The following is a 115,343-nucleotide window of genomic DNA, read 5'->3' as shown; positions in this document are numbered from 1 at the left end:
CCGTCAAGAGTGTCGCCAATTATTGGCGACGAATAATATTGAAAGTATTACTTTTGGACACTGGCTTGCGATCCCAAGTCAGCAGCTATTATTGGTTTTTAAACACCAGTGCTGCGTAGCCGTTGATTGTTATTCAAAAGTAGCTTGATAGAGGATAAAGCTAAGAGCATCTTAACTCCCTATGTATTACAATCACAAAAAAGCCTTTTACCTTTAATAAGAATCAATAAAGGTAAAAGGCTCGTTACACACTAAACGACTTTAAGCTATTTAGTAATCGATGCAATAGGTGCGACCACATCAGCGTTTTGACCGCGGTGACGTAGATAGTGATCGAGCAGTACGATCGCTAGCATCGCCTCAGCGATAGGCGTTGCTCGTACGCCAACGCAAGGATCATGACGGCCTTTGGTTAGCATATCTATCGCTTCACCATCAGTGTTAATACTTTTGCCAGGAGTGGTAATACTGGAAGTGGGTTTGAGCGCGATGCTGACGCTGATATCTTGTCCTGAGGAAATACCGCCTAAGATACCGCCTGCATGATTAGCAGTAAAGCCATCGGGGGTCATCTCATCGCGAGATTTGTGGCCGAACTGTCCGGCGACCGCCATACCATCACCGATCTCCACGCCTTTGACCGCATTGATGCTCATCATCGCATGGGCAATCTCAGCGTCCAGTCGATCAAATACCGGTTCACCAAGCCCAACCGGTACGCCACTTGCGATAATCTCAAGCTTAGCGCCGCAGCTGGTGCCTTCACGGCGTAGGCTATCGATTAAGGTCTCAAAGCGTGCGACTGCATTGCTATCAGCACAAAAGAACGGGTTGCTATTGACGTACTCCCAATCGATTTTGCTTGGATCTACCGCTTGGCTGTATTCATTGCCAATCTGCGTCACATGACCATGAATCTGTACACCTAAGCGCTCAGACAGATATTTCTTAGCGATAGCACCTGCTGCCACACGCATAGCAGTCTCGCGTGCTGATGAGCGCCCGCCGCCGCGATAATCGCGAAAGCCGTACTTCATGCTATAAGTATAATCGGCATGACCGGGGCGAAAAGTGTCTTTGATCTCGCTATAGTCTTTGGACTTTTGATTGGTATTACGTATCAGTAGGCCGATAGACGTACCTGTGGTTTTGCCTTCAAAAACGCCCGAGATGATCTCGACCTCATCAGACTCGCGGCGCTGGGTGGAATACTTAGAAGTCCCAGGCTTACGGCGATCCAAATCGACTTGCAAGTCCTCGCTAGATAACGCCATACCTGGCGGCACCCCATCGACGATAGCCATCAGGCCAGCCCCATGCGACTCTCCGCAAGTCGTGACACTAAAGAGTTTTCCTATACTATTGCCTGCCATGTCTATCCTTACACGCTTGATACTGCTTTGCAGTTAATATTGAGCTACTTTCACTCTTACAATCTTGATTTAACTTATCTCTTTACTCGTAAGAGTCGCCTATTATTGCACCTGATTACTCTCTAGAAGCTGTACATAATGGGCGAATGACTGGCGATGTTCCATCAGATCATTATAAGTCATAGCAAAGATACCGTGCCCCCCATGAGCGAACTTTAACCAATCAAACTGAATATCAGGATAAGCTTGCATTAGCGCCCATTCGCTATCGCCGACCTCACAGACCAGTAGACCCTCTGGCGTCAAATAATCAGCGGCTTCATATAAAATCTTGTGGACTAAATCTAGTCCGTCTTGACCAGCGGCTAACGCATGATCAGGCTCGTACAAAAACTCAGGTGGCAAATCGGCCATGATAGCCGCATCGACATAAGGCGGGTTAGTCACGATAAGCTCGTACTGATTATCGCTCGGCAGCTTAGCAAACAGATCAGACTCAATCACATTGATTTGATGCCCCAAATCATGATGATCAACATTGACCATCGCTACTTCAAGCGCCCCTTTGTCAATATCAGCGGCGTCTACCAAAGCATCGACAAAGCGCGTTGCTAAAGCAATAGCGATACAGCCCGAGCCGGTACATAAGTCCAAAATACGCTCAGGCTGCGTCAGCTGCTTCATCTCAAGACCGTGCTCAAAGAACTTAGTGGCTGACTCGCCTGCCTTCATATCGTTTATGCCATTAATACCAAGCGGCTTGGCAAGCTCATTGGCATCAAAATAAGGGTAAAACTGCTGACGGATGAGCTCCGCTATCGGCGAGCGCGGAATAAGTACGCGCTCATCGACATAAAAAGGCAAATCGCAGAAATAAGCTAAATTAATCAAGTAGCTCAGCGGCTTACGCTTAGCGATACGCGCTTCTAATAACTCTAATACTGCTTGCTTCTCTGAGCCAGTCAGGCGGCAGTCTAATATTTGCTCATTTGCTGACCAGTCAAGCGACAAAGAATGCAAAACAATAGCAGAAGCTTCAGCGAATTCGTCGGTCGTGCCTTGCGCTACCACGACATCATAGTTACGCAATTGCGTCACACAAAAACGAATAAAATCGCGAATCGTCATTAATTGCTGACGCGCTTCTTCAAGTTCACTATGAAAGTTAGCAAATTCGCTATGATCTGTGTCCTCAGCATTTAGCTCATGACCGTCATAGTCGTACTGATTCTGATTTTGCTGCTGAAAGTCTTCTGCGCTCATTATTTGCTCGTCTGACATACGGCCTCTTTGATTATTTGTTTAGTAGCTTTAAGATTTGTTTAGTAGCTTTAAGAGTAGTACTTGTAATTTAATGCATTATAAACTTAAACCGAATATGACGCCAATCAATCGAGCAACTGCCAAATCTAGCATCTAATAATAGCAGCAAACCTTAAGTGAAACTCTACTAAAGCCAAACTGTGCTTCTATACTAATCACTGTTACTATAGGAGGATATTTAGCTTGCGTCTTATCTTACTCTATCCTTGCTAAAATCTTGTTTTGCGCAATACAACCTTTAGTTTATGACTCAATTCTCTCTACCTAGTAATCAAAGCGTCAACGTCTGACGCCTATCCACTCATTACTACAGAAAGAGGGGCTAAAAGTTTGCGAAGCGTCCAGATTATGCGCATAATACCTCCATTATAACTACCACATTGTGACCTCTATGATGAAAATAAAACCTATTGTAATTGCAATCTCTATTGCCACGCTGAGTCTTAATGCCTTTGCTGCACCGACAGACAAGGCTCGTACTTTACCTGTAAATACTGTAGATAATCTACCGAATATCGAAAGCTTATCTGGTATTAACCTAGAAGAGAATCGTAGCAGCTCAGCAGACAATGGCACTCGTATTACCTTGCCAAATAATGCCGCAGTAAACAACGCTCAGCCGCAAGTGAGTACGCCATCAGCACCTGATAGAATGGGGCAACTGATTGATAGTAAGCGCGCCGCTCAGTCTAATATCGATACTGAGACAGCGTCTAACGCTGTTGCCGCTGATAATATGAGTGTAGAAGAACTCACTCGTAAAGACCAGCAGTCTGATATGACGGACGACATTAGTGACGGCCAAGCACTAGCAGGTCCTAGTAGTGCGACAGCCGATGCACCAAATTTTGAAGTGGCCAATAGTGCACAACTCCAAAACATCGGCGATGAGTCTGCTATTAAGAGCATCGAAGACAAAGACGGTAAGACTTATACCACGCTAGATCTATCTAATTATGCCAAGCAAGTAAATGGTTCGACTTGGTCACCTAATATGAACGTCAACTCAGCGATGACTATTAAATTGCAAGCACTGCTCGACTGGAACCATGCCTCTCCTGGCCCTATCGATGGTGGCTGGGGTATGAACAGTAAAAAGGCGCTAGTCAACTTTCAAAACATGAAAGGCCTGCCTGCTACTGGAAAAATGGACCAAAAGACCTGGAATGCTTTGATAAAAAACATTCCTGCGAATAAGCCAGTATTAGTAACTTATACGATTACCGAAGATGATGTAAAGACCAATTTTGCCACGCTGCCTTCTGGCTCTGAAGCAAAATCAAAAGTCAAAGGCCTCTATTACCAGGATATCAAAGAGATGCTAGGTGAGCGCTTCCATATGGATGTACGCTATCTCGATAAATTGAATAAAAATAAAGCTTATCAAGCGGGCGAAACTATCACAGTGTTGAACAATCGTGAGCCTCTCAATCAGCGTATCAACCGCATGGTCGCTAATAAAGCTGACAAGACTTTATATGCTTATAACGGTGATAAGCTAGTTGCCACTTACCCGACTACTATCGGTAGTACTAGCACCCCTTCCCCGCAAGGCAGCTTTAAGATTGTCAATAAAGTCAAAATGCCATGGTATAAAGCCACAGTCGGTGAAGGCAGCGCCAAAAAAATACACATGCTACCACCAGGACCTAATAGCCCAGTAGGGGTAGTATGGATGGGACTGTCAAAACCTTCTTATGGTATTCATGGCTCACCTAAGCCTGAAGGCATCAGTCGTCAAGCGTCAGCAGGTTGTGTGCGTTTGACTAACTGGGATGTGTTAGAAGTCTATGCCAATATCGAAAACGGTGCGACTGTCGAGCTGCAATAACTGCTAAGCTACGACAATACATCTGAAGTCAAAAGCAGTCCTTAATGACAACAAAAAACAGCCTTTCACAATAGGCTGTTTTTTGTTTAAATCATAACGTTTAGACTAAGAATTCCTGCTAGGTCTGTATGCTAGAATGACCTCAAAACATTTTTAGGCCTTATAGCCTTCTTCATTACCTGTGATGCTGCCTATTTTTTTAGTAAAGAACAGACCTACTGGAATAGCGACTAGTAGCCCTATAACTATGGCTATCTGAATATGCCGGATCTCGTTAAAGCCAGTCACTAAAGCGGCAATCATCAGTAAACCAACGATAACAGTAGCCGCCATAGAGTACACAACAGAGAGTAATGGCCAGTTCATAGTCTAATCCTTATGTTTTGTGTGGGTATACTTACTTTATACCTTAAACCCATACAAAAGGTAAGACTTTATTTTAACCGCTAAGGCCATTAAAACTAGGCGACTAATCGCTAAAACCATGCTAATATTAGGGAGTTATCTAGCGCATTAAAAACGCCTAATCTGTCGCCTATTCTTCTTCTTAAAGCTAGCTCATAGCAAAAACCTACACCTCCCCACCTATTTATCTTTACAATAGTGATTTTCTTCTTGCCTTTAAGAAAGTTTAACACTATGACCGCTCATTCCTCTAGCAGCTCTACTGACTCTGACAGCTTTAATAACCAGGACACTCATGAGCCTGCATCTAGCCTTGATAGGATTTCTGATAACAATGTCAACGACGATACTGACAGCTATGCTGACCGCAGCGAGCCCTTAGAGCCTCAAGATGAAGAGAAGATAAACACCGCAGAAGCAGGGAGCTATCATTCTGAATCAAAAGTGACGATGACGGCTATCAGCGAAGAGGTGGTTGTGGCGACGGTTGAAGATAGCACGCCTGAAATAGTCCAAGCTCAGGCTACCAACTCAGAAACTGCCAATATTGGCTTTTCTAACCTTGGCTTTACTAACATCGACTTTTCTAGCTTAGCAATGGCTGATTTAGTATTTACTAAAGCCAAGAGCGCAACTGCCATTCATAATAATCTATCAGCTGATAAAACGCTTCTTACCGATCGTTTAGGGACTAGCAGCCATGGCGAAACTGCCGATATCGACAGCGATCAGCCTAGTGATCTAGCGCCTTCAGCGACTCCTACTGATGAAGAGCTTATAAAGAATAGCAATAAGATAGATATGTCCAGCAATAAAGACACTGGCTATAAAGACGTTAAAGAAACCGAAAACGACTCTGAGAGTGCTATAGAAGAAGAAAACGAAAAAGAGGAAGTGCAAGAAAAAAAAGAAGCGAAGCTTGAGTCTTATAAGCAGTTTGTCGCTGAGCAATTTAGTAACCAAAAAGTCGATTATCCAGAAGTGCGAGTCAAAATCGAAGCCAATGCACTGCCGAGCAAGATGTACTTTATAATGAATGTTCTCTCGGCCATTATCGCAAGCTATGGCTTAGTGACCAATTCAGCAGCCGTGGTTATTGGCGCGATGCTAGTGGCTATGATGTTAGGGCCTATCACTGGTGTAGCGCTTGCTATTATTGACCACCGTATGCCGCTGCTGTGGAAGTCGCTATTTACAGTCATAGCCGGCATCTCCTTGGTAGTATTAGTAGGATTTCTGATCGGTCTTCTGCACAACGATCAGCCTCTGACTGCAGAGATCTTATCGCGCACTCAGCCGACTTCTATGGACTTAATGATTGCGCTAGCCGGTGGTACGGCAGGCGCGTATGCGATGGTGTCACCGCATCTATCGGTCGCTGTGGTTGGGGTCGCGGTCGCCACCGCCTTGGTACCGCCATTAGCCGCTAGTGGTATTTTATTCGCTCATAGCGAGACGCAATTAGGTCTTGGAGCGCTGTTGTTAGCTATTACTAATATTATTGCTATTCAATTCACCAACGCTTTAGTGCTCTGGCTGCTTGGCTTTCGCCGCCTAGTCGATGATGATTATAAATCAAAAACCTATTTGACTTTTTTACGCCGCAACGCAGTGACTTTATTGCTACTTGCCGGGCTCGGTACTTATTTGACTATCAATTTACAAACCAATGCTAAGCAGCAAGTGTTTGAGAGCAGCACCAAAGAGGCGATAAACAACTATTTCATCGATAAAGGTAATGTGCTAACCAATACTCAATTTGACACCTCAGATGAGAACCAAGTCGTACGCGCAGTCATCCGCGGCGAGAGCACTCCTAGCTCCTATGACGTTCAGCAAATTGAGGCGCTCATCACCGCAGATATGGCAGAGAATTTTCCAGAGTATCTGCCGATTAAGCTACAACTGCGCTATCTGCCTGTACAAGTGATCGAAGCCAATCCTCTGACTACCGATCAATTAGACAAAACAGATGCGGCCATCTTGACCAATTAACGACTGATTTATGAGCGCTTATGTATTAGCATTAGCAGTGACTATTTGCGAATGTTCAACGAGGGCGGTATGTGCTAAAATCGCGGGCAAATTTAATATTCTATAGCTATCTTAAAACCATTTTTTGTAAGGAGCCGCTGTGAGCCAGCCAACTCAAACAGCCGATATTCGTCAAGCTTTTATCGATTTTTTTATAAGCAAGCAGCATACCCCTGTCTCCTCATCGAGCCTTATTCCGCATAACGATCCTACTTTGCTGTTTACCAATGCCGGTATGAATCAGTTTAAAGAGACTTTTTTGGGAATGGAATCGCGTGATTATACGCGCGCGGTCACTTCACAAAAATGTGTTCGTGCTGGCGGCAAACACAATGATTTGGATAATGTCGGCTATACCGCGCGTCATCATACTTTCTTTGAGATGCTCGGCAACTTCTCTTTTGGTGATTATTTTAAAGAGGCCGGCATTGATTATATTTGGGAGTTTTTGACCTCCGATGAGTGGTTAGCTATCGACAAAGACCGTCTCTACGTCACTATTTATGAGACTGACGACGAGGCCTTTGATATTTGGCACACCAAGATTGGCTTACCGGCGGAGCGTATTATCCGTATTGGGGATAATAAGGGCGCTCCTTATGCGTCTGATAACTTTTGGACTATGGGTGATACTGGTCCTTGCGGCCCTTGTACCGAAGTCTTTTATGACCACGGCCCTGAAATTGAAGGCGGCCTGCCTGGTACGCCGGAGGAAGATGGTGACCGCTACATTGAGATTTGGAACTGCGTCTTTATGCAGTTTAACCGACAAAAAGACGGTACCATGCTGCCTCTACCCGCCCCAAGTGTCGATACCGGTATGGGGCTTGAGCGTATTAGCGCTATCATGCAAGGCGTGCATGGCAATTATGAAATCGATTTGTTCACCCATTTGATGGACGCTGCGGCAAAGATTTTAGAGATTGACAATGAGCAGCAATCCTCATTAAAAGTAATTGCCGATCATATCCGTGCCGTATCCTTTTTGATCGCTGATGGCGTGATGCCAAGCAATGAAGGCCGCGGTTACGTGCTGCGCCGAGTCATTCGCCGTGCAGTGCGTCATGGTAATAAGCTTGGCGCTGAGAGTGAGTTCTTTTATAAGATGGTGGCGCCTTTAGTCCGTGAGATGAGCGATGCTTATCCTGAGCTAAAAGACAAACAAAGCCTTATTGAGACCGCCATTCAAAAAGAAGAAGCACAGTTTGCTAAGACTTTAGCGCAAGGGTTACGCCTACTCGCCACCGAGCTTGAGACGCTGCAAGATGGCGATATCCTCTCTGGCGCTGCCGCATTTAAGCTCTATGATACTTATGGCTTCCCTCTTGATTTGACTGCTGATATCACCCGTGAGCGCGGTATTAGCATTGATGAAGAAGAGTTTGACGAGCAGATGCAAGCGCAGCGCGATCGCGCTCGTGATGCTGGCAAATTCGATGTTGACTACAGTAGCGTCATCCAAGTTGAAACGCCAACTGAGTTCATTGGCTACGATCAACTGAACGATGATAATGTCAATATTATCGCGCTCTATGAAGATGGTAATCCAGCTGAATCTCTAGCAGAAGGCTCTGAGGGCGTTATCGTCCTTGATCGTACCCCTTTTTATGCCGAAGGCGGTGGACAAGTCGGTGAGCTAGGCGAGATACGTAGCGAGTCTGGCGTCTTTGCGGTACAAGACACCAAAAAGTCAGGGCAAGCGATTATCCATTATGGCGTCGTGAGTATGGGTACTGTTAGCGCAAGCCAAAACGCAGAGGCACAAGTACTCTCAAGTATCCGTGCTGCTAGCGCCAAAAACCACTCAGCTACGCATCTTTTACACGCCGCTCTACGTCATATACTAGGCGATAAAATCAGCCAAAAAGGCTCGCTAGTCTCAAGCGAAGTGCTACGATTTGACTTTGCTTATGATAAGCCCGTCAGCCAAGCTGAGATCGCTCAAATCGAGCGCTTGGTGAACGAACAAATCCAAGCCAATACGCCAGCTTGCATAGAGAACATGGCTATTGATGAAGCGATGGAAAAAGGCGCAGTGGCGTTATTTGGTGAAAAATACGGTAGCGAAGTACGTGTGCTAACGATGGGCACAGAGACTACTATCGAGGGTAAAAGCCAACCTTTCTCTATTGAATTATGCGGCGGATTACACGTACAGCGTACTGGTGACATTGGCCTATTGAAGATCACTAGCGAATCTGGTATCGCCGCTGGTATTCGCCGTATCGAGGCGCTCACTGGTATGGGCGCTATCAAGTATATTCAACAAAACGATCAACAGCTAGCGACTCTTGCCGGACAGCTAAAAGTTAAGCGTCCAGAGGTTGCCGCGCGCGTACAAATCATGGCGGATAAACAGCGCGAGCTAGAAAAACAGCTTGAGCGCCTACAACAAAAACTCGCCAGCAGCCAAGCGGCGGATTTATTAAGCGAAGTGCAAACCATCAAAGATACGCCTGTACTGGTCAGCACTTTGAGCGGTATTGACGGCAAATCTATCCGGCCCTTAATGGACGACATTAAGTCAAAGCTTCCTGATAGCATCATCGTGTTAGTCGGGGATAAAGACGAGCAATTAGCACTAGCCGCTAGCGTGGCGAAGTCGATGACCGCGCGGATTAAAGCCGGTGATATCATTCGTCACTTAGCAGGTGAACTTGGCGGTAAAGGTGGCGGCAAGCCTGACTACGCGCAAGGCGGCGCGCCGAAAGCTGAGAATACTCGCACTGTGATAGAGGCTCTACCCGCTTGGATCGAAGCGCAGATAAGCTAGCTTAATCTTGGTCAATACAAGCCCGTTTATATAGCAGAATGCCTAACTTACGTTTGTTTTGTGTTTGAAAATGGCAGTTGGTTATAGCATTGATAATTAATTACCATATATCAAAGCAGCATAGCGACTTAAATTTGTGCTTTGATTATGGTATAAAGGTCAGCGTTCAAATAATAATACGACTTTATCACTATGAGCGTTAATTAAAATACGATTGGATTTAATTGACGCTAATACCCGATAAGAGATGAATAATAGGTAAAATCTTATGGCGTTAATAGTACAAAAATACGGCGGCACCTCAATGGGCAGTATTGACCGCATTAAAAACGTCGCCAAACGCGTCAAACGCTGGCATGATAATGGTCATCAAATCGTCGTCGTGGTTTCTGCGATGAGCGGAGAAACCAACCGTCTAATCGATCTAGCACGCCAGATTAGCAATAATCCTGATCCTCGTGAATATGATCAAATGGTTTCCACTGGCGAGCAAGTCTCGATCTCACTACTCGCTATGGCCATTCAAGATCTAGGTATTGGCGCGCGCTCAATGACGGGTCGTCAAGTCGCTATAAAGACGGACACCTCGCATAACAAAGCCCGTATCGAAAGCATAGATGATAAAAATATCCGCCAACAGCTAGATGCCGGCAATGTCGTCATTGTGGCAGGCTTTCAAGGTATCGATGAGCACGATAATATTACCACTCTCGGACGCGGCGGCTCAGACACTACGGGCGTCGCTATCGCCGCTGCTTTAGGTGCTGATGAATGTCAGATATATACTGATGTTGACGGCGTCTACACTACCGATCCACGTGTTACCTCAAAAGCTAAAAAACTTGAAAAAATAACTTTTGAAGAAATGCTTGAGATGGCAAGCCTTGGCTCCAAGATTTTACAAATTCGCTCAGTAGAGTTCGCCGGTAAATACGGTGTGCCCTTACGAGTACTATCAAGCTTCGATGATAATAACGATGGCAGTTTTGATGACGATTTTAAAAATAACGTGGGCACCCTAATTACGATAGACGAAGGAGACAGTATGGAACAGGCAATTATCTCAGGTATCGCCTTTAACCGTGATGAAGCAAAGATTGTAGTGCGCGGCGTCCCTGACCACCCCGGTATTGCCTCAGCCATTCTCACGCCTATCGGTCGCGCCAATATTGAAATCGATATGATAGTACAAAACCTCTCTGCCAATGGCACTACCGACTTCAGTTTTACCGTCAACCGTACTGATATGGATAAAACTTTAAAGGTACTAAACGAAGAAGTCAAAGACGAGATCGGTGCGAAAGAAGTCTCAGGCAATAGCGAAGTGGTTAAAATATCATTAGTCGGTGTCGGTATGCGCTCGCACGCTGGGGTTGCCAGCCTAATGTTCCAAACCTTAGCCGAGAACAATATCAATATTCAGATGATTTCTACTAGTGAAATCAAAGTCTCTGTACTTATCCAAGAGCAGCACTTAGAAAAAGCGGTTAAATCATTGCATACTGCTTTTGGCTTAGATCGTGAGGACGGTGAGAGTCAAGTAGCTGGACAATAGATGCTAGCTGCTCTTTTTTTATCATCACTTAACCGCTGATGTTTAGCTAAACTGCTAAGATAACTTATAATATATAAAGACAGAACCTGTTACGGTTCTGTCTTTTCTTGCTGTTATGGTCATAGTTGCCACAATCGCAGTGTATATCTGCTCACTTATCACTGCTAAATAGTCACAAGACTTCTGTTTTATCCAGTAGTATTGTTAAAATCCGTGACAGTACCGTCTATGGGACTTATAATGGGGCGTTCATTTGGGCAAAATGATACCTATAATTATTGACCCTGTTTATCTCGTTTGAGACGATATATTCGCTTGTGAATTAACACCATAAACAGCTTAATAATGGTTCATTTAATGATATTTAGTAATTGAGAAGTTATATGATAAGTAATCGTTTTTTACTGCGACATAAGGAGTGTGACGCATGTTAATTTTAACTCGCCGTGTAGGCGAAACTTTAATGATTGGCGACGAGGTCAGTGTTACTGTGCTAGGCGTAAAGGGTAACCAAGTACGCATAGGCGTTAACGCACCAAAAGATATCGCGGTACATCGCGAAGAGATTTACCAGCGTATTCAGCAAGAGCGTACCGTACAATCACAGATGCAGCATCTTGAACAAGGCAATTTTGCGCCCTCTTTTGATGACGAAGACTATTTTAATCGTTAAAATAGAGTTTTATCGCTTATAGCGGACTCGTTTAAGAGTGCTCTGACTATAAGCGCTTACTCTTTGTAATTTTAATCTTTTTGAGGTCATTTACTATGAGCATCCGCCAATCCGACGTCTCGGCTTTATTGAATGGTTTGAATAAAAAAGCCATAGGTTTTAACGATGTTATCAGCTTTATTGACGATTTTTATCGTTATTCCCCAGCGCCGTTCGTCAATGGTATGCAGCACAATGCCGCTGGCGAAAACGAAGGTAGTGCCAAAGTTTTTGGCTTTGCTAAGCATCATGGCCTAAATCAGCTGGATACGCTTAAACTATTCGGTGAACATTACGATAAAGTGCTAGCCACTCCTAAGGGTACTGATCACGCTAATATCCGTAATTTTTTGCATTGGGGTTGGCAAGGGTTTTTGATGCAAAAAAACCCACTAACGCTACGTCCGACTGTTGATACCACAGCCTTGTAAATTAACGGTCATGCTTTTGGGTTTATAAAACTTATTGCCGAAACTAAAAAATCCACGCTATGTCATAGCGTGGATTTTTTAGTGTTAAAATTACTCACTATTTATCACGAAATTTAACCGGTTGAATCGCGCCTTTAGGATTGGGCATATTAGGATAATGATGTTCATGTTCGACATCGCATTCAGCACCCACGATACTGCCGTCATCTTTGATAGGTTTATGAATAAAGCCTACGCGCTTGGAGGGGGGCAGATGTTCATGCTCCCACATCATCACCGCTTGCATACAAGTTTCGCGCTGCTCAGCAGTCAGTTGGCGACCATCTGGCCATTTGCCAATCTCAATGGCTACCCGAAACTTATCTACTATCTCGGGAGTCAAACTGGCTAGTATTGTCTCTTTATTCATCTTAGCTCCTCTTCTCTAGCTATCTTTAACCTGCCTAAAACTTAGTGGCTCACTCTTTTTTTGTATCTATCTGCTCGGGGATAGTACTATGATTATCGGCCTCAATATTATGGTGATCAATGTCATCCATCTCAATACTCTCTATCTCGATACTTTCAATCTCAGTACTTTCAATCTCAATGTCGTCATCGTCATCGCTATCAAGACTGAACTCTTCGGCATGTACATTCCAATGCAGCTTAGTACGGCAAGCTTCATAAAACTCAAACCCTGGTGGATGCAGCAAGGTCAGTTTATCAGGATGCTTACGGATATATAGTCGCTGATCTTGTTCAATAGGTACACTAGGTTTACCGTCGGCGCTGACCATTGGCTGAGTGCGATTGTCTTCGTGAATACGAATACAAACCTCACTATTACCACTGACCACAATAGGCCTGCTCGATAGCGTATGCGGATGCATGGGCACTAGACAAATAGCGTCCATACTAGGGTGGATAATAGGTCCACCGCCAGAAAGCGCATAGGCAGTAGAGCCGGTCGGTGTAGCTGCAATGAGGCCGTCACTATGCTGCCGGTAGACGTCTTGACCATCAATCTTCATCTGAAAATCGATCATGTGCACTGACTTGCCGGCATGTAGCACAATATCATTGAGCGCCATGTCTTCATGCAGGATATTATCTCCTTCACGAATCTCCATCGTCAGCAAAAATCTGTGATCGAGCTGATAATCGCCCATCAATACTTGCCGTAATTTAAAAGCGACCTCATTGGGCTTAACATCCGCCAAAAACCCAAGGCGACCTCGGTTAACCCCAAGTACAGGAACGCGATAACGAGCTAGTGCTTCAGCAGCATGCAGAATAGAGCCATCACCGCCAACCACAATCACTAAGTCGCAAATCTCACCGATCAAACTGCGCTTGACGATTTTTACCTTTTCGATATCCACTAAATTTAAGGTCGGTAGATTAGCGGTTTGCACATCCATAATCAGCGTTAGGTTCATCTCATTGACAGTGTTTGCTACCTGAATGAGACTCTGAATAACGCTACGTTTGCCCGCGCGACCCATCAAACCAATGCGGCGAAAGGCTGGGTTTTTGATAGCGTGAAACAGTTCTGATTCGTGCAAGTGTGGCAATCGGGCTGACTGCGCAGAGTTTTCCATAAAGCGACTCGACCAAACTTAAAGAGGTGCAAAGGTAATTGATGCAATGACATCAAGGAACTAACATGCGTTAGTATGACTATTTATTATGGCTCTTGCTAATCATAAAGCATCGACATCTTCGATAATGATAGCGATAAATAAAGCGTTAAACTAGCATGTTTTATCAATCATCGTTGTTAACTGTCGTAATCGACCCCATCTATAAAAGGTTAAACGCTTACTTTGGCTAAGTGATTTTTATTGACCGATTTACTCATTAGCTGATTTATTGTGATTCATTTATACTGAGAGTAGAGCTATTTTAGCTATCAGCAATGCCTGCTTGTGAATACAACTAGACCCTAGCAACAAGCAGATGGTATCAGGGCTATGCCTTGGTATTGGTCACGCAAAGACAGTTGACAATAATGCCGGTTTTGCTAAAGTAACGTTGATTTATACTATTTTATATTAAGGATATATGTATGGCCAATCCTATTGTCAGTCGCGCAGAATTTGCGGTCGGCGGCGAGCCCATGACCGTCAAAGGTGTTATCCAAAAAACCAGTCTCTTGCTTGGACTGGCGGCTATCACGGGCGTAGGCTTTTTCTTTTATGCCCTTATGGCAGGACTGTCACAAGGTTTTATTACTATGGCCGCTTTTGGTAGCATGTTTGCCGCCTTTGGCTTAGCTATTTTTATGACTTTCAAACCCAAAAAAGCCAAAACCTTTGCTGTCCCTTACGCCATACTTGAAGGTATATTTTTGGGCGGTATCTCGCTGTTCTTTATGCGTATGTACCCAAGCGTACCTGTCACTGCTATGTGTGCGACCTTTGTCACCGCCGCAGTCATGCTAGGGCTTTATCGTTCTGGTCTGGTAAAAGTCACGCAAAAGTTTCGCTCGATTGTTACCTCAGCACTTATCGCTATCATGCTCGTTTATGTGGCGCAGTGGATACTATCTCTAGCCTTCGGATCAAGCTTACCTTTCTTATTTGAAGGCGGCGCTATTGCTATCGGCTTTAGCTTGTTTGTCATTGTTATTGCTTCTTTTACGCTACTCCTTGACTTTGATAATATTGATCGCGGCGTAGCAGCGGGTATCTCTGAAGACTACGAGTGGTTATTTAGCATCGGCATCCTCGCCACTTTAGTCTGGATGTATATCGAATTTATGCGTCTGCTTAGCTACTTACAAGACTAATTGAGCTACTGGTTTACACATTATTGATAGCTGTTATTAGCATCAGAAATAGAAAACCGCCTGTTATGAACTGACCCCCATAAGTTGGACACAACTTTTGGGGGTTATATTTTAAGCTCGTTTCAAACGTAGAGCATTGAGCACCACTAATAATGAGCTTAGCGACATGCCGATAGCAGCAAGCCAAGGCGGGACATAACCGAAGATAGCTGGCAGCAGTACAATACCGTTATAACCTAGCGCCCAGCGAAAGTTTTGTTTGATAATACGTTCTGTCTTATCGGCGATACGCTTAGCAGCATTAATACCTTCGACTTGACCGTTTAGAATAATACTATCACTAGACACTTGCGCTAGATCGGCGGCGCCAGCAATAGAAGTAGAAACATCGGCGGCGGCGAGCACAGGAGCATCATTGATACCATCGCCGACCATCAGTACTACCGCGCCGTTACTTTGCAGCTGCTGAATGTGATTGACTTTATCAGTAGGCGATAGGCCGTTGTAAGCAGCGCTCATACCAAGGGTATCAGCCATGACCAAGGCCTGCGGACTAGGATCTCCCGTTAGCATCACTGACTCTATTCCTAGCTGCTTTAGAGTGTCCAAAGTTGCTTTAGCGCTATCGCGAACCTTGTCATTGAAATAAAAGCAGGCTAGTGCTTGCCAATTAGGCTTAGTATCAGCAGGAGTCTCAGCTAGCATTTGACAAGATAACACTACTGCTGAGCTAGCCCGGTGAGCAGTCAAATCGATGTTGAGCGACTGAGCATTGCTATTAGCAACGTCCATAGCAAACTCGGCATGACCGATACGATATAACACCCCATCGATCATCGCCTCAACACCGCCTGCCGGATAATGCTGCAGGTTTTGGGTAGCAGGTAGATGTAACTGATAAGCGGCGGTCAAAAGCGCATGGGCAATCGGATGACGGCTGCCAACCTCTAGCGCGGCCGCTATTGCTAACAGCTGATCTTGAGAACCAATAACAGATGATGCTTGAGAGTTTAATAGCTCAATATTTAATAAATTAGGCTTGCCATAAGTTAGCGTACCGGTCTTATCAAAGGCCACATGCGTGATCTCAGCTAGAGTTTGTAGCGTGTGACCGCGTGTGGTCAAAAACCCATAGCTTGCTAGTCTGTTCGTCGCCACTGTCAGAGCAATAGGTGTGGCCAAAGACAAGGCACAAGGACAAGTCGCCACCAACACCGCGACAGTGGCCCAAATAGCTTGGCTAGGATCGACAATATACCAGCCAATAAACACCAAGACCGATAGCACCAAAATACGGGCCACAAACCAACGGGCCAGCTTATCGGCTTGCTGAGCCAGCTTAGGCTTTTCGCTCATAGCGCGGTTCATCAACCGATCGATCAGTCCCATTTGACTGTCTTCTGGTAAAGCCGTCACCAGCATCTCAAACGGCTGACTGTCGTTTTGCGCGCCGCCAACGATATAATCCCCTTGTCGCTTGATAATCAGGTCGCCCTCGCCGGTCAGCAAGCTTTGTGAGACTGTTGCGGTTGGACTGAGCAAGATACCATCGCTAATGATCTCCGCACCCGCTTCAATCATGACAATATCGCCAACTTGTAGACTTTGGGCGGTAACCATAGACTTATCAGCGGCAGGCGGCGCAGTCGCTGAGACAGCTGATTTTTGCCACGCTATAGCAACCTTTTGAGTAAGCGCGTGGACATTAGCGTCCATCTTTTGCATAAAATTAGGTAACGGACTGGCTTCTAGACTGGCGCTGATATGATCATTGTTATTAGCAGCATTAGGGACTTCGCCAGCTGCTAAAGGTGCTACGTCAGCCTTAGTCTGCTGTTTTAGACGCTCTAAAATAAGAGCAGCTGACTCTTTATCTTCAGCAATTTTTTGGACTAAAATCGGCTCAACTACTACTAAATCATTCGCCATAGTGGCCGCTTTTAGCCGAGCATTATGCTCGATGTAGCGCCCTGCTAGTAAGAAGAAAATAAACATACTAACCGAATCGTAGTAGGTCTCTCCTTGCCCAGTCACCGTGGCATACATACTAGCGAAGAAAGTGACGATTAAAGCGACACTGACCGGCACATCCATATTGACTTGGCGCGCGCGAATCGCGGACCATGCTGAAGTAAAAAACGGCACGCCGGCATAAAAGAAAACAGGGGTGCTGACGAATAACGACACCCAGCGCAAAAAGTCGCGCTGAAAGACGAGCATATCGCTATATTCACCAAAGTATAGCGCCACGGCATACATCATCGCTTGCATCGCGCCGAGGGCAGCGATACCGAGTCTGAGCAGCATCTTATTATTGTGCCGAGCTAACATCGCCTCATGCGTATCTTGCCGATAAGGTTTAGCGTCGTAACCGATTTCATTGATAACGGCTAAGATACGGCTAATGGGGAGCTTATTTTCATCCCAAATAATACGCATGCGCTGGTTGGTCAAATTGACCTGGCATTTATCCACACCATCAATCTCATAAAGCCTTGACTCAATCAGCCAAGTACAAGCCGCACAGCGCAGATTATTGACCGATAATTCAGCGACTGATAGTCCTTCTTGCGCGTAGACAAACTGTGATTTGATCTCATCATGATCATAAGCTTCAAGCTGCGTTAGCTGCGTGGGCAAACTTGCGGTACGATTAATCTCTGAGCGATCAAGATAATACTGCTCAAGCCCTGCTTCTACGATACTTTCGGCCGCCAGCTGGCAGCCCATACAACACATCTCACGCGCCTCGCCTAATATCTGCGCGTGAAATGGCGGCTTGGGTACTGGATCGCCGCAATGAAAACAATACCCAACACGCGGCAGCACTAACCCTTGTATGATGGAGCTATCGTCATACTGAGGATGGGATGTGGATGAAAAATAACTAGACATAATCGCTCTTATTTTTAACAGGATTATTTTAAAATCAGTAGTAGCTTGGACTTGCTAATCAATAAAGGCGACATACCTTGCTCATAATAGTCGCTGATTCACAAAAAAAACATAATGAGCCTTACTCTAAGCCGTTATCTTATATGGCAGCTATACCCTAGATTAAAAGTAGAAACCGATATTTATTCATTAAGCTGCTATTACGGCATGATAAGTTGTGCTTATTATAGCGGTTTAATACTCGCGTGTGATGAATGCTGGGACTGCGATGATAGATTGAAAGTTTTGTCAATTTGCGTCATTATGAGGCAGTTTTTTTATGTTAAAACGGTGTGTTATCAGTGCAAAAACCTAATCTTACCCCGCCGCAGTCGCCTAGAACTGCGATGAGCTCCCTACCCTCTAAACAAGGCGGGATTGTTTTTAGTAGTATCTTACTCATTATTGTCATCGTGGCTATGGTGTTGTTGGCTCTATATCTGATCAAGCTTGATCGTACTATCACCCATAAGTTTGAGGGTAAGCGCTGGGACATTCCAGCCAAGGTATACTCGCAGCCGCTTGAATTGTATCAAGGCGCTAATGTCGATAGAGACACGATGAAGACTTGGCTCGATCTACTAAACTATCAAAGCAATAAAGCTTATGATCGTACCGGTAGCTTTCACCGATCAGGTAATACTTATTTTATCCATACTCGCGGCTTTAGCTATAGCGCTAATGATGTCGATAAAGAACAAGTCATCAAAATGACGCTTGCTAATAACAAGATCCAGAGTATTCAAAGCACTGAGCAAAACGATACGGGCATCATACGTCTAGAGCCTGTCAGTATCGGCGGTATCTATCCTGATAGTAACGAAGATCGCTTGGTCGTCTCTTTAGACGAAGTGCCTCAGCCGCTAATAGATGCGCTGATCGCTACTGAAGATCGCGGGTTCTATGAACATAAAGGCGTGTCGATACGAGGCATTACTCGCGCCGTCGTCAATAACTTCTCAGGCGGCTCTATGCAAGGCGGCTCGACTATCACCCAGCAGTTGATTAAGAACTTTTATCTCAGTTCAGATCGTACTCTTAAGCGTAAAGCCAACGAGGCGCTGATGGCAGTACTGCTAGAACTGCATTATAGCAAGGATGAGATACTACAGACTTATTTAAATGAGATTTACTTAGGTCAAAACGGTAACCGCTCTATCAATGGTTTTGGCCTTGCGTCACAGTTTTATTTTAACAAACCTTTAAATGAGCTGCGTCTAGATCAGCAAGCGATGTTAGTCGGTATGGCAAAAGGGCCAAGTGTCTATAACCCTCGCCGTCATCCAGAAGCGGCCAAAACGCGTCGCGACGTAGTGTTGAGTAATATGCAAGCAACAGGTAAGCTGACAGCAGAAGACTACGCGGCTGCCACCGAAAAATCTTTAGGAGTCGTCGATAAGCCCGTTGAAGGTAAGAGCCAGTTCCCTGACTTTTTGGACATCGTCAAACGTGAGCTCAATGACGTCTACTATGCTGATGATCTCAAAAACGAAGGGCTGACTATTATCAGTACTCTTGACCCTATTGCACAACTGGCAGCGGACAAAGCCGTCGATCGTAAGCTTGGAGAACTGCGCCGTAATAGTAGCAAAACCAAAGATTTACAAGGCGCTTTAGTCAGTGCTAATCCTGAGACTGGTGAGCTGGTCTCTGTCGTCGGTAGCGGTAGTGAGTTCACCGGCTTTAACCGAGCGGTAGATGCCAAACGTCCAGTGGGCTCGTTGCTAAAACCTATTATCTATATGACCGCGCTTGAGAGTGGGCGCTATAATCTAGCCAGCTCAGTAGACGACTCTCCTGTTACTGTTAACTTAAGCGATGGCGATTGGAATCCCAAAAACTATGATGGCCGAGATCATGGCTATGTTCCTCTTACCACTGCGCTAGCCAAGTCCTATAACCAAAGTACGGTACGTTTAGGAATGGAGTTTGGCTTAGACACTTTTGCCAGACAACTACGCCGTATGGGTATCGAAGAAAAAATCTCACCTTACCCTTCAGCGCTATTAGGTGCAGTTAATCTCAGCCCGATGGATATGCTGGGCGTGTATCAAGTCTTTGCCACAGGCGGCTTTCGTACTCCTATTCATAGCATTCGCACGGTTATCGACGATCGCGGTCGTATTTTGCAGCGTACTGGGCTTAATACGCAGCGTAGTGTGCCCCCTGAAGCTAATTTTTTGACGAACTATGCTTTGCAGCAAGTGGTCAAAGAAGGTACAGCTCGTCGAGCGCAGTCCTTGGGTAGCGAGCTCAACCTTGCAGGTAAGACCGGAACTACTAACGATTACCGTGATGCTTGGTTTGCAGGCTATAGCGGCAACTATGTCAGTGTCGTTTGGGTCGGCCGCGATGACAATAAGCCTATTGGTCTCGGCGGTGGCACTGGGGCGCTACCGATTTGGATCGATTATATGCGCCGCCTAAAACTAACGCCTGTTGCTATGGCGGAGCCTGAAGGGATCGAATGGTTATGGCTGGAGAACAATTCAGGCAAGCTATCTAATGAGCGCTGCGCTAATGCACGCTACTTACCTGTGATGTCCGCCTATCTACCTGAAGAAGCTAGTGAGTGTGCTTTGCAGCTTTATCAGCAAGAGCAAGCGCGTGAACGCGGATTTACTATCGAGCAGCCACAGTCAGAAGACCAGGACAACGCTCAACAAGCTACTGATGAAGATATCGAGAGTAATGAGGCACAAAGAGGCGCTGATACTTGGTACAACCGCGCGCTTGAGTGGTTCTAAGGCTTTACTAAATAGCTACTAACTTATTAAATCGATGGCTATTAGCAAAGTGCGTCAATCAAGTTATAATAAGGGCTTTAGAATTATCTAGAGTCCATTATTTATAGTTAACCATCATCATCAGTGATGGCTTGAATACCGATTCGCACATAGTGGCATGGTAGTAACGTATAAATCATTATAAGAATGAAGTAACCAAAACATTCAGTAAATCTTTTGCTGTTTATAGATGATGTGATATTAAGTAGAGGTAGCAAGATATGGTGATACTAAGGCAGCAAAACTCGCGTTTATTGGCAAACATAGTAACAGCAGGCTCATTGCAGTCAAAGCGAGTGCTTCTCCCTACTATAGTAATGAGCGCCTTAGTCATGAGCGCTTGTCAAACAGCGCCGTCTACAACTGCTAACAATAGAGGGTCTGTAACCACTATTAATCAAACGAGCACTGCGACTAACGCTAACCAGACAATCCCTAGCTACACTGATGACGGCTACCCTATTGAGCCTTATATCGCGCCCAACCAAACCCCTACTACTTATGACGGTAGTGACAATCGCCAAAACCCCTTAACTCAGTCAAGCTCCGCCCCTACTCAGCCCATACCGACACTTCCTGATGATAACGTTTTAGTCATGCCGCTACCGGACGTAATGATTGAGGAACCACCCATTTATGAAAGTAATACGCCTTCTCAATCACCAACACTGCCTTCACATAGCGATCTATTAGAGCGTGCCCGTCGAAACTCGCAGCAATCAAGTCGGCAGACTTCTAATAATAAAAGCGATTTACCTGCTTTTCAGAACCTGATGCAAGTCGGTACCGCGCAGCTACAATCTGGCAATCTGACCGCGGCGGAAAATAGCTTTACTCGTGCTCAGCGTTTAGCGCCTAGATCCTCAGCGGTGTACTTCTATTTATCGCAAGTCGCTCTAAAAAAGAATCAACCTCGTAAAGCGGAAGCGATGGCTCGCCGCGGTCTTACTGTCTCGCAAGATGCTAATCGTCGTCGCTCTTTATGGCAGCTTATTCTCAGATCTGGACAAGCACAGAATAATACTCGGGTGATTCGTGAGGCGCAGCAAGCGCTTCGCTAGTAGTGAAGTTCAATAGCCGTGGAGCTCAATAACAGTAAATCTTAGCGGCAAGTGCGTGTTAGGTAGTATTCAATTTCATCATTATTTTTAAATTCACTTTTATTTTTAAAGGCATCTTTATGGCATGGCAACAACTGCATCTACAGTGTAAAAAAACCAACGTTGATCTGGCTGAAGCGTTGTTATTAGAATCGGGCGCGCTATCCATTATGTTAGACGATGCAGGCGATCAGCCTTTATTTGAGCCGCTACCTGGCGAGTCGCCATTATGGGATGAGGTGGTACTGACGGGTATCTTTGATGCCTCTAGCGAACAGGGCAATAAACAAGCTCTGGAGCAGTTAAGCCATGATATCGCTGCACAAGTAGACGCCAGTCGCACTTGGCTCAGCGCTGTCGATGACAAGGACTGGGAGCGCGAATGGATGACTCATTATCAGCCTATTGAATGTGCCAATAACCTTTGGATTGTGCCTGAGTGGCTAACACCGCCAGATCCTGAGGCGACCAATATTATTATGGATCCGGGCTTGGCTTTTGGTACAGGCTACCACGCGACTACTCGCTTATGTCTAGACTGGCTAACAGCAGAACCCTTAAAAGATAAAGTCGTCATCGATTATGGCTGTGGGTCTGGTATTTTGGGAATAGCCGCTTTGTTATTGGGCGCGCGTCAAGTTTATGCTGTGGATATCGATCCACAAGCAGTATTAGCCACTAAGCAAAACGCTGAGCGCAATCAAGTTGATGAACGTCTATTAGCCTTTTTACCAGAAGAGTTCAACGATTACTGCGCTGAGAACGAGGTGATACCAGTAGATATGATAGTCGCCAACATACTAGCAAAACCGCTTATTGGATTGGCTCCTTACTTTGCAACGCTTATCGCCCCTAAAGGCAGGCTAGTCTTAGCAGGCCTCATTGAGTCGCAGACTGAGCAAGTCACTGACGCTTATCAGCCTTATTTTGCTCTTGATCCAAAGCATGCCTTTACCGCGCAAGAGGATCATCATTGGCAACGACTCTCAGGAACATTTACAGGCTAGCAACATTTCATTACATCTGTTACGATATTAGCAGTAACTGCTTATCGCCAATAGTGGCTTAGTAGAATGAATGAATACCGCTTTTGGACCTGATAACATGACCACGCGCATCAAAACTCAATGTCCTAGTTGTCAGGTGTATTTTGATTTAGATGCTGAATTGTCAGAGCTTTTACATCGGCCGAGTACGCAGATGCGCTGTGCTCATTGTCAGCATAATTTTTTGGTGAATGAACATTTAGTGGTTTCTGCCAATGATGGCTCATTGGCTACCACATCAAAACCGGGCAACAGCACGCACTCAGATGATAACTGGCTCGAAGATCTACTCAGTAACCATATCAGCAACCCTGCTAGTAACCACAATAACGATAAAAGAACCAGTCATGCTCAAGCGCAAGCTTTTGATGACAGTGCTCCTGAATCGACTACTGAGTCAATGGTTCGCTTAGCTAAGCCGCAGCCGTCACCCTCTAACAACGCTGACAAGACTCTGAGCGGTGACTATTTATACCAAGACTCAGCGCAGCGTCATTTAGCTCAGGATGAAGAACCGCACTTGGGGCAATACGATAATGAGCCGCAATCAGTAGCGATGTTATTATGGAGCGCTGGTTGTTTAGTATTAATCTTCTCTTTATTTGCACAATATATTATTTTTAATTTAAACACTTTGATCAAAAACCCAGACTATGCTGCCCGTTTAGAGGCTGTCTGTATAATAGCAGCGTGTCGCTTACCGTCTGCTGATCTGGATGCTTTTATGATCTCAGATCCCACATTTAGAGCAAGCGAGATCAAAGCGGCTAATGCTTTTAGCGATGTGCAAGCTACCCTATCGAATCAAAGTGCCGAGACGCAGCTGGTGCCTAGTCTTAAGGTTAGTATTTATGGTAGCGAGGCATTAGTAGGTGAGTTTGTTGCTATGCCAAAGGACTACTTGATGGCTCGTCAAAGCCAGTTGTCTGCCAATTACAGCCAATCTTTTATGTTTACTATCCCTTTGACTCGCCAGCAAATTGATAGGATTATTATTGAACCTATTTATTGATCATCTGCCCAATATTGAGGACATCACCTTATGACACCATCTGTGCAGCCCTCTGCTAACCGTTTTTCCCAAAGCGTTCATTATGCAAGCTCAGCTGAGAACTCCGAGCCTTTACGTCATCATGTTGAACGTGTGGTTCGCGAATACTTTTTAGCCCTGGGCGATGAGTTACCAACTGATTTGTATGAGCTCATCTTAAAAGAAGTTGAGCTGCCACTATTAAAAGTAGTCCTCGAAAAGACTCGCGGCAATCAAACGAAGTGCGCGCAAATATTGGGACTAAATCGTGGAACCTTACGAAAAAAGCTGAAATGCTACGATTTAATGTGACTCTTTGAACCTATAAGTTTTAAAATATCGGGTAATTTGACTAATCGTTTTTAGCAAACAAAACAAATTTTTGTACCTGCTAGTCAAATGTTTTATCATATCGGCCTTTGCGCTATTGCCTTAACCGATTAATCGTTATAACAGTAGTAACGACATAAGCAACTACATAAACAACCATATAAGTAATCACATATTTTATAGTATTTATCACGACCTACTCATGGCAATAATTGAGCCAATTAGTTCCTGGCTTGGCTTGCCTACATCCCCTCGCCTGAACCTATAAGGTATAAATTGCTAGCAGTCCATGCTTGCGGTTTAATGCCTTTTATTCTCAGGATTTTTATGGAATGATTTTATGATGACAAAACCACTAGCTCTCCTCTCAGTATCAGATAAAGCAGGTATAGTAGCATTCGCTCAAGGCCTGATCGAATCCGGTTTTGGCTTATTATCTACTGGCGGCACTTATCGCTTGCTGCAAGAGAATAACGTCGAAGTCACAGAAGTTTCTGACTATACAGGCTTTGCTGAGATGATGGACGGCCGCGTCAAGACTCTACATCCCAAGATTCACGGTGGTATTTTAGGCCGCCGAGGTACCGACGATGAGATTATGAGTGAGCATGCTATTGAGCGCATCGATATGGTAGTCGTCAATCTATATCCGTTTGCTGAAACTATTGCGCGAGCTGACGTAACTATGACTGACGCTATTGAGAATATTGATATTGGTGGCCCTACTATGGTTCGTGCTGCGGCTAAGAATCATGCTGACGTCGGCATTGTAACCAACCCTAATGATTATGAGCGTGTTCTGTCTGCTCTGAATAAGGGAACGACTCTCACCGCAGCGTTACGCTACGACTTGGCAGTAAAAGCTTTCGAACATACGGCTCAATACGATGGTATGATTGCAAACTTTTTAGGCAGCCGCGTCAATGAAACACAGCAACCAGAAGCTTTTTCTCGTACACTCAATCTACAATTCGATAAAATGCAAGATTTGCGCTACGGTGAAAACCCGCATCAGCAAGCGGCATTCTATGTCGAAAACGCTGCTTTAAGCGCGAAAGAAGCGTCCATTGCGACCGCTAAGCAACTGCAAGGTAAAGCGTTATCTTATAATAATATCGCTGATACTGACGCCGCTCTTGAATGCGTAAAAGCCTTTACCGCGGCCGCTTGCGTCATCGTCAAACACGCCAACCCTTGCGGTGTTGCCGTTGATCCCGATCAAGTCACTGCTTATCGCACCGCCTTTAGCACCGATCCTGAATCTTCTTTTGGCGGTATCATCGCTTTTAATACTACGCTTAGCGTAGCGGCAGCAAAAGACATCATTAATAACCAGTTTGTTGAAGTGATTATTGCCCCAAGTATTGAAGATGGCGTGCTAGAAGTAACCGCAGCGAAGAAAAACGTTCGAGTATTGGTTTGCGGCGAGCTGCCAGTAACGACTGAGCGCCAAAGCAAACTCGACTATAAGCGCGTGAACGGTGGCTTATTAGTACAAGAGCAAGACTTAGATATTATCACAGCTAACGACTTACAGATCGTCACTGACGTACAGCCGACTGAGGCGCAAATTGCAGACTTATTGTTCACTTGGACTGTCGCCAAGTATGTTAAATCAAACGCTATTGTTTATGGTAAAAATAAGCGTACTATCGGCGTAGGCGCAGGGCAGATGAGCCGTGTCAACTCAGCCCGTATCGCTGCTATCAAAGCCGAGCATGCAGGTCTTGCTACTGAAGGCGCGGTAATGGCCTCAGATGCCTTCTTCCCTTTCCGTGATGGTATCGATAATGCTGCTGAAGTAGGTATTGCTGCTATTATTCAGCCCGGTGGCTCTATGCGTGATGACGAGACTATCGCTGCGGCTAACGAGCATGGCATAGCGATGGTATTCACCGGTATGCGTCATTTCCGTCATTAATAAGCTTGATTGATTATAAGCTTGATTAATTATTAAGCACGAAAAAGCCACCGTATCGACGGTGGCTTTTTTATGGCTATGCTTCTATTTAGCGAACTTGAGCGTTAGCCATATTCGCCTCATTGATCTCAACATTATAGACCAAACGTAAGTAGTCTAAATAATCTTGCAATTGATCCTGACCTAAATTATCACGGATAATAGCAGCGGTTTGTGATTTTTCTGCTGCCGATAACTGTGATTCGCCCTGAGTTTCTATATGGTCACCCACTAATACTGACGCACCCATTTCAGTGGCACTGGCTATAGCAACTACCCCGTTCATAGGCGCTTGCTTACTAAAGGCAAGGCCGCGCTCTTTATTAGATAATAAAGGCGTCTGACGAGTAATTTCACCTAACGCCTGGAAAGTCACGTTTTGCTTGGCGAGATCATCGACAGTATCAATAGCAGCTGCGATCTTTTTGGCATCAGCCAGAGCTAGAGCACTGGCTTTTTGTTTGAGCAGGGTTTGAGCGATGATCGGTTTAGCAGCGGCTAAGCTCAAAGTCTCAGTAGGACGATAGTTACTCGGCTGCGCCCAAACCATACCATTACCGACTTCAATACCAGTCGTTACCGCTTGATCTTGAATCGTAAATTCATCGAACGCTTGCTTGATCACTGCCGGCTGCGCTAGTACTGAAGTATTATTTTGTTTACGGTAGTCTTTGATGCGTTTAAGCGTCACATTTTCTTGTTGAGCGATATCTTCAATACTAAAGCCATCTGCTGCTAGATCATTAATCGCAGTGACTTTATCCGCATAAATAGTCTGACGCTTGTACTCTTTGGCTTTGGCAGTCAGCTCTTCACGCATACTTTCCATAGTAGGTACATCGCCGCCATTGTCTTCAGTGACCTTGAATATTTGATAACCAAAGCTCGTATTAACGATTGGACTAACCTCTCCAACTGATAACCCTTCAAGCGCGTCTTCGACCTTATTGGCATCGTTACCAAATACCGAAGGATTAAAACGGCCGATAGCGCCGCCACTAGCACCAGTAGGATCATCAGAATACTGTTTGGCAAGCATAGCAAAATCAGCGCCTTGCTTAAGCTCAGCGAGCACTTTATCAGCGCGCGCTTTGGCATCATTACCACTTAAAAGGATCTGGCTAATCATGCGCTCATCAACCACACCAAGCTGCTGCTTATAGCTTTCATACTGCTGCTCTAACTCTTCTGAAGTCACTTGATTGACTTCGATGTTCGCCGGTATCAGCTGAATATAAGCAAGATCGACCATAGCGTCGCTTTTTAGCTTGTCTTTATTAGCATTATAATAAGTCTCTACATCCGCTTGCGTGACTTTTACTTGCTGTTGATAGTCCTGCCAATTGAAGCGATGAAGCCAAACTTTACGGGTCTCAAGTTGCAAGTCGATCAGCTGATTGACAGCGCGCATCGGATAAATAGCCGTTCCTACGATACTGGCATTAAGCTGATCTAGACTCAACTGATTGCGAAACTCTGCAAATAGCTGATCTTTGGTCATACCGCGCTGACGCAAAAAGTTCGAAAACTGCTCATTTGAGAAGTTACCCTCTGCGTCTTTAAATATCTCTTCTTGCAACAATAAGCGATTGATTGTGTCATCAGATACGGTCATACCCAGTTTGCCTGCTTGCTGCTCAAGTAGTGTACGATCAATAAGACCCTTCAAGACTTGTTCATGTAGCACGTCTTCGTTTATCAAACTGGCATCATCGACTTGATCCAACAGTTCAGTACGTCGACTGTTCACCGCAGACTGGTATTCGCTAAGCCCAACGCTAGCCTCTCCTACCTGAGCGATTTGGTTGGGATCAACATTCCCGCCAAAATAGCTCTCAACACCCAACAACGCTAATGGCGCTAGGCATAAAATCAATAAAATGCGACCAGGCCAAGTTTTCAAAAAATCGCGCAATTTATCCATAATTATTTCTGCTTTATTAAACCGTGTTGGGAGAACCATTATAATACTATCAGTCGTAATAAGACCGACAATGGTCAGAATCAATAATATACAATACTTGTCAACATGTAAGTATTAAGGCAAAACATATCAATGCTCAAGAGAAGAGAATGACTGCTATCTCAGCGATTGAGCAAGCTAAACCTGCGCGCCTATGATACGTGATTTTTGCGATAGACTCAAAATATTCATCAAGCTGTTTACACCTTTTTTACCCATAAAAAAAGCACCTCAATTAAAGATGCTTTTTTTGTGCAGTTACAATGTTAACTCAATATAGCTAGAGCCGTAAATACTAGCTCAATAAACACAAAACGATGACGCTAACTAACAGCGCTCAACGCTGAGACTGCTTAGAGTCTGGCTTAGTTTAAGCGCTCTTTTAGGTTTTTACCGGCTTTAAAGCTAGGCACTTTACTAGCTGGGATAGCCAATTCTTCACCAGTCTTAGGGTTACGACCAGTACGTGCCTTGCGATCTTTAACACTAAAAGTACCAAAGCCTACTAGTGAGATGCTCTCGCCAGCTTCTAGTGCTTCACCAACGCTTTCCATAACAGCGTTCAGTGCATCACCAGCTTGAGTCTTATTTAGACCGCTTTTGTCTGCAATGCTATCAATTAATTCTGACTTATTCATAAAACTTCCTTCAAGTTTAAGGGCTGTAATAAACGTTAACCATAGCTATTGTATCGCTCTGATGGTGCTTAAGCAATAACGATAACTATAGGCTTACGTGTTTGTGGGTTACGCTTTATTAAAGTCTTTATATCAAGGCAGCATAGGGAGCGCAAGCGATTTTACATTTTTTTGTGTACTCTATAACGCATTCGACACTCAACGTTACGTAAAATACCCGTAACTTTCTTGCCTCTATTTTTATAGCGTTTACTTTTTATCTTTAATTTGTCCGTCTAACTTGTTATTTTAATTGCTAATTCTGTGAATGTCTTATTTTCTAAAATAGATGACATTGCTAGTAAGGCAACAATTCGGTTACTGACACTAGATAACATTATTTTTATGATAAGTTTGTCAGCACAAGAGCCGTAGCATAGCTACAGCGATCTTAAACTGGCTTACTTAGACTAAACAAGCAGCTAAATTAAAAAACGCTAAGACACATATTAATTTTGACAATCCGTATTTTTACGCTACTCTTAGCAAGAATTTGCATTATTATTGCTTTACTCACTATTTCATTACTCCCGATAACTCACCCCATAACTATGGATAATTGACATGAAGCGTTCTACATTGTCTCATTCTCTGCTAAATATCATTTTGGTTTTTATTGAATCAGCAATGACGTTATTATTACGCTTAGATCCTGAGCTACGTAAAGCAGCATACCCTTTGGCTAAACAAAACACGCTAGTGTGTTTGCGCTTGTATTTGCCTCATGTAGAGGTATATGCCACTTTTAGCTATAAAGGAGTCCTGTTGGACGCAAGCATGCCTCCAGATCGTAGTGAGCCTGATGTCATTATCAATGCTTATAGTATCCAAGTGATTAATGCACTAACCACTCATGATGTCGAGACCACCGAAAAGCTGCAAATGCGCGGTGAGGTGGTTCAAGTACAATTGGTCAAACAGTTTATTATGCAGATGGGCCTAGGCGGCATCATTCAAGGACTCATCAAAAAGATCAAAGGCAGCGGAAAAACCAAACCTAGTGACGCTGAAAAGCAGGAAAAAACCGATAATTACAAAGCACGCATAGCTGAGCAGCAAACGCAAATCAACACTCTTACCATAAAAAACCGTGAACTTGAAACGACTCTCAAAGAGCTAGAGAGTAAGCAAAAGCTCCTGACTATCATTACTGTTGTAGCGGCGGTCATTGCTCTAATCGCTATCATTGCTTTTTTTGTAAATCAATAATAAACAGCTGTATCTTAAGCGCATAACTGCAAGCGATAAATATTAATCCCGCCTGATGAAGATCAAGATAATAGTAGTGGTAATACCTCTACTATTATTTTCAATGTATTATTTATCTACTCTTGAGCATTACTAGTGCAACGAGCTTTATTCAAAAGCTCCTCGCCTCGCCCCCTTCTCCGCATTAGTGACCATCCCTGCTATCATTAGTGCAAAGTAATAGTAATATATTGATTTTGTGGATATTTTTATCAATTAATATTATTAATCATTAGCTTAAATTTAATTAACGCTTCAATCACACTTTAATCTTGACTAAATTACTCAGGATTAAGTATAATACTTATATCGCGACATTTATAGGATTAACCATCTGTTGTGAGATAGCCATAGCGTATGACTTACTGACCATTAGTTTGTTATCTATTAACGACTAACTCGTTAGTTCCAAGCTATTCGTTGGGGCAATAGGTTTAATACATAACCAGTCCAATACTGGAATGTTAAAAGCAGTACCTTACCTACTTAAGCTTACTACTAATCAGTTTGGAGATCTTTCATGCGTTTAACTACTCGAGGCAGATATGCCGTTACTGCACTGCTAGATTTAGCGCTGCAGACCAGTCAACAAGATAGTGCGGTATCTTTATCTGATATCGCTAAGCGACAATCAATATCGATCTCCTATCTTGAGCAGCTGTTCTCTAAGTTACGTAAACGAGGATTGGTCACGAGTATTCGCGGTGCTGCTGGAGGTTACTATCTATCAAAGCCTCTACACGAGATCGATGTCATGAGCATCATCTCAGCAGTAGATGAATCTGTTAATGCTATGCAATGTGAAGGACGAGGCGACTGTCAAGGCGGTACCATGTGTCTGACTCACGATTTATGGTGCGCTTTATCAAATCATATTGAGCAGTACTTGAAAAATATAACTTTAGCACAACTATTAGATATGGAAAATGTGCAATCCGTTTCAGAGCGTCAGCACAGCTCTTCTAAAGAGATTTCATTAAAAGACATTAACACCATTACTTTATCGACTAGCGAGGCAAACCCAGCATGAGCCAACATAATAATTTAATATACTTAGACTACGCCGCTACTACCCCTGTTGCTCAGCCTGTTGCTGCAAAAATGAGCGAATATTTAACGGTAGATGGTATCTTTGGCAACCCTGCCTCACGCTCACATGGTTACGGTTGGCAAGCAGAAGAAGCCGTAGAGACGGCTCGTGGACAAGTCGCGGAAGTGATCAATGCTGATCCACGTGAAATTGTCTTTACCTCAGGTGCAACCGAATCTGATAACTTAGCGATTAAAGGCGCGGCCCACTTCTATCATTCACGTGGTAAGCACATTATCACTAGTAAAATCGAGCACAAAGCCGTATTAGATACTTGCCGTGAGCTTGAACAAGAAGGTTTCGAGATTACTTATCTTGAGCCGCAAAAAGGCACGGGGCTGATACTACCAGAACAGGTTAAAGAAGCGTTACGTGAAGACACAATTTTAGTCTCACTCATGGTTGTCAATAATGAGCTTGGAACGATTACTGATATCGCCGCTATCGGTGAAATCACTCGCGAAGCGGGCGTTGTCTTCCATGTTGATGCTGCTCAAGCTATAGGTAAGATAAAAATTGATCTCGAGACGACCAAAGTCGATTTAATGAGCTTTTCAGGTCATAAAGCTTATGGCCCTAAAGGCATCGGCGCTTTATTTGTTCGCCGTAAGCCGCGTATTCGCCTAAAAGCTGAGCAACACGGCGGTGGACACGAGCGCGGTATGCGTTCAGGTACTCTGCCAACGCATCAGATCGTTGGTTTAGGTGCTGCTTTTAGCTTAGCTGAAGAAAAGCGTGAAGAAGATCATGCTCATGTTGCTAAACTGCGTCAGAAGCTATGGGATGGCCTGCAGGATATTGAAGAGATCTATTTAAACGGCGATCTTGAGCATAGCGTGCCTAATATCGTTAATATTAGTTTCAACTTCGTTGAGGGGGAATCTTTGATGATGTCGCTAAAAGATTTAGCGGTCTCTTCAGGTTCTGCTTGTACCTCAGCAACGCTTGAACCATCCTACGTACTGCGCGCTATTGGCCGCTCTGATGAATTAGCGCATAGCTCTATTCGCTTTAGCTTTGGCCGCTATACTACTGAAGAAGATATCGATACTGTACTCTCTCAAATGCATAGCGCCGTCGACAAGTTACGTGCCCTATCCCCACTTTGGGATATGTATCAAGACGGTGTAGACTTAGACTCAGTTGAATGGGCTGAACACTAAGATAGCTGCAAGATTAAGTACAATGAGTAAATAAAAATACAGATTATTAATACGTTTGACCCCAATTACAGATGAGTCGTTGAAGCAGTAACACTTAAATACTTCATCACTCATCGTCTAACCAGGAGAAAACCCATGGCTTATAGTGACCAAGTTATTGATCATTACGAAAATCCACGCAATGTCGGCAATCTTGATAAAAATGCCGAAAATGTTGGTACCGGTATGGTTGGTGCTCCAGCCTGTGGTGACGTTATGCGCTTACAGATTCAGGTTGGCGATAACGGTATCATTGAAGATGCCCGTTTCAAGACTTACGGCTGCGGTTCCGCTATCGCTTCAAGCTCACTAGTCACTGAGTGGCTAAAAGGCAAAAGCTTAGATCAAGCGAGTGAAATTAAAAACAATGATATCGCTCAAGAGCTCGCTTTGCCACCAGTTAAAGTGCATTGCTCAGTATTAGCAGAAGATGCTATTAAAGCGGCGATCAGCGACTATAAGGGCAAGCATGGCGCAAGCGATGCACAAGAAGAAGTCGCGCACTAAACTGTTTAGTTAAAGGCATTCTATCTTTATAATTATTCTATAAAGTGCTTAGCTTTATAGACTAGGGAGGTGACAATAAAGCTTATGCCATTGTCACCTTTATTTTATAAAATACCCATAAGTTTAATTATCATAATCTCAGTTATTAACAGTATCAGTTATTGATAAACAATAGGAGTTGGCATGATTGAAATGACAGAACGCGCCGCTCAGCATGTTCGAGAGTTTTTAGACAATCGCGGCACAGGTGAAGGTATCCGTGTCGGTATTCGTACTGCAGGGTGCTCAGGTTTGGCCTATGTTTTGGAGTTTGTAGATACTCCCGACGATAACGATACGCGTTATGATAGTCGTGGGGTCAGTATTTTTATCGATCCAAAAAGCTTAGTATACCTTGATGGTCTGTTAATGGACTACGAAAAAGAAGGGTTGAATGAAGGCTTTAAGTTCACTAATCCCAATCAAAAAGGCGAATGTGGCTGCGGTGAATCATTTACCGTGTGATGTTTTTGCTTGTTTGACTTTGCTTGTTTGACTTTGCTTGTTTGACTTTGCTTGTTTGACACAGTGCTCAAACACAGTTTTACGATTAAACAAGCTTAAAACAATCCATTCTATTTTTTGCTGATAATATAACAAATGCCTGATGATTGCCTGACAGACAAGCTACTTATAATCAAGCTACTTATAATCAAGCTACTTATAATCAAGCTACTTATAATAGCTAACTTTCTAATAGAAGCTAACCCTCAAATACAATAATAAATAAGTATCATTTTCTATAAAGGTCAAAATATGACTTCAGATATCAATGCGCAGTCAGACGCTCAGTTCGATAATTTTTTTGCTTTATTTGAGCAGCCTGTACAGTTTGAATTATCCCAGCAGGCTCTAGATCAGCGCCTGCGCTTACTACAAAAGCGCTATCATCCTGATAATATGGCTAAAAGTCAGGCTACCGATAATGATAATTTGCAGCAGCAGTCTGGACAGGCGTCAGCCGTTATAAATCAAGCCTATCAAACTTTAAGTCATCCAGATAGCCGAGCCGCTTATCTGTTAGATATGGCTGGGCAAGCACAGACCTTAGAACATTCTATTGCCGATTTAGATTTCCTTGACGATGCGATGGAGTTGCGCATTGATTTAGAAACGGCTATTGAGGATAAAGAACGTTTAACGCTACAGCAATTACATCCGCAGATTACTAGCCGCCTAAAAGAGCAGTCAGCCCGCTTCAAAAATGCTTATCAGCAGCAACAGTGGCAAACGGCAATCGATGCAACCCAAAAGTTAAAATTCTTAGTCAAGCTAAATGCTGATATCACCATAGCCCTTGATGAGCTTGCTAATGCTGAACAAGCAGACGACGATGATTTATATGTTTAAGCTTGATAGCTAAGTATTTATAGATGAGTATCTGTTTGTTCATTAGTATCATTATGACTATGCGTTGTCTTTAGCCTTTATACCATCATAACTATTGCTAGAGTTACGAGAGCTGCTATAGTTACGAGAGCGGCAATAATAACGTATAATCTGCATTGCTTAGTCTTTTCTTAAAAAACATATAATAATAGACCCTAATAGCCGCTTTCATTATTACTTTCTTATTTTCACTTTTACTTTTGAGCTGTCTTATGTCTTTATTGCAAATTGCTGAACCCAATCAAAGTGCCCAGCCTCACCAACACCGTTTTGGCCTCGGTATTGATCTAGGAACCACGCGCTCATTAGCAGCAGTCGTCCGTTCAGGCAAAGCACAAGTACTGCCAGCAAAGCATAATACGGATACTCTTCTACCTTCTGTGGTTTACTATCCTGTCACTGGTACGCCTCTAGTAGGCTCTGAGGCTCTCGCCCACCTCGCAGACGACCCTAAGAATACTATTATCTCGGCCAAGCGCTTTATGGGTCGCAGTCAAGCAGACATTAAATTCTCACATCCTTACGAGCTCAGTGGTAGCGAAAACGCTATGCCGACATTTGTGACCGCCCAAGGGGATGTCTCACCAGTAGAAGTATCAGCGCGTATTTTAGCCGCGCTAAATGAACGCGCGATTGACGCTTTGCCTACTGATAGCGTTGAAGGTGCCGTCATTACCGTACCCGCTTATTTTGATGAAGCTCAGCGTCAAGCGACCAAAGACGCTGCTCAAGCCGCCGGTATTAACGTATTAAGACTGCTCAATGAGCCTACTGCAGCAGCAGTTGCATATGGTCTCGACAAGCCTAATCAAGACGATACAGAAAGCTACTACTTGATTTATGATTTAGGTGGCGGTACTTTTGATGTATCTATCTTAAAGCTTACCGATGGCGTGTTTGAAGTGCTAGCTACAGGCGGCAACAGCGCGTTGGGCGGCGATGATATTGACCGTTTAATGGTCAATTGGTTAATCAAACAGCTCAGCATAGATCCTGCTGAGGTCAGTCGCCATGACAAATCTATCTTAGCTCAGCAAGCTAAATCCTATAAGCAGGGGCTAACCGATAGCCAACAAGTAGACGTTGACATCACTATCAATGAGCAAACTTTTCGAGGGATATTAACTCATGAAGATTTGCTTGCTATTGCACAGCCTGTTAGCCGCCGCACCTTAACGGTTTGTGAGCAAGTGCTACGCGATGCGCAATTAACGGTTAAAGATTTAGATGAAGTCGTCTTGGTTGGCGGCTCTACTCGTATGCCGACTATCCAAAATACGGTAGCTGACTTTTTTGCTAAGCAGCCATTGTCTCGTCTTAATCCTGACGAAGTAGTTGCCTTAGGTGCCGCGCAAACAGCACATCAGCTTATTAACGGTAATAGCGATAATAACTTACTCTTGCTTGACGTCACACCGCTATCGCTTGGGCTTGAGACGATGGGCGGCTTAGTTGAAGTGCTCATCCCGCGTAATACGCCCATTCCCGTTAAAAAACGACAAACTTTTACCACTTATCAAGATGGACAGACCGGTTTAGTGGTCCATGTGGTACAAGGTGAGCGTGAAACGATTGAGAATTGCCGCTCATTAGGACGTTTTGAGTTATACGGTATCCCGCCGATGAAAGCAGGGTTTGCCCGTATTGAAGTGACTTTTGCTATCGATGCTAACGGACAGCTGACTGTGAGCGCGCAGGAAACGAGCACAGGTACTGAAAGCCAGATCGAAATTACGCCTTCTTATGGTTTATCTGATGAGCAAAAAGAACAGCTGTTAGTGGCAGGTTTCAAGCATGCCGAGGAAGACAAGAATGCTCGCTCCTTGATTGAAACAAAAGTCGAAGCTGAACGCGAGCTGTTAGCGTTACAGTCAGCGATTGGTGATTTTGACAATCTACTCAACGCAGACGCTAAACAGTCATTAACGACACAAATGCAAGACCTACAAGATGCGCTCGCCACCGATGATTTAGCCAATATCGAAGCACAACAAGCCAAGCTTAAGCCTTTGAGCGACGCTTTTGCAGCTAGCATCATGAACCAAAGCGTCAAGACCAGCATGGCGGGTACTAGTGCAAAAGACTGGTAGTTTGGTAAAAAGAGCGCTTACCATCTAGACTTTAAACCATTTTAATTCATACTATTTTAATTAATAAATCGCGGATAGATTATTTATGCCAAAGATTACTGTACTTCCCCATCATGAGATTTGTCCTGAAGGCACTGAAGTTGAGCTTGAGACCGGTAGTAACTTATGTAAAGCACTACTCGAAAAAGGTATCAAAATTGAGCATGCTTGCGAAATGTCAAAAGCCTGCACCACTTGTCACGTCGTCGTACGCAAAGGCTTCAATGGTCTAGATGAGATGGACGATATTGAAGCTGATTTGTTAGACCGCGCTTGGGGGCTTGAGCCTGACTCTCGCCTATCTTGCCAAGTCACTGTCGAAGACGATGACTTAACCATCGAGATTCCCAAATACACCTTAAATCATGCCAAAGAAAACCATTAAGCCAGATCTATTAGCTTAATGATAAGCTCTTTTTGAATTAGAAAAAGTAAATACAAAAATCCAGCGCTGCTCATTAACGATTCTATTGAGCAGCGCTGGATTTTTGCGGTGTTAGTCCATCCAAATAAAGCCATAAAAAAGGTTATTGTTTTTATTGTCCTGATATTGAATCACTCTCTTCTTTTTCGATGCGCTCTAGCGCAAAGTTTAGACGGTTTCTAATCTCTTGATAGTCATAGTTTTTCATGTCTTTAAAGTTGAGATGTAGATTAAAACCAGGCAGAGTATGATCAACCCATTTAGACGATTCATCTTTATCGATATCGGGGTCAAGAACCTGCCAAGCACGAATATCATTATCAAAGCCTTTTAAATTATAAGTATCAGCATACTTACACTGATAATCATGACAAATATAGTCATAAGTTGCTTGGCTTATTAGAATCTCATCCTTGCCGGCGGCTTGCTCTAAACGCGCTGCACGATTTGCCTCTCTACCTATAATAGTATAATTCAGACGACTACTACTGCCAAAGTTACCGACGTGACAGTAGCCAGTAGTGATACCAATACGTACATATAAACCCTCAAACCCCATCAATCGCCACTTTTGTCTTAGTGAGCGCATCTCACGACGCATATCTATCGCCATCGCCACACAATCTAGAGCGTCTTGACGTACTCCGCGGCTATTAGGCTCACCAAAAAAGCAAACCATACCATCGCCGATAAACTTATCTAATACTGCTCCGTGCTTATTGGCAATACCGGTCATAACTTCCATATAAGTATTCAAAATATCGGCTAAATTATCAGCGCTTAGGCTATCGGATAGTTCAGTAAAGCCGACAATATCTGAGAACATAATAGACAGTTTAGCGCGCTTATTAGCGACTTGAACCGCGCTATTCGACTTGACAATAGGTTGCCATATCTGCAGCGGTACAAAACGTGTCAGCTTACTAATCACTGACACCATAGTGCTGAGTCTGCCTTTGGCTTGCGCTATTGCCATACTGTGGTTAATGTACTTATCATAAAAGAACCAAAACTGCCCGAGTACAACTAATAAGCTAGCAAACAGAATAGTAGGAGGTAAAAACCCTTGGCCACAATCTATTCTAGAACCACTTAAAGTGATACTAACATAATAAAAAACCACCATAGTGATAATAGCCGCCATCAAAAGCTTAGCGCGGTTCTCTGCTTCGCTAATAATGATGCGCACAGCAATCAACAGGGCTAAACTCAAAGCAATCACTATGCAAAATTGCATCACCCCAATCACAGTCGCTAATAACACAACAACCGCATTCGAAGTCCAAAAGCTAGAAGGACGCCTATAGTTGTAAATAAGAATCATCAAGCTAGGTAAAGAGATGATGACAAAAAGCGCCATTGAAGTTGGGCTGAATTCAAAATGTAAAGCGATAAGAGCAACGCTCAGTAGCAAAACATAAACTTCAGGATAGTTAAAATTAAAACCTTCACTGGTTTTTAGTGAAAGTCTCGGTTTTAACATCTCTAAAATTGACATGCTTTTATTCGCTTTATTGAGTAACCGTAAAAAACAGTCTTACAGAAGAAGGGATGATCATAATATTTCAGATAACCGTAATATAATGGTTATTGAATCGCGAGGAATAGTCTTACCCATTATAGTATTTTGAGCCTGCTAAGGCTACGGCAATGGTACCCAAAAAAATACCACTTGTCATTTAAATGCCGAATTATATAAGCTCAAAGCAGCTCAAAACTTACTGTACTTACTGAACCGTAAAGCTATTAGAAGCGCCTGAATAGGGCTTAATCTTGCGCGTCCAGCCACTCTTCCAGTCACCTTGATGGGTCAAGCGGTAGGTACCAGCGGGCGTATCATCTGCTATTCGCCAATCGATAATCGCTTTACTGTATGCACCGCCTTGCCGCTTCCAAGTATAAGTGGTCTCAAAGTCGCTATCGCTCAGATAGTCAATCCACTGACCGTTCTCATAGCGCTGCACAGTTAAGAAAGTGTCTTCGGTACGCAGATTGTTTTTGGGGTGCGCGGCACGGAATACTGCCGTAGCGACCTCGCCTTTTTGATAGCTTGGGTCTGGCTGTGTGAGGGCTTGTCCCCAGCGTTGATGAATAGGTTTGTCATCAAATACCACGCCTGGACGCTCACTAAATGACTTATTTGAACGATCAGGCGGCGTGGCACTGTCATAGACCTCTACACCATCACGTAGCGCAGCTGCCAGTTGCGTATATTCTTGTATATAGGCCGCCGTTTGATAAGGTCCATACTCAGTGGAGGCTCCTTCATAGTGCTGAGTAGCAAACTCTTCTCGCGTGCTTAGATAGCCGCTATAATTATTCGCTAAACCATTTACAATAACAGTATCGATTCCTGAGTCTTTGAGCTGTGTTAGCACCGCTGCACGTATGCGTCGTCCGACCATAGTTGTTGGTTCACCAGGGATGGCGACTAGGGCGATACTACCGATACGCATTAGCTGTACGGGCTGCTCAGTATTGATCCAGCCCCAGTTGCCAGTTGGTAACAGCACTTGTTTTTCAGCCTGACAGTCATCTTGATTGACGGTTGAGACAATCCCAAAAGCGCCTCGCGTTAAGCTCCCCAAAAAGGATTGATCTATTTTATTGATATCATCATTGATACGGAAGTTCTCTCTAGTCATACCCTCATACACACCCGGTATGTTTGATGGGCCATTCTCACCGCCAGCAGCAAAGGAATATCCGCGAGCAGCAGTACATAAAACCTTATTGCCTGCGCCATTAGTAAACTTGCCATCAACTTGGTAGCCCTTCAAATCTACCCAGCGGGCACGTACATCAACTGGACCAGCAACCGGTACACCTTGATTCCAAAGCTCAACCGCCTTATCGAGCTGTAGCTGCCCATCACGTCTGACGTTTTCCCACTCGTTATCACTACCTTGAAAGCCTGGTTTTGAGTTGGCATTACCACCTGCTGCCAGTACATCACCTTCGTCAGCATTGGCAAAGGCGGCGACAAATGGCTTATCTGAGCTTACACCGAAAATCTTTTCGGCACCCAACTGAGCAAAGCCTTTATTATCAGCGCTTAGATGCATAAACTGGTTGCTAAAGCTGGTTGGATGCAGGGCAAACCAATTGATCAGACCCACTGGTGTACCATCGGCAGCATTTAGGCGTAGCTGGGTCATGGTCTCATTGACATTACTATCAAAATCTTTTGCATCGACATTATTGTTATAAGCAAACTCTGAGCGGTTGACGGTTGCCCCTTTTAGCTCGCCTTGTGCCAAAGTTAGCGTCCCTGGCGTCAAGGTATCGTGAGCGCGCTTAATCGAGCTGACAATTCCACCGACGATAGCATTGAAGTTTTGGCTACTATAGCCTGCTAGCGTATCGTCTGTACTGGCAATTTGATACAGCTGCTGATGTGAATAGCCAGCATTGCCTACGTGAGTATGGGTGGCGGCAAGCATCACATTATCATCGTGATATAGCTCTCCATAATCAGCTTGCAAGCGTTTGATGACCTCGAGCTTTACCGCGGTAAACATCGCGCCCATATCTGCCGACACATAGACGACGCGCTGACCTGGATTATTGCTTTGGCCACTGTCGTCTTCACCGATGATAAAAGCGTGAGCGTATAGACGGTCATTGATACCCTGCACAACTTGACCAGCAGCATAGCCAAACATACCGGTTTCGGCGGCAGCACCAGTAATATCTGCCTTGCCGCTACCCACGAGATATTGGCTCGTCGGCAGTGTTTTTGTCGATGCAGTAGCACTATAACTCAACGTCATAGAGCTGTCTGATGATGAGAGAGTGTTTTTAGTAGTAGCTTGCGCCTGCATTGAAGCAGGCTGGTCTAAAGCAGTATCAGCCGTATCGGCCTCACAGCCCGTCAAGCTGAGGGCGGCGGTACAAATAGAGAGGAGCAACATAGAAGGTCGTAGTAATGGGAATGCAATAGAGGAAGTAGCCATCTGTTATCCTTAACATAGAGTGAAGTTACAGCTACTTATACTCACTAATAAATATTTATAAGCAATATAATTTCGCTGAAATCAAACACCTCGAACCCCTTTTAAAGCACTAAATCCATGACGATTAATACTCAAAAAAAACGGCTCTAAGCGTACACATTGGCTATATCCTTTAACCAACCCTCTCTAATATAACGAATAACAGACAAATGTAAAATTATTTTCGTAACCGCACCAGCTTACTGTTCATACAGAGAGCTATTCACACACATCATCATTCAAAGTTTTACTACATTTGCCAATCGAACGGCATTTGATGATGACCACGTAGCGCCATCATTAGCGGTTGCTGCATTTGTGCTAGCACTTCTTGCGTATAAGGAATAGCAGGTGTGCCCCATACTGGATTTGGCCATTTGATATCATTCTGATAACGGACGATATGATGAAAATGCAGCTGCGGTACTTGATTGCCTAATGCCGCGACATTCATTTTGTCGGCCTGAAAAGTTTTAGCCAGTTGACTCGATAACCAACTCGACTCACGTAAAAACTGGTTTTGATCCGCTTCTGAGAGCTCATATAGCTCTTTTATTCCTGTTACTCGTGGCACTAATATCAGCCAAGGAAACTGACAATCATTGATTAAACGACAAGTAGATAAAGGGAAGTCACCAACCAAAAAACTATCTGCGGCAAGCTTAGGATGCAATTGAAACATAAGAATTATTTCTCTAATAATAAATATAATAAAAAGGTAAAAGTCATTAGGGCTATTTTAACAGTTATCGGTGTGGGCGTGTTAGCAATTCCCTCAAGCCGGCTCTGCTACCATATGCTCGCTAAAATACTTTAGCAGCTCTTGTACAGCCTTGACTCTTTGTTCACCACTTTCAAGCTTGTCAGCATCGCTATAGCGGATACCCGAAGCACCATTCATCCGATACTTTTGTCCATTCGATTGAATGAGCTTGATAATAGCCAAAGCATCCACTGGCGTATCTGGAGCGAATTCTAAACTGACACTACTGCTATTGGCATCAATCTTGTTGATCATCAGGGGCTCGGCTTGCAGACGTAGATTATGTACCGCAAATAGCTGTTTAGTCTGATCAGGCAAAACCCCGAAACGATCGATCATCTCTGTACGGATATCGGTAAGCGCTTCAAAATCATCGGCATTGCTGATGCGCTTATAAAAGAGCAAGCGCTGATGCACATCATGCACATATTCCTCTGGAATCAGCGCTGAGCTATGCAAGTTAATTTCACTAGTCAGCGACAATGGCGTATTGAGATCAGGCTCTTTACCCGCCTTAATAGCTTTAGTCGCGCGCTCAAGCATATCCATATAAAGGCTAAACCCTATCGCTTGCATATTACCGCTTTGCTGCTTACCCAATATCTCCCCTGCCCCGCGAATCTCTAAATCTTCGCTTGCTAGCATAAAACCAGCGCCAAGCGTATTAGCGCGTTCAATAGCGCGCAGTCGGCGTTTAGCGTCGCCTTTTAGACCTTTTAGCGATGGCACGAGTAAGTAACAATACGCTTGATGATGGCTACGGCCTACGCGGCCACGCAATTGATGCAGCTGCGCTAGACCGAACTTATCAGCGCGCTCGATAATGATGGTATTGGCATTAGGCACATCGATGCCAGTCTCAATAATAGTCGAGCAAATGAGCACATTGAACTTTTTGTGATAGAACTGCTGCATGATTTGCTCAAGTTGCCGCTCTTGCATCTGTCCGTGTGCGACGCCTACTCTAGCTTCTGGCACCAGCTCGCGAACGGTCTCTGCCATACGTTCGATACTAGCGACATCATTGTGCAGCAGATACACTTGTCCGCCGCGTAACAGCTCACGCAAGATGGCCTCTTTCATCAGCGAATCCGTCTTTTGCATCACAAAAGTCTTAATTGCTAAGCGGCGCGCAGGCGGTGTGGCAATAATAGACATATCACGCATTCCTGAGAGCGCCATATTAAGCGTACGCGGGATCGGCGTAGCAGTCATCGATAAGCTATCGACATCAGTCTGAATAGCCTTGATACGCTCTTTATGACGTACACCAAACCGGTGCTCTTCATCGACGATCATCAAGCCAAGATTGGTAAATTTGACGTCTTTTTGTAGCAGTTTATGAGTGCCAATGACGATATCAACTTTACCGGCGGCTAAGTCTGCGAGTACAGTATCTTGGTGTTTTTTGCCACCAAAGCGCGATAAAGTCTCGATACGCACGGGCCAATCAGCAAACCGGTCGCGAAAGTTGTCTTCATGCTGACCGGCAAGCAAAGTCGTCGGTACTAATACTGCAACTTGATAACCAGCACTAACCGCGATAAAGGCGGCGCGCATCGCCACTTCCGTCTTACCAAAGCCGACATCACCGCAGATCAGTCGATCCATCGGCTGGTTTTGGCGCATGTCTTCCATTACCGCATGGATAGCATTGGCTTGATCGGGCGTCTCCTCAAAAGCAAACTGGCTTGCGAACAGCTCATATTGCGAAAACTCTATCTTAAAGTGAATACCGACTTTAGCCTCGCGCCGCGCCTGTATATTGAGCAATTCGGCAGCAACATCATGAATCTGCTGTAAGGCTTTTTGTTTGGCTTTGTCCCATTTGCCGCTACCAATTTTATGTAGCGGTGCTAAGGCCGGATCGCCGCCACTATAACGGCTGATCATTTGCAGACTGGCTACCGGTACATAAATACTAGCATCATCGGCATATTTCAGATGAATAAACTCTTGCTCACCATCGCCTACATCTAGAATGATTAGGCCGTTATAGCGCCCTATACCGTGCTCGATATGTACCACGGGGCTACCTTGGGTCAGTTCAGTGACACTTTTAACTAAGAACTCTTCTGAGACTCCGCTTTGATGACGGCGACGGGTTTGCAAGACTTGTCGGCCAAACAACTGCGTCTCGCTGATCACCACTAAACGCTCAGGCACATAAACACCGCGCTCAATCGGTGCGACGGTCAAGCCGACATGAGGCAAATGATTATGTTTATTGGTATCGTTATGATCAACGCTACTACGATCAGTGGCTAGAAAGTCTTTAAAGCTGTCATAAGCTTTAGTCTTGATTTTACCTTTAAAGAGCTCAATGAGAATTTCACGGCGGCCTGCGGTTTCTGCCACAATGAGTACGGGCGTTGCTGTCTGATTTTGTGTCTCTAAAAACGCTAATAAATCAGCTAAAGGCTCAGCCTTTTGGTGATTGACAGACAATTGCGGTGGCTCTTTGGCACTTAAGGTGACTAGCCCCTGCATCTTTTGACTATCTGAGCTGCTATCCTGCGCTGCCTCGTGAGTCTGGTCAGTCACAAGCTCACCGCGTGCGCTAAAGATCACGCGCGGATAATGGTTGAGCTGCTCGTTAAAGCGATTAGCAGGCAAATATAATAGTTCAGGCGCAAGTACCGGTTTATCGATATCGTGGCGTCGCTCCTCATACCGGCGCTGAATCTGCGACCAATAATCGACTTGCCGCTCACCAATGAGCTCATCGGTAATAAATAGTGCGTCACTGGGTAGATAATTGAATAAGCTACTCTCTTGTAGCCAGTCATCAGCCTCAAAGAATAAAGGCTGATAATACTCAAGGCCGCTACTAGCGATACCCGCCATTACGTCTTTATGTAACTCAAACTTGCGACTACTCGCATTAGGGAACATAGTGGCAAAATTAGTCCGGAATATCTCGCGACCTTCATCCAGTGGGAATTCTTTGGCAGGGAGGATTTGGAATTTTTTTATGGGTTTTGAGATATCAGGGAGCTTATGTAATAGCGATAACGACTCTGCGCCCATGCTACTGTCGTTACCCGAGAGCATGGCTCGTAGATCATCTTCAGTTAAGGTGCGCTGAGTTTGCGGATGAAAGAAACGAATAGTCTCAATCTCATCATCAAACAGATCCAAACGCAAGGGAAATGGCTGACCCATAGCAAAGATATCGATGATACTGCCGCGTACGGCAAACTCACCAGGCTCAAAGACGTTTTCTACTGCCCGGTAGCCCGCTTTTGCTAACAGTTCGCGCTGAGTATTGATATCGAAAATATCACCTACGCTCAAGTCAAAGTGCTGACCTATCAGCCAGCTTGGCGGCGCCACGCGCTGCATTAGCGTCTGTACAGATATTAGCAGCACCCCTGTCGTCGGCATGTCTGTCAACAGGTTGATACGCTCGCTGACGATATCTTGATGCGGAGATAGCTCATCATAAGTTAAGGTTTCCCAATCAGGAAACACATAAGCATCGACCCCGCAAAACGCCAGTTCAGTCTCGATTTGATTGAGCTGGTTTTGATCGCGCGCTACCATAATTTTGAGACGATCAGCTACTTGCCACAATTCTGTATTGACCAAGCTTGCCAGCCAAAGACTACTAACCGCCCCATGCACAGGCGCAAGCCAACGTCGTTGATGATCCTTGATAGGAAAAAGTTGCTTATTAATAGGAGAAAAGGCGTCAGTCAAAGCAGTGATAGGCATAAAGAGTAGTATCGAGGTTAAGAAATAAAGGAAAGTTATAAAATAAAAGAATATTATACGAATTTTTCAGCCATTGACCAAAAGTTATGCGGTAACGGTTTGTCCGTTTAATGTTTTTCCATCTTAAAGATATGGACGAATAGTTTAAGAGGACCCCATAAACTTAGCTAAGCGCTGACTTGCAGCAACGCAGTCAGCGCTTAGCTATTTGTTGATCTTATTATCGTTATTTTGCTTAGTTCAATTATTGTACTTATTTAAGGTCATTTGACTGATTTGGAACTCTAACCGCTAAAGAAGTCCAACGACTAAAGTAAGGCTTTATCACTAGCGATCATGCCGTTATTGTCAGCATAGAGATACATACCTGAGTTTAGAGTCAAATCACCAAAGCTGATCTCGATGTCGGTCTGACCTTCATCACGGCGCGTTGATTTGCGCGGAATACAGCCTAATGCCATGACGCCAATATCCATCTGTGCCATATCATCGACGTCACGGACGCAGCCGTAGACTACAACCCCTGCCCAGCCATTATCAATAGCCGCTTGCGCAATCATATCACCAAGTAACGCGCAGCGCATGGAGCCGCCGCCATCAACCACCAGTACTTTGCCATCACCATTAGCATCTTTGCCATTGCTGTTTAATAGCGCTTTGACGCGGCTATTATCTTCAAAGCACTTAACCGTGATAATCTCGCCGCAGAATTTATCTTTAGCGCCGAAACTATAAAACGACTTACCTTCAATATTTGGCAGACAAACTTGTGATTCAGGATTAGCATCCAATAAGTCGCAAGTCACAAAATCTTCTTTAGTCATATCGTTAATATCTGGCATAGTTATTTTCCCTTTAGAGCATTGTCGGTAAATGATTTTAGTATATTTTACCTAGGCTATCAAACTTAAGATATTTCATCCTTGAACTATAAATACTAGTGTTTTACCCGCGTCATCGCAAGCATCTGCTTATTTTCAATAATACTTGTCGTACTAGGTAAACTAGCTGACTGATATTTGCGGCGCTCGTAGAGATTATTAGCGCTCATAGTCATCGCGCTAGCGACTCGCCTAGCGCTAATAGGATGAATAGATACTGATTCTGGTACTAAAGGCGAGAGGACTTTAAAGACGTTTTGACTCATATTTTCAAGCATTCGCCCTTTGTGTTTACCCAGCAATAACGAAGGACGAAAAATAAGCAGCTGCTTAAAACCCAAGGCTCGAATGGACTGCTCAGTCTCTGCTTTTACTCGGTTATATAAGAAGCGACTGTCAATATCATTATTCATCGCAGATAATAAAAAGAAATTTTCTACGCCTTTTTCTCGGCATAACGTTGCAAAGCTGACATTATAATCGTGATCGACTTTACGAAATGCTTCATCGCTACCGGCTAGCTTGCGAGTCGTACCTAAGCAGCTGAACGCATCTGTATTTTGATCAGCACCAATGTTGGTACATATTTCAGCTAAGTTATCGAAGTCATTCACTTGATAAAAATGAATGCTGGCATTGATATAGCGCAGCGGCCGCCTCGCAATAACGATTAGAGTGTCATAAATCTCGCTTAATTGCTTTACTAAGTATTGTCCTACCAAGCCTGTGGCGCCAATTACAATTGCTTTTCGCTGCATAGCCTACCCATCATTATAGTCAAATATTTTATGGTCAATCGTCTCAGATACTTTAGTTTCTATCGACAACAACTCTTATAAGGTAACCGATTACCTCTATTATTGCTTATCATTAATTGTAAGAGATTTTATCAAAAAATCACTGGTAGAAGTGAATATCGATAAAGTAGCAAATTTTGTCTACTAATGGCGCTTAACACCCTAAATTAAAAGTATTGATATAATATCGCTGATACTTAAATACAGACCTTTTTGTGCTTCTTCGCTCAAACATATTGTTCTTAGATCAATAATTTGTTAAAATGACCGGCTTTACACGTTGAAGCTATTTAATTATTCCAAACGGCTTTGACGCATTTGATGACTTACTATACATTTGGCATCAACATCATGTTTGGCGAGACGGCTGCTCGTCACCGATGATGGTTAAAACTATTACTGTATTCAACATTCATATTTTTATCTGTCTTTATCAAGGAGATACGCGTGGCTAATACTGCACAAGCTCGTAAACGCGCCCGTCAAAACACCAAACGTCGCCAAAACTCTGCTTCACAGCGTTCTATGGTTCGTACTTACCTTAAGCGTGTTGACGCAGCTATCGAGTCAAAAGACTATGATGCGGCAACTGAAGCTTACAAAAAAGCGGTACCGGTTCTAGACCGTATGGCTGACAAAGGCATTATTCATAAGAATAAAGCAGCTCGCCGTAAGAGCCGTTTGAACAAAGCAATTAAAGGCTTACAAGCTTAATAATAAGAGTATTCTCTTATTCAGATTGCTGGGTTTAAACCTAAAAAACCTTGTCACAGGCTAAAATACTGAGACAAGGTTTTTTTATGGGTGCTAGTTTTTATTAGTATTAGATAGTTAAACCTATCGGCGCTATAAGATATAATAATTAGTTATCAACCTAGTAAGAAACAGCGACCCCCTTATTCCCACTTCACCTCTGGCGGTAGCAGAAGTCTATCGCTACCAAAGCCTGAAGCACTATAGCTCTCAAGCAAACTACTCACGGGACGACTATATATCTCACCTCGCCATATCAAGTTAGCGTTCACCTTTTCAAAAGGTCCTTCATCGAACCATAAAAACACTCCCTCCATCATTTTGGGCCAATCATTCCAGTCGATCTCTATAAAATCTAGCATGACCGCTAAAAAAGCCGATAACAACGTATCATGACTCACCGCTAGCAGCATATGACCTGGCTGCGGCTGATGTTGATAAAATAGCGAGAGAATATCTAAGCCTCCTTGATAAGGGTTCTTCGTACCATCGAGATTATTTTGCAAAAAACGGTTGATAAAGTTCAATACGCCGATCTCTTTAAATATCGGATTGGCAATGTCAGGTTCGGTGACTAAGCTACCCGGTTCCACTAACAGCGACTGATGAACAATACTACGGCTGAGGCCTGCGCCTTGTTGCATAAGCATGGCGGTGTCTATACAGCGCCCTATCGGACTTGAGAGGCTATCGACATCTAAAGAGTACGGTAGATGCCCGGATAGCCATCGCCCCCAAGCTTTGGCCAATACTCGGCCCCTAGGGGTTAAAGGCAGCTGATAACTGGCAAAACCATTGCCGTCTGAGCGCTCACGTAAAGAGTGCCGAGTAAATAATATCAGCCGTTTGTCATCGGGTAACACCCCAACAGAAGACATCATACTATCTGGCAGATGCGCTGGAGCTGGTGTGCTTGGACTATGTCTTGAGTGCACACTCAAAAGAGAGCTAACAGGATTGGGGTCAGTAGTATTAGTCATAAAAGATAGTGTAACGAGCTCTTTATTTATAAGGGGGAAAATACAATTTTAGTAACAACTTTAACTAGCCCACTTTTGACTAGTCTACACCTCGACAACTCTATTCCAAGCGAACTCAAGAGCAGTACTGCTCACTTCGTTAGGATAAGCACGCGGATTGACGATAACGCGAGTATCATTGATACGGTAATCGAACGCTTCATGAGTATGACCATGCACCCAAAGCGTTGGCGCCCAGTCCTCAAACATCCAAGCAGACAAATCGGTGACAAAAGCGGCGTTACTCGGTAGGGTGGCATACTTCTGGGACACTGATAAAGGACTGATACTATGATGGGTCATCACCACTGTCTTTTTGCCCAACTGTTTGGAGGCTATCAGCGCTTGCTTGAGCCAGCGACGCTGCTCATCATGAATCTGCATGGAGACTTCTGGTGAAAACAGCTCACGACCTGCATATATTTGCTTATAGTCGCGCATAAAACGCTTGGCAATATCTATAGTATCGCCATCAGCTTGATATTGATAGTCCGTCCATAAAGTACAGCCTAATATTCGTACCTTACCGATATCGATGTGCTGACACTGCAAAAAACGTAAGCCTAAATTCTGAGTCGCATCGTAATTATCCCAAGTCGCTAGCTTTTTATCAAAATGCAAGATATCTTCGTTAAAATATTCATGATTACCAGCAATCGTTAGCAAAGGAGTTTGTAGCCGTGCAGCTTGCTCCTGTAGCCAACGCATCCCGCTATCACTGTTAGCGGTGTCGCCTGCTACTAACACAATATCAGCATCAGTCTTTGGGATATGTCCTATGGGGTGCGATTGTCTAGCATAGCTATCGATATGAAGATCGCTTAATATCTGGAATTTCATACAACTCAATATAATGAATAAATAGGTTAACAACGTAGATTTCGAACTGTGTTAGCGGTTAGGCTAAAACGCTTATCTAGTGTAGCATTTATTGATATGGCGTTAGAGACTAAAAAAGACAACGGCCAGGTTGTCTTTTGTAATAGATCGAGTCGATTTTAATGATATCTTATAGACAATAGCTTATACCAATAGCTATACCTTAGATATCTATACTTCGTAAAATAGTCTGTAATTTAGCAGTGGGATCAGGCGAGTTGGTAATGGAGCGCCCAATGACTAGATAGTCGGCGCCATCATCTAAGGCTTGCTTAGGCGTACAAATGCGCTGCTGATCATCACTATTATCTTCTGGCAAGCGTATACCTGGCGTAATCAGTTTGAAGTCATTACCGCATAATATCTTGAGCCTTTTTGCCTCTTGCGCAGAGCAAACTACCCCATCAAGACCAGCACTTTGCGTCAATTGTGCCATCTTACCAACTTGGGCTTCAAGCTCATTATTGATTCCGATTTGCGCTAGATTCTGTTGATTCATCGAGGTTAGCACGGTTACTGCAATCAATAGCGTCTCATAATTACCATCAAGCAAGCGCTGTTTGGCTAGGCTCATAGCATCAAGGCCGCAGCTAGCGTGAACATTGACCATCCATACTCCTAGATCAGCAGCAGCCATGACGGCTTGAGCAGTAGTATTAGGAATATCATGGAATTTTAGATCTAAGAATACCTCGAAGCCCCGTTTTTGTAGCGCCTGTACGATAGCAGGTCCTGAGCGCGTAAATAGCTCTTTGCCTACTTTAAGACGGCATAGCGCAGGGTCTAGTTTATCTGCTAACGCAAGAGCGGCATCTAAGGAGGTATTATCCAAAGCCACAATAATAGGAGAATTCAAGGTTGTAGGGGCTGCTTTTAGAGGCGTTAAAGTATCAGTCATTAGTTTACCGATTTATTTAAAATAACAATCAATGAGTTTGTATTAGAGTAAGGCAAATATCTTATCAATGACGAGGACTTTTGTGAATGGTGTTGGTCTCGGCAGCAATAGTATTGTCAATCTCATCAGCAACCACTCCAGGCTGAGCCGGGGTGCCATAGACGGCTTGGTCGGCTGCTGGCGCATTAGCTTGACGATCAATAGCAATATTGGCTTGATTGAGCTGCTCTTGTAGATGAGCGTTGTTTTTTTGCAAACGGGAAATCTCCCATTTATTCTGAAATACTCTAAACAACAATAATGATAGAAGCAGACCAATCACAATACCGAGAGTCATACTCAAGATTAGCAGCAACCCTAAATTCATAGCAGGCGCTTGTGAAAATAACAAGTTCACCCCAATATCAGAATTGTTTGCTAATACCAAACCAAGCGCATAAGCAAAGCTTAGAAATAGTAGAACAAATAGTATAAAGCGCATAATGAAGTTACCTTTTAGTCAGTAGTCATTTATTGATAAAGCCTAATCTAGATCGAAGCTTCAACTGCATTATAAAACCAAAAGTAACTATACCGCTACTTTATCATTGACCGCTTCACGCAGCGCTTTACCTGGCTTAAAGTGCGGAATAGCTTTTGCAGGAACAGGAACACTTTCTCCAGTTTTAGGATTACGTCCTATACGTGCGCGCCTGTGATGCAGACAAAAGCTACCAAAACCGCGTACTTCAACACGGCCATCGTTTGCTAACGTGTCTACCATAAGATTGAGTATTTCACGCACTGCATCATCAACGACGCTCTCAGCCATCGTGTCACAGCTGACACTCAAATTATTAATAAAATCAGATTTATTTATCGCTTGCTGCATTGTCACACTTGCCTTATTGATTTAGATTTGTCAGATTAAGAAGAAAAACCTTCACTTGTTCAAGCACTTAATATTAGTTTACGTCTCAAAACTCGTGGTGACAAATGATATCTCAAATAAAAACAAATAGAAATCAAAGTTTGCTTATTTTAGCGAAAAGTTATTTATTTGTTATAATAAAATCATTATTTTTGATAAAAATTGGTTTTATCATCAAGTGATATGATATTAATAGCGATATCCACACATACCGCAAAAAGTTAAACATAAAAAAAAGCGACCGAAGTCGCTTTTTTTAATCGTACCTTAGAGTATTTACTGTAGCATTATTATCATCTACAGCTTACTGCATTTGCTCTTTGATCAAGTCACCGATAGTCTTAGGCTGAGCATCAGAACCTGCTGCTGGAGTTGCTCCTGCGCCGCCAAGATCTTTAATCGCTTGACGCTCTTCAGCTTCGTCTTTCGCTTTGATAGACAAGCTGATGTTGCGAGTTTTACGATCAACACTGATGATTTTCGCTTCAACATCATCACCTACAGACAGATGCTTAGTCGCATCTTCTACGCGGTCACGTTGAATCTCAGAGGCACGTAAGTAAGCTTCAACTTCGTCAGCAAGCTCAACCGTTGCGCCTTTAGCGTCAACTTCTTTAACTTTACCATTGACGATAGCACCGCGATCGTTAGCCACTAAGTATTCGTTGAATGGATCAGAGCTTAACTGCTTCACGCCAAGGCTTATACGGTTCGCTTCTGCGTCTACAGACAATACCATTGCTTCAACGGTGTCGCCTTTATTGTAGTTACGGATAGCGTCTTCGCCAGTTTCGTTCCAAGAGATATCAGATAGATGAACTAGGCCATCAATACCACCGTCTAGACCGATAAATATACCGAAGTCAGTGATTGATTTGATCGTGCCTGTGATTTTATCGCCACGCTCATGTTTCTTATCGAACTCATCCCATGGATTTGCTAGAGTCTGTTTGATACCTAGGCTGATACGGCGACGTTCTTCATCGATATCAAGAATCATTACATCAATCTCATCGCCAACTTGAACGACTTTTGAAGGATGGATGTTCTTATTGGTGTGATCCATCTCTGATACGTGGACTAGACCTTCAATGCCCTCAGAGATCTCAGCGAAACAACCATAATCAGTTAGGTTCGTTACGCGAGCTTTAACGATACTGCCTACTGGGTAAGTACCGCCAACGTTATCCCAAGGATCTGTACCTAATTGCTTAAGACCTAAGCTGACGCGATTACGCTCACGATCAAACTTCAATACTTTAACTTTAAGGTCCTGACCCACTTCAACCACCTCAGATGGGTGCTTGATACGGCGCCATGCCATGTCAGTGATGTGTAGTAAACCATCGATACCACCAAGGTCAACGAACGCGCCGTAATCGGTTAGGTTCTTCACGATACCTTCGATCTCGATACCTTCTTCAAGCTTGTTCAATAGCTCTTCGCGCTCAGCTGAATTTTCAGCTTCCATAACCGCACGGCGGCTAACCACAACGTTGTTACGCTTTTGGTCAAGTTTGATAACTTTGAATTCTAGCTCTTTACCTTCAAGATGCGTGGTATCACGGATAGGACGAACGTCAACCAATGAACCTGGCAGGAACGCGCGTACTGAACCGATATCAACGGTGAAACCGCCTTTAACTTTACTTGAGATGATACCTTTAACGATCTCATCATTATCAGCGATCTTCTCTAAGAAGTTCCAAGTTTCAACACGCTTTGCTTTTTCGCGTGACAGTAAAGTTTGACCCATACCGTTGTCAACAGCTTCAACGACAACATCAACACTATCGCCAACTTCAACTTCAAGTTCGCCTTCTTCGCTTAAAAACTCTTCACGAGCGACGATACCTTCTGATTTAAGACCTGTATCTACAGTGATCCAGTCGTTATCAATGGCGACAACAGCACCAGTGATGACCGAGCCACGCTCGATATCTAGGCCTGTTTCTTCGATGCTCGCTTCAAATAGTTCAGCAAATGATTCCATTATGTCTACCTTTGTATAGCCGTAGCCTGTCCAGCACAGTACGGATCAAATTTATGACTTTATAAAACGTTATGCTGGTTTTATATCTTATAAAATCATATAAAAAAACAGTTGTTGATAATAAGCGTGTCATTATATCAACTCACTAGTAACAACAGTCTAAAACAAGAAATCTATCAAAAAATCAGTACTGTATCATTATCAATAATAAGTAAAGGCGCGTTAAAAATGACAACAATATGGCTCAATGATTTAGTCTTACAATTTTACCCTAAAACAGAGTCATTTACGACTAATTAATCGTTATATTTCTGTCAAAAACATATCCCTTGCTTTTGACAATAGCTTTTTATCTTCTCATACACCACATTGGCATCCAATGCAGAGCTATCTAGCAACAAAGCATCAGGGGCAGGTTTTGATGGCGCGGTACTCCGGTTTTCGTCGCGATCGTCACGCGCTTTAATCGTCGTTAAGATAGCTTGGTAGTCGGCGACTTGTCCAGCCTGCTCTAGCTGAATCACTCGGCGCTCAGCGCGCGCCGCTGGGCTGGCTGTCAGGTACACTTTGACATCAGCATCAGGAAAAACCACCGTACCCATATCACGGCCATCAGCAACCAACCCTGAACGCGTGGCCATGTCCTGCTGCAGCTTCAACAAAGCTTGACGCACCTCAGGGTATACCGCCACTTGCGAAGCATAGCCACCAACGGTCTCATTGCGGACTTGCTCGCCTACTCGCTCATCGTTGACAATGATATCGATACGTCCTGAAGCATCATTTAACTCAAAAGCGATGTTTAAGCTTTGGGTCAGCTGCAATAAAGCGGCTTCATCAATAGCTTTATTGCCGTCGGCATCGATTAAGCCCGCTTGAAAAGCTTTTAAACCGACAATCCGGTATAGCGCTCCAGAATCTAACAGCTGATAGTCTAAACTTTGCGCGAGTCGCCACGCTACGGTACCTTTGCCAGCACCGCTAGGGCCATCAATACAGATCACAGGATAGCGTACTGGCAGTACTTGATTATCCTTATTCGCAAATTCGGACTTGTTAGCAGACGGGGTAGATAGCTCAGGTGCAGTCATAATGGCTCAATCATCATTAGTTAGCAATACTAGTCAATAAAATGCTAGTTGGAGTAATTATCGACTCAATAAATAACTCTAGTGGCTAGCAAAAGCAACCACCTTCATCAACAAATAAAGGGGGTTTGTACAATTAAATAGCGTCGTATTATAGCAAAACAACGCTGCTGTCACTAGCATTAGATAGTCATCTAAGATAATGACATCGCTTCTGTTAGCCTTTAAATGGCATGTCTACTCTTGCAGTATTTGCTGAACTTTATTGGCTTTTAGCGCTTGTCTGCGCTGCCGAAAAAAAACTTTTAAAAGTTGACTACTATGCTCCCGGCATAAGCCTTGCTGTACTTGTATATAATGATTATAAAAAGGTTGAGTGCTCAGATTCATCTGACTACCGACCATGCCAGCACGCGGCTCATTGGCAGCATATACTAGCCTGCCCACACGCGCGTGAATAAGCGCGCCAATACACATGGTACAAGGCTCTAAGGTAACATATAAAGTCGTATCCGCCGGCAAGCGATAATTATCTAAACGCTGACAAGCCGCTCTTATGGCAATCATCTCTGCATGAGCGGTCGCATCGTGACGGCCTATCGGTTCGTTAAACCCCTCCCCGATAACGCTATGCTCATGGACTAATACGGCGCCTACTGGTACTTCACCTCTGTTAGCCCCTTGCCGAGCAAGCGCCAAAGCGTACTGCATCCAGTAGCAATCTGTAAGTGACCAAAAAGAAGAACGAGCCAGCTCATGACCAGCGGCTGCTCCAAATAGCTCACTGTCAGGCCGTAAAGGTTGCAAAGCTGTTGAAGACTGCCACAAGGGCGATAACGGTAAATATTGACTGCTCATTTGCATAGTATGCTACTGCGGTAATTGCCAATCGATTGGGGTTTGACCATGCTGCTTTAGGTAATCGTTGGTCTTAGAAAAAGGTTTAGTGCCAAAGAAGCCACCACGGTTGGCGGCCAGCGGCGAAGGATGCACTGCAGTCAAGATTAGGTGCTTGTCGGTATCGATATACTTACCCTTTTTTTGCGCTTTACTGCCCCATAGGATGAATACAGTATGCTCGGTTTCCTCGTTTACCACATCGATGACTTTATCTGTAAACTGCTCCCAACCTGCGTTTTGATGGCTATTAGGCTCGCCTTCGCGGACCGTCAAGGAGCTGTTTAGTAATAATACGCCTTGCTGCGCCCAATAGGTCAGATCCCCGTGCTTAGAAGGCGTCGTACCGATATCCGTTGCCATCTCTTTTAGTACATTGTTGAGCGATGGCGGCTTAGGGATGGTTTTAGGGACTGAGAACGATAAACCCATCGCTTGACCTGCGCCATGATAAGGGTCTTGGCCCAAAATAACTACTTTGACCGCTGATAATGGCGTTAAGTTTAACGCATTAAACATCAAAGGGGCCGGCGGATAAATACTATCACCTGACTGATAAGCTTGTTTTAGAAATTCGCGCATTTCATCCATGTTCTCTGAGGTCAGCTCTTCTTCTAGTGCGCGCTTCCAGTCTTCTGGTAGCTTTACTTTATCTAAAATAGCTTTCTTTTCGGCTGCTGTTTTGGTGTTAGAGTCATCATCCGATAGGTCATCAAATAAATTCATGGTTATCAAGCCTTATTAATTATCAGTAAATCTCACTAGCGAGGGTAACAAAAATAACTGTTGTGTTTCATTAAGCTTTTAAAATAAATTTAGAAAAATAAAAAAAACGACTACCTCTATAAGTAGAGATAGCCGTTATATTAACCAATGGTAATTTTAGCTAGCGACAGATTCAGAATCCGAGCGCGGCTCATGAGTTTCAACGACTGTCAAAATGATACGACTGTCGTCTGAACTTTTTGCTTTGCGGCTGCTCTTATCAAGATCTACCGACTCTGTCGTTTGGTCCTCTTCCGGCGCTAAAGTGAGATGCACGACCCCGCCATTTACCAAATCACCAAACAAGATCATACTGGCAAGTGGCTTTTTGATCTCATCTTGGATCAGGCGCTGCATCGGACGTGCGCCCATTAGACGATCATAGCCTTTGTCTGCTAAGTAATCACGCACTTCATCATCAATCTCCAAGGTGACTTGTTTGTCATCGAGCTGAACTTGTAGCTCGACCAAGAACTTATCAACCACAGAGGTCACAACTGTTGGCTCTAAAGCGTTGAATTGAATAATCGCATCTAAGCGGTTACGGAACTCAGGAGTAAACACGCGCTTGAGCGCTTCGGTATTATCGCGGCTATGGTCTTGCTCGGTGAAGCCCATAGATGAGCGACTGATACTATCTGCCCCGACGTTGGTAGTCATAATGATAATAACTTGTTTGAAGACGGCAATACGGCCGTTATTATCCGTCAAAGTACCATGATCCATCACTTGTAATAGCAAGTTGAAGACATCAGGATGGGCTTTTTCGATCTCATCAAGCAGTAGCACACAATGCGGATGCTGATTGATTTTTTCAGTCAATAACCCGCCTTGATCAAAGCCGACATAGCCAGGCGGCGCACCAATCAGACGAGAGGCCGTATGCGCTTCCATATATTCTGACATATCGAAACGGACCAGCTCAACGCCTAGCAAGTTAGCCAATTGGCGCGAAACTTCAGTTTTACCCACCCCGGTAGGCCCTGCAAACATGAAGGAACCAATGGGTTTATCTGGCGCTTTAAGACCAGCACGCGATAGCTTGATCGCATCTGCTAAGTTTTCAATTGCTTCATTTTGACCGAAAACCAAGTGCTTAAGATCACGATCTAAGTGCTCAAGAATACTCTTGTCATCGGTAGAAACAGACTTAGGCGGAATACGAGCTAATTTAGCGACAATCGCTTCGATATCAGCCACATCGATTTTGATCGGTGCTTTTTGCGCTTTATCAGAACCGGCATAATCAAAATCAGTCGCTTGCTGAGGATTTTTAGTGCTCTGCGATTTATCATCAGATTTCGCTAATGCCGCTTGCTTGCTCATCTCATTATCAGTGTCATCGTCAAGACTGGCGTCGATATTATCATAATCCGTCTCATCGATGTCCTGCTCAAGATCAGCGATAAAGCTCTCTTCGGCTTTAATGTCTTCGGCATCAGGAATCACACCTAAACGCTTATACGCGCCGGCTTCATCGATAACATCGATCGCCTTGTCTGGCAAGAAACGCTCATGAATATGCTTAGAGGACAACTCTACTGCGCTCACTAGCGCTTCATCAGTATATTCGACATTATGGAACTCTTCATAACGTGGTTTTAGGCCACGCAGAATATCAATACTATCGTCTACACTGGGCTCTTTAACATCGATTTTTTGGAAACGACGCGATAGCGCGTGATCCTTTTCAAACACTTGACGGTATTCGGTAAAGGTCGTAGAACCAACGCAGCGTAGCTCGCCATTCGCTAGTGCCGGTTTAATCAGGTTCGATACGTCCATGTTGCTACTCATAGAGGAGCCGGCACCGATAATCATATGAATCTCATCGATAAACAAGATTGCATTTGGCTTTTTCTTGAGCGCATCAAGCAGTGACTTCATACGTTTTTCAAAGTCGCCGCGATACTTAGTACCCGCAATTAGCGAGCCGATATCAAGGCTATAAATCACGCAGCCGTTGAGTGGTTTTGGCGCTTTATCATTGATAATTAACCAAGCTAAACCTTCAGCAATAGAAGTCTTACCTACGCCTGGCTCTCCGACTAATAGCGGATTGTTTTTGCGGCGGCGGCATAATACTTGTGCGGTACGCTCAATCTCAGGAGCACGGCCGATTAATGGATCCGTCTTACCTTCAGCAGCGCGCTGATTAAGGTTAGTTGCAAACTCAACTAAAGGATCTTTGCTGGTTTTTTCAGAAGGGCTACGGCGCTCACCAGTCATAGAAGAACGCGACTCAGCAGGCTCGTCTTTGTCTTGACCGTGCGAGAGATACTGGGTCAACTCTAAGCGGCTGATGCCTTGTTTTTTGAGCAAATAGACTGCGTAAGTATCATGCTCTGAGAACATAGAAACTAAGATATCTGAGCCTTCCACCAGACGGCCACCACCGATAGACTGCACATGAAAAATAGCGCGCTGCAGAATACGATCGAAGCTTTGAGTCGGCTGCGGAGACTGCTCTAAATCGACATCTACCGTTGGCGTATGCTTATTAATATAAGTTTCAAGCTCTGTACGCAAACTTGAGATATTAGCGTTACAGGCAGTCAGCGTATTGGCCGCATGAGTGTTTTCAAGCAGCGCTAGTAGTAAGTGCTCAACAGTGAGATACTCATGCGATTTTTGGCGCGCAAGCGTCATTGCTAAACGTAAAGAAACTTCAAGATGACGACTTAACATAACGAATTCCTACGGTTGTATAACTCTTTATAATTTAATAGCTTAACTGGTAAATTAGGGCAGTATCAAGATTGTTCAAGCTCAAATGTCAGGGTAATGGATAGATAATAGCTATTATTTGTGGCTGATCGAAATTTTCATTAGCGTTTATTCATATCAACATGATAGCAATAGATAGTCAATCTTTTAACCACTACTAAAATGTATCAAGGCATATTAGCGATAGCATAAACAAGCAACCATCAGCCGCTTAAACGCTGACTAACAATAATAAAATTGATGGCGATAACTAATTAAAGATGGTAATGAGTTGAAGAAGGTAGTAGCTGGAAGACAGTAACGGATACTAACAAAGGCTCTATCAGTTATGAGCTGGATAAAATAAATGCAGTAATGAGCACAACTTTACTGATAAGACAGAGCCTATAAATTTAGCCCTTATAAACTATATAGGGCTTTATATCATAGAAATCAAGTGATAGAACAAGGAGGTAATACGAAACAGACCTTAGAATGTCTCTGTAAAAATAGAGGGAAATGAGCTGATTGGGCATTTATCAGAGAGAGGGTTTAGACTCGATAATTTATTATTCGCCTTGATGCGGTTCAATCTGGGTTAGTAACGGATAGCCTTCACGATGCGCTAAACTATTCACCTTTTTGGCTTTTGTTTCGGCAATATCTTTGGGATAGATACCGGCAATACCTTTGCTGGTATTATGAATCGTTAACATAATTTGTACCGCAGAATCGACATTATGCTTAAACTCTGATTGCAGCACGTAAACGACAAACTCCATAGGCGTATAGTTGTCATTGTACATCACCACCGCATACATAGGCGGCTTAGCGACCTCAGGCTCCGCCACTAGCACATCAGCCTGCGGCGCACTTTCTGTATCTGGGTTGTCATCTTGCGCGCGGATACCTGCAGGCATACTAGGCAAATGCCAATCCATCACCATAGGTTCACTGTTTTTAGCGATTAATAATTGGGATGTCATCATAATAACTTCATAATAATAGTGTTCGAATAAAAAAGTAAAGATAAGCTACCAGTAACCGATCGTCACTAGACTGGTAGCGGTATTGAATAGGTTAAGTGTCAAAGAGTTAAGGCGTGCGCCTATATAGGAGATTGATCAACTTCTGGCAAATCTATAAGAGACAGCGGCATACTATCTACTCGATCTCCTAGCGTCCAGTCATATAGCTGTTCAACTTCTTGACCGTCTGCCGTCAGTACCAGCTTGACCTGTAATGGCTTAAAATTATTAGGCATGACAAAGCGACCACGAATACGAGTAATCCCTTCGAGCAAATAACTAGCCGAATCTAAGGGAACTTCTACAAAATCATCATCGTTCAGCAACGTCAAAGTGGCTTTCAAACGTTTAGCCTGACCGTCCTTGCTTAGCATGGCGACATCGAAGCCAAACTCAAAGGCATTTTCAGGTAGTGGCTCAATTTTAGCCCCTAGTACTTGTAGCGGTAGACCGCCTTCTTCACTGAGCGCTTCAGCATAAACTTCATTGAGCTGGTTGAGCTGTTTATTTTCGACACTGAGCTCTTTTTGGTTCTCACGTAACTCATCTAAGTTATTTAGGCTGATGGTCAGCTCTTGCTTAGCTACCGCAACTTGATTGCTGAGCGCTTTATAGCTTGCGCGCATCTCTTCTAATTCTTGCACCGTCATCTGACTACTGTTGAGCGCTTTTTTATTCTCAGCTTCTAGAGCATGGTAGCCACGCTTGTAACCCAAATTATGACCCAGAATTAGTCCTACTATCACCGTAAGCATTATTGCTGCCGCAAACAATGCTAGTATCCAAGAGGCTGCACCTGTTTGTTTACTTTTAAAACCAGTACCATAAAGCTGCTTGCTACGCGGAGCTTTTATAGCACTGCTTTTAAACTGATAATGATCAATTCTTATCTGATGTGCTCCGCCCCTTGCTGACTGATCGTTGATATTGCTAGCTATCTGTTGCTCTGTCAAGACTGATTTAAAAGATAGCAAGTCAGCCTGATACGACAAAGGTACTGGCGGCAAGCGTAAGCGAAGGGCAGTCTTAACACGCATCTGGACAGTATCTCTTAAGAGGAAAGGCGAGACATTATAACGGAATTTATGAACAATACCTAGCATCGCCCCGTGGGCCAAATGAATCAATAGTCAACATCCTTGATTAGATTATTGTCAGCCTTAGTCAATATTAGGCTTAGTAAAAGCGAGTTTATCCTTAACTTATGGTATCAGCAATCAAGCATTTTACTGATTTTCTGGCTTAATTACTGTGATAAAACAAAACTATCAAGGGACAATCGGCGCCGCGTTCAAGCCCATTGATTCCTCAAAACCAAACATCACATTCATGTTCTGCACGGCCTGTCCTGCTGCGCCTTTGACCAAATTATCTTGTACTACCAAGACCGTCAGCTCATGACGATCATTGTCTTGATAGATAGCGATACGCAAACGGTTGCTCGCACGAACACTACGCGTGTCGGGATATATACCCATCGGCAGCACATCAATGAAAGCCTCACCGATATAGCTGCTCTCAAACTCCTGCTGCCAATCGATAGCCGCACCTGCCTGTGTCAGTTCTAAATGAATAGAGCTGAACATGCCGCGTATCATAGGTATTAAGTGCGGCAAAAAGCGAATGCGCTGAGTGAACTGACTCTCTAACAGCTGCGCTACCCCTTGCTCAATCTCTGGCAAATGACGATGTCCCGTCACCCCATAAGCCTTAAAATTATCAGTGGCTTCTGCATAGTTAAGCGCTAGGCTCGCTTGACGACCAGCGCCTGACACCCCAGACTTTGCATCGATTACGATACGAGATTCTATAAGGCGCTCATTTTGTTGGTTTTGCAAAGCGATAATCGGCTTTAGGCCCAAAATAGCAGTCGTCGGATAGCAGCCTGGATTTCCTACTAACATAGCATCAGCTAATTTATCACGGTTGATCTCTGGTAGTCCATAAACCGCGCTTTTGAGGAGATCAGGACAAGCATGTGATTGCTTGTACCATTTTTCAAATTCCGCTAAAGACTGCAAACGAAAGTCAGCGGCCAAGTCGACTACTTTAACGCCAGACTCAGTCAGAGCCTCAGCCTGCTGCATAGCCACGCCATGCGGTGTAGCAAAAAACACTACGTCACACTTTTTCAGCGCCGCAAGCGTATTTTCACCTAGATCGCTAAAAACGATATCTGAAATCCCGCGCAAGCTTGGAAAAATCTCATCAGCGCGAGTGCCCGCTTCACTTCGTGAGGTCAATAAATCAATAGACACATTAGGATGGGCAGATAGTAAGCGAATAAGCTCAATACCTGTATACCCTGTACCACCGACAATCGCTGCTGAAATCATAAACTATCCTTTTTTAAAAACTTAATGCTTTCCTTTAAGCCAAACTTACACCTTTGGCGTTTAGATTTAGTATCTAAATCTGATAGTCATGCACCGCATCGATAAAGATTTTGGCGTTGTCAGGGTTGACCCACTGAGTGATACCATGACCTAAATTAGCAATATAACCTGTCTTGTCACCACCCGCATAAGCGCCATCTAGCATCAGCTTGACCTCACTACGAATGGTCTCTGGAGAACCGTATAAAGTTGCTGGATCCAGATTACCTTGAATGGCTTTACTGCCCTGCAAAGTTTTATGACGTTTAGTCAAGTCGCGCTGACTCTCAGTCAATACTTGGCGAGCACGGTCCAATGGCATGGTCCAATCTAGCCCTAACGCATCCGCGGCGCTATCGGCCTGCACATCGAGCCACAAACCGCCGCCCTTAGTAAAGAGCACCACAGGTACGTCTGGATGGCGCTGCTTTAACTCAGCGACAATACGCTTGTTATAAGCATGTGAGAAATCGATAAATTGGCGATGACCTAGCGCCCCGCCCCAACTATCAAATATCTGCAGGATTTGTGCACCGGCGATGACCTGTGCATCTAAATAATCAATAACGGCAACCGCAAGTTTATCCAGTAACTGATGCAGAAATTCAGGATTACTATACAAAAAACCTTTGGTATAGCGATAATCTTTTGAGCTACCACCTTCAATCATATAAGTGGCTAACGTCCAAGGACTACCTGAAAAACCAAACAACGGCACTTGACCATTCAGCTCTTTACGGATACTAGTCACTGCGCGCATGACGTAATCTAAAGAATCATTGACATCTAAAGTTGGTAGACGCTCAAGATCGGCCGTAGTACGGATAGGATGCTTGAATTTAGGACCTTCGCCAGTCTCAAAATACAAACCTAAGCCCATAGCGTCAGGAATCGTCAAGATATCACTAAATAAAATAGCGGCATCCAAATCATAGCGGCGTAGTGGCTGCATCGTGACTTCAGTCGCACGCGCCGTATCTCTACATAAGCTCATGAAGTCGCCCGCTTCTGCTCGTGTTGCTTTATACTCTGGCAAATAACGACCTGCTTGACGCATCATCCATACCGGAGTGGTATCTATCGGCTCAAAACGCATGGCGCGCAGCAATCTGTCGTTTTTTAGGGGTGCAAATTCGTGCTTAGGCGAACGGCTACTGTCTGAAACACTCATTGACAAATCTCCAAAGTAGAAATAGGTATTATTATAGAAAATTTTATTGTAGCCACATATTTGCTGTAAGCTAAATAATAGCTAGTTCAACAAAAATGTCAAACTAACAAAAATGTTAAACTTAAAGCAGGTTACGCTATCGGTAACCCACCTTATAAGATTAAGCTGAGAGTGGTAAATCCACTAAGCATCATGATGTTAAAGCTAAGTTATCGCGGTGCACCATGACTATACGCTCATCTTTATTACCAAGAATCCTATCGAACTGCTCAGTACGCTCACGTGCCACACGGCGCGCCTCGGTAGAGGAGAAGTTTACTTGACCGACAGCCAAACGCTCATTGGTGTCTTGATGCACGATTTCAACGACATCACCCTCATCAAAACCACCCTGCACTTCTACCACTCCAACGGGTAATAAGCTGCGATTTTGCTCAACAAGAGCTTTAGCCGCCCCAGCATCAACGATCAAACTACCTGCCATACGTAGATGCGCAGCCAACCACTGTTTGCGAGCAATGATCTTGTCAGCTTCATTGGTGGTCAATAAAGTACCCAAAGCCTCGCCTGAGACCACACGAGTAATGACGTCATCAATAGCACCGCTTACGATCACGGTTGGGCAACCGCCCATGGCCGCAAGACGCCCAGCGCGAATCTTTGTTAACATACCGCCGCGCCCAAGCTTACCGCCATCACCAGCAATGTCGAATAAATAATCTGCCATGGCACGCTCTTGGCGGATCATCTGCGCATCAGGATTGTCGCGCGGGTTATCGGTAAACACCCCTTCTTGATCGGTTAAGATAATGTATAAATCCGCATTAACTAAAGTCGCTGACATAGCCCCTAAGGTATCGTTATCACCAAATTTAATCTCATCGATGGTGATCGTATCATTCTCATTAATGACTGGTAATACACGCCATTCAAGTAGCTGAGTTAAGGCACCGCCAGTATTTAAATAACGGCTACGGTTAGATAAATCATCATGAGTCAGTAGCAGCTGCGCGCTTTGGACGCCATGCTGAATCAGCGCTGACCACCAAGTTTCGATCAAGCCCATCTGACCGATAGAGGCGCAAGCTTGTAGTGCCATAAGCTTCTTAGGACGCTCCTCTAGATTCATCCGTACTACGCCTTCAGCGACAGCACCCGATGACACGAGTAACACCTCCATGCCTTGGTTATGCAATTTGGCAATCTGTTTCGCCCAACCATAAATAGCAGTTCGATCGAGCCCGCGACCATTATTGGTCAATAACGATGAGCCGATCTTGACAATAACGCGCTGAATATCAAAGTTGCGGGATTGTTTAATAAACCTTGCTTCTTCTGTCGTTTGTTCGCTGTCAACTGCCATAAAAAAACTCCTTTCTATGAATGGTGTTTAGGGATTGGTACTTAGGTTAATGTTTATATTACGCTATTAAACTTTTTTGAGGGAAGATACTACTCAAAAGCTTAAGCGCTAAATCTAACACGTTTACTCCTTAGTGTTGAGTAATGTCGCATCAGAATCTATCAACTTGCCAGTTAGTGAACAGATATATGATTATCGTTGTGTTTATGGCTATGGCACATAAACCACTTCTACGCCGTCATCGTCGTCATCATCAAAGTCAGTTAGATTTTCATTAGCAATCTCAGCACCTTCACGCTGCGCTTTACGAGCAGCACGATAAGCTTCGCGCTGCGCTTCCGTGTTGCGGCGCACCTCGCTCTCTAAACGCTCAAACCGCTCTTTTTGATCTTCGGCGAAAATAGGATCTTCAAGCTCGCGCTCACGCTCACGCTCGATCTCATTCATCAGATGGTATTTGACCGCATCGACACCTTCACCGGTAAGGGTGGAAGTACGAAACACAATACCGGTCCAGCCAAGCTCAGCGACAATATGTGTACACAGCTCATTAAGCTCAGTCTCGTCGACAATCTGATCGATTTTGTTGAGCACTAAAATCTGTGGTAGATTAGCTAGCTCTGGTGAAAAACGCTCAAGCTCGTTTAAGATAACATTGGCGTTCTCCACAGGATCACTACCATCAAGCGGCTGTATATCCACTATATGCAATAGACGACGCGTTCGGGCCACATGTTTTAAAAAGCGAATACCAAGCCCTGCCCCTTCTGAAGCGCCTTCGATTAGACCTGGGATATCCGCCATCACAAATGAGCGATGCTTACCGATATCGACCACACCTAAATTAGGAACTAAAGTGGTAAAAGGATAATCCGCCACTTTGGGGGTAGCGGCAGAGACTTGGCGGATAAAGGTAGACTTGCCCGCATTAGGCAGCCCTACCAGACCTACATCAGCCACAACTTTTAGCTCAAACTTGAGCACCTTTAGCTCACCTTCAAAGCCTGATGTCGCCTTACGCGGAGCTTGGTTGGTTGAGCTTTTAAAATGGGTATTACCCAAGCCACCATCACCGCCTTTAGCGATCAGTAAGGTCTGATCAATCTCAGTCAAATCACCGATGACTTCATCAGTTTCGGTATCAATGATAGTCGTGCCAATAGGAACTGGCAAGTAGATATCGTCAGAACCTTTACCGGCGCAGTTCTTGCTGTGACCGTTCTCACCGCGCTTGGCATCATGGCGACGAGTATAACGATAATCCACTAAGGTATTGGTATTGTCATTAGCGATGACGTAGACATCACCCCCTTTACCACCATCCCCACCATCAGGACCACCGCGAGGGACGTATTTTTCTCGGCGGAAACTGGCGATTCCGTTACCACCGTCACCTGCCTTTACCGTTACGACGGCTTCATCAATAAATCGCATGCTACGTTCCTTAATTTACTATTTAAGTACTACTTAATATAAATACTGCTAAATAATTTGGACATTCACGGTCTATTATTAACGTTTACTTATACACAATTAGGTTATAAACCATAATACCAACAACACCCGATAACCAATGCGACTATCGGGTGTCTTATAGGCGACATTATACAGCTTAAAGCGTGTTTATTCGCTATGATTGGCTATATGATGATGACCTAACCTATCTGCGCGCCCGCGCGCAAACAAGCGTTACGCAGGGATTTGCGTATAGCTGATACCAGCCATTTGCGTCGCTACCCGTAAGACTTGAGTGCTGTATCCTACTTCATTATCATACCAAATATAAACCGTGGCATGATTACCAGTGACAATAGTCGCTTGCGCATCAACGATACCGACATGTTTAGTCCCTACAAAATCAGTAGATACCGCTTCTGTGGAATCGGTATAAGCAATTTGTGATTGCCAAGTACTGCTATTGGCCATATCGCGTAGGAAGGCGTTAAGCGCATCGGCACCTTTTGGCGCCGTTTTTAGATTGAGATTTAAGATAGCTAAGCTGACGTTTGGCGTCGGCACACGAATGGCGTTACCGGTCAATTTGCCACTGAGCTCTGGCAACGCTTTGCCCACTGCTTTAGCCGCGCCAGTACTGGTAATCACCATGTTCAACACGGCACTACGGCCACGGCGATCCGCTTTATGATAGTTATCAATCAGATTTTGATCATTAGTAAAAGAGTGGATGGTCTCGACATGACCGTTTTCGATACCGTACTCATCGTTTAGCACTTTGAGCGTCGGAGTAATAGCGTTAGTCGTACAGCTTGCAGCACTGACGATTTTATCATCACCGATGGTGTCACTGTTCACCGCATAAACGACGTTTTTGATATCGCCGCCAGCAGGAGCTGTTAATAGTACTTTTTGTACGCCTTTAGACTGTAAATGCTTACCTAAGCCATCTTCGTCTTTCCAAATACCAGTATTATCTATAACAAGCGCGTTGTCGATACCATAAGCGGTGTAGTCGATCTCACTTGGGTCTTTAGCATAGATGACTTGGACGAAACGACCATTGATTAAGATACCGTTATTTGCTTCATCAACGCTAACACTACCGGTGAAACCGCCATGGATAGAGTCGCGCTCAAGCAGTGAAGCACGCTTAGCCAGATCGCCTGCAGGCGCAGGACGGACAATGATAGCTTTTAGCTGTAAGCCCTTAGCACTTGAAGCCTGTGCTAATAATAAGCGGGTGAGAATACGACCAATACGACCAAAACCGTAGAGCACCACGTCAGTAGCGTCGTTAGCAGCGCCATTAGCATTAGCAGCTTGTAGCGCTTGCTGCACATCGCTGTCGTTTGCAATGAGCTGACCGACATCTACGCTTGCTGCGGTAACATCGCTTTGTGCTAGCGTTTTTACGATGGCTAGCGTATCAGCAATAGCGATTGCTTTATTGCCATGATTGCGAGTTGCCGACTTTTGATGGAGAGCCAATATTTGCCCTACTGAGCTGGTATCTAATGTCTCACCAAATAAAGTGACTTGTACATCTTGCTCATTATAGAGGGTATTGAGTAAACCCATCAGCTCAATAGCTTGTTGCTCTTGGTTATTATATTGGCTTAACTGGTCTTGATGTAATTGGCGTAAGGTATCAGCATTGCTCACAGGAAGCATCCTTATAGTCAGTAAATGAAGAAACAATAAAAGAGAGGAAGAGTGTGTTAGTTGATTATCCTTCGATGACCGCTACAAACAATAGAGGATTCAAAGGCAATAAATGGCGTAGATTTTAGCTCAAAACGCTTTATTTTGCCAGTACTAACCGCTTTGCTTAAGATAATATCGCCTTATCGAGACTCTACTAGGTTCTACTTTTGCCATCTGATAAAGTTTATTTCAGCAAGCATCTAGCAGGTATTAGCAGCTATACGATAGAGCTCTTATCATTTCTCGCGTGTCTCTATCCTGTATTCTATACTATGTTGTAGCCGAGTCTTAGTATATGCGGGTTGATAGCACCAGGTTCAACCCTATGCCCATCTCACTACAGTCATCTCATCTAATATTTGCACCAACGGGCTTAACTTTTGGTAATCGTTAATGCTTTTGGTTTAATACTGCCAAAAGCACGATCTCCCTATAGTACTTAACCTAAGTGGCACTGTACCTATCATTGTATCTTTCAGTTAAGGTCTCCAAACCTTAAGGAATCAAGGTCACTGTTTGCTTAGCATGCGGTGTCAGAGTGAACTCCTTGAGATTATAACCTTGATCCTGAGCGATCTGACGATACTTGGCATAAGTCTGCTGACTCACATTAGGCGAGCGAGCCAGTAACCACAAATACTCTTTGTCCGGGGTACCGACTAACGCCGTTTTATAATCTGCGTCACGCGCTAATACCCAATAATCAGCGCGGCCAATAGGCAACCAGCGAATCCAAGTAGGAAGGAAAGTCACTTTCAATTTGCTACCCGTGTCATCAGCCGGCTTAGCTAAGCCTTCAGCGGCAATTTGTGAGCCGTCTTTATCCAAACATTTATTCGTCACGATAATACCGGAACCATCTGTCTTTTCAGTATAGTTAGCGGTCACATCGCTGGCGCAGTTGCGCTGAAAGTACATAGGTAGGCGCCCTATCTCATACCACGTACCGGCATATTTATCCAAGTCCACACTATCCACTGTCGTAGGCTCAGTCGCTGACTTATAAATAATGGCCTCGGGATCAATACTTATCTCTGCTGTTTGATCCTTAGCTTCGTTGGTGGCACTTATCGTCTGCGTAGGAGTCGCCGCATAAGCTGAAAACGCTGCTAGTGGAATAATGATAGCTAAAGCAATGCCAGTGTGCTTAAGAAGACTGGTCATAAAGACTCTCTCCGAAACTTTAATAGTATTGGTTATGGTACTTTGATTATTGTGCAGCTTTTTATTAGCCAAATTAGGGTTATCTAGCGCTACAGTAGCCTCTGACTCATTATTAGCATTAGCAGAGGTTTTCTTTCCTTCTTTTTTTGATATGTCTTGGTCGCTTTGCCCCAAGCTCTTTTGCTCTATATTGCTATCACTGTTTTGCTTATCATTGGTTTGCTCAGCATCATTCTGCATATAGTGCAGTAACATTTCTTCTTCATCAGTCATTAAAGCACTGCTAGCAGCCGGCGTGGCTTTTTTGTAGCCACAACTGACATCACTAGTGCGACTAGAAGCACTAGGCCGTTCACTAAAATGATCAGCTTGCAGGGGATTGTTCTCATAAGCATAATTGGCATCATTACTCGCAATTGAGTTATTCGCATTCGATTGTGATAGATCTGATTGCGACAAATAGGAATAGCCATCATTTGCTGAAGTTTGCGTGGCAAGCGAATTGTGAGTATTTTTAGCCTGATGACCGTTCGCCTGTCTATCGTATGAGCTATCATACGGGTCGGACTTGGGTAATGTATGGGCTTTCATAAGGTTACCGTGTTTATTCATTTATCGAGGTCTATTAACTAAGACACTCCTTTAAGATTTATGCCATCAATGATAAGGACGAGTAGGCAAAATAAGTAGTGACGCTATGTATGAAAAAGCTACGGTTTGTAAAATACTCTGGAATTATTAACGCGATCAAATACATAGTAACCAGATAGTTGCCATTTCTTAAATCCAAGTAATGTTTTAACAGTAGTGTTAAATCACCCTTTTAAAAACTGCGAATACCTGCGACAGTGTTTGCGCCGTTTGTAGCGGCCAAATCGCTCATAGCCGGTGATAAACCGCCTAAAGCAATGACTGGCATATCTGCAAGCGCAGCCATTAAAGACCACTGGTACCAGCCTAGCGGAGTCTGCTCTGGGTGTGTTTTTGTGGCTAATATGGGAGATAAAAAGATAGCGATAACCGGCGCTAATGACCGTGCTAGGCGCAAATTGGCCAGTTGATTAGCGGCAGCTATACTCTCAGCGTCATGACAGCTAATAATCAGTCCAGTAGTGCCCTGATAGCTAGGGTTAAGTAGGTCTAAGCTAAAGTCACAGTCTATCTTATCAGTAACACGATTAGCGCTAAAATCGGTATTATCTTTTGTGTGGCCATCTTGACTATTATGCAGCTTTTGATAATGGTTAAACCACGTCATCAGCTCCGTCTGTGTTAAGTGATAGGCGGATATTTTTGAGTTATCTTGGTTTAAAGTCGGCTTGTTTATGTTCGCACTGATATCGTTATTTTTAAAATTATCTGAGTCTATAGTATTACGTAAACGGTAAGGAATAATGGCGCTAATATCGCTTCTAGCCGCGAGTAATTGCGTAATGATTTTGATCTCTTTATCAGTATTATTATCTTCTAGTTGAGCCAGCTTAAGACGTAAATAACTCCAGCCTTGAGATGAGAGCTGCTGCTGATGATACTCTAGCCACTTTTGAGCTGGCTCGGCGCTTAAATCTTCATCAGCAAAGCTGTGCATCTCAAAGTGCGCTAATGGATAAGTAATGGCAATATGCTTAGGCAACCTGAGCCAAGCCAAAATAGTCTGGTTGGCAGCGGGCAGCGGATAATGATTACTGAGTAGTTGATGTTTATGGACCCATGTCAGCATTTGTGCCTCTAGGCCATACTCTTGCTGCCTGTAGTGCTGATACTGCTCAGCGCTTAGCTCAATTTTATAGACATGAAGACAGACTTGTTTATCGCCATAGTTATGGTGCAGCCGCCCAAGCTTTATCATAACATTGCCATCAATAGCAAAACCGGTCTCTTCCTCCACTTCGCGTATCAAGGCGGCAACTGCGGTCTCATTAGCTTCTATTTTTCCGCCGACGAACTCATAGCGGTCGCCTTGATGCTGCTCACGATCACGATAGCCGAGTAAATACTGATCCTGATAATAAATAACGGCTACAGCGACATTGACGACATCTTTTAAGGGTTCGGTTAATGATTTGTCAAAAGTAGAATGAGAACTATGCGGCATAATGCCCCCTGACATTTAAAGTATTCACAGCTATTGAGTGGCCATTATTTAGAAACAGTCACCATTAAAATGAAGCTTCGTCTATGATTGAGCTAATCATCAAGCCTAAAATGATTTAATTCATAAAAACACTTGCAAAAGCTTTTGATGTAAATGATAATTATTATCGTTAAGTTGATTTATTTATTGACGGTTTATTTTACTATTAAAAGGAGTTTATTATGAGTCTGGTCATCTCTCGTTATCTAAATAACCGCGACAATCGCCTGCCCACCCTACAGTCGCAGCATTTATTTGCTTTAACCAAAGAAGTTCGTATAGAGCATGAAGGGGAAGAGTATCGTCTACGCTTGACTCGAAATAATCGTTTGATTTTGACTAAGTAGCTACTAAAATAGCTTTTTGGCTGAGCGATACTCAGCTCATTTTCACCTCTTCAGCTAAATATTTTTTGCAGTAAGCATCAGTGCAAATAAGCATTTGTTCGCCTAAACGAAAAAAGGTAATGACACTTGCTATTTTTAAATCCATAAAAAACGCCTTTATCTAAAGGCGTTTTTTGTGTGTCTTAGAACTGCCAACTATAGACCACATCCACCGCGTTTTCAGCAGCAGAGGTCGCCTCTAAGTAGACTCGGCGAGTCAACTGATAACGCACAGAGAGACTATTTTCGGCATTGAATACCCCTACCCCGTAACGAATATATAAATCAGGCGAGATATAACCGGTGACGTTGACATTGGTATCATCACTATTGCCCGAAGCATCAACGGTTAAGCTTTGGAAACCGAAAGCTTGGCCGATCTGATTGGTCAGGCTACGTGTACCACTTAAACCAAAGTTAAGACCGGCTGCCGCTAAGTTATTGGTCACTTGCGATTTAAAGCCTTGCTCACTGATTTGGCTAGGGCTACCGTCATTAATACGTCCCGTTACCAATGCGTTCATCGCTTGCTGCTGCGTCAATCCCGCATTATTAAAGACAATAATATTTGGGTTTTCAGTATTGCCTTTGACGCGTACGCCGACGATATTATCATCAATGATTTTGACCGCTTCGATACTGAGATCAGGCTTCATGACATCGCCATTAAAGCGAATCTGTCCATAATTAAGCTCTAAGTTTTGTCCAAAAGCATCGATACTAGTACGCTTAGAGACCTGCACTACGCCTTTAGCACGCATCACGCCACTGCCATTTTGCGTAATATTGATTGCTCCTGCCAGTGGAATAACGGCGCCAAAGCCGCGGAAATTGACATCATCACCTAAATCGACACCGATATCGGCATTGATTGACCAAGGTTTAGAAACCGCTAGAACCTCGTCAATATTACCGATCAAACGCCTATCGAGTACCACAGCGTCTTCGGTCTGGGTAATGATATCTTCGCTAGCCTCAGGAGGACGAATCGTCGCGGTAGGCACACTGATAGCGCCTTCGATATTGACGTATTTATCGCTTGGGCGCACGATGATATCAATGTCTGGATTGACCTCTGCTGAGAGTAGCGGCGGCTGGGTCAGCACTAAGCGCTCGCCGATAATACTGAGCTTCGCCTGTAGTTTTTGCTGCCAGTTGACTGTTCCTGTAAGCTCACCTTTACCAGAACCACTTTTGAAACTGCCATCGATCACCGCTTGAGTACCACGTATTTTGGCAGTGGTATTGACTTTGGTGAGATTGACCGGCAACCCAAGCATCGCGATACGGCCATTAGCCAATTTTACATCGCCATAGAACTGCGGTTTATCTAAGGTACCGCCAAGGCCGCCTGCCATCGTGATATTACCCTCAAGCACACGCATACCCGGGAAGAAAGGTTTAAATATTGCTAAGTTCAGCTCATTCAACACCAAAGCGCCAGAGATAGGTTTAGGAGTTTTGTACGGATCTACGACAACCTCTGCATAGCCACGGGCGCCGCGACCGGTATTGATATCTGTACGCAGTTTGATACCTTCAGGAACCGATAATGCAATCAGCGAGACGCGTTTATAAGGCAAACTAATAGGGTTCAAATCACCATCTTGAATCAGACCAATTTTACCGTTGTCCGAATATAAAGTGGTGTTAATAGTAGGAGCACGTCCTTGTTGCCAGCCCACTATAGCTTTACCATTTATCTTCGCCTGCCAATCGATATCCTTAGGCAAGAATACCGAAAACAGTGACGTATCGAGATTTTGAATCGCTAAATTCACTTGACCGGCGTCGGCTGACGCGATTAGATTTTCCCGTAAGCATAGCTTGCCACTTTGATCAGCGGCCTGCCAGCAATGCGCCGCTAGCTGTACTTTTAGCGGATTAGTCTCGCCTTGTGGCAGATTCAAAATAAGCTGCGCAGGTTGTAGCTGATTGAGTGTGGCGTATTTAGATTTGATGCGACCATTGCCTATAGCGCCGCGCCATATCAGCTCGTCGCGGTTGAAGCCGCCTTTTAATCGGGCCGATACGCTAAGCTCATTATTCGCCACATCAAGATTGACCACATGCGCCTGCTCAGTACCATTAAAGGTCGCTTTGACTTTTTGGAAGCTTTGGCCAGCAACATCTAAGCCTTCAGCGCTGATTATCAGCTGACTTGGACTATTGGCTAGATTCACTAATTTACCGCGCACGCGCCCTTGGCGTAAAATAAATCCTGGCAAAGCGATGCGCTCACCCACCAAATCAATATAAATCGTTGGCAAAGCTTGGCCTGCCGGCTGGGATAGCGTCGCCCCGCCGCTTACCCTACCCGCTAGCTGGTCGGATAGCTGATCAAGGCTAGTGATATTGATTTTGGCTTGTAGCTGCTTGGCATTACCATCAGCGGTTAAGTAGTTATCGCCCCAACGTAGCACTAGATCATTAGCATTGAGACTATCAATTAAAGCGTTCACTTGTTGGTATTGAGTTTCGCTATCCTGGGCTTGCAAGCGTTCAAAGTAGCTGCCTAAGTCCTTTGGTAAGCTGAGCTTAGCAGACAAGCTACCCTTAGCACTTAGCGGTTGACCCTTGAGCATGCCGCGCAGATTAATCTGCTGCAAGTTAATAATCTGCTGGTCTTCGCCCCAGCGACCATCAGTTTTTATACTACCGGTAATAGTACTTGGGGTGTCCTTTAGGAAGTACCCTAAGTTGAAGCGATCCATAGTCGCGTTGATATCCCAAGCGATGCCTTGGCGCACGTCCACACTACCTTTGGCATTGATACTACCTGCCGCGCCTACATGACGAAACTGCTTGATACGAATCAACTGCGCATCGCCACTAGCATCAATCGTCAGCTTACCTGCTGGGAGCTGCTCAGCATCTAATACGCCATCGAAATTGATAGCAAAACGCTGCAGCTTACCTTGGCTATTAGCAGCCTTGCTAGTGGGCTGTTGCCACTCGCCACTAGTGACTAGATCACCGGTCAAAATAGCCGGATTATCAGGAAGGAAATAGCCAACATTGAAATTATCGAACCGCCCTGTGACGCTCCAGCCAATATTGTTACGCAGATCGATAACGCCTTTTGCATTTACTGCGCCAGCTTCACCACTGTAGTTCAATTTGCGAATGCTGATCAGCTTTGGGGTACCTGCTGCGCTTATTGATAAAAGACCATTGGGCACATCTTGAGTATCGACGCGTCCATCAAAGCGCGCGTCAAACACCGACAGCTCACCACCGATAAGGTCTATCTCGGCGGCACCATTACCAGTAACGCCGATAGCGCGCTCGTTTTGACTGGCATCTAGCTGTGCTTGTAGATCGGTGCTAGTGATGTTAACAATATGCCGCTGACCTTTGACGCCATTTTTACTTATATTTAGCAAACGTCCGCGCGCGCTTAGGTTGCCTGTTAAGCGCTCAAGCGGCAGATCACTACGATATTGTTTCGGCAATAAACCCTTGGTACGCGCATCAATCTGCCAAGTCAATGGGCGCTGATTGGTGGCTAATTGTATTTGCCCGGTGCCCGATAAGTCGCCGACGATGCCCTGATAATTGAGACGATTGATATCGATGACGTTGGCGTTTTTGCGAATGCGAACGTCATAATTACCTTTAGGTGCTGCATTTAATTCATTGATGACAGCATTGGCATCGACAGATAAGTTTGAGCCGCGCACAATGACATCGGCGCGGCCGCTTGGGCTATCGATATTACCAATATTCGGCACATCACGGCGGGTCAAATTCTGCCAAATAGCATCAACATAGATAGGCGCTGGTTGTGCAGATTTCGCCGGCGTTTTGCCACGAATAATCTTGGCGTTGAGATGCTCGCCATCACGCTGACGCAAATCGGCATCGACTTGTAGGTTGCTGGCGCTATTTTTTTGTTGATAATGTAGCGACAATCGACCATTAAGCGTCTGCGGTGCATAAGCTTTATAATCGCTATACTCGTCCGGTATCGCTTGCCGGATATCAAAGCCATTACCGACAGCACGGATCTTGGCGTCAAAGCTTTCACTCCAGTCCAATATCCCTTGTAGGGTTAGGCGGCCTGCGGGCACATCCGCATCTAAGCGATCGATACGCAGCTGACTATTAGCAATCACCGCACGGCCTTTATAACGGCCTGAAGGAATGTCTTTAGCAGTCAGCTCAGTATTGATGCGTAGTTTGATATCTGAGACCACACCGCTAGCCGTTGCCATACCGCTTTTTAGATGGATATTTTGTGAGTCGGCATAGGGAATCAGCACATCATCCCACCGCAGTTTGGCTTCAAACGGTGAGCCTTCATCTAAGCCCTGCGCGACGAATTCGCCGCTGACATCACTATCATTATAGCGGCTACGCACTTCACCTATCGTACGCTTAAGGGTGCCGGTCGCTTTGACATTGAGCGGATCTATGTAAGCTTTTTCAAGTGCGCTGACTTCAACAATAGCGCTTAGATCTAAAGGATAATCACCTTGCAGATCGATCTCGCCTTGTAAAGCACGGACTTTAACAATATCGCTATAAGATAGATTGCCACTGCCAACCGTGACCTGACTGCCGACCCAAGTCAAATCCCTTGCCGCTATATCGGTAACAATGACGGGTTCTTTCGTAACTTGCTTGTAGACAATGGTTTTTATTTGAGCTTGATCAAAACGCAGATTCACTGGGAGCTTGAGGGTCTTATAATCGAACGGCTCACCAGTAGGCGGCTTAGTATTGATAATCTCGATGCGTTGGATATCGGCATCACGCAAGTGCACTTCTTTGGCAAACACAGCGCGCCAGCCTATTTTTACATAAGCTTTATCTACTTTTATCTCAAGATCTTCGGTGGCCTTAATATCGATATCGGTAACCATGATACCGTCACGCAGATTACCACTACCATATTTGAGCTTGACGCCCGTCTCGCTACTGACTTTTTCTAATAAAAATTTAGTGCCTGCATCGGTACCCGCTGCATAGAAAAACACCGCAAACATCACTACTAAGACGATAGCGATCAGTGCTAGTAGCTTTAGCAAAAACGATAGCGGACACCACCGACGCACTGCTTGGGCATCTTTTTGCGCAGGGTCTTCAGACGATGGGTCGTTAGGCGGAGTTTTATTATTCAACATGACACTCAATCAAGTAAAAAATTTATCAGCTCTTAAAAAGCGAGCCTTGCTTGGATTTTCATTTAGCTTATAGCAAACCAGCACTTCATTGTGATTTAGCTTAGGGGTTTAGCTTAGTTAGGACGCTTAGTGGTTCATCAGCTTATAATGGCGAGCCGATAAAGAAATGCAGGCGCACTGGGATACTATCTTCTGTCACCCCCGCGGCCACATCGACCCGAACCACACCGACAGGCGATGCCCAGCGAATACCAACGCCGACCCCCACTTTAGTATCGGTTTTGAAGTCTTTATCATAAGCATTACCCACATCGGTGAATAACGCCCCGCGAAAGCCAGGTCTAAATTCATAGTTATACTCAGCGCTACCGACAGCGAGAACCTGTCCGCCGGTCAAATAGCCGTTTTCTAACGGCGATAGGCTCTCGTAATCATAACCACGAATGCTCTGATCACCGCCGGCGAAAAAGCGCAGCTTATAGGGCACTTCAAAGAAGTCATCTGCCCAAATATAACCCGTATTAAAACTGCCTAGCACTTGATGCTTATTATCCTCACCGAAGCTATAAATCCCGCTGACGCCAGCGCGAACAATCGCAAGATCAGTATCGCTAAGCACGCTCTCAGCGCCGGCTTCGATACCATAATATTGACGGTAGCCGCTAGTGGGATTAATCGCATTATTGACGTCGGTTTTATTAATACCGTAACCAAATAACAAGGCTTGCTGGGTGGGTTTTGAGGAGGTGAAACGTACCGGCAGATCTTCTAACTGGGTGTCATCAACCCCCGTTTCGAGCTCATCCAAACGATAACGTACCGAATAACTCTTATTCCAGCCGCTCTCTTTGCGAATGTTTCTAGCCAAAGCGGCCTTCACAGTATTGGTCGACAAATCAAAGTTACCTTCTCCTTGGTCGATAACTTCCTCTTCGTAGGTCAGACGCGCCTCTAACTTATCGTTAAGCGGATGTTTCCAAGGGCGACTACCATAAACCGTCACATTTTTACTGATGCGTGAGGCTTCAACTTCCGCGCCGGCTTGATAACCCTTGCGATTGACGAGATTATAATCAATCTTTGCAGTAGCGCGGACATCGGTATCGGTACCATAACCAATACCGACTTGAGCGTCACGAGGTTTATTAGCAGCCACAAAAACGTACAACGGAACTTTTTTGCTATTGAAGACCTCTTCAGGGGTAATACGATTGGCTAAAGTGGGTGGTACAAAATCCTCATCGATAATGGACTCTTCTTCGGGAAATATCTTCTCAGCAATATTACTGATTGAGTCACTGATTTTTCCTAAGAAGTTCTCAGCCTCTTCGTCTTTTTCATCCAATACCCGATCATTGGGTAAGCTACTTAAACGATTGGCTTTGGCTTTGATTTCTTGTAATTTATTTTGTGTTTGCTCATCGACTTGGAACTCAATCGGAGCGATGTCAGCGGCATCAACGGTAGCGCCACTATTTGCATTGATACTTTCAGTAATAACCTCAGAGCCATCCTCATTATCGCTAAGATCGCCACGACTCTCGCCACTTAGATCCGTAGCGCCAGCGACTGCGCCATCACTCACATCACCGTCTAACTCGCCATCCTCGACGTTGTCTGACTGATTAGGAGTATTATCAAAAGCCAGTGTGCTGCCGGCGCTAAGCTCATCGGGTGGCAATAAGCTCTCAACGTTGACCGTATTGAAGTAGCGAGTTGCCGCTAGATCATTACTTAATTTTGTCACATCAGGACGATAAAAAGGATCACCGGCTTCAAAATCTAGCAGCTGACGCAATAAAGGCAGCTCTACGGGTAGCTTATCAGGGTCGCGCGTGAGGGTACCTGTGGCCTCATCGTAAGTAAAAAACACTACCTCATCGAAGTCATAACGAACCCCAGTATCATAAACGAGTGATATATCGGCTTTATTATCTGGCAAGATAATATCAACCGATTTATTCAACCAATACTCATCAAAGTAGCCGTAAGTACGGCTTAACGCTTCAAGAGCTGCCTTGCTATTTTTATAAACTCTATGGTTAAAGACATCACCCTCTGCCGGTAGCGCCGTTTCTTCTAGGGTTTGGAACTCAGCTTGCTCGCTGCCTTCACCGCGGATGTCCACAATGCGGCTGTCGACGGTCACAGGCTCACCAAGTTTTTCGATAATCACATCGATACTATTAGCATCCGGCTGGCGCAGTTTGAGGGTTACATCATAATAGCCTACTGCTTTTGCAGCATCTAAAGCGGTCTCACGCAAGCGCGGCAAAGCTGCGGTAAAATCGGTTACCGACTGAACGGTAGTATCATCGATAGCGGCTTTGATATTATTAATCGGCTGAATATCTTCATCAGCTTTGATCAGTCTTGGCGTAGCATTGGTCCCATTATTAGGGCCACTAGCTACTTCTTGTTGCAGATAGACTGTGGTCTCGACGCGTGGCAAGGCTGCTACGCCGCCGTTAAATAAGCGATTATATAGCCGTTTTACGATACCGCCTTCATTGCGAGCTAATGGCTTAGATTTGTTCGCTTGCGTAACGCCTTCAGCGACGGCGTCAGCATTGTCTTGTGCTTGATAATCTGGCAGATAGTCTTCTGGATTAAGACCACCGCTCTGATCGCCATTTTGAGTAGCCGTCATCTCGCCATCGCTAGCCTCGATTTGTGCCTCATCAATGGTGTCATCAGCACCTGTCACTGAACGGTTATCTTGCTGAACCAGTACTTGCTCAGGGTTATTTTGTTCGGTAATGTCAGCACCATCATCGACTCGGCCACTACTAACAGAGTCGCTAACGTCAATAGGACGCGCCATAATCTCTGCGGTTTGCGCCTGATCTTCAGCGCTTTGTGCGCGGTTTAAGGTTTCAAGATTGTTGGGCGCAGGCAAAGTCGCCGCGTCGATTTTTGGGTCTAAGCCTAAGGGTAATTGCTGACTATCAAGTCGAGCAACAGGCGCATTAAACCCTTCATTGTTTGAAACAGTGCTATTAGCTATGTCATTAGCAGTGTTATCAAACCGGCTATCTAAATTATTACTGTCAACGCTGTTTTGGTCGCTATTAAATCCTGCGTCAAAAATATCACCTAAATCGTCAGTATCGCCATTATTAGGACTCTGCATAAAAGAGTCATTCTCAGCATCCAAAGCAGCAAGCTCCTGATCTATCTGTTCGGGGGTCATCATCTGATAACCTTGCTGTTGTATGGCCGTTGCCTGTCGTTGCAACTCTGCATCGCTATCGAAGCTGTCATTATTATCTTGCGATAACAAGGTTTCACTACCATCGGTATCGCTATTATTGTTAGCTGCACTATTAGTAGTAGAGTTGTCATTAGTGCCATTGCCGTTAGTGCTAATAGTGTTCTTTTCAGCACCAGTGTCTGGATTGGCTCTCACACTAGAGTTCCTATCACTAGCACGACTCTCATTATCTTGGCTTCTTTGTTCGCTAAACTCATCGAGTACCGATTTATCGATTTCGCCCTGCTCAAAATCTCTTCTTAAGCGTAGGGCTTCTAAAGCAGCATCAAGCTCCGATTCTGAGTCAAAATCAATAAGGGTATCCTCTGAACCATCTTGTGCTAGATTACTTTGAGCATAGTTCTGAGAGTTGCCTTGCACTTTAGTTTGCGGATTAGTCGCTGTAGGGTTTTGCGCCACCTCATTGCGAGGTGCGGTCTCAGCGGCACTGGCTGAGGCCATTCCAAAACCAACTAAAACACTAGCGACGGCGCTAAACAAAGCAGTTCGGGCAAAATAGCGACATGCGCCAACGCTTGCATGCTGGGCACGCGCGTTTATTACCGCCAACTGACTGGAGGGAGAGGACGCAGTTGTGCTGGATGGAGGAGAGTCCGACACTGGTATCAAAGCGGTCATTGAAGCGCGGTGCAATGAGGGGTTACTTCTCATGACTAATACTATCCTATCATCTCATATGGCCACTTAAGCCTAGCGTAACGGTCGATAAACGCTCTAAAAACTATCACTTATAGTCGTTTAAAGCTGACCTGTTGATATAGCGAAACGATGCAAATTTAACGATGTAGAGGCTTATCATCGTTAAGAAATGATTACTGCGTATCACCACTCATAAAATTTACAAATCATAACTGAGTTAACAGACAAATCATAGCATTTAGCACATGTATTTGCCCCACAGCCTTGCTATTATACGAGGTTATAATCATAAAACCTATCATATATTTCAATAAGTTATTGATACTGTTGATAATTACGATATTGACGCTACCATAATAGTCATTACTTTATGGTAGTGCCGCTATCCGACCACTCCTTTTTATCTTGCACTTGCGCTCATTTAAATATTAGAGAGTATTCGCTCATAGGAAGCCTAATGGCAAATCAGTTTCAGTTATTCAAGCGGCGTCGTTTTAGTGCCATGTTTTTTACCCAGTTTTTGGGCGCTTTCAATGACAATATTTTTAAGCAAGCGCTGATACTAGTACTGACTTATACTGCCGCAAGTCAGCTTGGCGCTGAGGTTAGTATTCTCAATAATTTAGCCGCGATGCTCTTTATTTTGCCGTACTTTTTATTCTCGGCGCTCGCCGGACAAATCGCCGATAAGTTTGAAAAATCCAAGCTCACGCGTTTGGTCAAGGTGCTTGAGATCGTCATTATGGCGGTGGCTGCTATTGGCTTTGTGTTTGAGTGGTATGTGCTGCTGTTTGTCGCGTTATTTTTAATGGGTACCCATTCTACCTTTTTTGGCCCTATAAAATATGCTTATCTACCGCAGGCCATGCGAGAAGATGAGCTGGTTGGCGCTAACGGCTTATTCCAAATGGGTACGTCTTTGGCGATCTTACTTGGGATGATTATCGCGGGGGTGTTAACGCAGCTACCGCAGTCGCTATACTGGATCAGCGCGACCGTACTCTTAGTTTCGGTACTAGGCTATCTAGCCGCCCGCGGTATCCCAAACATGCCAGCCATGCAGCCGAACCTAACTATTAACTGGAATATCTTCACCACTAGTTTATCCACGGTACGCTACTTGTATTCGCTTCCCTTTTTATTTTTTATTATCTTAGGCAACAGCTGGTTTTGGTTTTATGGCGCGACTTTTTTGACGCAGACGCCGGAATTTAGCAAAGTTATTTTGCAAGGTGATGAGTCGGTAGTGATATTTTTGCTGACCTTATTTTCTGTAGGGGTCTCTATCGGTTCACTGCTGTGTAAGAGACTAACCAAAAATGAGGTCAGTCTGCGCCTACTGCCCTTTGGTATTGCCGGTCTGAGTATTTTTGCGATTGATTTATATCTCTCATTATCCGGACTGAGTATCGAGGTTGCCGGCGAGTCTTTGTTAGGGATTAGCGACTTATTCGGGATTACAGGCACTTGGCGCGTCTTTGTAGATTTATTCTTCCTAGGGTTTAGTGGCGGTTTATACATCGTACCGCTTTACGCCTCTATGCAAGCCTATGCGCCAAAGAGTCATCGCGCCCGTATAGTCGGTGCTAATAACATTTTTAATGCGATCTTTATGGTCGGTTCTGCTATTTTTGCTATTGTATTATTAAATAGCTTGCAGCTGACGCTACCGCAGTTGTTTTTGGTCACTGGAATACTTAATATTGGCTATGGCGCCTTTTTATATTTAAAGCTAAAAAAGCATCAACACCAAGCAGTAATACAAACCAAAGATGAGATTGTATAGCTTCTTTAGTTATTATCAGTATTTGCTATTGGTAATATGCAATAAAAAACCATATGTAATTAGAAAAATCGTGTTTTATCAGGAGTTATTTATGACAGCGCGTCCTTTATCTAAGATTGACAATTTACTATTAAGCGTTGATAAAGCGCTACGAGCCGTAGTTCCACACTCAAACCCAAGCTCTCGTCCCCTGCCCGTTAGCAGCGATGAGATTCCTAAGCTGAGTATCACCGAATCTCGCCATGTTGCAGGCCTCATGCGTATTAACCATACTGGTGAAGTCTGCGCGCAAGGCCTGTATCATGGTCAAGCCTTTGCCGCAAAAGATGAGACTGTCAAACAAGCCATGCACCAATCCGCCACCGAGGAAGTCGATCATCTCGTCTGGTGTGAGACTCGCCTTGATGAGCTTGGCAGCCATCCTAGTGTGTTTACTCCGCTATGGTACGGTATGTCCTTTGGTTTAGGGGCGGTCGCCGGAGCCATCTCTAATGAGTTTAGCTTAGGGTTTGTCGCTGAGACGGAAGCGCAAGTGAGCGAGCATCTACAAGATCATATCACTCAGCTTCCAGCACAAGATCAGCGCACCCGTGAGATACTCGCGCAAATGGATATTGAAGAGCTGCATCATCGTCAGTTAGCACTTGATAATGGCGGTGCGGCGCTAGCACCGCCAATACGCCGCAGTATGCGTTTTATGGCGAATTGTATGAAGAGTGCCGCTTATCATATATAGGCAAATCATTTTTGGATTAGCGGTGCACATCATGGTAAATGATTTACGGATATTATCTGCCAGAGAGTATTCAGTATTATTATTAACAATCCTACCGTTGCGAGCGCTAATACTAATTGCTAGGGTATAAAAAACTAAGCTATAAAAAACCAACCGCTTTGATATTTTTGACTCTAATCTTTATGAGATGAGCAAGAACACCCTTTTCCCTTGAGACCACTAGAAGGCAATCTTTTTTATGAAACACAACGCTACTCACAAATTTGCAACCTTAACCGCTCTGGCAGCAGCTTGCACTATGCTGCTTACCGTCCCCGCTCTTGCTGCACCTGATAGCGTTGTTGCTAATGTGCCTAGTGCTAAGGACTCAAGTCAGCGCATCATTCGCCGTGCACAGCCTAATGCTACTATCAATACTACGCAGCCAGCCAATGCTCAATCTAGCGCTCAACCTAACGCGCAGCCCAACCCGACGCAGTCGAATGTAGCGACTCCGGCAACCGCTACGGCTAATAACGTACCAAGCGAATCGGGGCTAGCGACTCGCGTATATCAGCGTGGCCCTATTACTAGTACTGGCATCGATATCAGTCAAGGTCAGCTTAGTAATATCCCTGCGCCGCAAGCCAACATCTCTGATATCAGCTTCATCTCAACCGTACTTATTCCAACGAAGCAAGGTGTGGGCGCTGATAAGCTAGATGTTAGCTTAATTGATCATTTTATTGAAGACGTCTCTCCTAATGCGCGTCACTATCCACCAAACTTCCCTAACCGCTCACAGCGCTACTACACGCGTGAGAAGATTAAAGTATTGGCAGATTGGATCGACCCTTTCGCCAGTGCGCCCGATGCCTCTTATGAAGTGTTAATCCGCGCCGCCAAGCTCAACGGTATGGGTCGTAACTTAGATTTAGGCTCTGATTATGCAGTACGCGGCGGTAAATATATAGATCGCGCGATCAAAGCTCAACCTGACAGCGGTGAGGCCAACTTTTTATATGGGATGATGCTCTCAGAAGGTGGCGGCTTTAAGGAAGGTCAAAAGTACCTCGATCGAGCAGTCACCTTAGGATATACCGAAGCGGAACAAAGCTTGGCACAGTCTGATCTGCTTAGTGATCGCCGTAGTGAAGCCCTCTCGCGCTTGCGTCGTCTTGAGCAAAAAACACCAGATAATCAAATGATCCGTCAGCAAATCAAGCTCATTGAGGATGGCAAATATTACATTTGGGACATACCCGCTCCTGATATCGATATCAGCCCAAATAGTATCAACCAGACCAGTTAAACAGCTTCGATCTCATTTAAGCGCGTCTGCTTTGTAGTGACTCATTATCATCTATAAAGCAGGCGCGCTTTTTTTGTTTTAGCGCTATACTGTTTGAGTTTATCTTATCGAATCTGCTTTTATCATTATCTACTGAGACTCGCTATGACAGTTGCAAGTAACGCCATAATCACTATGACAAATGCTCACAAAAAAGCGCTCTTAGGAATAACTATCATCGCAACCACGCTGCTTACGAGTGCTTGTAACACCGTATCAGTCAGCCAGCAAACCAAATCCAAAGTCATTAGTAGTCAACGCGGTAATATTGTCTCAGACGACAAACTCAGTAGTAATACGGCCTCGACTTTGCTCTCTGCTGGTCTCAATGAAAAGGCCTGTTTACAGTACTTTGATCTGTGCTTAGGACAGCTATCCGATAGCCTACTCGATAACAACTATCGACCAGAGCTCGCTATCTTCGCTGAGCTGCATTATGCCAAAGCGCGGCAACTCGCTGAATCGACAGACTGCCTTGCTGCATTATCTCGGCCGCCAATTGACCCCTATTTTGCCAATGCGCCGCTTGATGATGAACAAGCAAAAAATAAACAGCAAAGAACATCCGCTTGTCTTATGGATTATCAAGAACGGCTATTTGATGCGGTCAAATCTAGCTATGCTTATCTTTTTTATGACAGATTAGAGCATGACTTTGAAAGCGCAGCTGAAAAAGAAAAAAAACCACGTCTACAAAACCGCATTCCAAACGATGTCGATATTCAAACCCAAGATATCTATAACGCGGCAAGCAATGACATCATTACTCAGCTGTATCAGTCAGAAGCTCGCTCAAATAGATTTATGAACGATACTAATATTGAGTACTTACCAACAACAGCGGTCAACAACTCAGCTCGAACCGCTATTCCTAATAAAGTTGCACTGGGTGGCCGCGCGACAGACCAAGTGAAAGTCATGACTATGCAAGTTGGTGATTATGGCCTCAATGTCCATCTGCCTAACGAAAATAACTATCTACAAAACGCTCGTGAACAGACTTCCGCCTTGGCAGATCTGACCTCTACTTATGAGCTGCGTCTCACGGGCCTAAACTCGATAAGCAAACGCCCAGGACTAGGTATTAGCTTCGTGGCGTCTCTCAATGATCGTTACACGACGACTATTCGCCAGCTACTCGTGTCCTCTTTATCAGGCAGATTGGCTCAAGATAATATTGCCGATAATGATGTCAATAAAAGCGCAGCCGATGAGGAGCCTAGTAGCCGCATTTACCCTACCGGCCATCTGTTGATGACCGGTTTGATTAAACCTAAAGGGGATAGCGTATTAGATGTGCTAAGTAGCCAGCAGCTCGATATTCATCTGTATAACCCTTACCGCAGCGAGAGTACAACTATCTTAGGCGAAGCGTATCCACTGGCAGCGAATTTTTCGGCCGGTTATGGCATGTGGCTGGCGGAGAATCAACTAGACGGCGTGGGCTATCTCAACTTAATTACTCGTCAACAAGAAGCCAATCTGCCAAAACTATTTATGCTTGAGCCTTATGATCCTAATAAGCGGGTATTGATTATGCTGCATGGTTTGGCCTCGAGCCCTGCCGCTTGGGTCAATTTGACTAACGATATTTTAAATGATGATAAATTACGTGAGAATTATCAAGTTTGGCAGATATTTTACCCTACTAATTTGCCTATATTAGAAAACCGTTATCAAATTCAGCAACTAATTGAGGAGACTTATCAACAAACCGATCCTAAGGGTCAAAATATTGCCAGTCAAAATAGCGTCATTATCAGTCATAGTATGGGCGGTATCATCGCGCGCATGATGTTATCTGATGATAATCTGATAGATGATTTAGATAGACTGGATGACCAAGGCGCACTCTCCGCTAGTGAAAAGCGAAGCATACGTGATGCGCTTAAACAGTCTTTTGGTGAAGAGCAGTTAGAAAAACGTTTTGAATTACAGGCTTTGCCGCAGGTGGACACTGCTGTATTTTTATCAACGCCTTTTCGCGGTACCGATTATGCTGATCGCTGGTTCACTCGAGCGCTACGCCGTATTGTTTACTTGCCAGTCGGACTGGTAAAAACAATCACTGATAATTTAGCCACGCTAGCGATTCAAGGGGATATAGCCAACAACCCTTTAGGCGCTCTATACTTGCAAAATGGGGCAAGCCAGCTGAGTAATAAGTCCTCTTTTATCCAATTGACCAAAGATATTACTATCAACGATCGTATTACCTATCACTCCATCATCGCTAATAACGATGCCGATATCACTAAAGGTTTGGCACAAATGCAGCCAGGTGGTGGCAAGATAGATTTATCACAAGCGCAAGAAGAAGATAACGACTCTACATCTGGCGATAATAATGATAGTGAGGTACGCCGCGAACCTTTGGTCGCAGCTGTTACGGTCGAGGGAGACATCAGTCAAGCCATCACTGAGCGGTTGTCTGACGGCATTGTACCTTATACTAGCGCCCACCTTGAAGGCGCGGCGTCTGAGACCGTTATCAACGGTGGACATAGTATTCAACAAAATCCACAAACGATTTTGACTTTGCGCCGTATCTTATATAAACAACTACAAGAATAAACCTATGGCGTTATAAGCTACCTAAAAACTGACGGAGCGCTATTGATTTTCAATAGCCTCGTTATGACTGTTAGGTATGCTTTGGTAACATGGCGTGACTTGCACCCGCTGCACTGCAAGCGCATAATGACTTCAATATCGTCTTTCATCGTATCTTGTTGAATTGATCGATCGCTTAAATAGTAAAAATATAGTTTATAAGGATATAGATTCCACATCAGCCAATTATTTTTGGCTATTGCCCGTGATAAAGGTTTATATATTGCGGACAGTTACTTGAGCGTACCAGGGACATTTACGCCAATCAGCTAACCAATATAGGTAACCCTTATGTTTGCCTCTTTTATGATAGATCAGATGGATGCGCTCATGCTTGCGCGCATCCAATTCGCTTTTGTGATCTCCTTCCACATTGTCTTTCCTGCTTTCTCCATTGGGCTTGCCAGCTTTTTAACAGTGCTTGAATTTCGTTGGCTCAAAACGGGCGAGCCTATCTACGCTGAGGTCTACAAGCACTGGGTGAAGATATTCGCCGTGGTATTCGGTCTTGGCGTGGTGTCAGGCGTGGTGATGTCTTATCAGTTCGGCACCAACTGGGCGGTGTTCTCAGACAAAGCCGGTAACGTGCTAGGGCCTTTGCTCGCTTATGAGGTGTTAACCGCGTTTTTCTTAGAAGCGTCATTCTTAGGAATTATGCTCTTTGGCTGGGGACGTGTCAGCAAGCGCATGCACTTTGCCTCGACGGCGATTGTCGCTGTCGGTACGCTGATATCAGCTACTTGGATTTTGTCAGCCAATAGCTTTATGCAAACGCCGCAGGGCTTTATGATAGGCGCTGATGGTCTGCTCTATCCAACCAACTGGCTTGAGATTATCTTTAATCCCTCTTTCCCCTACCGTCTTGCGCATATGGTGACGGCGGCATTTTTGACCACCGCTTTTGTCATTGGCGGTATTGGTGCCTATTACCTTCAATCCAAAAAACATCAAGATCATCGCAAGCATGGCCGCGTGATGCTTGGCATGGCGATGATTATGGCAATCTTTGTAGCACCGCTACAAGTGCTCATCGGTGATGAACATGGCTTGAACACCCTTGAGCATCAGCCTGCAAAAGTGGCTGCAATGGAGGGCATTTGGGAGGATGAGCGCGGGGCTGCGCTGCGTTTATTCGCTATTCCTGATCAAGACAATCAAACTAATAAGTACGAGGTGAGTATCCCTTATGTCTCGGGTTTAATTTTGACCCATTCATTAGATGGAGAGATCAAAGGACTCAAAAACTGGGCTCCAGAAGACCAACCGCCCGTCGCTATTGTATTCTGGGCATTTAGGATCATGGTTGGTATCGGTATGCTCATGGTGCTTGTTGGCTTATTTAGTGTTTATAAGTACTTCAAAAAACAACAATTTAACCCTGAGAGTAAATGGTTCCATAGAGCTTGGATGTTTATGACGCCGATGGGCTTTGTTGCTCTGCTCGCAGGATGGTTCGTTACTGAAACAGGGCGTCAACCTTGGACCGTTTATGGTGTTATTCGCACGGCTGAGAGTATGTCGCCCGTGGCAGCACAGCAAGTGGCAACGACTTTGATTGGCTTTATCGTGCTTTACATTTTTGTTTTTGGTGCAGGTAGCTTTTATATTATTCGCCTAATTGCTCAAGGACCTAAGCCGTACGAAGATCCTTCTGAGGATACTTACTATGATCATTCTGTGACCGAAGCTCAAGGTCGTGCTTTGAGTGGTGATGATGCGCCGCAAGAAAAAACACAAGATAAGAGCGATGAGAACTTAGACAGTCCCGCTGATGACGTCGACGATGGAGGATTGCGCTAATGTTTAACTTTGGTGATGTATTAGACTTACCCCTTATCTGGGGCGGACTTATCGCGCTATCGGTCTTTATTTATGTACTGCTTGATGGCTTTGATTTGGGCTGCGGTATTTTATTTCCCTTTGCAGGCTCAGACAAGAATCGAAGCCGGATAATGAACTCTATCGCCCCGTTTTGGGATGGTAACGAGACATGGCTAGTGCTTGGCGGTGGCGGCTTGTTTGCCGCATTCCCTGTCGCTTACGGCATTATCATGAGTGGCTTGTATCTACCTGTGACCTTTATGCTCTTTGGACTCATCATGCGCGGGGTGGCCTTTGAGTTTCGCTTTAAAGCCAATACTCGTCGCCACGTTTGGGACACCTTCTTCTTTGTAGGCTCAGTAGTTGCTACCTTCTCACAAGGTATTATGCTTGGCGCCTTAGTACAAGGGCTCGAGGCCAGCAACCGCTTATATACTGGCGGTCCGTTTGATTGGCTCACGCCCTTCTCTATTGTTTGCGGTTTTGCCATGATTATTGGCTATGCACTACTGGGTTCCACTTGGCTGATTATTAAGACCGAGCATACCCTACAAGTATGGGCGCGCAAAGTCTCAGGCTGGATGCTCTTAGCGCTTGTGGTATCTATGGTCGTGGTTACCGCCTTTATGTTCTTTTCTGATATCGAGGCGCTTGAAGGCTGGTTTGGCTTCCCAGGTTTACTGTATCTTGCCCCTATGCCGATTATCGTATTGGGTCTATTCTTTTTGATGCGTAAGGACCTTAAAACAGAACGCGAATATCGTCCGTTTTTATTAACCGTAGCGCTGTTTTTGATGGGTTATATTGGTGTCTGTTTTGCCATATTCCCATACATAGTTCCCTATCAGATGACTATTTATGAAGCGGCAGCCGCCGATACCTCATTGTCATTTATGCTGATAGGCGCAGTTATTATGCTACCGATTATTTTAAGCTATACAGCATTTGCTTATTATACGTTTAAGGGCAAATCTGATCACAATCCGATGTACTGATATTCATGGCAATAGACAGTAAACGGATTGAAGAGGAGACTATTATGAAAAAGCTAACGAAAAAACAAAGCCAATGGGCATGGTTTATTGGTCTATATCTAGCTGGGTTTTTGGTGGTCTTTACTATTGCTCAGCTGATTAGACTGGCAATGGGCGTGTAAAAAACAGTGATTAGATAAGCGCTTTTGCATGGATAACTACTAACTGGTCATAAAAAGGTGGCGCTGACTAGGTCAGCGCCACCTTTCTTATTTATATTAGGACGTGTTTAAGATTACTTCTTAAGCGCCTTGATGGTAACTAGTACCTTTCTCATTAATAAAGCTATTTACCTGCGTTAAGCGCTCAGGCGTGCCAACGTCTATCCAATTATCAGTAATTACGTCAGCTGTGATTTGAAATTTGAGCATCGCTTGTTTAAGCAGTGGTGCTAACGCTGCTGGCTGACCACTGACTAAACCATCTAGGAGTCTTGGTGACATCACACTGATTCCTGCGAAGGTGTACTTGTCAGCGTCCCCTATCGGCTGCTCGCTCGCCAAACCATTATTGATAGCGAAATCACCACCATTATTATGCTCAGGATTATCAATCAAAAGTAGATGCGCGCGTTGATCGGCACTAAGCTCATAGCTTTGTAATTGTGCAAAATCATAAGTCGTCCACACATCAGAATTGACTAAGATAAAGGGCTCATCTCGCAGCTTACCCGCTTTAAGCGCTTGAAAGATACCGCCCGCAGTCTCTAATGGCTCATCCTTTTCAACTGACCAATGCAAGCTAACGCCATATCGTGAGCCATCGCCTAGCGCTGCCATGAGCTTATCAGCGAGCCATGAAGCATTGATAGTGATATCAGTGATGCCGGCCGCTTGCAGAGCCTTTATATGCCAAACAATAAGCGGCTGACTGCCCACCTCAACTAACGGCTTAGGCGTCTCAAGGGTCAACGGCCGCAGGCGCGTACCTTTGCCTGCTGCTAATATCATCGCTTGGGTTATACTCGCCATATTTACTCCTTGATCAAAAGATAACTTTTGAGATGACTAAAAGTGTGGCTATGATTAAATATATTGCTGCACAAACTTAGTTTGATAAGCGGGCAGCACTGTCTCTACCATCCACTGATTAAAGGGGATGAGTGCCTGCTTTATCTCTTCACTACCTTGCTTGCCAAGCCAGTCAAGCTCAAAGAGTAAATCGCTCATTACCTTTGGAATATCGGCCAAATAACGGCTTTTGCCATCGCGTTCAAACAAACGAATAAAGATGCCAAGCACCTTCAAATGGCGTTGAACCCCCATCACATTGACATCGTTTTCGAACTGCTCAGCACTATCAGTAGTGGTTAGCCCAGCTTGCTGCTGCAACTGCCAAAAGTCATTAATCCAGCTGGAGATTTGCGCCTCAGACCAATCGACATAAGCATCACGGACTAAGGAGACTAAATCATAACTATAAGCGCCGATAACCGCGTCTTGGAAGTCGATCACACCTAAGCGCGCGGGGTCGGCTTGGTCTTGCATCAAGTTTCGACTGTGATAATCACGATGGACGATGACTTGTGGCTGGCGCAAAATCTCGTTAATTAACGCCTTTTTGACAGCTTCCCAAAGACCAACGTCTAGATCGACCTCAATATACGGGATAAACCAGTCACTAAATAAGTCCATCTCGCGATTGAGAAGCTCGTCATCATAATCTGGCAAGTGGTGCTGGGTCTTAGCAATCTCTACTGGCAATTGTTGCAGCGCAATTAAGGTCTGCATAGCGGCTTGATAATAGGTATTTACTTGCACAGAAGTTGCACCAACCAACAAGTGTGCAAACTCCACCGTGCCAAAATCTTGTAGAACCAGAAACCCTTGCTTAATATCTTGCGCGATAAGGGTTGGCACATTAATCGCTGGCGCCATTAAACCTGTTACGTTTATAAACTGCTGCATCGCTTGCTGCTCATCAGCAGAGTCCATCACCATGTAATGCTCAGAATTATCATTATCTGACTGGCTTAACCATTGCAGACGATGGTACCGGCGGCTACTGGCATCCCCTGGCAGGCTATCGAGTTTAAACTCTTGACCGGCAAATACTTGCTGCAACCAACGGATTAGCTGCTGCTGACGCTCATCAGCGGCCTCGGTGTTACTCACTATTTGAGTTGATGTGTGGGTGCCGATTGTAGAATCGGTGTTCATAAGCATTTTATCTGTCATAGCGTTAGTAGTCATAAAGAAAATCGCCGGTTAAATAGAGTGATAAGTCGGGCAAATACTTGCTAAAATAACGAACCATCTGAGAGTGCTTAGTATTTTTATTAGTCTTATTGACTCGCGACTCACTATTAGCCAGCTTATCAATAAAAGAAATACCTTGCTGCATTATAAAATTTGCTGATTAGTGTAGCTGATTTGGTTTTTTTTGACTATCATAAGTCAAAATAATTGTTGCTTTGCTAATTATTGAACAAGTAAACAAAGGTTAACTGGGTCTTTATATCGGTACAAAGCTACTGTAGTAAACGACCAAACAGATCCTATTGTTAAATAATTGAGATTAAATCACTAACAGTAAGTGATACTTATAAAATGTATATCGAGTGGTTAGCTTCTGGTTTGATACTCGCTTTTAAAATCCATTGACTATCTGTCTCCATCGTAACCCAATTGGCTAATAGGCTCTACAATCATAGGTGTGCCCTTGTTATATTCTCCGCTCTACCAAAGCATTCGCATGATTCTATTCGGTGCGTTAAGTTTATCTAGCTTAACGGTCAGTGCCGCTATCACCGATGACGATCAACAGATGCGCGAGCCTGTGGTAGCTGAGGGAATTGAGCGCCCATTGGCGGATCTCGATACTGCTAGCGCTAATGAGTTAGCTCCTATGGCGCCCATAAATGAAAGTGCCACTATAAGCTCAGGCGCCGCTATAGATAACGCTTCTGCGTTAGAAAACAATGATGACTCTCAAATAGCGACTAGCACAACTACAGAACCAGTCGCTATCGCTGACTCCACTATCGACTCTGATACGGGCATTACGGATACTGACCCTGAAAACCTAGATCTTAATGACGAAACTATCCAAGATAGCTTAATGCGCTTGGCGGAATTTTATGAATTAAAACCCAATAGTGATGTTGCTAATAAAGCTACGGTGCTACCCGATGGCACTAATAACCTAGTCAATAGCGACCTACCTGTCGCTAAGCTAGATGATTCTTTAGCAGCAAAACAAACCCTGCCAAAGCTAGGGAGCAATTTAAAAGTCATCCCTATTACTGTTGACGATGCGCCACGCTGTGAAGGTCAATGGGTCTATCCTAATAGCAATCCGAATTACCAGCGGGCGATAAACGAAGCCAATAGCGACGCAAATGCCCCTTTAAACAATCAAGATTCGATATTCGCTGAATCCGACTATGGTTATTATGACAATGTCGACTATGCTGAGCTGTCAGGGAACGTAATTATCGATCAAGGTGAGCAACACATCGAGGCTCAAAAAGTAGTTTTAGATCTCAGCAGTGGCGTGGCAGCAGCACAAGGGCAAGTCATGTTCACTGACCAAGCGATCGGTAATACGCCAAACCGCGATACAAGACTCAGTACCGGGAACGAGCGCGGAACTGCCGCTCTTAATGATAGAGTCACACAAGGCGGTTTGATTGGCGTCGCTGATAGCCTAGCTTATAATACAAAGAACCAGCAGTCGACGGCCCGCGACGTCGCTTTTGCTAGCGTCCCTCTGCAAGCGCATGGTTATGCCAAACAGCTCAATCGCCCTAATGAAAGTCAATACGAGCTTGATGGCGTGATGTTCACTACCTGCCCGCCTACTGACCGTAAATGGCAGCTCGAAGCTAAAAATATCGATTTAGATACCGATACTGGTCGCGGCGAAGCGTATAACACCACTTTCAAAATCGCCGATGTGCCGGTGCTTTATTTGCCCTATTTCAACTTCCCTATTGACTCACGTCGTAGCAGCGGCTTTTTATTACCCAACGCCAGCGTCGGTAGTGAAAACGGTCTAGAAATTGATGTTCCTTATTATTTCAATCTAGCACCTAATTATGATGCCACGCTCAACACCCATCTTTATACCAATCGTAACCCGATGCTCTCAGGGGAATTTCGTTATCTAACAGAAGATTATGGTGAGGGCATACTTAACGGCTCCTACCTGCCTGATGATAGAAAGTATGATGGTGAAGATCGTAGCAGTCTGTTTTATGATCACTACTGGTCCTCTAACAGTATCCCGCGCTTGAGCGGTGATGCTAAATACAGCTATGTCTCTGACGCCGATTACCTTAATGATTTTGATACCTTAGGGTTATCTGACAATACCCTCAATCTGCCGCGCCGAGCTCGGCTTAATTATTATAATGACTACATCAATGGTGAACTCAAAGTTGAAACCTATCAAACTTTAGATGCCATTACTAATACTGGTGAGCAGTTAGAAGATAAAGATAAACCTTACTCGCGCCTACCTCAGTTATCGCTCAACTATCGCTTACCTTGGTCAGATAGTATAAACTTCACAGGTGTTCATGACTCAGCTTACTTTAAGAAGTCGATTGACGACGGCTCGGAGGCCGAGAAAAGTGGCGTTAGAGTCTATAATAAGCTAAGTGCCGCTTACCCTATTGAGGCCGCGTGGGGGTATATCAACCCTAAGCTGAGCTTACAGCATCTGTATACCTCCTACGATCAAGATAGCTTAGACGCTAATAATCTCGACGAAGATGATGGTAGCCAGTCCGTATTTGTCCCGCAAGCGAGCATTGATGCTGGTCTGAATTTTTACCAATCAGGCTCACCTTTTGGCGCTTTTGATGAAACGATGGGCGGTTATCAGCTGCTTAGCCCGCGGCTAAAATATACCTATTCCCCTTTTGAAGATCAGAACGATATTCCTAACTTCAACACACGTATCGCTTCTATCAATTATGAGCAGCTCTTCTCAGATAGCTGGTTCTTAGGGTATGACCGCCTGCAAGATTTGCACGCTATTACTCCTGGTATCAATTATCGTTACATCGACGCAACGGGTGTGACACGTTTTGATGGTAGCATTGCAGAGCAGTTTTATTATGGTGATGGTCGGGTGACTTTAGAGGGTCAAACGCCAGTATTTAATACTGACTCATCAGGAATGGTATGGAATGCCAGCACTCAACCCTACAATAACGTCTGGGTAGATGTCAGTGGCGCGCTAAACAGTAGTTATGATCTCAATTACCTCACTACTGAGCTGCGCTATCAGCCTTCAAATAATAGCTTATTCAACGTCGGCTTCGTAAAGCGTCAGGAAGATAAAAACACCAATCAGCTTCCCATTTCAGCCTTCACTGCATCGGCTATTTTTCCGATAAACAGTAACTGGCGAGTTCTGGCACAAGGGCAGTATGATTATCGGCGCAACCAAACTCTCGATGCTTTAGTCGGGATAGATTACGAAGATTGCTGTTTTGGCTTTGCCGTTTATGGTCGTCGTTATTATAATGATTTGAATATCAACGATAAGCCTAATCAAGCGATCATGGCTGAAATTAGGCTTAATGGTTTAGGCAGTGGCAGTGGCCGCTTGACTCGCCTATTATCAGATAAAGTATTAGGGTTTGAGCCGACACAAACCGCCTGGAAAGACTAACAAACAATCTACCCTATCGCTATATAAAGTTGGATTTTGCCTACAAGTGCATGCCGCTGATCAACCCATAACCGATATGATGACATCAATAAGGATTATCATGAGACTTTTTTCTTTACGCCAGACTAACCGAGCCATACTAATGAGTATGGGCACCAGTCTGGGTCTTATACTTGCGTTTAATGCTCAAGCGGCTACTGTTGAACCTACTAATAATCAAGCAGCCGGTGTTGAGAGCCAAAATACCAGCCGCATAACGCCTGCAACCAGTACCGATGGCATTATTGCCCTAGTCAATGATAATGCTATTCTAAAAAGCGAACTGATTAATGCTGTCGTTCAAACCCAAGCCAGAGCGCAAGCTGCAGGCCAGCCTATCGCCAACTCACCACAACTGCAGTCCGAAGTCCTGAATGGCTTGATTCAACGCGAGTTACAGCTCTCTCTTGCCAATAGACTTGGTCTACAACCTGATGACGCGGCCATCAATCAGCGTTTAGCGCAGATTGCTCAAGGAGAAGGCGTCAATAGCTTAGCCGGCCTACAACAAAAACTAGATGCCAACCAACCAGGTAGCTATGCTGCCTTGCGAGCGAAGTTGTTTGAAGATGCAGCTATTCAAGCCTTACAACAACGCCAAGTCAGTAGCCGAGTCCGTATCAGTGAACAAGATATCGATGCCTTTTTGGCTTCCCCTGAAGCGAAGCGTCTCAACCAAAATGAATACCAGACCATTCACGTACGTGTGCCTTACATTGATGACTATAGCCGTCTCTCAGCCGCTCAGCGCGAGCAAGCGCTTGCCATAGCAAAAACCCTGCGTACACGTTTATTAGAACCTAATGTCGACGTTGCGGCAGCGATAACTGCCGTGCAAGGCAGCTACCCTATTCCACTACAAGGTGGCGATATGGGCTTTCATAGAGCTGCTGCGCTACCGACTGAGCTATCAAGTCAGATTACCAAGCTTGAAGTTGGGGAAGTGAGCGCGCCTTTGGTCACTCCAGAAGGAATCGATATCGTCAAATTAGCCAATAAAACCGTTAGTGACAAAATGATCGTACCACAATGGGATGTTCGACATATCTTGGTCAAAACTGATGAATTACAGACCGACAGCCTAGCTCAGCAAAAAATAAACGACCTCTATGAGCAGCTCCGTCAAGGCGCAGATTTTGCTAGCTTAGCTTCGACTTACTCTGATGATCCAGGGTCTGCTGGACGTGGCGGCGATTTGAACTGGGTTGGCGAAGGTGAAATGGTTGGAGAGTTCGAAGCGGTCATGAAGAACACGACCGTCGGTGACTATTCCGCGCCCTTCAAAAGCCAGTTTGGCTGGCACATACTGAAAGTCGATGATAAGCGTCAACAAGATGTTAGTAATGAATATCGCCGTGATATGGCTCGTCAAGCCTTATTTCAACGCTTAGCGCCTCAAGCGACAGAAGACTGGTTACAAGAGCTACGGGCGGGCGCTTACATTCAAGTGATTGAATGATAGCGCTTAGCTCGTTTATAGTCATTTATAAACTTAGCTCATTGACTTAAATTTATTCGCTTCAATCAGCTCAGTGTTCAAGGATATATGCTAAAGCATATATCCTTTTTTTGTGCTTAAACAAAATCTTATCGCTTTATATTGTTGCGCTGCGAGTTCTCTTACGTTAATTGCTCAATCGTCTTTATTAACGAAATGTTTGTTTACTTTTACTTTATTAACACTTATTATCAGACAATTGTTTTTATATTACTCAAAAATATTACAATTTCAGGCTCATATTGGAATAACAGCCCCTATTAGCCTACATTTATCTATAAAAATAAACTACAATAAAAACAAACACTTAAATACAAAACCTTATTTATTGATACGCAAATATGCTTTGAAATCATTATTGCTATTGATAAGGTAGCTGCAGCAAATCTAAGAAATTCATCGGCTTTATACCTATAGCTCTAATGGTAATAATCATATGAACAATGATTAGCAATAATAAATTTATTATTACCATTAATAGCGCAGTAATAGACAATAATAGGAGAAAATATGATAAGTAAGGGTGACAAGTTAATCTGTACAAGTGGAAACTATTTTTATAAGAAAGACGAAATATATACCGTAGGCGAATTTGTGAATGACAAATATTTTGAACTATCTACGGGTCATAACGATGAGCACTGGTATGCCACCATTGATGAGAAAAGCATATATGTCAGTTTTGATTGTTTTACTGAAGAATGCGATGATGCTTGGTTTGCGGTAACTGAAGATAAAAATGATGACTGGCTGAGTGCTTATGATACCTTAGCTCATGTCTAAAAAACTGTTAGATGTTACGGGATATCTAGTTTAGACGACTTCATGTGACTTTAAACAGTTTTAAGGCTCATTATACTAAGAAGTCATACTTATCAGAACTGCTAAGTATTCAATGTTTGCTAGTAGCAATTTTTCTTAATATAAATTATGAACAAGAAAAAACCCGAACCTTGGGCAATAGGTTCGGGTTATTGATATTTCATTTTTTTATTATTATATCCTTGATGACTTACTTTAAGTCCACTCTAAGCCATTTCACACCGACTCATAACACTTGAGCTGACTCAAGTCTATAAGCCTCAACACTGCATCCTTGACTCTCCTTGTGTTGATGGGCCTATTATAGGCTGGTCTAACAGCGCTAGCTAGACGCCAAAAGCCCTATTTTCTGTACGCTTATGCTTACAGAGGATTCAAGTCATCCATTTATATAATCTAAAAATGCTTATACCGGTTTTACCGCCTGATCTTCTAGCGTTTTATTGTTTTCTTTAGCGTGTTGTTGCGAGACTTTTCGCCCCTCTTCCTTACCTTCTTCGATTTTATGATTGGTTTCTTGGATGTCTTCGGCATCGGTAGTAGGTGCGTTTTGCTCCTGTTTACTGGCTTCTTGCGGTTCATATTGTAAGGTAGTCATCACTGGAAAATGGTCGGAGCCAATGGATGGCATCCGGCTGATATCCACTAGCGTAAAGCAAGCACTATGAAAAATATGATCTAGCGCCCAACGTAAAAAAGGATACTTCACGTGAAAGGTATTGATAAAGTGACGACCAATACGTGGATCGAGTAAGCCTGAGATACGCTGAAAACGGCGTGTGGTTTTTGACCATGCCACATCATTGAGATCTCCTGCTAATATAGCGGTTTGCTCATGCTCTTTGATATGCTTGCCAACCATCAGCAGCTCCGCATCGCGCGTGGTCGATTTATCCGCTTCAGTAGGGCTTGGCGGCATAGGATGCAAGCAATACAACCAAACAACTCGGCCACTTGGTAGCCTCAATTGGCTGTGAATCGAAGGAATATCATCGATAATCAGATACTTAATCTCAGGATCTATGAGCTCAAGCTTTGAGTACAAGTGCATGCCATATAAGTTGTCTAATGGTACTTTGACCGTGTAAGGATAGTCAGGCTCTATCTGCTCAAGCGCTCGCTCCCACTTTTTATCTGTCTCTAAGGCGATCAAAATATCAGGGTTTTTATCCTTTACTAAGTTGACCAAATCTTGCTTTTGCTCATTGGGCGTCAACACGTTGGAAACCATGATTTTGATCTGATGCTCAGCCAGCGCTTCATCATCTTTAGCCTTTTGAACCTCTTTTTTCCATAACTGCGTATAAGGAAGCACCATTCTAAGCTGATAAGCTAAAGTAAGACTCAGAGCTAAAAATAATAGCCACTGGCCTACTTGCCACTCAGAGTAAAATAGAACCATCGCCGCCCAAGCAACGACTCCTAATACCATAATCTGAATGCGCGGAAACTCGACTACTCTGACCCACCAGTTATCGAGGGGCACCCAGCCCCAAATGGTGACGAAGGTGATGAGCCCTGCCAGCCATTGCGCGCCATAAAATAGTAAAGAGATATCCATAATATAGGTAACCGTTTATTAAAGTGAGAGCTGAACCAATAGCAAAGTCCAGCTTAGAGACAATGCTTATGATTATGTGAGGTTATGATGCTTATGCTTTAAGCCTAAATTTTTAAGCTTACTTTAGCATTTCATTAAGCGGATAAACATTATAAAACGTTACTGTTTAAATCTTATTAAAAGTAGAGAAGTTGAAGTAGAAGAAATTTATAGAAAAAATCTTGCTTTTTTGTTCTATTCACGGCATTGTTACTGGTTGTCCTTGTCACAAACTATGTCACAAACCATCGTACAAGAGGAAGGCATTTCATGAGTAATTTAACAGTAGGTTTAGTAGGCTGGCGCGGTATGGTCGGCTCAGTGCTAATAGAGCGTATGCGCGAAGAAAAAGACTTTACGGGTATCACCCCAGTGTTTTTCTCAACCAGTAACACCGGCGGCGATGCGCCAAGCTTCGATGGCATTAGCCCAAGCAAACTCAAAGATGCTCATGATATTAAGTCCTTAGCCGATTGCGATGTGATTATTACCTGCCAAGGCGGCGACTATACTCAAAAAGTGCACCAGCCCCTGCGTGATAGCGGCTGGGAAGGTTATTGGATCGACGCTGCTAGCACCCTGCGTATGGATGAAGATAGCATCATTATCTTAGATCCGGTTAATCGTAACGTCATTGACAACGCTTTGGCGAATGGCAAAAAAGACTTTATCGGTGGTAATTGTACGGTATCGCTGATGCTAATGGCCATTGGTGAGCTGTTCAATAGAGGCTGGGTCGAATGGGTCAGCGCGATGACTTATCAGGCGGCAAGCGGTTCTGGCGCTAATAATATGCGTGAACTTATCAGTGGTATGGGTATATTGCAAAATGCGGTCAAAGCTGAGCTGTCTGATCCTGCTAGTGCCATTCTAGATATCGATAAAAAGATCGCCGAGACTCAGCGCTCAGAAGATTTTCCTCAGCAGTATTTCGGTGTACCACTAGCTGGTAGTTTGATTCCTTATATCGATGCACAAATGGAAAATAAGCAATCAAGAGAAGAATGGAAAGGCGGCGTTGAAACCAATAAAATCCTTGGCAACGATGTACAGAGCAATATCCCTATCGATGGGATGTGTGTACGTATCGGTGCTATGCGCTGTCATGCTCAGGGCTTGACTATTAAGCTCAAAAAAAACATCCCACTAAGCGAGATTGAAGAGGCGCTAAAAAATAGCGATAATAAATGGCTAGATGTGGTCGAAGATACAAAAGAAGCCACAGTCGAGCGTCTAACGCCAGTAGCAGTGACTGGTACTTTAACCGTAGCTCTAGGTCGCCTGCGTAAGCTCAATATGGGGCCTGAATATTTAGGTGCATTTACTGTCGGTGACCAGCTGCTATGGGGCGCTGCAGAGCCTTTACGCCGGATGCTGAACATCATTCGTGAGCAAAACAGCTAAGTTAAAAACGAGTATTTCAATTACGTTTATTTGTAGAATAAAAAAGACAGCAAATGCTGTCTTTTTTTATTGACCCGTGTATTTGACTATAACTGGCTGTTATTCATAACGAATCATCACCTCGTTACGACGCATAAAAGGCAGCGTCCATGGCGGGTTGTAACGAGCCAGCTCAGGCTCCCCTACCAGCTGTAAATTCTGCTTTTGCATCCACTCTTTTAACTCAGTAGTCTTAGTTGCTACCTTATCAGTGCCTGTTAACCCCGAAAACTTAATAACCCCATAAGTTTGTACAGGTACTTGGCTAATCTTAACTGCAGGATTATTGGGCTTAGGCAGGGTCTGCATAGTGTATTGACTTGGCATCACAAAGCGTACTCGCCACTTACCGTCTGCTTGCTGCTGCGGTTGTTGCAGAGTAACTGGTGCAGTCATGGCAATTTTTTGTGATTGCTTGGCTGCGGCTTGCATTTTCACCGGAGCCGTCATACTGATTTTGTTGCTCTGACCACTGGGCGCAGTATTATTACCAAAGATATAATCGGCTAGTATCTTAAAACCCTTGTTACTCGCCTGTTTTTGATCGCCATCAACATAAGTTTCAGCGACGATTTGAGCGTCATAACGACGTAGCTCAAAATCTTCGCTTTTATTTAATACGCTATATTTTGGCTCTTCGGTCGCCATAGCCACTCCTGATAAACTTAATAGACTGCCTATTAATAGATAACGACTAACTGTCATCGCCTGTCTCCATCATTATTTGATAGTCCTTACTTTATAAGTGTCAAATACTATTGTCTGTGTCATTTGGGTAGAGAGCTATTAAAATAAAGGCTGTAGATTTCTCGCTTGACGAGGATAACGGTCATACAAAAAACCGCTAATAATGATATAATTAGCGCCATTTTCATAGCTCAGATAGCGATTATAATATGCAATTTACTTTACATAAAACTGCTAGCGGCGAGACACGCGCCCGCCGCGGTACCGTTCATCTCAATCATGGCGATGTACAAACGCCTGCTTTTATGCCTGTTGGCACTTACGGCACCGTCAAAGGTATGCTGCCTCGTGATATCGAGGCCATTGGCGCCGACATTATCCTTGGCAATACCTTTCATCTTTGGTTACGTCCGGGTACTGATATCATCGATCAGTTCGGTGGCCTGCATAAATTCATGCACTGGGACAAGCCTATCTTGACCGACTCTGGTGGCTTTCAGGTCTTCAGCCTTGGCGAAATGCGTAAAATCACCGAAGAAGGCGTCAATTTTAAGTCGCCTATCGACGGTGCCAAGGTGTTTTTGTCACCAGAAAAGTCGATGCAGATTCAGTACAGCTTAAACTCAGACATCGTCATGCAGTTTGATGAGTGCACCCCCTATCCTGCCACTCACGATGAGGCCAAAAAGTCTTTAGAGCTGTCGCTACGTTGGGGCCAGCGCTGCGTCGATGAGCATAACAGACTGGGCAGCACCAATGCGCTGTTTGGTATTATTCAAGGCAGTATGTACCCAGATCTACGCCAGCAATCGCTCGAGGGCCTGCTTGAGATTGGTTTTGATGGTTATGCCATCGGCGGCCTATCGGTCGGCGAGCCAAAAGATGAAATGATGGATGTACTAGACTATATCCCAGATGCGATGCCAGCAGACAAGCCGCGCTATCTGATGGGCGTTGGCAAGCCTGAGGATATCGTTGAGGCGGTACGCCGCGGGGTCGATATGTTTGACTGTGTCATGCCCACTCGTAACGCCCGTAATGGTCATTACTTCGTCACAGGCGATACAGACAATGCAGGCGTAGTACGTATCCGCAATAGCCAATATCGTAACGATGAAGGCCCACTAGACCCTGAGTGTGATTGCTATACTTGCCAAAACTTTAGCCGTGCCTATTTATACCATCTCAATAAATGTAAAGAGATGCTAGGCGCGCAGCTGGCTACCATTCACAACCTGCGTTATTATCAGCGCTTAATGCAAGGCATCAGAGACGCCATCGAGCAAGATACCTTTGATGCCTTTGTCAGTGAGTTTTATGCCAAGCGTGGTCAAACGGTGCCTGAGCTAAACTTACGCTAACTCTTTAAACGCCTATCTATCTCTCTGCATCCTTATCTATCATTCAGACCAAAAAAGGGCTTAAGAAAATTCTTAAGCCCTTTTTGCTGCTTGACTGATGTATGCGCCATTCAAAAAGGCTAATGGCCAAACGTTTTAACCCATTAATGTGGTCACAAACACGATAACCACTGCGATTGGCGCTACAAACTTGGAGATAATCTGCCATAGCGTCCACGTACCATTAGACAGACCAAGCTCTTGCTGAACACTGCGCTGATCCATCTGCCAGCCAAGGAAGATAATCGCCGCCAGACCCGTAAGTGGTAGGATAAACTTACTGGTGAGCTTATCTAAAGCATCAAAGATACCGTTGCCCATGATCGTAAAATCAGCCCATAGGTTAAACGACAACAAGGCTGCGATACCAAGTAGCCAAATCACAATACTCGCCACGATGGTCGATACTGTACGGCTCATCGAAGTACGCTCTTCTAAAAACTCCACCGTCGGCTCAAGTAGCGAAATCGATGAAGTGATAGCGGCAAAGGTAATCAACAAGAAAAACAAAGTACCGATGATCGTACCTGCGCCCATGCTACCAAAGGCAATTGGCAAGCTGACAAAGATAAGACCAGGGCCTGAGGCAGGATCTAAGCCATTGCTAAAGATAATCGGGAAGATCGCCAGACCAGCGGCCAAGGCAATCACGGTATCCAAGATAACCACTGTACGGGCGGTCTTGAGTAAGTTAACTTCACGGCCCAAATAAGAGCCATACGCAATCATAATGCCCATACCGATAGATAGAGTAAAGAACGCATGACCAAGCGCAGCAAGCATCACGTCTGCAGTCAGCTTGCTAAGGTCTGGAGCAAATAGGTAAGCAACCGCTTCACCAAATCCTCCATTCATGACGTTATAACCGACGATGACAAACAAGATAAGACCCAATAATGGCATTAACACCTTGGCGGTTTTTTCGATACCACTTGTCACCCCTATACCGACGATGATAGCCGTCAGCACCATAAACACAGTGTGCCAAATGGTCAATGTACCGGCTGAGGCCAGCATAGCATCAAATGTCGCACCAACTGCGTCGCCATCTTGGCCAACAAACTCACCTGAGGCGATTTTGGTGATATAGTTTAGCGCCCAGCCACCGATGACACTATAAAACGATAAAATTAAGAAACCGCCCAAAATACCTGACGCACCTACGATACCCCAGCTGCGTGACTTGCCTTGGCTGGCGGCCACATCAGCAAAGGTATTGACTGGGTTTTTTTGTCCGCGGCGACCGATCAACCACTCAGCGACTAGAATCGGAAAACCTACTAACGCGATACAGAATAAATAAGCGATAACAAAAGCGGAACCCCCACTTTCACCGACCATATATGGAAATTTCCATATATTTCCCAACCCAACTGCCGACCCTACCGCTGCTAGCACGAAGCCAAAGCTTGAGCTCCATTGTGCGTGTTGTTGTTTATTCATAGCCATCTTTTCCGTCCTCTTGCTTCAATTAATACTACTGATAACCTTCCTTGATTATCATAAGCCGCCCATCATAATGCTTAAGCGAATTATTAAACGCCCCGATATGAAGCGTCCAGTAACATTAAGAAAAAATTGTTTACAATACCGTAAACGCTCAGTTTCTGCTAAGCAACCAAAAAAGTCAAGTGCCCATAAATATAAAAAGCCATAACAATTGGTTATGGCTTTTTATCATTTTACCTATAACTAACAAGAGTTTGGACTATCAACAATCCTTTTTATCATAAATTGTGGCTAAGCCTAATCAATTGTCTACTAACCACTTAGCGCACGACACCGCGTTTGCTGTGCTCTAAAGAGTCAATGAGTAGCTGGATTTTTGGCTCTTTGGGTAGCAGCTCATTTTGTAAAGCCTCAAGCGCTTGCACAGTGGTCAGACCAGACCTAAAAACGACACGGTAAGCTTGACGTAAGACGTCGATAGTCTGTTTCGACCAGTCTTTTCGGCGCATGCCTTCTATATTTAGACCATGGGCACCCGCGGGATTACCTGATACCATCGTAAAAGCCGCGACGTCTTTTAAAATAAGGCTCGCTCCGCCTACTAAGCTGTAATCATCAACGCGGCAGAACTGATGAATACCAGAATTACCACCGATGATAGTATGATCGCCGATGGTCACGTGTCCGGCGATGCCAACATTATTAGCTAAGACATTGTGGTTACCAATAGTGCAGTCATGGGCAATATGAGTGTTGACCATCAGTAGATTATGACTACCAATTTTGGTGATAGTAGCGTCTTGCGCGGTACCGCGGTGCAAACTACAAGCCTCTCGAATAGTATTATGATCGCCAATCTCAAGCCAAGTACGCTCACCGGCATACTTTAGATCTTGGGGATCTTCGCCTATACTAGCAAACTGATAAAACTGATTATGCTGCCCTATACGCGTCAACTTAGCCACTACCACATGACGATGCAAGATCGTGTGAGCGCCGATAGACACCTCATCACCAACGATACAATACGGTCCTATAACCGCCGTTTCATCAATAGTCGCAGAAGGTGAGATGAGTGCTGTAGGGTGAATCTGGCTCATAGTACAGGCCTTAGTATCATCTAATTCAATGGAATAATAAAAATAGCTAGCGCTGGTTTATCAGGGTTATTTCTCTTGACGAGCAATCATAATCTGCGCACTAACGGCTAGCTGCTGCTCAACGTGAACCGTACAATCAAACTTATAAATGCCTTGCTTTTGCATAGTAATCTTAGAGCGAATAATAAGCTGATCTCCTGGGATCACTTGACGTTTGAAGCGCACCTTATCTACTCCTGCAAACAAGTATAGATAGCCATCTTCAGAGGTTAGGCCGGCACTAATAAACCCTAAAACCCCAGAAACTTGCGCCATAGACTCTACCATTAACACCCCTGGCATAATAGGCTCATCAGGGAAATGGCCATTAAAAAACTCTTCGTTAATGGTGACATTTTTTATACCCGTGATCCACTCGCCAGGTTTACAAGCAGTAATCCGATCTACTAACATAAAGGGATAACGGTGCGGCAAATAATGCTTCAAATCGTGATAAGTCAGCGGTAAAGTCAGATCGTTTGTTGCTAACTTATCGATATCTTCATCCGTTAATTTATCGAAATCAATGGCACTCATAATGGGCTTCCTTGCGGTACTCGCAATTAAAATACAAATTAAAAACGTTCACTTCTAAAATAGTTACTTTTAAAAAACCACTTTTGAAATAATCAGTTTTGCTTAGACTGTTGTGTTAAAAATATCCGCTTAATCATTACCCATCTGGCGAAAACGTACCGCCGCCCGTCGCCATTTGGCTGTTGGCATCGCTGCTGTACCAGATGAATACGAGCCTGAGGTTTTAATCGACTTTGTCACCATAGTCATGCCAGATAAAGTCACATCATCAGCAATCTCAATGTGACCGGTGATACCGACAGCACCGCCAACGATACAGCGCTTACCAAGACGAGTGCTACCAGCGATACCGGTATGAGCGGCAATAGCAGAACCAGCGCCGATATGAACGTTGTGCGCTATTTGGACTAAATTATCGATAATCACATGATTGCCTATAACCGTATCATCAATAGCGCCGCGATCGATACAGGTATTGCTCCCTATTCGCACCTGATCCCCAATGATCACACGCCCTAGCTGAGCAATACGCTCCCAGCCACTATCACTCGGATTTTTGGTTGGGGCGAAGCCAAAACCTTCGCTACCTATACTAGCGCCGGCGTGAATTCTCACTTGGTTGCCGATGATACAGTCATGTCCGATCACCACTTGTGACTTAAAGTGACAACGCTCACCAATACTCGTATCAGCCCCAATAACTACATGAGCATCAAGACAACTGCCTGCGCCTATCTGCGCGCGCGCGCCAATCACACAAAACGGCCCTATGCTGACACCTTCACCGATGATAGCACTATCAGCAATGCTTGCTGTAGGGTGTATGACGCCAGTCTCAGGCTTTGACTCAAATAACTGAGTACTACTCGCATAAGCCAAATACGGATTGGCAACGACCAAAGCTATCGTCGGTGCGCGGGCAATCTTAGCATGCGGCTCACTGACTAACACGGCTCCAGTCTCACTAGCTGCAAGATAAGAGAGGTATTTTGGATCCGCCAAAAAGCTGAGCTGGGTGCTAGTAGCGGTAGCCAAACTGCCGACGCCGCTGATTTCAAAATCAAGCTGCTCAGGGCTTAGCGCCGACTTGTTCAGTACAGGTTGGCGCTGCTCAATTTGTGTAATGAGATGCTCAATGGTAGTCATAGTCAGTAACACTGCTAATAGTATAGTAAAACAATATAGTGAAATTAGGCACTAAGCTAAGATAGGCTAACAGTTTAGCTCAGTCATTCGTAATGCTCTATCGCTTAAGAGCTGACGTGATAGTCAGCTCTAAATAAAGCCGTTATGGCAGCGCATTAAAAGCAAGGTCAATTAAAAGGTACTACCAATTTGGAACTGGACTTTTTCGGTCTCGTCGCCTTCTTTGTCGCCAATAGGTACCGCATAACTGATCGAAATAGGCCCGATAGGCGTGTACCAAGTCACGCCAGCACCGGCGCTAAAACGCAGATCATTGTCTTGCGTTAATAATGGCACTTTTTTAGTTTTGTCTGGGTTATTAGGATCGCTGAGATCAGGCAAATTATCTGAACCAGTATTTGGATTGACGAAGTTGCGATCTTCTCTATCGGTAGTATCAAAGACTTGTCCACCTTCCGCGAATAATACCGGACGTACTTGATCCGCCCAGTCGCCTTTGAATGGCATAGGCAAGATAAGCTCAGTACCAAAGCTTGCTAAGGCGTTACCACCGACCTCTTCGTCTCTAACACGGTTCACACCGTTAATCGCATCGATGTAAGCTTTCGATCTAGGGCCTAAACTTGAGGACTCATAGCCACGTACAGAGCCATAACCACCAGCATAAAAGTTTTCATAAAAAGGCAAGTCATTACCATAACCAAGCTTAGTATAACCGCGTGCAATCACATCTTTATAAATCGGATAGTAGACGTTACCGCGATAAATGGCTTTTTGATAATCGGCATCGCCAAAGCCAATAGTCGCATCGACGCTATGGCTCATGCCCTTCGTTGGAAATACTGGGCGATCGAGCGTGCTATAGTCCCAACCAAGGAGTAAATTATAGTTGGTATAGTCATTTTTGAAACCTGTACGCCCAGAAAGTTCGTTTTCTTCATTGACGAAGTTCTCAAACGAGCCACCATTTTCGAGGATTTGATCAACGTTAGACACGCCAAGGAAACGCCCGCCGCGTACTGAGGTATTATCGATGTTGATACCAGCGCTTACACGTTTAGTCTCGTCAACAGGATAGCTATAATTAAGCGTTGCCCCATAAGAGTCGGTGACATAGTTACTGACGTTTCTATCATCATATTTGGTCTCACGGTAATAAGCACTAACCCCTTGTGAGACGCCATTTTCAGTGAAGTAAGGATCGGTATATCCTAAGCTATAAGAGTCGCGCGTCTCTGAGCGTGAAAGTGCGGCATTGACGCGGTTACCGGTGCCCATAAAGTTGTTTTGAGTGAGGTCTAACTGGAAAGTTACCCCGCCACTTTGCGAATAACCAGCAGCAATAGTTGAGCTGCCTGAGGGTTGCTCTTCAACGGTATAGTTCACGTCGACCTGATCTGGCTGATTAGGCACTGACTTAACATCAACGTTGACGGTCTTAAAAAAACCGGTACGTAGTAGACGGGTACGCGATAGCTGAATTTTTTCGTTAGAGGCCAGCGAGCCTTCTAACTGACGCATCTCTCGGCGTAGTACTTCGTCTTGGGTTTTTATATTGCCATTAAAATTAATACGGCGCACATAAATAGGTCTTACCGGATCGATGTAATAGTCAACATCGACGATTTTAGTGTCGTCATTGATACGCGGTACAGGGCGAATTTGCGCTAGATAATAGCCTTCGTTGCCATAGCGATTTTTGAGTGCAGCAGTGGTCGCATCGAGCTTCGCTTGCGAGTACTGTTCATCAGCACTAAAAGTCACAAGCTCACCTAGCTCATTGATATCGAATTTGGGCTCACCTAAGAAGCTGATATCACCGAACTGGTATTGATCACCTTCGGTTAAGCTGATTTCAATAAAAACGCTTTTCTTATCTTCACTAATATTAAGTATGGCATTGTCTACGTTGAAGCGCACATAACCATCGTTTTGGTACAGCGCTTGTAGATTCTCTAAACTCGCGGCTAACTTTTCTTTAGCATAACGATCTGACTTAGAGATGATGTTCGTCCACGAGGTTTCTTTTACCGCGAACACATCCTTAATCTGTTCATCACTAAAGTGCTTATTACCAATAACATTGATATCGACCACTTTAGCAGCTTTGCCTTCAACAAAGCGTACATCAAGCTTGACCCGATTACCATCAAGCAAAGTCTGATCCACTTCGATACTACTGTTATAATAGCCTTGAGAGATATACTGCTGCTGTAACTCATTAGCAACACCTTGTAGCGTCGCTTGCTTGAGGACGTCGCCAACTGATAAGCCAGCATTTTCTAGGCCTTGCTCTAACCCTTCTTTGGGAATGAGCTGGTTACCCTCAAAATTGACTTCAGCAATGACCGGGCGCTCAATAACATCAAAGGTCAGCTGATTGCCCTCAACACGGCTTTGAATGTTAGCGAAGTTGTCAGTAGCATATAAAGCTTTAATACTAGCCGCTAAGCTGGCATCGGTAACGGTATCACCGACGTTGATAGGCAACACTGGATAAAGACTATCAGGAGTCAGGCGTTGTAATCCAGTGAAACCAATGTCAGTTGCCACAAAATCTGCCGCTTGTGCAGAAACACTCATCATTGCTACCACTAACGGCAACCCAGCCGCGCTCATAAGTAAAGGCGTACGCATAAATACTATCCGTCAATAAAAAACTTGCTTAAGTTAAGGTAAAAAGCATATTTTGTCTATCTCATTGAGACCTTGCCTGCGCCCCGATAAGATAGAATTAGAACACTTTATATAAAACGCATCATAAAATAAACTAAAAGTTACGTTAAATAAAGCTTAGCTATTATGAGTATTGTTTATTACTATTTGTATAATGTTAGGTACAATCCTGCGCAGGCGTTAGTGTAGCGCATTTAGCTCGATATGTCGCGCCGTGTTCGCTTAAAACAGCCGGCTAATATCATTACCAATCGCTAACACCATGAAACCTGCTAGCAAGAGTAGACCGATATTTAAGCCAGCGATTTGCACGCCTTCTGGTAGCGGTTTGCCTCGTATGAGCTCAATAACGTAATAAACGATATGACCGCCATCCAATATCGGAATGGGTAATAAGTTCAATACTGCCAGGCTAAGGCTGATCAAAGCGGCGGTAGATAGTACCATCTCCCAGCTAATATCGAAGCTTTGCTTAGCGACTTTGGCAATAGTGATGGGGCCGGATAAATTATCTAGCCCTATCATACCTGAGAGCATTTTCCCCATCGAGCTGACTGTCATTACCGCTAATTGTTCCGTTTTTTCAAACGACTTTACTAATGACTCACCGGGCCCATAAACAACGGTGTTTTTGTAGGCGTCAGGGATGACTATATCGGTCTTAGCGACCATCGCGCCAATCTGTCCGTAGCGATTGCCTAAATTGTCTTTTTTGCCTTGCGGCATGATTTGTAGCTGCAGCGGAGCGCCGTCACGTAGCACAGTGAAGTTGAGCAGTATCTCTGGGCTATCACGTATGATACGCGTAGCACTAATCCAGTCGTTAATAGGTGTGTCGTCGATAGCAGTGATCTCATCGCCCACTTGTAACCCTTGCAAACTAGCAGCGCCATCAGGAGTTAAGTCGCCAATAACAGGTTCAATAGTCGGCTGCCACGGTAGCGTGCCAAAGCTGGTCAGCGCATCTTTGCCTTGCGCCTCTCCTTGCATAAAATTGGTCACTGGTGCTTGATAAGTGGTTCGCTGAGCGCTTGCCCCCGCAGCTTGTGATTGTAGTGTGACGCTTACTTTATCGGTCTCACCCATGCGACTTGCTAAGCGATAGTTAATGTTCTCCCAAGTCTGCACTTCATGGCCGTCAATAGCGACAATCTTCTCACCCGCTGGTAGCTGCGCCATAGCGGCTGGCGTGTCTGGTAATACCTGCCCGATGTTAGTCGCTAGCTGCTCTGAGGGCGTCATAAATAACACCCAAAACAAAGCAATGGCGATGATGAAGTTCATGATAGGGCCAGCGGCGACGATAGCTATTTTCTTTAAGGGATGCTGGCGATTAAAAGCTAAGTGCTGCTCCTCTTTTGCCACTTCACCTTCGCGCTCGTCAAGCATCTTGACATAGCCACCAAGCGGCAAAGCAGAAATCCGGTAGTCTATGCCGCTACGTTTACTCGTCCAACCAGCAATCTTGGGACCAAAGCCAATAGAATAGGTCAACACCTTGACGCCGCATAGACGCGCAACGATATAATGCCCCCACTCGTGCAAAGCGATCAGAGGGCCTAGTACAAATATAGCGGCAAGCAGCGTTAATATAAAATTCATAGGCGGATCTCAACTTAGGTATAGGTTTGAGGGGACCTCAAACCATCTGGCCAATAAGCGTCTGCGTATAGCGACGAGCAGCCTCATCAATAGCTAAGATATCATCGATACTAGCATCAGCAGCTAAGGTCGCTACCTCGACTTGGCTAAGCGCTTGTTCATTGATATCTGCTATATCGGTCAAGCGTACCCGCTCCGCTAAAAATGCGGCAACCGCAATCTCATTAGCCGCATTCAACACAATAGTGGCCTGAGTCCCTGCCTGCATCGCTTGCCGTGCTAGACGCAAACAAGCAAATTTTTGTAGGTCTGGCGCGATAAACTCCAAGGCGTTTAGTGCAAATAAATCCAAGGGCTGTGAGCCACTATCGATACGCTTAGGATAACTGAGGGCATGGGCAATGGGCGTCTTCATATCCGGACTACCCAGCTGAGCCAAATAGCTACCATCGTTATATTCTACCATTGAGTGAATGATACTTTGTGGATGAATCACCACGTTTATCTTACTTTCTGGCAAATCAAACATATGACAGGCTTCAATCAGCTCCAAGCCCTTATTCATCATCGTAGCTGAATCGACAGATATCTTCTGCCCCATCGACCAGTTGGGATGTTTCACCGCCTCGGCGACTCCCGCTTGCTGCATGTGCTCAAATGAATGCTGCAAGAAAGGCCCACCAGAGGCCGTTAGCCATAGCTTACGGACACCATGATTGGGCTGATGGATTTGGGTATTGTCTTGTTGAATAGCCAGTGGCAAACACTGAAAAATCGCATTATGTTCAGAATCGAGCGGTAGCAAGGTGGCATTGTGTGTTTTAACGGCATTTATCATTACCTGCCCAGCCATTACTAGCGCTTCTTTATTGGCTAATAAAATACGCTTGCCAGCCCGTGCGGCCGCTAGCGTCGAGGCCAATCCTGCTGCGCCAACGATAGCCGCCACCACTGTATCTACTTGACTGTCTGCAGCGATATCATCAAGACCTGTAGCGCCGCCAACAACCTCAGTGTTAAGTCCTGCCTGCACAAGTTTCGCGGCGAACTCATCGATCTTATCTATAGGCACACAAACACGCGAAGGGTTGAACTGTCTGCACAGCTGTAGCAGTTTATCTAAGCGCTGGTGACCAGATAAGGCGTAGACTTCAAAGTCGTCACTATGCGCCGCTAAGATCGCTAAAGTGCTATCCCCGATAGAGCCAGTCGCGCCAAGTACAGCGATGCGTTGTCTGTGAGTCATAAGCTGCGGTGCCTATAATGTTATTAAAAGTATTATTAAAATAAGTAAGAACTAAATAGCGAATTAAACCATCTAAACAACGAGCAAACCAAGCTGCTGTAAACCTAGAAATCCTAAAGCAAAGATAGGCGTCGCGGATAGTAGTGAATCGATACGATCTAGTATGCCGCCATGGCCTGGTAGGATAGTTCCTGAGTCTTTAACTTTGGCGCGGCGCTTGAGCATCGATTCAAACAGATCGCCTAACACCGATATCAAAATAGTTACCACAGATAAAGCTACAAAAGCCAGTAGTGCTGTACCGGTCAATTGCAGCATAAAGACACTAATACCGATGACCACTAACAAGCCGGTAACGACTCCGCCTGCTAGTCCTTCCATACTTTTATTCGGAGAGACGTTCGGTGCCATTTTACGTTTGCCAAACTTTCGACCAACGAAATAAGCGCCACTATCCGCACACCAAACCAGTAAGAACACATACATCAGCCACCAAGGCGACTGTTGCCATAAAAAGAACATAGCCGTAATAGCAGCGACTAGTATTACCATCCCCATAACCGACAACTTACGACCATACCAGCTGGTATGAGTAGGAAACTTGCTCACCCAAGATAAGGCCATCAGCCATATGATTAAAGAAGCTACCCACCATAATACCCACGTCATCGGAAATACTAGTGAGATGAGCGTCAGCGCTAAAACGATCAACACAAAAACTGTCGGCTGACGCCATTTCGGCATAAGCTTCGTCCATTCATGGGCTGCAATCGTCACACCAATAGCCAGTAGCGGCGCAAAGAATATAGGCGTTTGGCTTGCAAATAGAGCAACACCTACAATGATAATTAAGACGACTGCTGTTCTAATCCGTTGCCACATACCAATCAAGCCTTATACTAATTAAAGAGTACTCTAGGGGGTAAGGGGTATCCGAGAGACGACAGACACGGTTTATCGCGTGCCAATTATGACGAGATAACGTAGAGCTATCACATTATTTTAAGCTCAAGCTTCAAAGATTCGTTTGCATAGCCACCTGCTCGCTAGTTTTACCAAAGCGGCGTTGACGTTGACTAAATTCCCTTAGCATACCATCAAGCTCATTTGCACCAAAATCTGGCCATAGTGTTGGCGTAAAGAACAGCTCAGCGTAGGCGGACTGCCATAGCAAGAAGTTCGAGAGTCTATATTCACCGCCTGTCCGTATCAGCATATCAACCGCTGGAGCATCGGCAAGCTGTACATGCTGAGTCAGCAATTCCGCACTAATCTCATCAGCAGTAAGCTGTCCTGCTTGTACTTGCTGAGCAAGTTGCTGCGCGGCGTGAGCGATGTCCCACTGTCCACCATAACTGATGGCAATCACTAAAGTCATGACCTCAAAATGCGCTGTTTGCTGTTCAGCATCCAGCATCAATTGCTGCAGATCGTCATCAAGCTGGCTTCTATCGCCAATAAAGCGCAAGCGTATACGGTATTTATTCATCCGTGGCAGCTGTTCATGAATGGTCGAGGTCAATAAACGCATCAATAAAGCCACTTCAGCTGCAGGACGCTGCCAGTTCTCACTCGAAAACGCAAAAACGCTAAGCACCTCTACCCCAACCTCAAGACAATGCTCGACAATAGGATCCAAAGCGTCTTTACCAGCGACATGCCCCTCGCCTCGGCCTAAATCATTTGCCCGGCCATAGCGGTTATTACCATCCATAATAATGGCGATATGGCGAGGAAGTATAGAGATTGCGTTACTATGATTGCTATGATTAGACATTTTGGAGCCAGTTTGATTGGAGTGTTTAAGCACTATGATAAAGCGCTGCTTAACAGTATGGTTTTGACGATTGATCTTACTTATTTTTTCTATAGCCTAAAATCACTAGAGCCGTCGCTGATAAAGCCATATCATCCGTCATAACACCTGTCTTTATAGCGGTTTATATAAAAGATAGCCCAAAAAAAGGTTAGTAATAAAAAACTGGCACTCTAACAATTAGTGCTTGATAGATGCCAGTTTAAAGATGCTGCTTAATAGCGATGCTAATTTAGACTTAAAACATAAAGATACTAATCGATTTATACTTCCATCAAATCGCTTTCTTTTTTGCTTAAGCGGCTATCTATGGTTTCGATATACTTGTCAGTGATTTTTTGAATATCA

At 44.4% G+C, this 115,343-nt stretch carries 84 protein-coding genes and 1 pseudogene (2 of these 85 cut by a window edge); 36 read left to right on the top strand and 49 right to left on the bottom strand.

Annotated features, from left to right (window positions below; genetic code table 11):
* Positions 1–148, top strand: partial view of a hypothetical protein gene (locus ACS8FD_RS03550; RefSeq protein WP_439274490.1) — the 3' portion only. Its footprint begins 65 nt before the window's first position; 148 of the gene's 213 nt are visible here — the last part of the coding sequence; the start codon falls outside the window, past its left edge; it ends in the stop codon at positions 146–148.
* A 118-nt stretch (positions 149–266) separates the two neighbouring features.
* On the opposite strand, the gene aroC is transcribed toward ACS8FD_RS03550, so the two are convergent.
* Both aroC and prmB read right to left on the bottom strand, forming a co-directional pair.
* The gene (gene aroC / locus ACS8FD_RS03545) at positions 267–1,373 is read right to left on the bottom strand and encodes a chorismate synthase (protein WP_439274489.1); all 1,107 of its coding nucleotides are present in this window, start codon (positions 1,371–1,373) and stop codon (positions 267–269) included.
* A gap of 102 nt (positions 1,374–1,475) precedes the next feature.
* Positions 1,476–2,501 (bottom strand): 50S ribosomal protein L3 N(5)-glutamine methyltransferase, encoded by a 1,026-nt coding sequence (gene prmB / locus ACS8FD_RS03540; protein WP_439274499.1) that lies wholly within the window; start codon positions 2,499–2,501, stop codon positions 1,476–1,478.
* Between the two features lie 586 nt (positions 2,502–3,087).
* Between prmB and ACS8FD_RS03535 the strand changes: the two genes are divergently transcribed.
* On the top strand, positions 3,088–4,527 hold the full coding sequence (locus ACS8FD_RS03535) for a L,D-transpeptidase family protein (RefSeq protein ID WP_439274488.1): 1,440 nt from the start codon (positions 3,088–3,090) through the stop codon (positions 4,525–4,527).
* A gap of 153 nt (positions 4,528–4,680) precedes the next feature.
* On the opposite strand, the gene ACS8FD_RS03530 is transcribed toward ACS8FD_RS03535, so the two are convergent.
* Positions 4,681–4,893, bottom strand: coding sequence for a hypothetical protein (locus ACS8FD_RS03530; RefSeq protein WP_025647008.1), 213 nt, complete (start codon positions 4,891–4,893; stop codon positions 4,681–4,683).
* 273 nt (positions 4,894–5,166) lie between these two features.
* Between ACS8FD_RS03530 and ACS8FD_RS03525 the strand changes: the two genes are divergently transcribed.
* The 5 genes and pseudogenes from ACS8FD_RS03525 (at position 5,167) to ACS8FD_RS03505 (ending at position 12,437) form a co-directional block, all read left to right on the top strand.
* Positions 5,167–6,927, top strand: coding sequence for a TIGR00341 family protein (locus ACS8FD_RS03525; RefSeq protein WP_439274487.1), 1,761 nt, complete (start codon positions 5,167–5,169; stop codon positions 6,925–6,927).
* A 139-nt stretch (positions 6,928–7,066) separates the two neighbouring features.
* Positions 7,067–9,739: an alanine--tRNA ligase gene (gene alaS / locus ACS8FD_RS03520; protein WP_439274486.1), complete on the top strand. Its 2,673-nt coding sequence runs from the start codon at positions 7,067–7,069 to the stop codon at positions 9,737–9,739.
* A 268-nt stretch (positions 9,740–10,007) separates the two neighbouring features.
* Complete coding sequence (locus ACS8FD_RS03515; RefSeq protein ID WP_439274485.1) at positions 10,008–11,294, top strand: aspartate kinase; 1,287 nt, start codon at positions 10,008–10,010, stop codon at positions 11,292–11,294.
* A gap of 427 nt (positions 11,295–11,721) precedes the next feature.
* A pseudogene (csrA, locus tag ACS8FD_RS03510) lies at positions 11,722–11,889 on the top strand (carbon storage regulator CsrA); the annotation flags it as partial.
* A gap of 173 nt (positions 11,890–12,062) precedes the next feature.
* Positions 12,063–12,437, top strand: coding sequence for a HopJ type III effector protein (locus ACS8FD_RS03505; RefSeq protein ID WP_439274484.1), 375 nt, complete (start codon positions 12,063–12,065; stop codon positions 12,435–12,437).
* Between the two features lie 97 nt (positions 12,438–12,534).
* Here ACS8FD_RS03505 and ACS8FD_RS03500 read toward each other — a convergent pair whose 3' ends face one another.
* Both ACS8FD_RS03500 and ACS8FD_RS03495 read right to left on the bottom strand, forming a co-directional pair.
* On the bottom strand, positions 12,535–12,846 hold the full coding sequence (locus tag ACS8FD_RS03500; protein ID WP_439274483.1) for a YeaC family protein: 312 nt from the start codon (positions 12,844–12,846) through the stop codon (positions 12,535–12,537).
* A gap of 49 nt (positions 12,847–12,895) precedes the next feature.
* Positions 12,896–14,020: an NAD(+) kinase gene (locus ACS8FD_RS03495; protein ID WP_439274482.1), complete on the bottom strand. Its 1,125-nt coding sequence runs from the start codon at positions 14,018–14,020 to the stop codon at positions 12,896–12,898.
* Positions 14,021–14,487: 467 nt separating this feature from the next.
* Between ACS8FD_RS03495 and ACS8FD_RS03490 the strand changes: the two genes are divergently transcribed.
* Positions 14,488–15,210: a Bax inhibitor-1/YccA family protein gene (locus tag ACS8FD_RS03490; protein WP_439274481.1), complete on the top strand. Its 723-nt coding sequence runs from the start codon at positions 14,488–14,490 to the stop codon at positions 15,208–15,210.
* Between the two features lie 111 nt (positions 15,211–15,321).
* Here ACS8FD_RS03490 and ACS8FD_RS03485 read toward each other — a convergent pair whose 3' ends face one another.
* On the bottom strand, positions 15,322–18,105 hold the full coding sequence (locus ACS8FD_RS03485; RefSeq protein ID WP_439274480.1) for a heavy metal translocating P-type ATPase: 2,784 nt from the start codon (positions 18,103–18,105) through the stop codon (positions 15,322–15,324).
* Between the two features lie 341 nt (positions 18,106–18,446).
* On the opposite strand from ACS8FD_RS03485, the gene mrcB reads away from it, so the two are divergent.
* The 6 genes from mrcB to purH all read left to right on the top strand — a co-directional run bounded on the left by mrcB (position 18,447) and on the right by purH (position 26,357).
* Complete coding sequence (gene mrcB / locus ACS8FD_RS03480) at positions 18,447–20,891, top strand: penicillin-binding protein 1B (protein ID WP_439274479.1); 2,445 nt, start codon at positions 18,447–18,449, stop codon at positions 20,889–20,891.
* Between the two features lie 371 nt (positions 20,892–21,262).
* A complete protein-coding gene (locus tag ACS8FD_RS03475) occupies positions 21,263–21,991 on the top strand; it encodes a tetratricopeptide repeat protein (RefSeq protein ID WP_439274478.1) in 729 nt (242 codons plus the stop codon).
* A gap of 119 nt (positions 21,992–22,110) precedes the next feature.
* On the top strand, positions 22,111–23,037 hold the full coding sequence (gene prmA, locus ACS8FD_RS03470; RefSeq protein WP_439274477.1) for a 50S ribosomal protein L11 methyltransferase: 927 nt from the start codon (positions 22,111–22,113) through the stop codon (positions 23,035–23,037).
* Between the two features lie 70 nt (positions 23,038–23,107).
* Positions 23,108–24,088, top strand: coding sequence for a DUF3426 domain-containing protein (locus tag ACS8FD_RS03465; RefSeq protein WP_439274476.1), 981 nt, complete (start codon positions 23,108–23,110; stop codon positions 24,086–24,088).
* A gap of 30 nt (positions 24,089–24,118) precedes the next feature.
* A complete protein-coding gene (gene fis / locus ACS8FD_RS03460; RefSeq protein ID WP_439274475.1) occupies positions 24,119–24,418 on the top strand; it encodes a DNA-binding transcriptional regulator Fis in 300 nt (99 codons plus the stop codon).
* A gap of 361 nt (positions 24,419–24,779) precedes the next feature.
* Entirely contained in the window at positions 24,780–26,357 is a 1,578-nt protein-coding gene (gene purH / locus ACS8FD_RS03455; RefSeq protein WP_439274498.1) for a bifunctional phosphoribosylaminoimidazolecarboxamide formyltransferase/IMP cyclohydrolase, read from the top strand.
* A gap of 88 nt (positions 26,358–26,445) precedes the next feature.
* On the opposite strand, the gene ACS8FD_RS03450 is transcribed toward purH, so the two are convergent.
* Together ACS8FD_RS03450 and ACS8FD_RS03445 are read right to left on the bottom strand one after the other, a co-directional pair.
* Positions 26,446–28,320, bottom strand: coding sequence for a SurA N-terminal domain-containing protein (locus tag ACS8FD_RS03450; protein ID WP_439274474.1), 1,875 nt, complete (start codon positions 28,318–28,320; stop codon positions 26,446–26,448).
* 404 nt (positions 28,321–28,724) lie between these two features.
* The gene (locus tag ACS8FD_RS03445; protein WP_025647025.1) at positions 28,725–28,997 is read right to left on the bottom strand and encodes an HU family DNA-binding protein; all 273 of its coding nucleotides are present in this window, start codon (positions 28,995–28,997) and stop codon (positions 28,725–28,727) included.
* Positions 28,998–29,600: 603 nt separating this feature from the next.
* Between ACS8FD_RS03445 and ACS8FD_RS03440 the strand changes: the two genes are divergently transcribed.
* The 8 genes from ACS8FD_RS03440 to fdx all read left to right on the top strand — a co-directional run bounded on the left by ACS8FD_RS03440 (position 29,601) and on the right by fdx (position 37,025).
* Complete coding sequence (locus tag ACS8FD_RS03440; RefSeq protein ID WP_439274473.1) at positions 29,601–30,245, top strand: hypothetical protein; 645 nt, start codon at positions 29,601–29,603, stop codon at positions 30,243–30,245.
* A 559-nt stretch (positions 30,246–30,804) separates the two neighbouring features.
* Positions 30,805–31,314, top strand: a complete 510-nt coding sequence (locus ACS8FD_RS03435) for an Rrf2 family transcriptional regulator (protein WP_439274472.1) — start codon at positions 30,805–30,807, stop codon at positions 31,312–31,314.
* On the top strand, positions 31,311–32,537 hold the full coding sequence (locus ACS8FD_RS03430) for an IscS subfamily cysteine desulfurase (protein WP_439274471.1): 1,227 nt from the start codon (positions 31,311–31,313) through the stop codon (positions 32,535–32,537). Before ACS8FD_RS03435 ends, ACS8FD_RS03430 begins: the two co-directional genes overlap by 4 nt.
* Positions 32,538–32,672: 135 nt before the next feature.
* Positions 32,673–33,083 (top strand): Fe-S cluster assembly scaffold IscU, encoded by a 411-nt coding sequence (iscU, locus tag ACS8FD_RS03425; protein WP_439274470.1) that lies wholly within the window; start codon positions 32,673–32,675, stop codon positions 33,081–33,083.
* Positions 33,084–33,266: 183 nt separating this feature from the next.
* Entirely contained in the window at positions 33,267–33,587 is a 321-nt protein-coding gene (gene iscA, locus ACS8FD_RS03420) for an iron-sulfur cluster assembly protein IscA (protein ID WP_439243010.1), read from the top strand.
* 291 nt (positions 33,588–33,878) lie between these two features.
* A complete protein-coding gene (gene hscB, locus ACS8FD_RS03415) occupies positions 33,879–34,472 on the top strand; it encodes a Fe-S protein assembly co-chaperone HscB (RefSeq protein WP_439274469.1) in 594 nt (197 codons plus the stop codon).
* Between the two features lie 251 nt (positions 34,473–34,723).
* Positions 34,724–36,601 (top strand): Fe-S protein assembly chaperone HscA, encoded by a 1,878-nt coding sequence (hscA, locus tag ACS8FD_RS03410; protein ID WP_439274468.1) that lies wholly within the window; start codon positions 34,724–34,726, stop codon positions 36,599–36,601.
* Positions 36,602–36,686: 85 nt separating this feature from the next.
* On the top strand, positions 36,687–37,025 hold the full coding sequence (gene fdx / locus ACS8FD_RS03405) for an ISC system 2Fe-2S type ferredoxin (RefSeq protein ID WP_439243015.1): 339 nt from the start codon (positions 36,687–36,689) through the stop codon (positions 37,023–37,025).
* Positions 37,026–37,176: 151 nt separating this feature from the next.
* Here the strand turns inward: fdx and ACS8FD_RS03400 are convergent, their stop codons facing one another.
* The 6 genes from ACS8FD_RS03400 to ACS8FD_RS03375 form a co-directional block, all read right to left on the bottom strand.
* A complete protein-coding gene (locus ACS8FD_RS03400; RefSeq protein ID WP_439274467.1) occupies positions 37,177–38,562 on the bottom strand; it encodes an adenylate/guanylate cyclase domain-containing protein in 1,386 nt (461 codons plus the stop codon).
* A 229-nt stretch (positions 38,563–38,791) separates the two neighbouring features.
* Positions 38,792–41,020 (bottom strand): neutral/alkaline non-lysosomal ceramidase N-terminal domain-containing protein, encoded by a 2,229-nt coding sequence (locus ACS8FD_RS03395; RefSeq protein ID WP_439274466.1) that lies wholly within the window; start codon positions 41,018–41,020, stop codon positions 38,792–38,794.
* Positions 41,021–41,309: 289 nt separating this feature from the next.
* Positions 41,310–41,741 carry an HIT domain-containing protein gene (locus tag ACS8FD_RS03390; RefSeq protein WP_439243021.1) on the bottom strand — a complete coding sequence of 144 codons (432 nt, stop codon included), beginning with the start codon at positions 41,739–41,741 and terminating at the stop codon, positions 41,310–41,312.
* A 93-nt stretch (positions 41,742–41,834) separates the two neighbouring features.
* Complete coding sequence (gene mfd, locus ACS8FD_RS03385) at positions 41,835–45,539, bottom strand: transcription-repair coupling factor (protein ID WP_439274465.1); 3,705 nt, start codon at positions 45,537–45,539, stop codon at positions 41,835–41,837.
* 308 nt (positions 45,540–45,847) lie between these two features.
* On the bottom strand, positions 45,848–46,363 hold the full coding sequence (gene rraA, locus ACS8FD_RS03380) for a ribonuclease E activity regulator RraA (protein ID WP_439274497.1): 516 nt from the start codon (positions 46,361–46,363) through the stop codon (positions 45,848–45,850).
* A 113-nt stretch (positions 46,364–46,476) separates the two neighbouring features.
* A complete protein-coding gene (locus tag ACS8FD_RS03375; protein WP_439274464.1) occupies positions 46,477–47,178 on the bottom strand; it encodes an NAD-dependent epimerase/dehydratase family protein in 702 nt (233 codons plus the stop codon).
* Positions 47,179–47,664: 486 nt separating this feature from the next.
* Between ACS8FD_RS03375 and rpsT the strand changes: the two genes are divergently transcribed.
* The gene (gene rpsT, locus ACS8FD_RS03370) at positions 47,665–47,931 is read left to right on the top strand and encodes a 30S ribosomal protein S20 (RefSeq protein ID WP_367103515.1); all 267 of its coding nucleotides are present in this window, start codon (positions 47,665–47,667) and stop codon (positions 47,929–47,931) included.
* A gap of 182 nt (positions 47,932–48,113) precedes the next feature.
* Here rpsT and ACS8FD_RS03365 read toward each other — a convergent pair whose 3' ends face one another.
* The 19 genes from ACS8FD_RS03365 to ACS8FD_RS03275 form a co-directional block, all read right to left on the bottom strand.
* Positions 48,114–48,950 carry a histidine phosphatase family protein gene (locus ACS8FD_RS03365; RefSeq protein WP_439274463.1) on the bottom strand — a complete coding sequence of 279 codons (837 nt, stop codon included), beginning with the start codon at positions 48,948–48,950 and terminating at the stop codon, positions 48,114–48,116.
* 84 nt (positions 48,951–49,034) lie between these two features.
* Complete coding sequence (locus ACS8FD_RS03360; protein WP_439274462.1) at positions 49,035–49,829, bottom strand: metallophosphoesterase; 795 nt, start codon at positions 49,827–49,829, stop codon at positions 49,035–49,037.
* 202 nt (positions 49,830–50,031) lie between these two features.
* A complete protein-coding gene (pyrF, locus tag ACS8FD_RS03355; RefSeq protein WP_439274461.1) occupies positions 50,032–50,766 on the bottom strand; it encodes an orotidine-5'-phosphate decarboxylase in 735 nt (244 codons plus the stop codon).
* A 64-nt stretch (positions 50,767–50,830) separates the two neighbouring features.
* Positions 50,831–51,247 carry a LapA family protein gene (locus ACS8FD_RS03350; protein ID WP_439274460.1) on the bottom strand — a complete coding sequence of 139 codons (417 nt, stop codon included), beginning with the start codon at positions 51,245–51,247 and terminating at the stop codon, positions 50,831–50,833.
* A gap of 87 nt (positions 51,248–51,334) precedes the next feature.
* Positions 51,335–51,637 (bottom strand): integration host factor subunit beta, encoded by a 303-nt coding sequence (locus ACS8FD_RS03345; RefSeq protein ID WP_439243035.1) that lies wholly within the window; start codon positions 51,635–51,637, stop codon positions 51,335–51,337.
* Positions 51,638–51,980: 343 nt separating this feature from the next.
* Entirely contained in the window at positions 51,981–53,669 is a 1,689-nt protein-coding gene (gene rpsA / locus ACS8FD_RS03340; protein ID WP_439243037.1) for a 30S ribosomal protein S1, read from the bottom strand.
* 314 nt (positions 53,670–53,983) lie between these two features.
* Positions 53,984–54,760, bottom strand: coding sequence for a (d)CMP kinase (cmk, locus tag ACS8FD_RS03335; RefSeq protein ID WP_439274459.1), 777 nt, complete (start codon positions 54,758–54,760; stop codon positions 53,984–53,986).
* Between the two features lie 234 nt (positions 54,761–54,994).
* Entirely contained in the window at positions 54,995–55,615 is a 621-nt protein-coding gene (gene tadA, locus ACS8FD_RS03330; protein ID WP_439274458.1) for a tRNA adenosine(34) deaminase TadA, read from the bottom strand.
* A gap of 12 nt (positions 55,616–55,627) precedes the next feature.
* Complete coding sequence (gene ung, locus ACS8FD_RS03325; RefSeq protein WP_439274457.1) at positions 55,628–56,380, bottom strand: uracil-DNA glycosylase; 753 nt, start codon at positions 56,378–56,380, stop codon at positions 55,628–55,630.
* Between the two features lie 156 nt (positions 56,381–56,536).
* Complete coding sequence (gene clpA, locus ACS8FD_RS03320; protein ID WP_439274456.1) at positions 56,537–59,107, bottom strand: ATP-dependent Clp protease ATP-binding subunit ClpA; 2,571 nt, start codon at positions 59,105–59,107, stop codon at positions 56,537–56,539.
* A 587-nt stretch (positions 59,108–59,694) separates the two neighbouring features.
* Positions 59,695–60,114, bottom strand: a complete 420-nt coding sequence (locus ACS8FD_RS03315) for an ATP-dependent Clp protease adaptor ClpS (protein ID WP_439274455.1) — start codon at positions 60,112–60,114, stop codon at positions 59,695–59,697.
* A 119-nt stretch (positions 60,115–60,233) separates the two neighbouring features.
* On the bottom strand, positions 60,234–61,280 hold the full coding sequence (locus ACS8FD_RS03310) for a hypothetical protein (protein ID WP_439274454.1): 1,047 nt from the start codon (positions 61,278–61,280) through the stop codon (positions 60,234–60,236).
* Positions 61,281–61,421: 141 nt separating this feature from the next.
* Positions 61,422–62,489: an N-acetyl-gamma-glutamyl-phosphate reductase gene (argC, locus tag ACS8FD_RS03305; RefSeq protein WP_439274453.1), complete on the bottom strand. Its 1,068-nt coding sequence runs from the start codon at positions 62,487–62,489 to the stop codon at positions 61,422–61,424.
* Positions 62,490–62,562: 73 nt separating this feature from the next.
* Positions 62,563–63,699: a uroporphyrinogen decarboxylase gene (gene hemE, locus ACS8FD_RS03300; protein ID WP_439274452.1), complete on the bottom strand. Its 1,137-nt coding sequence runs from the start codon at positions 63,697–63,699 to the stop codon at positions 62,563–62,565.
* Positions 63,700–63,889: 190 nt separating this feature from the next.
* On the bottom strand, positions 63,890–65,062 hold the full coding sequence (gene proB, locus ACS8FD_RS03295) for a glutamate 5-kinase (RefSeq protein ID WP_439274451.1): 1,173 nt from the start codon (positions 65,060–65,062) through the stop codon (positions 63,890–63,892).
* A gap of 210 nt (positions 65,063–65,272) precedes the next feature.
* On the bottom strand, positions 65,273–66,496 hold the full coding sequence (cgtA, locus tag ACS8FD_RS03290) for an Obg family GTPase CgtA (protein ID WP_439274450.1): 1,224 nt from the start codon (positions 66,494–66,496) through the stop codon (positions 65,273–65,275).
* Positions 66,497–66,751: 255 nt separating this feature from the next.
* Entirely contained in the window at positions 66,752–68,191 is a 1,440-nt protein-coding gene (locus tag ACS8FD_RS03285) for a glyceraldehyde-3-phosphate dehydrogenase (protein ID WP_439274449.1), read from the bottom strand.
* 528 nt (positions 68,192–68,719) lie between these two features.
* Positions 68,720–70,000, bottom strand: coding sequence for a lipocalin family protein (locus tag ACS8FD_RS03280; RefSeq protein ID WP_439274448.1), 1,281 nt, complete (start codon positions 69,998–70,000; stop codon positions 68,720–68,722).
* A 211-nt stretch (positions 70,001–70,211) separates the two neighbouring features.
* A complete protein-coding gene (locus tag ACS8FD_RS03275) occupies positions 70,212–71,483 on the bottom strand; it encodes an NUDIX domain-containing protein (protein WP_439274447.1) in 1,272 nt (423 codons plus the stop codon).
* A gap of 221 nt (positions 71,484–71,704) precedes the next feature.
* Between ACS8FD_RS03275 and hemP the strand changes: the two genes are divergently transcribed.
* Positions 71,705–71,869, top strand: a complete 165-nt coding sequence (gene hemP, locus ACS8FD_RS03270) for a hemin uptake protein HemP (protein ID WP_084212668.1) — start codon at positions 71,705–71,707, stop codon at positions 71,867–71,869.
* A gap of 182 nt (positions 71,870–72,051) precedes the next feature.
* Here the strand turns inward: hemP and ACS8FD_RS03265 are convergent, their stop codons facing one another.
* Positions 72,052–77,037: a translocation/assembly module TamB domain-containing protein gene (locus tag ACS8FD_RS03265; protein ID WP_439274446.1), complete on the bottom strand. Its 4,986-nt coding sequence runs from the start codon at positions 77,035–77,037 to the stop codon at positions 72,052–72,054.
* 142 nt (positions 77,038–77,179) lie between these two features.
* Positions 77,180–80,962, bottom strand: a complete 3,783-nt coding sequence (locus ACS8FD_RS03260; protein WP_439274445.1) for a BamA/TamA family outer membrane protein — start codon at positions 80,960–80,962, stop codon at positions 77,180–77,182.
* Between the two features lie 445 nt (positions 80,963–81,407).
* Between ACS8FD_RS03260 and ACS8FD_RS03255 the strand changes: the two genes are divergently transcribed.
* The 7 genes from ACS8FD_RS03255 to ACS8FD_RS03225 all read left to right on the top strand — a co-directional run bounded on the left by ACS8FD_RS03255 (position 81,408) and on the right by ACS8FD_RS03225 (position 90,392).
* Entirely contained in the window at positions 81,408–82,736 is a 1,329-nt protein-coding gene (locus tag ACS8FD_RS03255) for an MFS transporter (protein WP_439274444.1), read from the top strand.
* Positions 82,737–82,827: 91 nt separating this feature from the next.
* A complete protein-coding gene (gene coq7, locus ACS8FD_RS03250) occupies positions 82,828–83,472 on the top strand; it encodes a 2-polyprenyl-3-methyl-6-methoxy-1,4-benzoquinone monooxygenase (RefSeq protein ID WP_439274443.1) in 645 nt (214 codons plus the stop codon).
* Between the two features lie 238 nt (positions 83,473–83,710).
* On the top strand, positions 83,711–84,763 hold the full coding sequence (locus tag ACS8FD_RS03245) for a tetratricopeptide repeat protein (protein WP_439274442.1): 1,053 nt from the start codon (positions 83,711–83,713) through the stop codon (positions 84,761–84,763).
* A gap of 174 nt (positions 84,764–84,937) precedes the next feature.
* The gene (locus ACS8FD_RS03240) at positions 84,938–87,376 is read left to right on the top strand and encodes an esterase/lipase family protein (RefSeq protein ID WP_439274441.1); all 2,439 of its coding nucleotides are present in this window, start codon (positions 84,938–84,940) and stop codon (positions 87,374–87,376) included.
* Positions 87,377–87,706: 330 nt separating this feature from the next.
* Positions 87,707–89,215: a cytochrome ubiquinol oxidase subunit I gene (locus ACS8FD_RS03235; RefSeq protein WP_439274440.1), complete on the top strand. Its 1,509-nt coding sequence runs from the start codon at positions 87,707–87,709 to the stop codon at positions 89,213–89,215.
* A complete protein-coding gene (gene cydB / locus ACS8FD_RS03230) occupies positions 89,215–90,231 on the top strand; it encodes a cytochrome d ubiquinol oxidase subunit II (RefSeq protein WP_439274439.1) in 1,017 nt (338 codons plus the stop codon). Before ACS8FD_RS03235 ends, cydB begins: the two co-directional genes overlap by 1 nt.
* 44 nt (positions 90,232–90,275) lie before the next feature.
* Positions 90,276–90,392 (top strand): DUF2474 domain-containing protein, encoded by a 117-nt coding sequence (locus tag ACS8FD_RS03225; RefSeq protein WP_439274438.1) that lies wholly within the window; start codon positions 90,276–90,278, stop codon positions 90,390–90,392.
* 120 nt (positions 90,393–90,512) lie between these two features.
* On the opposite strand, the gene murU is transcribed toward ACS8FD_RS03225, so the two are convergent.
* Both murU and ACS8FD_RS03215 read right to left on the bottom strand, forming a co-directional pair.
* Entirely contained in the window at positions 90,513–91,241 is a 729-nt protein-coding gene (gene murU / locus ACS8FD_RS03220; RefSeq protein WP_439274437.1) for an N-acetylmuramate alpha-1-phosphate uridylyltransferase MurU, read from the bottom strand.
* A gap of 54 nt (positions 91,242–91,295) precedes the next feature.
* Positions 91,296–92,462: an aminoglycoside phosphotransferase family protein gene (locus tag ACS8FD_RS03215; RefSeq protein WP_439274436.1), complete on the bottom strand. Its 1,167-nt coding sequence runs from the start codon at positions 92,460–92,462 to the stop codon at positions 91,296–91,298.
* 469 nt (positions 92,463–92,931) lie between these two features.
* Here ACS8FD_RS03215 and ACS8FD_RS03210 point away from each other — a divergent pair, with 469 nt between their 5' ends.
* The 3 genes from ACS8FD_RS03210 to ACS8FD_RS03200 all read left to right on the top strand — a co-directional run bounded on the left by ACS8FD_RS03210 (position 92,932) and on the right by ACS8FD_RS03200 (position 98,215).
* Positions 92,932–95,895: an LPS-assembly protein LptD gene (locus ACS8FD_RS03210; protein ID WP_439274435.1), complete on the top strand. Its 2,964-nt coding sequence runs from the start codon at positions 92,932–92,934 to the stop codon at positions 95,893–95,895.
* Positions 95,896–95,995: 100 nt separating this feature from the next.
* Positions 95,996–97,393 carry a peptidylprolyl isomerase gene (locus ACS8FD_RS03205; protein ID WP_439274434.1) on the top strand — a complete coding sequence of 466 codons (1,398 nt, stop codon included), beginning with the start codon at positions 95,996–95,998 and terminating at the stop codon, positions 97,391–97,393.
* Positions 97,394–98,026: 633 nt separating this feature from the next.
* Positions 98,027–98,215: a hypothetical protein gene (locus ACS8FD_RS03200; RefSeq protein ID WP_439274433.1), complete on the top strand. Its 189-nt coding sequence runs from the start codon at positions 98,027–98,029 to the stop codon at positions 98,213–98,215.
* Positions 98,216–98,660: 445 nt separating this feature from the next.
* Here ACS8FD_RS03200 and ACS8FD_RS03195 read toward each other — a convergent pair whose 3' ends face one another.
* A complete protein-coding gene (locus ACS8FD_RS03195; protein WP_439274432.1) occupies positions 98,661–99,815 on the bottom strand; it encodes an endonuclease/exonuclease/phosphatase family protein in 1,155 nt (384 codons plus the stop codon).
* Between the two features lie 309 nt (positions 99,816–100,124).
* Here ACS8FD_RS03195 and asd point away from each other — a divergent pair, with 309 nt between their 5' ends.
* A complete protein-coding gene (gene asd, locus ACS8FD_RS03190) occupies positions 100,125–101,258 on the top strand; it encodes an aspartate-semialdehyde dehydrogenase (RefSeq protein WP_439274431.1) in 1,134 nt (377 codons plus the stop codon).
* A gap of 99 nt (positions 101,259–101,357) precedes the next feature.
* On the opposite strand, the gene ACS8FD_RS03185 is transcribed toward asd, so the two are convergent.
* Positions 101,358–102,002, bottom strand: a complete 645-nt coding sequence (locus tag ACS8FD_RS03185; protein ID WP_439274430.1) for an SOUL family heme-binding protein — start codon at positions 102,000–102,002, stop codon at positions 101,358–101,360.
* 191 nt (positions 102,003–102,193) lie between these two features.
* Here ACS8FD_RS03185 and tgt point away from each other — a divergent pair, with 191 nt between their 5' ends.
* Entirely contained in the window at positions 102,194–103,345 is a 1,152-nt protein-coding gene (gene tgt / locus ACS8FD_RS03180) for a tRNA guanosine(34) transglycosylase Tgt (protein ID WP_439274429.1), read from the top strand.
* Positions 103,346–103,480: 135 nt separating this feature from the next.
* On the opposite strand, the gene ACS8FD_RS03175 is transcribed toward tgt, so the two are convergent.
* The 10 genes from ACS8FD_RS03175 to frr form a co-directional block, all read right to left on the bottom strand.
* On the bottom strand, positions 103,481–104,833 hold the full coding sequence (locus ACS8FD_RS03175; protein ID WP_439274428.1) for a sodium-dependent transporter: 1,353 nt from the start codon (positions 104,831–104,833) through the stop codon (positions 103,481–103,483).
* Positions 104,834–105,153: 320 nt separating this feature from the next.
* A complete protein-coding gene (gene lpxA, locus ACS8FD_RS03170; RefSeq protein ID WP_439274427.1) occupies positions 105,154–105,933 on the bottom strand; it encodes an acyl-ACP--UDP-N-acetylglucosamine O-acyltransferase in 780 nt (259 codons plus the stop codon).
* 66 nt (positions 105,934–105,999) lie between these two features.
* Positions 106,000–106,509, bottom strand: a complete 510-nt coding sequence (gene fabZ, locus ACS8FD_RS03165) for a 3-hydroxyacyl-ACP dehydratase FabZ (RefSeq protein ID WP_439274426.1) — start codon at positions 106,507–106,509, stop codon at positions 106,000–106,002.
* Between the two features lie 129 nt (positions 106,510–106,638).
* Positions 106,639–107,655 (bottom strand): UDP-3-O-(3-hydroxymyristoyl)glucosamine N-acyltransferase, encoded by a 1,017-nt coding sequence (lpxD, locus tag ACS8FD_RS03160; RefSeq protein ID WP_439274425.1) that lies wholly within the window; start codon positions 107,653–107,655, stop codon positions 106,639–106,641.
* 171 nt (positions 107,656–107,826) lie between these two features.
* Positions 107,827–110,292 (bottom strand): outer membrane protein assembly factor BamA, encoded by a 2,466-nt coding sequence (gene bamA, locus ACS8FD_RS03155; RefSeq protein ID WP_439274424.1) that lies wholly within the window; start codon positions 110,290–110,292, stop codon positions 107,827–107,829.
* Between the two features lie 261 nt (positions 110,293–110,553).
* The gene (gene rseP, locus ACS8FD_RS03150) at positions 110,554–111,933 is read right to left on the bottom strand and encodes an RIP metalloprotease RseP (protein WP_439274423.1); all 1,380 of its coding nucleotides are present in this window, start codon (positions 111,931–111,933) and stop codon (positions 110,554–110,556) included.
* A 37-nt stretch (positions 111,934–111,970) separates the two neighbouring features.
* Positions 111,971–113,179 (bottom strand): 1-deoxy-D-xylulose-5-phosphate reductoisomerase, encoded by a 1,209-nt coding sequence (gene ispC / locus ACS8FD_RS03145; RefSeq protein WP_439274422.1) that lies wholly within the window; start codon positions 113,177–113,179, stop codon positions 111,971–111,973.
* A 72-nt stretch (positions 113,180–113,251) separates the two neighbouring features.
* Entirely contained in the window at positions 113,252–114,061 is an 810-nt protein-coding gene (locus ACS8FD_RS03140; RefSeq protein WP_439274421.1) for a phosphatidate cytidylyltransferase, read from the bottom strand.
* A 133-nt stretch (positions 114,062–114,194) separates the two neighbouring features.
* Positions 114,195–114,956: a polyprenyl diphosphate synthase gene (gene uppS / locus ACS8FD_RS03135; RefSeq protein WP_439274420.1), complete on the bottom strand. Its 762-nt coding sequence runs from the start codon at positions 114,954–114,956 to the stop codon at positions 114,195–114,197.
* A gap of 302 nt (positions 114,957–115,258) precedes the next feature.
* Positions 115,259–115,343: the end of a ribosome recycling factor gene (gene frr, locus ACS8FD_RS03130; protein WP_439274496.1), read on the bottom strand. It continues 470 nt past the right edge of the window; the window shows 85 of its 555 coding nt (coding positions 471–555); its start codon lies beyond the right edge, outside the window; its stop codon occupies positions 115,259–115,261.

The sequence above is a fragment of the Psychrobacter sp. 1U2 genome, from assembly GCF_051847575.1.
The sequence above is the reverse complement of the archived record's forward strand: the minus strand, read 5'-3'. Positions and strand labels throughout refer to the sequence as shown.

Excerpts from the sequence above, each read along its gene's own strand:
- ACS8FD_RS03375 (WP_439274464.1), bottom strand. The coding sequence starts at position 47,178 with ATGCAGCGAAAAGCAATTGTAATTGGCGCCACAGGCTTGGTAGGACAA.
- aroC (WP_439274489.1), bottom strand. The coding sequence starts at position 1,373 with ATGGCAGGCAATAGTATAGGAAAACTCTTTAGTGTCACGACTTGCGGA.
- ACS8FD_RS03215 (WP_439274436.1), bottom strand. The coding sequence starts at position 92,462 with ATGACTACTAACGCTATGACAGATAAAATGCTTATGAACACCGATTCT.
- cydB (WP_439274439.1), top strand. The coding sequence starts at position 89,215 with ATGTTTAACTTTGGTGATGTATTAGACTTACCCCTTATCTGGGGCGGA.
- ACS8FD_RS03475 (WP_439274478.1), top strand. The coding sequence starts at position 21,263 with ATGAGCGCTTGTCAAACAGCGCCGTCTACAACTGCTAACAATAGAGGG.
- ACS8FD_RS03225 (WP_439274438.1), top strand. The coding sequence starts at position 90,276 with ATGAAAAAGCTAACGAAAAAACAAAGCCAATGGGCATGGTTTATTGGT.
- rraA (WP_439274497.1), bottom strand. The coding sequence starts at position 46,363 with ATGACTAAAGAAGATTTTGTGACTTGCGACTTATTGGATGCTAATCCT.
- ACS8FD_RS03365 (WP_439274463.1), bottom strand. The coding sequence starts at position 48,950 with ATGACTAATACTACTGACCCCAATCCTGTTAGCTCTCTTTTGAGTGTG.
- ACS8FD_RS03500 (WP_439274483.1), bottom strand. The coding sequence starts at position 12,846 with ATGAATAAAGAGACAATACTAGCCAGTTTGACTCCCGAGATAGTAGAT.
- iscA (WP_439243010.1), top strand. The coding sequence starts at position 33,267 with ATGATTGAAATGACAGAACGCGCCGCTCAGCATGTTCGAGAGTTTTTA.
- ACS8FD_RS03490 (WP_439274481.1), top strand. The coding sequence starts at position 14,488 with ATGGCCAATCCTATTGTCAGTCGCGCAGAATTTGCGGTCGGCGGCGAG.
- ACS8FD_RS03485 (WP_439274480.1), bottom strand. The coding sequence starts at position 18,105 with ATGTCTAGTTATTTTTCATCCACATCCCATCCTCAGTATGACGATAGC.
- lpxD (WP_439274425.1), bottom strand. The coding sequence starts at position 107,655 with ATGACTACCATTGAGCATCTCATTACACAAATTGAGCAGCGCCAACCT.
- ACS8FD_RS03445 (WP_025647025.1), bottom strand. The coding sequence starts at position 28,997 with ATGAATAAGTCAGAATTAATTGATAGCATTGCAGACAAAAGCGGTCTA.
- fdx (WP_439243015.1), top strand. The coding sequence starts at position 36,687 with ATGCCAAAGATTACTGTACTTCCCCATCATGAGATTTGTCCTGAAGGC.
- fis (WP_439274475.1), top strand. The coding sequence starts at position 24,119 with ATGACACCATCTGTGCAGCCCTCTGCTAACCGTTTTTCCCAAAGCGTT.
- ACS8FD_RS03350 (WP_439274460.1), bottom strand. The coding sequence starts at position 51,247 with ATGCGCTTTATACTATTTGTTCTACTATTTCTAAGCTTTGCTTATGCG.
- hemE (WP_439274452.1), bottom strand. The coding sequence starts at position 63,699 with ATGAGTGTTTCAGACAGTAGCCGTTCGCCTAAGCACGAATTTGCACCC.
- purH (WP_439274498.1), top strand. The coding sequence starts at position 24,780 with ATGACAAAACCACTAGCTCTCCTCTCAGTATCAGATAAAGCAGGTATA.
- ACS8FD_RS03525 (WP_439274487.1), top strand. The coding sequence starts at position 5,167 with ATGACCGCTCATTCCTCTAGCAGCTCTACTGACTCTGACAGCTTTAAT.
- ACS8FD_RS03435 (WP_439274472.1), top strand. The coding sequence starts at position 30,805 with ATGCGTTTAACTACTCGAGGCAGATATGCCGTTACTGCACTGCTAGAT.
- ACS8FD_RS03175 (WP_439274428.1), bottom strand. The coding sequence starts at position 104,833 with ATGGCTATGAATAAACAACAACACGCACAATGGAGCTCAAGCTTTGGC.
- cgtA (WP_439274450.1), bottom strand. The coding sequence starts at position 66,496 with ATGCGATTTATTGATGAAGCCGTCGTAACGGTAAAGGCAGGTGACGGT.
- ACS8FD_RS03205 (WP_439274434.1), top strand. The coding sequence starts at position 95,996 with ATGAGACTTTTTTCTTTACGCCAGACTAACCGAGCCATACTAATGAGT.
- ACS8FD_RS03450 (WP_439274474.1), bottom strand. The coding sequence starts at position 28,320 with ATGGATAAATTGCGCGATTTTTTGAAAACTTGGCCTGGTCGCATTTTA.
- rpsA (WP_439243037.1), bottom strand. The coding sequence starts at position 53,669 with ATGGAATCATTTGCTGAACTATTTGAAGCGAGCATCGAAGAAACAGGC.
- ACS8FD_RS03240 (WP_439274441.1), top strand. The coding sequence starts at position 84,938 with ATGACAAATGCTCACAAAAAAGCGCTCTTAGGAATAACTATCATCGCA.
- asd (WP_439274431.1), top strand. The coding sequence starts at position 100,125 with ATGAGTAATTTAACAGTAGGTTTAGTAGGCTGGCGCGGTATGGTCGGC.
- ACS8FD_RS03360 (WP_439274462.1), bottom strand. The coding sequence starts at position 49,829 with ATGAAATTCCAGATATTAAGCGATCTTCATATCGATAGCTATGCTAGA.
- clpA (WP_439274456.1), bottom strand. The coding sequence starts at position 59,107 with ATGTTAAGTCGTCATCTTGAAGTTTCTTTACGTTTAGCAATGACGCTT.
- ACS8FD_RS03195 (WP_439274432.1), bottom strand. The coding sequence starts at position 99,815 with ATGGATATCTCTTTACTATTTTATGGCGCGCAATGGCTGGCAGGGCTC.
- ACS8FD_RS03315 (WP_439274455.1), bottom strand. The coding sequence starts at position 60,114 with ATGATGACATCCCAATTATTAATCGCTAAAAACAGTGAACCTATGGTG.
- ACS8FD_RS03285 (WP_439274449.1), bottom strand. The coding sequence starts at position 68,191 with ATGCTTCCTGTGAGCAATGCTGATACCTTACGCCAATTACATCAAGAC.
- proB (WP_439274451.1), bottom strand. The coding sequence starts at position 65,062 with ATGGCAGTTGACAGCGAACAAACGACAGAAGAAGCAAGGTTTATTAAA.
- ACS8FD_RS03440 (WP_439274473.1), top strand. The coding sequence starts at position 29,601 with ATGAAGCGTTCTACATTGTCTCATTCTCTGCTAAATATCATTTTGGTT.
- ung (WP_439274457.1), bottom strand. The coding sequence starts at position 56,380 with ATGAATTTATTTGATGACCTATCGGATGATGACTCTAACACCAAAACA.
- ACS8FD_RS03275 (WP_439274447.1), bottom strand. The coding sequence starts at position 71,483 with ATGCCGCATAGTTCTCATTCTACTTTTGACAAATCATTAACCGAACCC.
- uppS (WP_439274420.1), bottom strand. The coding sequence starts at position 114,956 with ATGTCTAATCATAGCAATCATAGTAACGCAATCTCTATACTTCCTCGC.
- cmk (WP_439274459.1), bottom strand. The coding sequence starts at position 54,760 with ATGACTGCACCTGAGCTATCTACCCCGTCTGCTAACAAGTCCGAATTT.
- ispC (WP_439274422.1), bottom strand. The coding sequence starts at position 113,179 with ATGACTCACAGACAACGCATCGCTGTACTTGGCGCGACTGGCTCTATC.
- fabZ (WP_439274426.1), bottom strand. The coding sequence starts at position 106,509 with ATGAGTGCCATTGATTTCGATAAATTAACGGATGAAGATATCGATAAG.
- ACS8FD_RS03265 (WP_439274446.1), bottom strand. The coding sequence starts at position 77,037 with ATGTTGAATAATAAAACTCCGCCTAACGACCCATCGTCTGAAGACCCT.
- hscB (WP_439274469.1), top strand. The coding sequence starts at position 33,879 with ATGACTTCAGATATCAATGCGCAGTCAGACGCTCAGTTCGATAATTTT.
- lpxA (WP_439274427.1), bottom strand. The coding sequence starts at position 105,933 with ATGAGCCAGATTCACCCTACAGCACTCATCTCACCTTCTGCGACTATT.
- ACS8FD_RS03185 (WP_439274430.1), bottom strand. The coding sequence starts at position 102,002 with ATGACAGTTAGTCGTTATCTATTAATAGGCAGTCTATTAAGTTTATCA.
- ACS8FD_RS03515 (WP_439274485.1), top strand. The coding sequence starts at position 10,008 with ATGGCGTTAATAGTACAAAAATACGGCGGCACCTCAATGGGCAGTATT.
- ACS8FD_RS03505 (WP_439274484.1), top strand. The coding sequence starts at position 12,063 with ATGAGCATCCGCCAATCCGACGTCTCGGCTTTATTGAATGGTTTGAAT.
- ACS8FD_RS03465 (WP_439274476.1), top strand. The coding sequence starts at position 23,108 with ATGAATACCGCTTTTGGACCTGATAACATGACCACGCGCATCAAAACT.
- bamA (WP_439274424.1), bottom strand. The coding sequence starts at position 110,292 with ATGCGTACGCCTTTACTTATGAGCGCGGCTGGGTTGCCGTTAGTGGTA.
- ACS8FD_RS03400 (WP_439274467.1), bottom strand. The coding sequence starts at position 38,562 with ATGTCAATTTTAGAGATGTTAAAACCGAGACTTTCACTAAAAACCAGT.
- hemP (WP_084212668.1), top strand. The coding sequence starts at position 71,705 with ATGAGTCTGGTCATCTCTCGTTATCTAAATAACCGCGACAATCGCCTG.
- coq7 (WP_439274443.1), top strand. The coding sequence starts at position 82,828 with ATGACAGCGCGTCCTTTATCTAAGATTGACAATTTACTATTAAGCGTT.
- tadA (WP_439274458.1), bottom strand. The coding sequence starts at position 55,615 with ATGAGCAGTCAATATTTACCGTTATCGCCCTTGTGGCAGTCTTCAACA.
- ACS8FD_RS03530 (WP_025647008.1), bottom strand. The coding sequence starts at position 4,893 with ATGAACTGGCCATTACTCTCTGTTGTGTACTCTATGGCGGCTACTGTT.
- ACS8FD_RS03495 (WP_439274482.1), bottom strand. The coding sequence starts at position 14,020 with ATGGAAAACTCTGCGCAGTCAGCCCGATTGCCACACTTGCACGAATCA.
- argC (WP_439274453.1), bottom strand. The coding sequence starts at position 62,489 with ATGATTTCAGCAGCGATTGTCGGTGGTACAGGGTATACAGGTATTGAG.
- iscU (WP_439274470.1), top strand. The coding sequence starts at position 32,673 with ATGGCTTATAGTGACCAAGTTATTGATCATTACGAAAATCCACGCAAT.
- ACS8FD_RS03430 (WP_439274471.1), top strand. The coding sequence starts at position 31,311 with ATGAGCCAACATAATAATTTAATATACTTAGACTACGCCGCTACTACC.
- ACS8FD_RS03280 (WP_439274448.1), bottom strand. The coding sequence starts at position 70,000 with ATGAATAAACACGGTAACCTTATGAAAGCCCATACATTACCCAAGTCC.
- ACS8FD_RS03235 (WP_439274440.1), top strand. The coding sequence starts at position 87,707 with ATGTTTGCCTCTTTTATGATAGATCAGATGGATGCGCTCATGCTTGCG.
- hscA (WP_439274468.1), top strand. The coding sequence starts at position 34,724 with ATGTCTTTATTGCAAATTGCTGAACCCAATCAAAGTGCCCAGCCTCAC.
- prmB (WP_439274499.1), bottom strand. The coding sequence starts at position 2,501 with ATGACGATTCGCGATTTTATTCGTTTTTGTGTGACGCAATTGCGTAAC.
- murU (WP_439274437.1), bottom strand. The coding sequence starts at position 91,241 with ATGGCGAGTATAACCCAAGCGATGATATTAGCAGCAGGCAAAGGTACG.
- pyrF (WP_439274461.1), bottom strand. The coding sequence starts at position 50,766 with ATGACTGATACTTTAACGCCTCTAAAAGCAGCCCCTACAACCTTGAAT.
- ACS8FD_RS03345 (WP_439243035.1), bottom strand. The coding sequence starts at position 51,637 with ATGCAGCAAGCGATAAATAAATCTGATTTTATTAATAATTTGAGTGTC.
- ACS8FD_RS03255 (WP_439274444.1), top strand. The coding sequence starts at position 81,408 with ATGGCAAATCAGTTTCAGTTATTCAAGCGGCGTCGTTTTAGTGCCATG.
- ACS8FD_RS03390 (WP_439243021.1), bottom strand. The coding sequence starts at position 41,741 with ATGTTTCAATTGCATCCTAAGCTTGCCGCAGATAGTTTTTTGGTTGGT.
- ACS8FD_RS03140 (WP_439274421.1), bottom strand. The coding sequence starts at position 114,061 with ATGTGGCAACGGATTAGAACAGCAGTCGTCTTAATTATCATTGTAGGT.
- prmA (WP_439274477.1), top strand. The coding sequence starts at position 22,111 with ATGGCATGGCAACAACTGCATCTACAGTGTAAAAAAACCAACGTTGAT.
- ACS8FD_RS03245 (WP_439274442.1), top strand. The coding sequence starts at position 83,711 with ATGAAACACAACGCTACTCACAAATTTGCAACCTTAACCGCTCTGGCA.
- ACS8FD_RS03395 (WP_439274466.1), bottom strand. The coding sequence starts at position 41,020 with ATGGCTACTTCCTCTATTGCATTCCCATTACTACGACCTTCTATGTTG.
- ACS8FD_RS03535 (WP_439274488.1), top strand. The coding sequence starts at position 3,088 with ATGATGAAAATAAAACCTATTGTAATTGCAATCTCTATTGCCACGCTG.
- mfd (WP_439274465.1), bottom strand. The coding sequence starts at position 45,539 with ATGCCTATCACTGCTTTGACTGACGCCTTTTCTCCTATTAATAAGCAA.
- rseP (WP_439274423.1), bottom strand. The coding sequence starts at position 111,933 with ATGAATTTTATATTAACGCTGCTTGCCGCTATATTTGTACTAGGCCCT.
- ACS8FD_RS03260 (WP_439274445.1), bottom strand. The coding sequence starts at position 80,962 with ATGAGAAGTAACCCCTCATTGCACCGCGCTTCAATGACCGCTTTGATA.
- tgt (WP_439274429.1), top strand. The coding sequence starts at position 102,194 with ATGCAATTTACTTTACATAAAACTGCTAGCGGCGAGACACGCGCCCGC.